The sequence below is a fragment of the Haloarcula salina genome, assembly GCF_010119195.1.
In the GTDB taxonomy this organism is placed as follows: domain Archaea; phylum Halobacteriota; class Halobacteria; order Halobacteriales; family Haloarculaceae; genus Haloarcula; species Haloarcula salina.
Map to the genome: position 1 here is coordinate 288,048 of NZ_WRXL01000005.1, position 99,484 is coordinate 387,531.

A 99,484-nucleotide genomic window follows, 5' to 3' on the forward strand; every position below is an offset into this window, starting at 1 on the left:
TTCCCGGTGACGACACCCGGCGTCGTCTCACCTTCCTGCATCGAATAGGCGTCCATCAGCCACGCCATCGTCTGGGGGTCCGTGCCCATGTCGGGGGCGGGGATGTCCTGGTTTGGTCCGATATTGTCACGCAGTTCCTGTGCGAATCGTCGTGTGAGCCGCTCCTTCTCTTTCGCACTCAGCTCCTTCGGGTTGACAGCGACGCCACCCTTGGCTCCGCCGAAGGGGAGATCCATGACCGCACACTTCCAGGTCATCCACATGCCCAGGCCGACACACTCGTCTCTGGTCACGTCGGGGTGGTATCGTAGCCCGCCCTTGTATGGCCCTCTGACGCTGTCGTGCTGAGCACGATAGCCCGTGAACACTTCGACCGTCCCGTCGTCCCGCTCGATAGGCACCGTAACCTCGTGGACCTTTTTGGGATATTTGAGTCGTTCGACGATATTCGGGTCGATATCGAGGTCGTTAGCGGCGTGGTACAGTTGGCGGCGAGCGGTTTCGAGTGCCGATTCGGGTTCGGTCGTGTCGACCGTGCCGTCGCCTGTCTCCTCGCGGGCGTTCTCAGATCTCGATGCCATGGTCATTCGAGCGGCATTTGTCGGTTTCTCATCGGGCCGCTACAATCGGGGCACTGATTGGGGCTGTTCTCGGCGATGATGATATTGCCACACTCGAAGCACTCGTAGGGGGTTTCTCCGGTTGGTTCAGGGTCGACATCTCTCATTGTACGTTCCCGAGTGCCGCCAGTTGGAGTGGCGCACTCTAGAAGGGGATAATAAGTGTATAAGGGAATATTCGGCTATTGACTATCAAATAGCAGTGAGACAAATAGGTTTGTTATTGAACCGTGCTGACAGTCGAAGTGACAGGGACCGCGTTCTCCTCAAATAGCGCGCGAAACAGTTTTCGCTGGACGGTTCGAGCGTGCTGATAGAACGCCGGTGGGGAGATGCCGAGCGTCTCCGCCACGTCCTCGCCCGTGCTCTCGCGCGGCGACTCGAAGTAGCCACTGTAGTACGCCGTCTGGAGCACCTCCAGTTGCCGGTCGGTCACTGAATCGAGGAATTTCGAGTAAAGGGTGTGTTCTGCGGTCTGATCGAGTGTCTTCTTCGCACGGAGTTCGACGCCAGCGAACGTGTCCTGGACGAGCTGTGTGATCGTTCGGACATCCATGCTGACCGGGATATCGATGACGAGCGTCGTCGTGGTCGGATCAGCGATGGCTTCACGGAAGACGGCGCCATGATCAGCCAGTTCCAGGGCGAGAAACGGCTGTGTGAGTCGGAGCCGAAGGACGCCCCCTTCACCGTCCGCACTGATTTGTTGTACTTCGTCGACCCCGACCAACTCCGAGGCGGCGGCAGCGACATCACCGACTGTCCCGTCGTCGACGGTCACAAACACGTAGTTGCCTTCCGTCGATTGTTGGATGCCACCCTGGTAGGAAAGGCTACACTCCGCGTTCTGTGCGAGCCGTGAGAGGACGAACGATGGATCGTCGACGGTGAACTCGACGCGCGTCATCGACGTCGTGAGAAGGGCATTCTTCCGCTCGATCGCGCTGAGTGCGGACGCGATCGTTTCACCGAGTTCAGCCAGGACGGCTTTCGTTGTCTCGTCGAACGCATCCTGAGTCGGTGCGTACACCGTCAACACGCCGTGGGTGAGGTCGCTGTACACGAGCGGGATGCTCAGGACAGAGAGGTAGTCCCGAGCGAGCGCGTCCTTCCGCCACGCTTCGTCGCGGAGCCCGGCAGCGACGTTCGTGACCATCGTTACATCGCCGGTGGCGGCGGCTTCTCCGGCTGGCTCCGTACCTGAGGCTTGGACGGCGAACGGCTGGCTATCCAAGTACCCCTGTTCGGTGCCTCCCCAGGCACGCGGCTCGAGGGTGTTGGTCGCTGGATCGACCGTCCCAACCCAGGCGAATCGGAACCGATCATCGGCGGTCAATAGCTCACAGACCGTATGATTGATCTCCTCGCGCGTCTCCGCCTGAACGAGGGCTTGATCGATCTCTCGAATTGTCTCGTTGATGCGGTTCAGGGCGGTCAACTGCTCGTTTTGCGCTTGAAGCGTTCGATCTTGTTCGCGGAGTCGTGATTCACGCGTGACGCGGTCGAGAGCCGCTTCGGCAGTGGCCGCGAGCAGGTCGGCCAGTTCTCGCGTCACGTCGTCGAACGCGCCGACTTGATCCGACCCCGCGATGAACACGCCGTGGTTACCGAGCGGGATGTAGGCCGCACATCGGAGATCGGTGGCACGGTTGTCAAGCCGATCTGCATCGTGGATGTCGTCGAAGAACAGTACTTCGTCCTCGACGAAACTGTAACTCGGAAGGGTTTCCCCGTCTACGGGGACGGTCGGGAGCGGGCCGTTTAGATCGGTCATTGTCGCCGAGTGCGCTGTGGGGCGGAGAGTGTTAGCATCGGCGTCGAAGAGATAGACCGCACTCGCGTGGAGATTGAGGACGCCGGGGGTATCGTCGACGATGTGCTGGGCGATCTCCTGGTGGGTCTCGGCGTAGAGGAAATCACGGGCGGTCTCGTGGAGCGTCGCGAGCGCCTCCTCGCGCTGTTTGCGTTTCGTAATATCCCGACAACTGAAGAGGAGCGTCCCGTCCTGAATCGAGACCTCGCGAACGTTGACCAGAAGCGTGTGCTCGCGACCGGCTTTGTCCGTTGCCGTGGTTTCGATGTTCTTGAGGACACCGTTCTCTGCGAGTTCCTCCCGATCAAAGAGATCCTCGCCGAGAAGATCATCTATGGTTCCGACCTCCTGAATCTCCTCGGCCGTGTAGCCAAAGATGAAATGGACGTTGGGACAGACGTAGGTGTACGTCCCGTCTTCGCCCGTAATGAGGACGGTGTCGGTCATGTTGTTGAGTGTGACCCGATGGAGTTCTTCGGATTGTCGGAGATTCCGTTCGAGGTCGACTCGCTCGGTGATATCGACGCCTTCGACGACGACCGAGACGAGGTCCCCGCGTTCGTTCTCGACGGGACGAACGGAGAGATCGATGACGCGCGGCTCGTCGATGTGCGACGGCTGTGTGACGACCGCATTGCCGAACGATCCGTCGAGTGCCTTCTCCACGAGCTGTTGGACGTCCCTGTTGGTTGCATCCGCTTTTGACCACCACGGAAGCGCCCAGAAGGGTTCTCCAATGATCATTTCGATGTCGTCATCGATCATCTCCCGTGCCGTCTCATTCACGCGGGTGAGTAGGCCATCCGGATCGAGTACCCACGTCGCGGTTCGCGAGTCATTGAATATTGCGTCGAACTGTCTGGCCCGCTCTCGTTGCGTGGCGGATCGCTGTGCGGATCGGATCGCCCGTTCGGTTCGTTCGATGAGTTCGTCGGTCATCTGTGCTGGCGAGTCTGTGAGCGCGATGTAATCCGTGACGCCGGCTTCGATAGCCTCGCTAGCGAGGGCTTCACTTCCAGCGGTAGTGGCGAGTAGGACGGGAAGCGAAGTCGTTTCCGCTCGGATCTCTCTTAGGAGTTCGAGGGCGGTTGTCTCTTTGAGCGCATACTCGCTGACGAGACAGTCCGTCGGCCGCCTCCGGACGATTTCGATGGCCGCTGTCTGGGTTCGAACGTGTTGCACACTCGCATTGGTCCGCTTTTTCAGCGCCGTGGCGAATTCCGCCAGCCAGTCGTCAGTCCCGACGAGCAACACCGTTGACGAATTAAGAACGGGCTGGGAAGAAACCATGATTCGAACACGGGGCTGGTTAACTATCAAACTAGTCCGTAATATCGGTACTTGTTATCGAACTCTCACTGGCATGGGAAGCACTGTACAATAACAGGTATCAACAAATATCCGAGAAAAGACGTATATTATGACTATTTAATACACATAGTGCATTACTACGACCATACAATACAAAAACGCAATGAAAATCGCATTCATAATTGTAGAAGCGAGCATCCATCTACATATATTGCCGATCCCCTACTATTAATTGTTAATCTAGTAGGAGAGCAAGATCTCAGCCATCGGTCGTCATCGGTGATGCTGCCGGACTGACCGTAACAGAAGAGCCGTCGTCTCGCAGGATCGGGTCAGCGACCGAAGCGTGGAGGTACACCGTTCCCCGACGTGTATCGGCATCTAGGTCTGCAGTCGTCTCGACTGCGGCAGTATCAGTCGAGACGACAACTGTGTCACCCGATTCGATACTCCGCTCATTCGCGTCAACCGGGTGGATTCGGAGCAGGTGGTGGTCGGGTCGCGGGTTGCCGTAGAACTCGCTCGTACGGCCGCCGGTAACCAGTTCGAGGCCGCCTTGCCGATTGGATTCCCCAATCGGCTGTGTGGTTCCGAACGCAGCGAGTCCGTCGGCGGTTGCGAAGGTATCGCGATACAGAACGCTGTCGTCGTCGGTCGGCCACTGTCGTCCCTCGTCGCCGACCGCTGCGAACGATAGTCCTTCGAGCGTGGGTGCGACCCGGGTCAGTTCGTCGAACACCTCGTCGATGCCCGCGTACTCGAAGTGGCCTTTTCCCTCGAAGAACCGCTGTCCGAGGCCCGCGAGAATAGCGGCGTCTGACCGGGACGAACCCGGCGGTGTCGCGCCGGGACGCAGTCGTTGGACCCGGCGTTCGAGGTTGGTAACGGTCCCGGCCTTCTCGACGCCGGCCGCGACCGGGAGCACCACGTCAGCGTGCCGCGTCGTCGCGCTCGGCGCGAGATCGAGCACGACGAGCACGTCGAGTGCGTCGAGCCGCTGGCGAATCCACTCTCGGTCCCGCTTCGAGATGGCTGGGTTCTCACCGACGATCAGCGCGCCGCGGATATCGTCACCGAACGAAGAGAGCAGTTCGGACCCACTCCTTCCCGGCGTCGAGGGCGGTTCGACTCCCCACTCCGCGGCGATTCGAGCCCGTGCCCCGTCGTCGGTCACCGACTGGTGACCGGGGAGTCGGTCGGGCACGCATCCGACATCGGTGGCCCCCTGCTCGTTGACGAGCCCTCGGAGAACGTACAGTCCGGTCCCGCGGCGACCGATGTTCCCTGTCAGCAACAACAGATTGAGGAGCGCCGCCGGCGCGTTCGGTCGTCCCTCTGTCCCTTCGACACCGGTCCCCACGAGGGCCGCGACGCGGTCGGCACTCGCGACCGCCTCGCCGACGCGCTGGACCCGCTCGCTGTCGACGCCGGCGACGGTCGCCGCGCGCTCTTGGTCAAACTCTCCCAGCGCGGCCGCGAACTCCTCGAAGCCCCGCGTCCGGGTACTGACGAACGAGTCGTCGACGCCGCCGCGCTCGAGGACGGACGTACTCAACAGATCGAACACGATCGCGTCCGTATCCGGCCGTGGCGCGAGATGCACGTCGGCCAAGCGCGTCGTCCGGTTTCCGACCGGGTCGACGTGGACGAGCGTCGCTCCGTCGTTGACGGCGGGCCTGACGAAGCTATTGAAGGCGACCGGCTGGCGCTCGGCGGGGTTCGCTCCGGCCGCGATGATGACATCCGCCTCGAGGAGGTCTTCGAGGGCGTTCGTCGTCGCCGGATACCCGACCCGTTCGGAGAGCGCTCGCGCGGTCGTACTGTGGCAGTGCCGGGCGCGGTTGTCGACGTTGTTCGTCCCGAGCGTCCGCGCGAGCTTCTGTAGCAGGTAGTTCTCCTCGTTGGTACAGTGTGGCGCACCGAGGAAGGCGAGCGCGTCGGGGCCGTGTGCGTCGACGACCGCCTCGAACTGCTCGACGACGCGATCGTACGCCGTCTCCCACGAGACGACGTGCCGATCGCCGCCGCGACGGACGATCGGCTCCGTGAGTCGCTCGTCGGCCACGTCGAAGGCGCCCGCACCGCTCTCACAGAGCCGCCCGTTCGGATTCGCCGGTGCGGCGACGCCCCGTGCGCGCGTCTCGTCGGACCCCGTCCGCAGGCGACAGCCGACGCCACAGAGCGGGCACACCGTTCCCGTTTCAGCGGACGTGTCGTCGGTCATCCTAGCTGTCGTCGTTCCTCAGTCGGCGACCCTGTGCCTTCAGGACAGTGATGACGAAGCCGAGGCCGGCACGAGCGTCGCGGCCGCCGAGTCGCCTGAGCGCGCCGAGCAGCCCGACCGGCTCGGATTCGCGTCTCGCCTCGCCGACTGCGCCGAGGAGGTCGTTCAGCCCCCGGGCCGCGTCCTCGTCGATTTCGAGCGTCGAGAGCGTTTTCGCGAGGTCGACGAGCGATTCGAGATGGCCCTCGCGCTGAAGCTCGAGGATCAGGTCCATCGCCTCGACGATTTCGGTCCCGTTCGATTCGAGCATCGTGGACAGTTCCTCGACCTCCGCGGGGGAGAGCGACTCCGAGAAGGCGGCGGCGACGGTCACTAGGTCGTCGAGCTGCCCCTCGCGCTGGAGTTCGAGGACCGAATCCAGCGAGGCCGATAGGTCGTCCGCGTTCTCGCCGACGGCGGTGGCCAGCGCGGCCGCGTCTTCAGTCGAGAGCCCGTCGACCGCCTCCACGAGGTTCGTCGTCGAGGCCGTGATGTGGTCGAGCTCGTCCTCGTCGGCCGCGGCGGCGATCAGTATCGCCGTCGTGAGCGCGTCGTCTAGCTCGTCGGTGCGCTCGACGATGTCAGCGATGTCCGAGCCGTGTGCCGCGAGGGCTTCACGGAGCGCCGCCTCGCCGTCTTCGTCCGTTGTTTGCTCGCGGCCGCCGTGCGTGGCCGACTCCGGGTACCTCTCCTGTGGTTCGGCCATCTCAGTCGGCCCCCCCGGCGACTTCGCCGTCGAATGACGCCATCGTCTCTGCCTTTCCCTCGTAGGGTCTGACGCGCACGGCCGACACCTTGAACTCCGGCGTCGCCGCGGCCGGGTCGAGGTGCTCCTCGTCGGTCAGTCGGTTGACGGCGCTATCGGCGAAGTGGATCGGGACGAAGAGGTTCTCCGGCCCGACGCGGTCGGTGACCTGCGCGGGAACGGCTATCTCCCCGTTTCGGGACTCGATCGTGACCAGCTCGCCGCTCTCGACGCCGAGCTCTGCGGCCGTCTCGGGGTGGATCTCGACGAAGTTGTTCGGCGAGTACTGTCGGATACCCGCTTCGCGGTTGGTCATCGTCCCCGTGTGGTACTGGTAGAGGACGCGCCCGGTCGTGAGCGTGAACGGGTACCGCTCGTCGGGGATCTCCGCCGGTTCGCTGTACCCGACGGCCTGGAGGTCCGCCTTCCCGTTCTCGGTGTTGAACGCCTCGGTGTAGAGGCGCTCAGTCCCCGGGTGGTCCTCGTCCCAGCAGGGCCACTGGAGTCCGCCTTCTCCGTCGACGCGCTCGTGGCTCACACCGCCGTACAGCGGCGTGAGCGAACTCACTTCCTCCATGATCTCGGCACTCGAATCGTAGTCCCACTCCCGCCCCATCCGGTTGGCGAGGTCCTGCAAAATCTTCCAGTCGGGCCGGGAGTCGCCCTTGGGTTCCATGACCTGTTTGACCATCTGGACCGTTCGGTCGGTGTTGGTGAACGTCCCCGTCTTCTCGACGAACGAACACGCCGGCAGAACCACGTCGGCGTACTGAGCCGTCTCGTTGACGAAGAGGTCCTGGACGACGAGGAACTCGAGGTCTCGCAGCACGTCTTCGGCGTGGTTGACGCCCGGTTCCGAGAGCGCGGCGTTCTCCCCGATGATGTACATCCCGCGAACGTCGTCGTCGTCGGCCGCGAGGAACATCTGGGTCGTGTAGTAGCCGTACTCGGGAGAGATGTCGCAGTCCCAGGCGTCCTCGAACTTCGCGCGGATCTCGTCGTCGGCGATGTCCTGATAGCCGGGGAAGTTGTCGGGAAGCGGTCCCATGTCGCCGCCACCGCCCTGGACGTTGTTCTGGCCGCGGAACGGCGAGACGCCCGCGCCCGGCTTGCCGAGGTTGCCGGTGATCGCCGCGAGGTTCGCCATCGCCATGACGTTCTCGGTCCCGTGGGAGTGCTCGGTCAGCCCGAGCGTCCAGCCGAACACGCAGGCGTCGGCCGCTGCGACGGTCTCCGCCGCGGCGGCGATCTCCTCCGGCGGAACGCCGGTCACTTCCTCCACTCGCTCCGGCGTGAACTCCTGGACGGCTTCCTTCACGTCCTCGAATCCGGTCGTCCGCTCGGCGACGAACGACTCGTCGTGGAGGTCGTTATTGACGATGTAGCGGGTGATGCCGTTTATCCAGACCGCGTCGTAGCCGGGCTTGACTCGGCTGTACTGCGTCGCGTACTCGGCGATCTGCACCTCACGGGGGTCGAACACCAGCAGGTCGGCCCCGTCGCGGACGTTCTGCTTGATTCGCGTCGCGAGCACCGGGTGGGCCTCCGTCGTGTTCGACCCCGTCAAGAGGATGCAGTCGGCGAGTTCGAGGTCTTCGGTGGTGATCGACGCGGCGCCGTAGCCGTAGGTCCGGGCGAGGCCGGCGACCGTCGAGGAGTGACACAGCCGGTTGCAGTTGTCGACGCTGTTGGTTCCGAGCACCTGTCGGGCGAACTTCCCCATCAGGTAGTTGTCCTCGTTGGTCGCCTTCGACGAGGCGATCACCGACAGCGCCTCTCCGCCGTGTTCGTCCTTGATCGCACCGAGGCCCTCGGCGACGCGTGAGAGCGCCTCGTCCCACGTCGCTTCGCGGAACGCCCCGTTTTCGTCGCGGACCAAGGGCGATGTCAGCCGGTCGTCCGAGTTGACGAAATCGTAGCTGAACTTCCCCTTCACGCAGGTCGAGATGCCGTTGACCGGGGCGTCCTCCTCGGCCGTCGGTCGGGCCGCAAGTATCTCCTCGCCGTCGGAGTAGAGGTCGAACCGACACCCGACGGCGCAGTACCCGCAGGTGGTGTCCTCGACGTTCAGCTCCTCCAGGCGCTTGTCGCCGATGGACTGGGCGATCTCGAACAGTTTCCCCTCGGGCAGCGTCTCGGCGGCCACGCCCTCGGCGACGTGCTCGACGTTCTTGAGCGCCTGCTGCTTGGCTCGCTGCATGTAGCCCGCGACCCCGTCGAGGTCGTCGCTCACGGCCAGTCACCCCCGCTGGCCCCGTCGTCGTCCCAGACGCCGGTCTCGGTCGCGTCGTCACTCGGCGACGGGTCGGTCGTCGCTCGCTTCTCGCGTTTCTTCGGCGTCATCGGCCCTTTGCTCTTCCCCGAACTCTCGTAGGCCGTCCCGACGCTGTTCTTCTGATTGAAGCCCGGGAGCGGGATCGTCGTGGCGTCCTCGATGCCCTTCTCGACGAGCGACCCGGTGGGACAGACGGTCGCGCAGTGACCGCAGGAGACGCAGGTCGAGTCCTCCATCGTGTCGACGTCGCTCTGGAACCCGATCCGGGTGTCCTGTCCCGACCCCTCCATCCGGAGGACGCCCTCGACCTGCACGTCGTTACAGGCGTCGACACAGCGGTTACAGAGGATGCACTTGTTGCGGTCGATCTGGATGAACGACGAGGTGTCGTCGAGCGGTTCGTACTCGCCGCGGTCGTCGAGGACGCCGTAGCGCGGCTCCTCGACCTCCTGTTCGATGGCGGCGTCCTGTAGCTCACAGCGGCCGTTCTTCCCGCAGGTCGTACACCGGAGATTGTGGTCCGACAGGACCAGATCGAGGTTCACGTCCCGGGCTTCCGACGCGGCTCCGGCGTCGGTCCGAACGGTCAGCCCGTCCTCGGCGGGGAAGCTACAGGCCGGCACGACGCCGTGGGCGTCGGTCTCGACCATGCAGGTGCGGCACTCGCTCCGGGGGCCGATGTCCTCGCGCCCGTAGTGACACAGGGCGGGGACCGACTCCTCGGTCTCGACGCCCTCGATGGCGTCGATGAGCGTCGCGTCCGCTCCGACCGATACCTCGGTGCCGTCGACCGTCACGGTCGCGGGTCCGTCGCCCCCGACGGGCGGGTCGGAGGCCGTCCCCGGTGCGATCTCTTCTGTCAGCGGCGGTGCCTCTGCGGTCTCGTGTGGTTCCGAACTCATGTTATGACGCCTCCAGTGCTTCGATACAGCTTCCCGCCGGACACCGTCCGTCGGCGTGGGCCTCGAACTCGGACCCGAACGCCGACATCGCGGTTCGCGTCGGCCGGCCGGCCCGGACCCCGAACGCGCAGATGCTCGACGTGTCCATGACGCGGATCAGTTCCTCGATGCCGTCGCGGTCGTAGTCCCCGCCGTAGATGTCTCGAAGGAGTTCCGCGAGCTGCGTCGTTCCCTCGCGACACGGCACGCAGCGGCCGCAGTTCTCCTCGGACGCGAACCGGGCCTGGCGACCCACGAACTCGACGATACAGCGGTCGTCAGCGAGGACGCGAACGGACCCCTCGGTCCCCAGGTCCGCGTCCGCGAGCGCGGCGGGATCGAGTGTGACGTCCGTCTCGCGGGTCACGCCGCCGAACTGCCCGCCGACACAGGCGGCCTTGAAATCCCCGGTCAGGTCGGCCGCGTCGACGGCCTCGGACAGGGTGGCTGTCTCGGAGAGTTCGACCGTCACGGGCGCGGCAACGTCGCCCGCCACGGTCAGCACGCGCGTCCCGGGAGACTCGTCCCGCCTGAGCGCCACCGCGAGGTGGGCGAGCGTTCGGGGGGTGTGGACGAGCGTCGGCCGTCCGTGGAGTCCCGCTTCCTCCGGCCCGGGCGGCCGGAGTCGAGCCTCCAGACGGTGGTTCCCCTCGATGGCCTCGATGCTCATCGTCGGCTCGGCGGCCCTGTACTCCGCGGGGCCAGTGACCACGTCGATGGCGGCCGGCGGCTCGGGGTACGTCTCGGCGGCTTCGCGGACAGTCTCGACCGCGTGCTCGTCGTCGTCAGACGCGTACACGACGATTCGGTCGGCATCGACGGTCCGGGCGACGGCGGCGGCGCCGTCGAGAACCTCGAAGGGCGCGCTCGCGAGTAAGAGCGCGTCCGAAGCGGTTCCGTGACCGTTCACGACGACAGCGGCGTCTCCGTCCGTGTCGCGGACCGCCTCCCACGTGTCGGCGACCGACTCGTCCTGACACAGGTCGCCCCAGCCTCGCCCGCGGAGGGACTCCCCGGCTTCGAGAACCGCCGTCGGGCCCGGGGCTCCGAACCCGCCCGCGGCTTCGTGGTCCGCTACGCTCGTCGGTCGTCGCCAGCCGCAGGCTCCGAGCACGGTGCGCTCGCCCGCGCCGAGGCCTGGTAACTCCGGTACCGGAAGCCGGGCCGTCTCGGGGTCGTGGTCGACGACGGCGTCGGACCCGCCGGACTGCGCCGCTTCGGGGCTGTCGGCGCGCGCACAGAGTTCGGCGACGCGCTCGGGCGAGCACCGCGCGTGGAACGCGGTCCGGCCCTCGCGGGTCACCGCGACGAGTGGTTCGAGTGCCTGCGCGCCCGTCGATCCGACGACGAAGACGCCGTCGGGTGCCGCGTTCGTTTCAGAGAGGGCCCGTTCCGGATCCGTCGCCGAGATCCGGACGGTCGGCCCATCGCCTGTCATGATGGCTGTCATTTACTACCGTCTTTATAAGAGATGCGGACACACCATCATAAATCATCGGGACGCGGAGATCCGATGGGACGGATCCGACCGCGACGCGTCACAGCCCTCGGGAATCAGGAACGGTAGGACCGTACTGGGACAGAGGCACGATACGGTACCAGCGTATCGGGGTGTGGCGATTACTCCAGAGCTGGGCTCGACTCTTTCCGAGGGGGCTGATTTACTTGGCAGATGGTACGTATACCGTTCCTGTAGCTTATGCATGAGTGAATTACCATATAAAATTGTCGTATTTTGCTACGGACGCTGTCAGTTTGGTACGACCTGTGTCACAAGTCAATTCCACTCGGTATCGAACTGCACGACGCTTTCACACGACTTAGCGGCCATTCCACTTCGGTTCTCTCTCCTCGAAGAATGCGTCGATGCCCTCGTTTTTGTCCTCCGTCGCGAACAGCTGTGCGAACAGTTCCGCCTCGTAGTCGATGCCGCTCTCGAGGTCCATTCGCGACGCCGCACGGACGCTCTCTTTCGCGTACTGGAGTGCGACGGGGCTCTTTGCGGCGATGGACTCGGTGATGGTCGCAACCGCCTCGTCGAGGTCGTCCGGGTCGCTCACCTCGTCGACGAGTCCGATGTCGCGGGCCTCCTCGGCACCGATGAGGTCGCCGGTGAGGATCAGCTTCATCGCCTGGCCCTCGCCGACGAGTCGCGGGAGCCGCTGGGTCCCGCCGCCGCCCGGGATGATGCCGAGATTGATCTCCGGCTGCCCGAGTTTGCCCCCGCGCTGGGCCACTCGGATGTCACACGCCATCGCCAGTTCGAGGCCGCCGCCGAGCGCGTGTCCGTTGATACGGGCGACGACCGGCGTCCCGAGGTCCGCCACGGTCTCGTACACGCGCGGTCGCTCGCTCGCTCGCCGCTGTTCGAGCATGTCCCGCTCGCGGAGTTCGCTCACGTCGGCGCCGGCGACGAAGGCGTTACACTCCGCCGATCCCGTGAGGACGGCCACGCGGGCGTCTGACTCCTCGATCGCGTGCAGGACCGTCGTCAGCTCATCCCGGACGGCGGCGTTCAAGGCGTTCCGCGCGTCCGGTCGGTCGATGGCGACCGTGGCGATGCCGTCGCCGTCGCGCTCGACGCGGACCGTCTCGTACTCGTCGTCCAGGGCCGCCGCCGTCACCTCGGTCATCGGTCACCCCACTCGCCGCTCGTCGCGACGGCTTCGCCGTCCTCCCAGACGTAGAACCCCTCGCCGGACTTCTGCCCGGTCTTGCCGGCGCGGACTTTCCGCTTCAGCAACTGCGGTGGCTTGAACCGCTCGCCGAGTTCCTCGCGCAGGTACTCGAGGATGTCGAGGCGCACGTCCAGTCCCACCATGTCCGTGAGTTCGAGCGGGCCGACGGGGTGATTGTAGCCCAGTTCCATCGCCGCGTCGATGTCCTCCGGCGAGGCGACGCCCTCCTCGACCATCCGGATCGCCTCGACGCCGAGGGCGACGCCGAGCCGCGAGGAGGCGAACCCCGGCGTGTCGCGGACGACGACCGGCGTCTTGTCGATGCTGGCGACGTAGTCCTCCGCGAACTCGCGGGTCCGGTCGCTCGTCCGCTCCGCGACGACTGTCTCGACGAGCGACATGATGTGGACCGGATTGAAGAAGTGGAGCCCGACGAACCGCTCGGGATGTTCGAGCGCGCTCGCCAGTTCGGTCACCGAGAGCGACGAGGTGTTCGTCGCGAGGACGACGCCCTCGTCGACGGCCGCCTCGGCCTCCGAGAGGACGCTTTTCTTGAGATCGACCTTCTCCGGGACCGCTTCGACGAGCAGTTCCGCTCCCTCGACCGCGGCGTTGAGGTCTGTCTCGCCGGTGATCCGGTCGAGCGTCTCGCGTCTCTCGGTCTCGGTGACCTTTCCGCGTTCGATGCCGCCGTCCAGATTGGACCGGATGGAGTCGATCCCGTTCTCGATCTGTTCGTCGTCGACGTCACGAAGCGTCACGTCGTGTCCGGCCATCGCGCTCACCTGTGTGATACCATGGCCCATGGTTCCAGCGCCTAGTACGGTTACCCGCATATGTATCGACGGTACAGGCGACGACATAAGTGTTAATACTCCGGGGGGTCCGTCGCTCGCCGCAGCGAACCCCGGACCTGCCGGCACTATCGACGGAAGAGCAATGTGGCTGGCCCGTTAGAGTCGACTTGTGCAGGAACCAATCTACGGGAAGTCACCTGCGGTAGCGGAATCCGCGTTCGTCTCGAAGCAGTCTGCGCTCATCGGCGACGTGACGGTCGGAGAACGGAGCAGCGTCTGGCCGTTCACCTGCCTCCGGGGCGACGACGACGAAATGCCGACGTCCGTCGGTGACGAGTGTAACGTCCAGGAGTTCTCGATGCTCCACGGGGCGACCCTCGAAGACCGGGTGTCGATCGGCCACAGCGTGACCGTCGACTACGCGACCGTCGGCGAACACTCGCTCGTCGGCATCAACAGCGCGGTGCTGCGCGGCGCGACGGTCGGTTCGAACTGCCTCGTGGCGGCGGGCAGCCTCGTGAGACAGGGACAGACGGTTCCCGACGGTCATCTGGCCTACGGCGTTCCCGCCGAGACCCGCCCGCTGAGCGATACACAGCGCGAGGAGATCGCCATGGTCCACGAACACTACGTCGAACTCGGCCGCGACTACAGGGAGACGGACCGCTTCGAGTGACCGCAGAGCCGGTGGTTTATTGGACCCCCGCCCGTTATCGTGAGCGACGCGATGACGTTCGATACCCCACAGTGCCCGGTATGCAGCGACCCGCTCGAAGACGACGACGGCCTGCCCGACAGCATCGAGGACGGGGCCCTCCGCGTCGCGATCGACTGCCCCTCGTGTGACACGCCGCTCAGCGTCGAGTTCGACGATCTCGACCCGCGGACGGGCGACGTCGCGATCTCGATCCACGTACGAGAACCGTAATCCGAACGACGCTGTCGATCGGACCAGCAGGTATAAGGCGATTTCCACCCACCTGAAAACCATGACCGATAGCTCGGCTGCTACCACCGGAGACGGTCGCGTCATCGACGCGCACGTCCACATGAATCCGTTCTGGCGGCTGGACGACGACGCGCTGGCGCTCCTGCGCGAACACGGCCACGGCTTCGAGAAGAAGGTCGACCTGGCGAGACACCCGGAGAAGTTCGTCTCGTACCTCGACGAGCAGGGCATCGAGCGCGCGGCGATCATCAACTACGTGACGCCGATTCTGGGCTACACGCACGACGTGAACGAGTGGGCGGCCTCGTTCCGCGACGCCGCGCCCGACCGCGTCCTCGCTTTCGGCGGCTTCGACCCGAACGAGGCGGACGACCCGGACGCGGTCCTCGACCGCGCGATCGACGACCTCGACCTCGACGGTATCAAGATCCACCCGCCGCATCAGAACGTGCAGGCGAACGACTACCTCGACGAGCCCGGCTATCGAGGGCTCGACGGCCTCCGCAGCCTCTACGAGCGCTGTGCCGCGGCCGACATTCCGGTGATGGTCCACACGGGAACGAGCATCTTCCCCGGTGCGCGCTCTCGCCTCGCCGACCCGATGCCGCTCGACGACGTGGCGGTCGACTTCCCCGACCTGGACATCGTCATGGCTCACGGCGGCCGGCCGATGTACACCGACGAGGCGTGGTTTCTGCTCCGCCGTCACGACAACGTCTACTTCGACGTGTCGTCCATCCCGCCGTCGAACCTCCCGGAGCACTTCCCGCGACTGGAAGCGGTCGCGGACCAGACGCTGTTCGGAAGCGACTGGCCGGGACCGATGGTCCCCGACATCGGTGAGAACGTGGCCGAGGTCCGATCGCTCGACCTCCCGGACGAGGCCATCGACCGAATCCTCTACGGGACCGCAGCGGAGCTGTTCGGCCTCGAATGAACGCGTTTCGCATCGCACACCCACACGGCAGCCCGGAAGGCGAGAACAGCACGTACGTCTTTCAGGACCGCGGCGTCGTCGTCGATCCCGGTCCGCCGGGCGAGGACGCGTGGGGCACGCTCCGGAGCGGGCTGGAAGCCAACGGTCTCGATCTCGGCGACGTCGAGGACGTCGTTCTCACGCACTGGCACGCGGACCACGCCGGCAACGCGCCGAGATTGGCCGCAGCCGCCGACGCCGACCTGCACATGCACGAGCGGGACGCCCCGCTGATCCGAGACTACGGCGCGGAGCGACACCGCCGCGTCGAGCGCGACGCCGAGATGCTCGACCGGTGGGGCGCGCCCGAGTCCGTGGTCAGCGAGGTGCGCGAGAGCGACACCCCGTCGCCGATACCGGATACCGTGCCCGTGATCGGGCACGCCGACGGGGACCGCGTCGCCGGCCTCGAACTCCTGCACACGCCCGGCCACACGTGCGGCCATCTCGCGGTCCGGGACGAACGGACGCTGTACGTCGGTGACGCGGTCCTGCCGATGTACACGCCGAACGTCGGGGGAAGCGATACCCGAACCGCCGCGGAGAACCCGCTCGACCAGTATCTCCGGATGCTCGACCGACTCAGCGGCCTGGACGTAGACCGCGAAGCGCGCCCGGGACACGGCTCGACCGTCTCGCTCGACGACCGTATCGAGGTCATCCGTCGCCACCACCGAGAGCGCGTCGACGCCGCAGTCGAGGCGTTACCGGCGACCGGGACGGCGACCCCGTGGTCGGTCGCACGGACGCTGTTCGGCGAGATGTCCGGAATCCACGCGAAGATGGGCGCGGGCGAGGCCGCCGCACACCTCGCTCACGCCGAACACTCGGGGCGCGTGACTCGGGTCGCAGACCGGCCCATCACCTACCGACGGTCGTGAGGTGACGACCGTCCGTGCGGCGCAGACCGGTTCTCGGCGGGCGTAAACGCCGGTGGCGGCGATCATAAACGATTGAACATTAATTATATATACTACCGTTGTTTACACCGTTTTAGACCCAGAGACTCGGTTCCATGGCCTTTCACTATGACACAATACAGTACTGCCGAAGAAAACCTGCCGGAAGACACCGACGGTGAGATCCGTCTGCAAGTGACAGATACGAACACCAAGGAAATCTTCGTGACGCGGGCACGCGTGTCCCGGTCCGCGACCGACCTCGACGACCCGGAGCCCCTGACCGTGGTCCGCGGGCCACACGAGAACATCAAGGAAGACTGGCACATCGAGATCCTGGAATCGAACCCGGATCTCAACGACATCGACGACGAGATACTCCGCGACTGTATCGAGTACAGCCGCAGAGAATCGAACGTCATCAACGCCCGGTCGGAGGACGCTCGCGCGCTGTTGCAGTATCTCGTCGCGGTCGGGGAGTTCGAGTCGGTTTCGGACGCCGTCCGGACCATCATCAACGCGTACATGCAGGACACCTACCCCGAACTCCTGGACGCCTATCTGGACGCGAAGGCCGAGCAGCTCCGCGACGAGATGTCGACCTCGTTCGGTGAGAACCGATGACCGCCGGGGCGACGGAAGCCGTCGACAGTTTCCGTGACTACCTCGACCGACTCGAGGAACGAGACGCGTGCAATCGGATCGACGAGCGCATCTCGTGGAACCTCGAAGCCGGTGCAGTCACGATGCGTGCCAACGAACGGGACGCCCAGATTCCGGTGTTCGAGGACGTGAGCGACGGCACGGACGCTCGGCTCGTCGGGGACCCGTACCGCGGACCGCGCCGCCAGCCCTGGGAGCGCATCGCGATGGCGCTCGGGGTGACCGACGCCCGGACGACCGACGACTACTACGAGGAGATCATCGACCGCGTTCGGTCGCCCATCGAGCCGACGGTCGTCGACGGCGACGACGCGCCGTGTAAAGAGGTCGTCAGAACGGGCGGCGACGTCGACCTCCTCTCGTTCCCGTGGCCGTTCCTCCACGTCGGCGACGGCGGCCGCTATTCGAATCTCCACACGCTCATCGCCGACGACCGGGACACGGAGTGGACCGACTGGTCTTCACACCGGGCGATGCTCCACGACAACACGCGCGCGAGCGTCCTCCTGCTCGCGGGCGAGCAGACCCCGAACATCTACTACTACAAGTACGAGCGCCACGACGAACCGATGCCGGTCGCCATCACGATCGGCGCGGAACCGGCCGTCGAGTGCGTTTCGATAATGTGGATCCCGACGGGACGGAACGAGGCGGAGTTCGCGGGCGGCCTCAAGCGCGCACCGGTCGAGCTCGTCGAGTGCGAGACGAACGATCTCCTCGTGCCGGCGACCGCGGAGATCGTCCTGGAGGGACGCATCCTGCCGAACAGTCGCCTCGACGAGGGCCCGTACGGCGATTACTTCGGCTACATGCACGGGCCGCGTCGGTCGATGCCGGTGCTGGAGATCGACGCGGTGAGCCACCGCGAGCGGCCGTTCATCCCCTTCCGCGTCGAGTGGTCCGAGGTCGGGTACGCCCACAACACCACCTCGTCCATGGAGGTCGCGTGCGTCGGCCCCGACGCGACGCTCGGGCTCCGCGCGGCCGGGTTCGACGTGGAGAAGCTCGCCCCCTGGCCCTTCACGCCGCGGACCGTCTACGTCGTCTCGACGGAGACGACGCGGCCCGATTCCCTCCACGAACTCGCGAACTTCATCTTCACGACGTGGGGGATGCTCCACGTGGACTTCTTCGTCTTCGTCGACGCGGACGTCGACCCGTTCGACCAGCGCGCCGTGCTCGAAGCGGTGTCGCTGTACGCCGACCCCGACACGGACTTCCACCAGTTCGGGGCGGAGTCGATGCCGAAAGTCCCGCTCAACATCTACCAGACGCCCGAGGAGAAGGGGGACGTGCAGATGGGGACCTCGAAGGCGAAGACCGCGAAGACGTACATCGACGCGACCCGGCCCGAGGGAGAACCGCTCCGGAGCGGGTCGCGGGTCGGCGACAGCGAGCGTCGCGAACGCGCACGGGAGCTTCTCAGAGACGCCGGACTGTCCGACGCGACGCTCGACACGGCCCCGGTCGACCCGAGTGGTGAGCGCCGATGACCGACGCGCGCTCGTTTCGTGACAGTGTGGCGGCGCTCGACGACGCGGACGACCTCCTGACGGTCGAGGAGCGCGTCAGGAACGAGGACGTCGCTGCAGTGGCGGCCGAGGCGCTGCGCTGTAACGGGCCGGCGGTGCGCTTTCGCGACACCGACGGTCTCCTGACGCCCGTGTCCGGGACGCTCGCCGGCCCCGAACAGGCGACACAGTATCGGGAGAAGCCGTGGAAACGACTTGCGCTCGCTCGCGGGCTGGACGCCGATTCGACGTACGGACGCGTGGTCGACCACGTCGCCGGTCCCCTCGCAGCGACCACCGACCCGACGACAGACGAACTGCACGCAGACGAGACGGCGGCGAACTGCTACGACCTGGGTCTGCCCCCGCTGGAACCCGGGGCGCCACCGGCGTTCACGCTCGGACTGCTCGCGGTCGACGACGGCGAGGCGACGCAGTGGCTCCCGGCCCGCGGGACCGTCCGTGGTCCGAATCGGCTCCGGGCCGTCGTTCCGGCGGACGGTCTCGCTCCCTCGGCGGAGACGGCGTCGCTCTGTCTCGGCGTCCCGGCGGCCGCGACGACGAACACGCTACTGCACTGGCTCGACCGGACCCAGACCGGGAGCATGCGCCCGAGCACTCGATCGGCGGCCGTCCCGGTCGCGACGCGCGACGGGCGGATCGTTCCGGCGACCTCGGAGGTGGTGGTGACCGGGACCGTCTCGGAAGCGGGATCCGAGGAGGAGGCACCCGAGTCGGAGTCGATGTGGGAGCGGGCGATGGAGACGGCGGTCGTCGACCTCGTCGTTGACACCGTCGCTCACCGCGAGGACCCGCGAGTCCCGGTCGTGCCCCTCGGCGCGCCGTTCGCTGACGACATCCACCTCGTCGGCATCGCCGAAGCGGCGCGGCTGAGCTACCGCGTGAACAACTACTGGGGCATCGAACCCGCCGAATGGATTCGGCTCCCGGCCGAGACGTGTCTGGGCATGTGCGTCGTCGCGTCGGAGATCCTGTACGCGGGGTTCGAGTGGCAGTTGGCGAACACGCTGTTCTCGTTCTCGAACCTCTTCGATAAGGTGCTCATCCTGGACGAAAACACGTCGGCGGCCGACCTCTCGCGGCCGCTCGACGACATCTGGGTGAAAGCGCATCCCTCACAGGACTGGGTGTTCAGCGAACCGAGCGCGCCCGCGGCGACGGCCCCGCGGTACCGAACCGACGGGACGCCCGGGTCGCGGCTCTTCATCAACGCGTCGTGGGACCCGCGCTGGGACGAGGAGTACATCGCTCCCCGCGTCACGTACGAGACCTCCTATCCAGAAGCCGTCCGGCAAACCGTCGCGGAGATGTGGGACAGCTTCGGCTTCGAGTGAGCGGCTCTCCCGGTCATTCGGGGGCGAACTTCAGCCCGTACCGCGTGACGCCCTCGACGCTGTAGATTCTGCGGAACCGCGCTTCGACGCGGTCACCGACGGACACCTCGTCCAGGTCGCAGTCTGTCAGCTGGACGGGGAACCGCGCCGAGTCGCCCGCCGCCGACGCTTCGACGATGGCGACACCGAAGGGACCGTCACGGCGCTGCTGGGGGACGAACTCCGGCGGCGCGCCGCCCTGTCCGATGACGGTCGCGGCGACGATCTCGCCGGAGCGCGGGAGCGAGACGGACTCGAACGTCACCCGTTCGTGACAGTCCGGACAGGCCCCCTCGGGCGGGAACGCGACCGCGCCGCAGTCGGGACACCGGCCGGCTTCCAGGCGGTACCGCTGCGGGATCGACCGCTGCCACGAGGGGAGGCTCACGTGTGCGCCGCCGCCGGCGACTTCGGTTTCACCGATCGTACCGCGCTCGCGTAGCGCCTGCGCGTACGGGACGTCGACGCCCCCGTCGAGCGCCGCGGAGAGGCCTGTCCGGATGGGGTCTCGAACCTCGAAGGCCAGCGCCGTCGCGGACGCCCCGCTGCCGAAGCATCCGGCGACGACGTGTGACGAGGGGTCACTCGCGTCGAGCGCAGCCAGCAGGCCGAGCGCCGACGTCGCCGCGCCGGCGTCGCCGACCTCGTCGACCAGCGTCCCGCGCGTGACGGCCTCGGCGTCGTAGGGCAACGCTTTGGCGATGCGATGGGGGATGTCGGCCGTGGGCTGGTGGAGCGCCACAGCGGCGACGGCGTCCGCGGGCACATCGAGCGCGTCGACGGCCCCCGCGACGAGGTCCCTGATCGTCTCTCGCTCGTAGGTCGTGATATCCAGGCCGTCGACGGTCTCGGACCCGGACTCGCGGAACCGGATTCCCGGTGCGTCACGGGAGCGGGTCGCCGCGTCGGTCAGGACGACGGCACCGTCAGCCGCGAACAGGAACGCGGCGGCTCCCGCGCCGACCCGCTGGCCCGCCTCGCCGGGGTCGCCGGCGGGCGCGTCGGCCACGACAGCGAGGGCCGGACCGTCCGCACGGGCAGCCGAGAGGACCGCGTCCGCCCCGGCCACGGTGCTCTGGGTCGCCGTCGCGAGCGTGCTGTCCGATTCGAGTCCGAGGGCCGCGAGGGCGCGGGGACCGAACTCCTCCTCTTCGAGCGGCGGCGTCGTGGTCCCGATGGCGAGGTGATCGACCGCGCTCGCTTCGAAGCGGCTCGACGCGATGGCGTCGCGTCCCGCCGCGACCGCCATGGTGAGCGCGTCTTCGTCGGCCGCCGGCACGGCCGCTCGCGCGACCGGTGCGGACGTGCCCCACGCGGCTTCGATTTCGTCGCCGTCGAGGCGCAGACGCGGGACGAACGCACCGGTGGCGACGATACCGCGGTCCGAACTCATCGCGCACCTCCGTCGGCCCGCTCGAAGACGTGGACCGTCACGCCGCCGCCCGAGCCGCCGACGTTGTGCGTGAGCCCGACGTTCGCCCCGTCGACCTGCACGTGGGCGTCGCCCCGGAGCTGCGAGAACGCCTCGACGGCCTGTCCGGTCCCCGTCGCGCCGATGGGATGTCCCTTCGACTTCAGGCCGCCGGACGTGTTCACGGGGAGGTCACCGTCCGGGTCGGTGACGCCCTCGCGGAGGAGGCGGGGCGCCTCGCCGCGGTCGCAGAGTCCGAGGTCCTCGTAGGCGGCGAGTTCGGCGATGGCGAAGCAGTCGTGGACCTCCGCGAAGTCGAGGTCGTCCGGCTCGATGCCGGCCTCGTCGTACGCGCGCTGGGCGGCCGTCTCCGACGCGGGAATGCCCGTCAGGGACTCGCGCTGGAACAGGCCCACCCGACCGCTCGCCGCGCCGGCACCCGCGACGCGGACCGGCGCGTCCGAGAGTTCGCGTGCGACCTCCTCGCTCGCGACGAGCGCGGCGCTCGCGCCGTCCGTCGTCGGACAGCAGTGATAGAGGTTCAGCGGCGCGGCCACGTCTGGCGCGTTCATCGCGTCCTCCAGCGAGCACTCGAAACCGAGCTGGGCGTGGGGGTTCTGCGCCCCGTTGGCGTGGTTCTTGACCGCGACCCGCGAGATATCCTCCTTCGTCGCCCCGTACTCGCGCATGTAGGCGCTCGCCATCTGCGCGTAGACGCCGGCGAACGTCGTCCCGGAGAGGCGTTCCCACTCCGTCTCGCCGCTGACGCCGAGCCACCACTTCGTGTGGTCGCCGCTCATGTCGGTCATCACCTCGTAGCCGCCGGCGAGGGCGACGTCCGCCATGCCGGAGCGAACCGCCATCACGGCCTGTCGGAGCGCGTATCCGGAGGCCGCACACGCGTTCTCGACGCGCGTCGTCGGTATCCCGTGAAGGCCGAGGTGTTCTGTTACGGCCGGACCGCTCAGTCCCAGTTGTCGCCCGCCGACGCCGAGCGTCCCGAGGAACGCCTCGTCGATGCTGTCGGTGTCGAAGTCGCCGTCGACGCTCGCGACCGCTTCGTCGAACGCGTCGTCGAACAGCGACCGGTACGACTCATCGGGGAACGATCCGAAGTCTGACTGTCCAGCGCCCATGATGTACGCATCGGTCATACACAGTAGATGATGATGAGCGACTATAAGGTGCGGGGGTACGGCTGCCGACTCACTCGCCGGTGAACAGCGAGCGCAGTTGTGGCGCGATCGAAGTCGGGGCTCCCGACTCGTCGAAACACCCGTACTCGGTGACGCCCTCGATGCGGACGCTGCCGTCACTCTCGAACCGGTGTCCGATTCGGAGCGTCTCCTCGGTGACGGCCCGAACGTCCGACTCGACGGTGAGCGTCGACTCGTACTCCACGGGGGAGACGAACTCCCAGCGCCAGTCGCGCAGGCGGAACGGGTTGCAGCCCCCGCTCGTCGCGTCGGGACTCGCCTCCCTCGATTCGAGGAAGCGTTCGAGGGCGACGTCGGCGAAGCGCGGATACTCCTCGAAGTACGCGAGCTCGGAGCACTCGATGTGGGGGCTGCGGACGTCGAACGACGCCGAGAAGTTCGGCAACTCACCGCCGCCGTCCGCTCCGCGCGGCCCGACCTCGGGAGCGGTCTCGTCGAGCGCCTCGCGAAATCGCATCCTGGTGTCCTCGGGGAGAGGCCCCGCCCCGCCCTCCGGCGCGATTGTGACGTGCGTCAGTCGTCCCGTCGCGAGACGGTCACCGTCGTCGTCCGTCATCTCGTAGCACAGTTCGACGCTGCTCTCGCCGACAGATGTCGGCGTCGTTTCGACGGTCACCGTATCCCGGAACCCTGGATAGCGATACACCGTCGTCGCGGCGACGACGGGCGCGTAGGGGATGCCGCCGGCGTCGACGATGTCTTCGAACGCGTGGCCGAACGCCTCGGTGACGACCTGCGTCGAGATCAGCTCCCAGTCGAAGAACCGCGCTCCGTGGACCAGCGGCCCCGCGAGTTCACCGAACCGTACGTCGTGTGACTCGATAGTTCGCACACTACGGAGCGTGCGCGACTGGGCTATTAAACGTCTCGGCCCGACTGGTTTTATGTCGCTCCGGGAATCACGTCGGATATGGTTCGAGTCGAGACAGCCGACCGCGTCCACACGATTTCCTTCGACCGTCCGGAGACGAAGAACTCCTTTACCGTCGCTGCGGCACACGAACTCGTCGACGCCCTGGAGACGGCCGAGCGCGAGGACGCCCGGGCGGCGGTCATTACCGGCGACGGCGACGCGTTCTGTGCTGGCGGGGACATCGACGCGATGGCCGAGCGCGACGAGACCCCCGGCGAGGCCTACGAACGCGTGCAGTCGACGCTCAACGCCGTCGTCGAAACGCTGCTGACAGCCCCCTTCCCGGTGATCGCGAAGGTCAACGGCGACGCCGTCGGGGCCGGGACGAACATCGCCGCGGCGTGCGACTTCGCGTACGCCGAGGCCGAGGCCCGGTTCGGCGAAGTGTTCGCCAACGTCGGCCTGATTCCGGACTCGGGCGGGACGGTCCTCCTGCCCGCGCTGGTGGGGCTTCGGACGGCGAAGGAACTGACGATGACGGGACGCCTCTTCGACGCCGAGGAGGCCGCGGAGATGGACCTGATCAACCGCGCCGTCCCCGGCGCCGACCTCGACGAGTCGGTCGACGAACTGCTGACGACGCTCGATGCCAAACCGACCGAGACGCTCGGGCTGACGAAGCGCGGCCTCCACGAGAACATCGGGCGGCCGTTCCGTGACGCCCTCGACAGAGAGGCCCACCTCCAGACGCTCGCGTACGGCAGCGACGCTCACGAGACCGGTGTCGAGGCGTTCCGCAACGACGAGCGACCCGAGTTCCGTTGAGTTGCGCCAGTGACAAAATATAAATATCACGAAAGAGTGTTTCGAGTGTGAGCTACGACGGCCCAACAGACTTGTATATCGACGGTGAATGGACGCCCGCCGCAGACGGCGAGACGATCGCCACGCTCGACCCTGCGACGGAAGAAACGTACGCGACAGTAGCCTGTGCCTCCGGCGAGGACGTCAGCCGCGCGGTGACGGCGGCCGACGCCGCCGCGGAGCGCGGATCGGAGTGGCGCGAGATGGCCCCGAGCGAACGCGGGGCGCTCCTCGACGCCATGGCGGACGAGATCGAAGCGCTGTCCGACGAAATCATCCTCGTCGAGTCCCACGACAACGGGAAGACCCCGTTCGAGGCGGGCCTCGACGTCGAGATGGTCGTCGACACCTTCCGCTACTACGCCGGCTGGGCGGACAAGCTGACCGGCGAGACGATCCCAGTGCCCGGAAACCGGCTCGACTACACCCTGCAGGAACCGCTCGGCGTCACCGCCCACATCGCGCCGTGGAACTACCCCTTCCAGCTGGCTGGCCGCAGCCTCGCGCCCGCGCTCGCCTGTGGGAACACGGCGGTGCTGAAGCCGTCGAACACGACGCCGCTGTCGGCGCTGTACTACGCGAAGGCCGCCGAAGCGGCGGGACTCCCCGACGGCGTCCTCAACGTGATTCCCGGGACCGGCTCGGGTGCGGGTAACGCGCTGGTCAACGAGAGCGCCGTCGACCACGTCGCCTTCACCGGCAGCACCGGCGTCGGCAAGCACATCATGTCCGAGGCCGCGGACAACGTCACGGGCGTCACGCTCGAACTCGGCGGCAAGGGGCCGAACATCGTCTTCCCCGACGCGGACCTCGACGCGGCCATCAACGGCGTCCACTACGGCATCTTCATGAACTGCGGACAGATGTGCTGGGCGGGCTCCCGGTTGCTCGTCCACGAAGCTGTCAGCGACGAGGTCGTCGACCAGGTCGTCCAGCGCGCCGAGAACACGCCGCTCGGCAGCGGCATCGACGACGACGGGCGGATGGGGCCGGCCGTGAGCGCGGAGCACCGCGACGAGGTCCTCGAGTACATCGAGACCGGCGTCGAGGAGGGCGCGACGCTCGCGGCCGGCGGCGGCGTCCCCGAAGACAAGGAGCAGGGGTACTTCATCGAGCCGACCGTCTTCACCGACGTGACCAACGACATGACCATCGCCCGCGAGGAGATCTTCGGTCCGGTCCTCTCGGTCATCGAGTTCTCGGACTACGAGGAGGCCCTGGAGATCGCGAACGACTCCCCGTTCGGCCTGAGCGCGGGCGTCTGGACCTCGGACATCGACACGGCCCACGACGCGGCCGCGCGCCTCGACTACGGGATGGTCAGCATCAACGAGTACCCCCAGACCTTCCCGCAGACCCCCTTCGGCGGGTTCAAGGAGAGCGGCATCGGTCGAGAACAGGGGACCGAGGCGATCAAGGAGTACACGCAGGCGAAGAACGTCAACGTCAACGTCTCCCGGTAAGCGTCGGCCGTACGACCGACGGCCATTCCTTTCGCCGTTTGAGCCCCTAGTCGCGACGACTGCGCGGGCGTGGCGCGTAATGTTCATTACCCTGGGCCGAGGGGGATCTGTATGCAGCTCCTAGAACGATCGCTGTCCGACGAGCACCGCGACATCAGAGACCGCGCCGACGCGTTCGCCGAGGACGTCCTCTCGCCGCGGGCCGAAGAGATCGAAGCGACCGACGAGTTTCCGCGCGACGTCGTCGAGGCCGCGGGCGACGCCGGACTCCTGGGTATCCTGATTCCCGAGGAGTACGGCGGACTGGGCTCCGATTTCGTCGGCTACGCGCTCGCGCTCGAACGGGTCGCACGCGAGAGCGGGGCGGTCGCCGAGACGATACAGGGCCACACGTTCGCGACCCTCCCCGTGCTACATCACGGGTCCGATGCGCAGCGGGAGGCGTACCTGCCGGAGATGGTCGCCGGCGAGTCGGTCGGCTCGATGCTCCTGACCGAACCCGGGGCCGGTAGCTCCCCGACGGAACTCGAAACGGTTGCCGAGGAGACGGACGACGGGTACGCGCTCACCGGAGAGAAGTCCTTCGGGACGAACGCCGGCGTCGCGGACGTTCACCTCGTCGTCGCGCGCAAGCGGCCACAGCCGGAGGACTCACACGGCGTCAGCGTGTTTCTCGTCCCCGGTGTCGACGATGTCTCCGGGTTCACGTTCGACCGCGCGGAGTTCATGGGAATGCGCGGGCACATCACGGGCGACTCCACGCTCGACGGCGTCGAGGTCGATTCCGACGCGCTGCTCGGTGGCGTCGGCGAGGGCTTCCGGATCGCGATGGGGACGATCGACATGGCGCGGACCGGCCTCGGCGCTATCGGGACCGGTATCGCGCAGGCGGCCTACGACGAGGCGGTCGACTACGCGAGCGAGCGCCGGCAGGGAGGCAACGCCATCGGCGAGTACCAGGCGGTCCAGGTCCTCGTGGCGAAGATGGACACCCGTCTCGAAGCGGCCCGGCATCTGGTGTACGAGTCCGCGGCGTCCATCGCCGAGAGCGGCGGTAACACGCGCAAGTCCAGTCAGGCGAAGTACTACGCCAGCGACGTCGCCGAGTTCGTCACGCGGAACGCGATGCAGATCTACGGCGGGAAGGGCTACCGGACGGACTACCCGCTCGAACGCTACCTCCGCGACGCGAAAATACTGAGTCTCATCGGCGGGACGACCGAAATTCAGCAGACGACCGTCGCGACCGAATCGCTCTCGCTCTAGTCGTCGGACTGGGGCTCGGGCGCTTCTTTCTCGCCGATTTCGACGCCGACGAAGTCAGGCTCGCGGTCTTCGAGGAACGCGTTGACGCCTTCCTTCGCGGATTCCGAGCCGAGCAGCGCGTTCTGGAGCTCACGCTCGTGGGAGAGCGCGTCCCAGAGCGGCAGTTCGAGGCCCTCGTTGACGGCCAGCTTGTTGTGGCCGACGGCCCCGGCGGGCTTCTCGACGATCTGCTCGGCGAACTCGAAGACGGCGTCCTCGACGTCCTCCGGGGGGTGGATCTCGTCGAAGATGTCCTTGTCGTAGGCCTCCTGCGGCGTGAGTTCCTCGCCGGTGATCATCATGCGGAGCGCGTCGGAGCGGTTGATGTAGCGCGGCAGGAGCTGGGTCCCGGCCTCGCCCGCGATGAGCCCGAGGTGGACTTCCGGCATCCCGACGCGGTAGTCGTCGTCGTCACCGACGAAGCGGAAGTCACAGGCCAGCGCCAGTTCGAGGCCGCCGCCCATGCAGTGCCCGTCCACGGCCGCGATGAAGACGGTGTCCGTCGTCCGCATCTTCATGATGATCTCTTTCGAGGTCTGGCTGGCGTAGCCGATCTGGTGGGCCTCCTCAGTCTGGAGGTCGTTGATGTCGAAGCCGGTCGAGAAGATGCTCTCGTTGGCGCTTCCGAAGACGCAGACGCGGACGTTGTCGTCGAATCGGACGCCCTCGACGGCCCGCTGGAGCTCCAGCAGCACGTCGATGTTGTGTGCGTTTACCGGCGGTCGGTCGATCCGGAGGATGCCGACGTGGTTTTCCACTTCTGTCTGGAAGTACTCGAGGTCTAGCTCGTCGAATGGTTCCATTGGTGCGTTCTGCACATCTCACCGGAAGTACTTAAACATACCGAAAGATTAAAATTGGGGGAAGGGGTGCATCGGCTCTTCGGAGGGGCGCGACGCCCCGCGGACCCGCATCGGGTGCGCGGCCAACGACTGCCGTTCGATTACCGACCGGTATCGGGGGACTTCCCGTCGTATTTGAGTCGTTCGAACATCGTGTTACAGCCGTGGCAGTAGTACTGGCTCTTGGATATCTCGGAGCCGAACGCCGATTCCCGCTCCGTCTCGGTGGACCCGCAGAACGGGCACTCCGGGCGAATCGGCTCGTCCGAGGTTCCTGATTCGGATGCGCTCATGGCTCAGGCTCTCGCGTACTCCGCGTTCTTGACCCCGCCTAACGCGTCGACGACGTCCGGGTCGACGTGACCGTCGCCGATTCTGCGGCGCGTTTCGTTCCACGACGCCTCGTCCGGTGCGTCCCAGTCGACCGCGGAGGGGTCGACGTCGGTCTCTTCGAAGAGGGTCTCGTAGTGCCGTTTGAACCCTTCTCGGACGTCCGCCGCCGATCGGTCCGTGAAGCCGGACTGGACGAGCGGGTCGGTGTCCGCGTCGAACGTCGCAGGGCCAATCAGCGCGAGTGCCGCGGCGGCTGCCGCTGCGAACGCCTCCTCCACAGCCTCCGGGTTCTCCTCGGCCTGGTGACTGAGGCGCGCATCGAGGTGTTCCAGGTGGAAGTACTCGTCCTGGCCGATGCGCTGTCCGAGGCCGTCGAAGTCCTCGTGGGCGATGGAGTCGATGAGATACCACGCCGCGCGCTCGGTCACGCCCGCCACGGTCACGAACTCCGTCCACGTGTCGGACGTGTCGTCGAGGCACGCGGCGTTGCTGAACTCCTCTGGGTCGCGGTCGCCCTGTAGCCACTCGGGGTCGCGGCCGCTGTCAGAGAGCTTCTCGAAGAGCTGTCGGACGTGGCCGATCTCGTCCTGTGCGGCGCTCGCCCCCGCGATGTCGTCTTCGAGTGCCGGCCCCGAAAGCATCCACTCGGAGTACCGGTGGGAGAGGATGAGTTTGGTGTCGGCGATCGCCTGTACGTACTCGATTGCGTCGTCGTTCCAGTCGTCAGTCATTGTTCTCCCACCATCGGTGATTCCGCCATCTGTGCGCCCGTCACCTCGATCAGTTCGTCGCGGGGAACCGCGACCATTCGGTCCCAGTCCTCCTCGTCGAAGGTGGTCCTCGCGTAGGTCTTGACCAGTCTGTCGTCCGGTGCGTCCACGTTACCGACGTGGATCAGTTCGTCACCCGCTCTGATTCGTGCGAATACTTCGTATTTCATAGTGCAATTCCCGATTCTTGCAGTTTCTCGCGTGCTTCGGCGTCTAACATGTCTTTCGACCAGACGGGGTCCCAGACCACGTTGATCTCGACGTCATCGATGCAGCTCATCGTCCGGAGACAGCCCCGGATGTCGTCGTGAATGAACTCGTAGGCGGGACAGCCCATACAGGGGAACGACAGATCGATGTTGGCGACGCTGTCCTCGACGGTGACGTCGTATATCATCGCCATCTCGACCAGGCTCAGCGGAATGTGGGGATCTGGAATCTCGTCCAGATTCGCCCAGACCGCCCGCTCTAAGTCCGTTTCCGTCCCGTCGGGTCCGATGTCGAACGGCCCGAATCCCATCTCGTCGATTTCCGATTTCGAACTCTTGCTCATGGTCTCGCGCTATTGTGGCATCACGTCGACTTTGCCGGACTGAATCATGTTGACGTACTTTTCGTTGGCCGGTCCGCGCGCACGCCAGCGGTCGATGACGTCGTCCCACGAGATCGGCTCGTCGAAGCGCCACTCCTTGTTCTCCTCGTCGAACGCGACGGGGAATTCGTAGTCGATGACGTACTCGTCGGCGTCTTCGTCGTAGTGTGCGGGGAACTCGATGTCGATCTCCGTGAGGAACGGAATCGTCCGATCCATCCAGTCCTGTCGGAGTTCGTCGTTGGACTTCCCTTTGATACGGTAGTCGAGCTGGTCGTCGTGGCGCTTCTTGTCGTCGGGGAGCCCGAACCACTCCAACGCGATGGGGAACATCCAGTCGACGGCCTCCTGGACCTTCTCCTTGGTCGATTCGTTCTTGTTGGCGAGGCGGCGCATCCACGTCTCGCCGTGGCGAAGGTGGAACTGCTCCTCTTTGGACACCTTCGTCAGTGCGCGTTTCCAGGGCGCGTACGAGGTGTTCTCGTGAATGTCGCCGAGGAGGGTGATCCCGGCTCGGTCGAACAGTCCGTGTGCACAGACGAGTTCGGCGAAGTTGTCGATGTGCTGATCGAACCCGTACGTGTTGCGGAACTCGTTGGGTTCGCGGTTGAAGATGAGGTCCTCGCGGTCCTCACCCAGGTCCTCGAGCAGTCGGTAGGCGATGTGACCGTGGCCCAGCTCGTCCTGAATGACGCTCACACAGGACGCGCGGGCGTCCAGGCTCGGAGCGTTCAGCGACTGCTCGTAGTACGCCGGTGCGCTCATGAGCTCGGTGTCGGCCGACACCATGAGAATCTGCTTCAGCGCCTTCTTGTACCCCTCCGTCATCTCGTCGACCGACTCGACCATCTTCCCGTTCTGTAGCTGCTGTTTGAACTCCTCTTCGGAGACCGGAGCTGGTTCTGCGGACATTTTCAGTACATTCGAATGTTCGCCTCATAGGTGATAAATGTTTCCCAAAGATCGAGATATATCGAGATTCGATGGGAACGCTTTTTTATCAGAAGAGGTAGTATGGCAACTCATGGCAGCTCAAGTAAGACCGGCGAACCGGGAAGACGGGTCGGAACTCATCGAACTCTGGCACGGCTTCACCGACCACCTCTCGCAGTACGACGACCGATACGAACACAAAGACGAGGCCAACGAGCGGTGGCTGCAGTACTTCGAGAATCAACTGCTCGACTCGAAGTACGGTACGGTGTTCGTCGCTGAGGCGGACGACGATCTCGTCGGTGTCCTCGAGGTACGCGTCGTCGGCGACCACCCGATCTTCCGGCTCAAAGATCACGGGTACATCAACGGACACTACGTGAAAGACGGGTATCGGGACACGGGCATCGGCAAGCAGTTACTCGACGCTGCGGCGGAGTGGCTTCGCGACCACCCGCGAGGGATCGACTTCTGTCGCGTCGACGTGATCCACGGTGACGAGAACGCGGTCTCGGTGTACGAAGACCTCGACTTCGAACCGATAGAGCACGTCTACGAGTACGAGCTATAACGATGGCCAACACACATACCGTCGAGTTCGTGGACATCGACCGGTCGATCGAGGTCGCCGAGACGCAGACCATCCTCGAAGCCGCCGACGAGGCGGGGCTCGATCTCCCGTACCAGTGTCGAATGGGTGTCTGTGGCGTCTGCAGCGCGCTCCGACTCGAAGAGGGCGAGGTGCAGCAGACGGAAGCGATGTTCCTCTCCGGCAGCGAGAAAGACGAGGGCTACGTACTCACGTGCGTGGCGAAGCCTCGTTCCGACCTGAAACTCAGAGCGAACGAAGGGCCGTAGGTTCTGGATTGTCGTTTTCGTGCAATAGACCGCGCGTCTACCCGGAACCCCGCTGTTTCGCGATGGTGTATACAGTAAACGTATACAGATTCTCGGTGTGATAGCGGGTCCGCGATACGCGAAATAACAGATGTACGAAAGTTATTATGGCTCCAGATGACAAATCTATAACGATTAATTTTATAATATTGTGCCGAAACTCCCGCCGAAGCCAGACGATTGTAAATAATACGTGTACGTCTGTTATTCCTGTTATTCGCGTGTCTCTCGATCGGTCGACCATCGATACGGAACGATCCCGGTTTCGGTAACAGGCGTACGGTCGTTATTCCATTCTCGAAACTAGACGATTTATCATCGTATACGATACTGTATTCAGCTACTGTATATGCCAGTATACAACTGTACAGCGGTTCTATCTAGGATACCCGTGACACGCGCTCCCATGACCACTGGCAGCAGTGCTACGGAACGAACGGGAGAACGAGAGGAGGAACGGTTCTATCGAGCCAGGTTCGCGGATAATGCAACAGCGTGTCTGAGAGAGCGAGTGTGGCAGCGTCAGACCGTCTGTTCGCGGTCTCGGAGCTTCGTCCGCTGAATCTTGCCCGTCTCCGTCCGGGGAAGCTCGTCGAGGAACTGGATCGCGCGCGGGTACTTGTAGGGAGCGAGCGTGTTCTTGACGTAATTTTGTAGTTCGGAGACGAGTGATTCGCTGGCTTCGTACTCCTCGTGGAGTACGATATAGGCCTTGACGATCTCACCGCGTTCCTCGTCCGGAGCACCGATGACGGCGACTTCCTGGACCGCCTCTCGTTCTTCCAGAACCATCTCGACCTCCGGTCCGGGGATGTTGTATCCGCTGGAGATGATGAGGTCGTCCTCCCGAGACTGGTACTCGAAGCGGCCGTCCTCTCGCTGGACGAAGATGTCGCCGGGGAAGCTCCAGCCGTCTCGGACGGCGTCTTTCTGCTTCTCCGGCCGGTTCCAGTAGGTGATGCCGGTCGGACCGCGGACGGCGAGCTGGCCGGACCGGCCCCGCTCCAGTTCGTCGCCCGTTTCGGGATCGACGATCTTCGCCTCGTAGCCCGGAACCGGGAATCCAGTCGCTTCGGGGTCAATCTCGTCGGTGTGGCGGTGCGAGATGAAGATGTGGAGCATCTCGGTCGTCCCGATTCCGTCGAGGATGTCGATGCCGTACTTCTCACCGATTTCGTCGAAGGTGTGTGGCGCGAGCGGCTCGCCGGCGCTCAGACCGAGCCGGAGCGAACTCACGTCGTATTCCTCGTGGCCGTCGGGGAACTTCGAGAGGATCTGGTTGTAGGCCGTCGGGACCGAACAGAAGACGGTGACGCCGTGGTCTTCGACGGCTTCGAGGAGCGTCTGGGGCGTCGCATCCTGGACGAGACTGGTCGTCGCGCCGAACCGGAGCGGGAACGTGACGAGGTCGCCGTAGCCGTACGCGAAGGGGAGCGGCGGGTTACCGCCGAACACGTCGTCTTCCGTCGGTTCGAGACAGTAGTTCGCGTAGCCGTCGGCCGTCGCGAGGATGTCGGAGTGAGAGTGAACTGCTCCCTTCGGGCGACCCGTCGTGCCGCTGGTGTACAGCATCAGCCCGAGATCGGTCGCCTCGGTGTCGTGGGCCGCCAGTTCGTCGCTGGCGTCGTCGATGAGCCGCTGATAGCTCGGGCGGTCGTGGTCGACACCGACGTCGTCCACGACGACGACCTCTTCGACACAGTCGACGGCGTCGACCGCGTCTTCGAGTTCGTCGAGCAGGTCGTCGTAGACGACGGCGAGCTTGATTTTGGCGTCGTCGAGGATGTGTGTCAGTTCTTTCGCCCGCAGCAGCTTCATCGAGGGCTGGGGAATCGCTCCGATCTTCTGGACGGCGAGACAGGAGACGATGGCTTCTGGGCGGTTCGGGAACCGAACCAGCACGCGGTCGCCCGGTTCCACGCCGAGGTCTTTGAGCGCGTTCCCGAAGCGATCGACCCGATCCTTGAGATCGCGGTACGTGAGTTCCCGATCACGGAACCGGATCGCCACGTTGTCACCGCGGCCGTTCTCGACGTGCGTATCGACGAGTTCCTCTGCCACGTTGACGTTGGACGGGTAATCGGTCTCGGGAAGCGCATGGAGAGGTTCCGGGCTGTTCGCCGCGTCTGGCAGATATGACTCAGGCAGGTTCTCTTGCATGTCTCGATTTAATAATGAAGAACATCATATTTGTTAGTTTCGGTAATTAAGACCCGTCGTTCCACGGGCTGATCAGCGGTTCCTTAGCGCGTCCAGAACCCGTTCGGGTCGAACTCACGGATCAGTTCCAGCACGTCCACCGAAGGGGGCTCCGTCCGTCCGATCGGGTCGTCGGTCACCTCCGCCGCCGTCTTGAGGTCCCACGGAAAGTCGTCGGCGATCTCCGCGAGGTTCACGCCGGGGTGGAGCGATTTAACGTAGAGTTCCCCGTCGTGGTCGAACCCGAAGGTGGCCTTCGTCGTGACGAGCGTCTCGGGCCCGCCGCCTGCGACAGATTCCCTCGCTCGCCAGTCGCCCCCAGCTCCGTGACCGGGGCTCGTGTTGTACGTGACGCGTTCCACGAACCGCCGCGGTTCGTGTGCCATCAGGACGACCGTTCGCTGGGAGAGACAGGCGATATCGCAGGCCCCGCCGCTCCCGGGGAGGCGGATCTCGCGGGACCTCGACGTGACCCGGGTCGTGTTCAAATTCCCGTACCGATCGATCTCAGCGCCACCGAGGAAGCCGACGTCGATCTCCCCGCGCTGGAGTCTCGACATGATGTCTATCATGCTCGTCGTCGACAGCGCCCGGTCGAGGTTCGGGAGATCACACATTGTATGCAGGAAGTCACTTGCTGGATCGTCGCGCACGACGCCACTTTCGAAAACCGAGATGGCGTCCGGCGCGTGGGTACTCACGGCGACCTGGAACGCGATGAGCGGCAGCCGCATCCCGACGAACGCCACGTCGCCGTCATCGATTTCGCGGGCCGCAGCAGCTACCATCAGTTCTCTATCGGTGTAGGACTCAGCGTCCATACTCCACCTCCGCGGCCACAGTCGGCTCGGACACGTGCAGGTCACGATCGATCTTCTCCATGTAGGCCTCCCGGTCCGGGACGCCGCGGACCCACTCGTTCAGCCAGGCGATGGTTCCCAGTTCGTCGTTCGTCTCGTCGGCGTAGTCGAGGTAGAACTCGTTGTCGCGATTGTAGCGGCCGGCGAGCGGTGCGGGATGCGCCCCGAAGGGAACTTCGGCGACCGCGGTCACCGAGTCCCGCGTGATCGCGGTTCGGCTGGGATCGCTTTTGATCACGTCCGGTTCGACGATTTCCTCGGCGACGATGAGGGTGTCGTCGGCGGCGTCGACAGCCTCGAAGGCGACTCCGGAGTTCCCCCAGAAGTGCGCGTCGCCGTACGGCGAGGCCCGCTGGACGTGCACGACGGTCCAGTCCGGACGGATCGCTGGGACGAGCGCGAGTCGGTCGCCGGAGTAGGGGTCTTCGGCCTCGCGGAAGCGGTCGTTCTCTTCGAAAATATCGCTCCCGAGCAGCGACCGCGTCGGGAGGTACGGGACCCCCATCGCGCCCGCCTTCAGCGATAGCGCGATACTGAAGTTCGAGTGGTTCTCGACGGAGAGGCCACCGTCCTCGACGGCCCGCCTGAAGTTGTAGCCGGTCCCGGAACTGACGTTGCCGACCCACGCGGCGCGAACGCGATCGACGAGATCGGCCGCGACCAACTGGTCGAACAGGAGATCGCTGATCGGGCCGATGAGCGTCAGTTCGTCCGTCTCCTGCCGAATTAGTTCGTGGCCGGCAGCGAACGGGATCGCGTGCTCCAGTGCGAGCCCCATCGCGACGGCGCTCCCGGGTTCGATACGACCGACTGCCGCTGAAAGGTCTGTCACCTTCGACTGTGGCATACTTCGACGAACTCCGGCGGCGACCAAAAATGAACGGGTTCGGGCTACGAGAAGACCTTCTCTCGGTACGTCGCCAGCGCGGAGCGGGCCTTCGACAGGAGGACTCGCGGGTCGGGATTCGACCGGACGGTGCGGAAGATGCCCGCGAGTCCACGCGGCGCGAAGATGACGATGACGATGTAGACGATACCCAGGTAGATTTCCCAGTTGCCGATGGCGGAGAGCGAGTCCTCGAGGAAGACGACGAGGAACGCTCCCGCGATCGGTCCCCAGAGGGTTCCCATGCCGCCCAGTAACGTCATGACGATCAGTTCGCCGCTGGTCGTCCAGTGCAGCATCGCCGTGGTGGCGGTGCTGTTGAACGGGACCCAGAGGCCGCCGGCGAGGCCGGCCATACCTCCGCTGATGGTGAACGCGACGATCTTGTAGCGGTCGACGTCGTAGCCGATGAAGGCGACTCGGTCCTCGTTCTCGCGGATCGCCTGCATCACGCGACCGAACGGGGAGTTCGCGAGTCGGGTGACGAGCGCGAGCATCCCCCCGAGCATCGCGAGCGAGAGGTAGTAGTACGCCATCAGCGACCCGGTGTCGACGCCGAACAGCGTCAGCGCCGTGATGCCGACAAGCCCGTTGTCGCCGTTGGTCACCGCCTCGAGACCGAGCAGCATCGCGGGAATGTCGTTGAACACGACCGTGTAGAACAGCTGTGCGAACGCCAACGTGAGCATGGCGAAATAGATGCCCCGCGCCGAGACGCTCAGCCAGCCGATGAGGGCCGCGACGGCCGCACCGACGAGTACCGCCATCGGGAGCACGACGAGGGCACTCGTGGTGGCGTTCTGGATCAACAGCGCGGTGGCGTACCCGCCCGCGCCGAACATCGCCGCGTGACCGAACGAGAGCAGGCCGGCGTATCCGAACACGAAGTCGAGACTGAGCGCGAACAACGCGAAGATGAACATGTGCGTCGCGAGGTCCATCCAGAACGGGTGGACCGCCTGTGCGAACGGGGCGAACAGCACCGCGACGACACCGGCGACGAACAGCCCGACCCGGACGCGCCCGCTGAGTACGTCGGTCTGCTGACGCGCGGAGAAGTGCCGGCCCACGATGTCCTTGACGCTCATCTACGCCCCCTCCGGAGTACCGAACAGGCCTGCCGGCTTCACCAGGAGCACGGCCGCCATCAGCAGGTACAGGAGCGCGTCGGTGAACTGCGGGGCGAACGTCGGTCCGAACGCGTTGAGCATGCCCACGACGAACGCGCCGACGACGGCCCCGCGATAGCTCCCGAGGCCGCCGATGACGACGATGGCGAACGCCTGGATGATGATGCTCGCGGCCATCCCCGGGTCGACCGCTCTGGACGTTCCGAGGAGGACGCCCGCGAGCCCGGCCAGAATCGACCCCAGCACGAAGACGGCGGTGAAGACGCGCTTGACGTCCGTTCCGAGCGCGTCCACCATCTCCGAATCGTGTGCGCTCGCTCGCATGACGATGCCGAAGTCGCTCCGGCGCATCGCCACCCACAGCGCCGCCGTGACGGCGATGCTCACGCCGAGCAGGAACAGGCGAAAGAGCGGGTACGAGAACAGCACGAGGTCGACGGACCCTTCGAGGAGCGACGGCGTCGCGATGTTCTGGACCTGGCCGCCCCATATTTCGGTCACCAGCCCGTGGAGCATTATCGCGAACCCGAACGTCAACAGGATGTGATAAAGGGGGTTTCGGCCGTACAGCGGTCGGATCGAGAGGTACTCGATCAGGCCGCCCAGCAGCCCGACCAGGAGGGGCGCGACCAGTAGCGCGGCCCACCAGTTCCCCGTGACCGTGACGACCGTGAGGCCGAAGTACGCGCCGAGCATGTACAGCGAGCCGTGTGCGAAGTTGATGACGTCCATCATCCCGAAGATGAGTGTCAGGCCCACGGTCACGAGCACGAGCGTCATTCCCATCTCGACGCCGAGTAGTGCTGTCTTCGCGATCCCTTCGATGGCCATGTTACAGATTGCACCCCCACGTCGGTCCCTCCACTTGCGTCAGGGTCTCGACAACTTCGTTCTGGACGCCGCCGTCCGCCTCGACGACCTGCCTGATGTCCATGTCCATGACCGGGTCGTGCGTCGAGGACTTGAACTTGAAGTAGCCGCGCGGGCTATCCAGTTCCGCGCCGGCGAGGCTGGAGACCATCGGATCGGTCTCGGTGCCGCCGGCCTCGGTGACCGCTAACTCCGCCGCGAGCGCGGAGTCGTAGCCCTGACACGCGTAGACGTTCGGCGTCGTGTCGTACTGGCTCGAATACGCGTCGACGAACGCCTGGTTCCGGTCGGTCTGCTTGGTGGGCGTGTAGTGCAGCAACGAGTACATGCCGAGCGCCGCCGTCCCCTGTGCCTGGAGCGTGTCGGCCGACAACAGGAACCCGCTCCCGGTCTGGGTCATCTTCTCGTTGAGACCGAAGGAACTGAACTGCTTGATGTAGTTCACCGCGTCGCTCCCTGCGAAGAAGGAGAAGACGGCATCCGCGCCGCTGTTCTCGATCTCCTGGAGGAACGATGAGTAGTCGGACGTGCCAAGCGGCGCGCCGATCTCGTCGACGACGGACCCGCCGACCTTCTCGAACTCCTCCCGGAAGAGGTTCTTCGATTGCTGCCCGAAGGTGTAGTTCGCGTACGAGAGCACCACGTTGTCGGCGATGTTGTCGTTGATGTACGACGCGAGCGGCGCGCTCGTCTGCCACGTGTTGAACGAGGTCCGGAAGTGATACTTCGTGCAGTTGTCCTGTACGAGCTTGAAATTACCCGCGTTGGCGTTGAGCCAGATCGCGCTTCCAGAGCTGGCGATTTCGGGCTTCATCGCACCGGCGACCGCGCTCGAGACCGGCCCGACGATGAAATCGACGTTCTCCGACTGCAGGAACTCCTGGGTGATCGAGGCACCTGTCGCCGGGTCGGCACCGGTGTCTTTGCGGACGTACTCGACCGTCCGACCGTCGATTTCGCCATCCAACTGCTCGTCGAGCCTGAGCTTGACGCCGTTAACGATGCTCTCGCCCAGGAACGAGTACGTTCCCGAGAACGGTAGGACGAAGCCGATTTTGACGGAATCCGAACCGCTACTCCCGGCGCTGCCGAAACAGCCGGCGAGTGAGGCTGCTACCGTCGCTCCACTTCCCGCGAGGAACTTTCGGCGGCTAAACTGGACGCTACGCTTCTCGTCGGACATGCGCTCCGATGGCATACGGATGCGAACGGATACCCTGTTGATATAGGTTTCGGTAATTCTACCAAATTGTTGATTCAAAACTCGGCCAACAGAGGTAAGTTTTTATAGTGGTAGACCACTCTCCAAGGTATGGCAACGCCTCTCTTGGCGTTGGATAGCGTCACGAAAGAGTTCGGCAGCATCCGGGCCGTCGACGAGGTCACCCTCGACATCCCGGAGAGCGAGGTAACCGCCGTAATCGGCCCGAACGGGGCCGGCAAGACGACGCTGTTCAATCTGATCACCGGCAGATACGAATTGACAGACGGGCAGATCGAACTGCGGGGCGAACGGATCGATCAGCTCGAACCACAGGACATCGTGCAGCAGGGCCTGGCACGGTCGTTCCAGATCACGAATTTCTTTCCCGACCTGACCGCGCTGGAGAACGTGCGACTGGCGGCACAGGCACAGCGAACGGGGCTCACCCCGGGCGCGCTGCTCCAGCACTACGACGATCAGTCGGAGACGCGAGAAGCGGCGAGGGACGTTCTGAAACGCCTGGATCTCCTGGACATCGCAGAGGAACAGGCCGGCTCGCTCGCACACGGCCAGCAGCGCCACCTCGAAATCGGTATCGCGCTGGCCTGTGATCCGGACCTCCTCGTGATGGACGAACCGACCGCAGGAATGAGTCCCGACGAGACAGTCGAAACCAGAGAGCTCGTCGAGGATCTCGCGGAAGACATCACGATCGTGATTATCGAACACGACATGGACGTGGTCATGCGCGTCGCCGACCGACTCGCCGTGATAGAGAACGGGTCGCTCCTCACCGTCGGGCCACCGTCGGTCGTGCGGGAGGACGAGCGGGTCCAGCAGGCCTACCTCGGAGGTGAGACGGCGTGACGGTTCTCGATATCGACGACGTCGATACGTACTACGGGCCGAGCCACGTCTTGCACGACGTCTCGCTACGCGTCGAGCGAGACGAGATCGTCGCTCTCATCGGCCGTAACGGCGCGGGCAAGACCACGACGCTCCGGAGCATCATGGGCGTGACACCGCCGAAAGACGGCGCGATCCGCCTCCACGGTGACGACGTACACGGACTCTCGCCGAACGAGATCCGTCGGCGCGGCATCTCCTGGACTCCGGAGGACCGACGGGTGTTCCCGGACCTGACGGTCGCCGAGAACCTTCAGATCGCGAGCCGAGTCACGGCCGATCCCTCGAACGCCGGTCACGGAACGTCGTTTACCGTCGATGAGATCTACGACAGCTTCGAGCGACTCGACGAGCGGCGCGACCAGCGTGCCGGGACGATGAGCGGCGGCGAACAACAGATGCTGGCGATCGCCCGATCGCTCGTCGGCCCGCCGGTCGAGGTACTGGCTCTCGACGAACCCTCAGAGGGGCTCGCACCCCAGATCGTCGACGACGTTCGAGCGATGATCGAGGAGCTCAACGAACGCGGGATGACCATCCTGCTCGTCGAGCAGAACGCACACCTGGCACTCGAACTGGCCGACCGAGCCTACGTTCTCGAAACGGGCCACATCGAACTGACGGCCCCCGCCACAGAGTTACTGAACGACCAGGACGTCCTCGAAACGTATCTCGGGGTGCGATGACCGTGACAGGGACGCAGTTGGACGGGGAGACGCGCAGATATCACGAGGAGGTCTACGCAGACATCGACGCCGACCGCGGCGTGGCCTGGCTCGTGATGGAGTCGGACGACGACGGCGTGAACTCGTTCACCGCGACCAGCGTGGATGCGCTCACCGACGCCGTAACCGAGCTCCGGTCCGAAATCGACTGCCTCGTGCTGTTCGGTCAGGGGAACTTCTCCGTCGGCGCGGACCTCACCGACGTACAGGACACGCCCCAGGAGCTGCGACCCCCGAAGATCGACAACACCGCGGCGGCTTCGAACCGATTCATCCAGGCGCTTCGGTCGCTCGACGCCCCGGTCATCGCTGCTGTCGAGGGTATCGCCGCCGGTGGCGGACTCGGGTTCGCACTCGCCTGCGACATGGTCGCGATGCACGACGAGGCTCGGTTGGATACTGCCTACGCGCGCATCGGCCTCACGCCCGACAACGCCACGCCGTTCTTCCTGACGCGCGCAGTGGGACCGTACCAGGCACGGGACTTGCTGTTCGACCCACGACCGATATCGGCGACCGAAGCGGATTCTCTGGGAATCGCAGACCGCGTGTTCGACGGATCTCCGGCGGCGTTCCGCGAGGAAATAACCGAACTGGCGGGACGCCTTGCCGCCGGACCGACGGACGTCTACGGGAAGATCAAGACCCTGGTCGATAGCGCGTTTCACTCACAGCTCGACGAACACCTCGAACTGGAGCGGGAGATGATCAGAGCGGCGAGCGAGTCGGACACGTTCGACGAGGGGCTGAACGCGTTCGTCGAGAAGCGGGATCCCGAGTGGGACTGAAACGACCGACCGCTCACACCAGATCGTCCACCGTTCGTTCGATCTCCGCGACCTGTTCGTACTGGTCGGTGGCGACTTCGTTCAGGTCGCTGATCTGCTCTTTCAGGTCTTCGAGGTTGGTGACCGTTTCGTCGATCATCGCGGCGACCTCCTCGGAACTCGCGGCGTGGTCGTCGGTCGCCTCGGCGACCTCTCGGGCGCCGTCTGCGGTTTCTGCGATGGACTCGCGGACCTGATGGAACGACTCCACGGTCTCCGACACCGCTTCGATCGCCTCGTCGATTTCCGCGGCTGTTTCGCCGAGTTCGGCCGCTGTGCGTTCGGACGTTTCCGCGATCTGGGACACCATCGACTCGATTTCCTCGGACTGCTCGTGTGACTCTTCGGCGAGGGATTTGATCTCGTCGGCGACGACGCCGAAGCTGTCACCGACTTCCTCGGCCCTCGCGGCTTCGATACTCGCGTTCAACGCGAGCATGTTCGTCTGATCGGCGATGCTCTGAATGATGTCGACGATTTCGTCCATCTCATCGGCCTGCGTCGTGAGGTCCTCCATCGTCGCGGTGACCGTGTCTGCCAGGACCTGTACGTCTTCCAGCCGACCGATGGCCTCTTCGGCCGCCTCCTCACCGGCGTCTGCGTGCTCCCGCGCTTCGTCTCCGGCCTGACTCACCTGATCGGCTGTCGCGGCGATCTCTTCGACCGTCGCCGATTGTTGGGTGACTTCGCTGGAAATCTGGTCCATCTTGGCTGTCTCGTCGGTCGCGAACGATTCGATATCGTCCGTGAATGACGAAAGCTCGTCGACAGAGGCGGAGAGCTCGGCCAGTTGGTCCTGAACTGACCCGCTCACGCGTTCCTGGAGTGATTCGAGTTCGCGCTGTCGCTCGACGTGCTTCGAAACGTCGGACGCGATCTCGAACGCACCGACGACGGTTCCGCCGGGGGCGCGGAGCGGGACGCCGTAGTTCTGGAAGACGACTTCCGTCGACGGGACCTCGCGGACCTCGTCTTCCTTGATTACCGAATTCGTCCGGGCGATCGTTTCAGCGAGCGTCTCCGCCTTGTTTTCAGTGCCGATCACGTCGTAGGCGTTCTCCCCGAGCGCGTCGGCCTGCGGGATGCGAAGCTTCTCCGCCAGCGTCTCGTTCCAGTGAGTGAGTTTCCCTTCCGCAGTCGTAACGAGCACCCCTTCGGGGAGGTCACTGACGAGTCGGTCGAAGAGTCCTTTCCAGAAATCTCGTTCGTGGCGTGCCAGTTCGGCGTCCGTCGCGTCGGACACAGAGAGATCGCTGCCGTCTCTGTACGCCTCCCAGAGTTCGGCGGATAGCTCTGCGTCTGCTCCACGCTGCTCTCCTCCATCGGCGGAATCCATTGGCACGTATAACTGCCTCCACTTGTTATTTTAATGTTGCTCCCGAAGTATCAGTTGTAATTCCGTTTGCGGAGATCACCCAGGCCACGGTCTGTGGCACAACAAAAACCCCCTACATATTCGCGCCAACCCTTAACGCCGTTCAGGAGAGACACTCCCTCTATGGCCGGATCGAAAAACGAGAAGCAGCAGAGTTGTACCGGCTGGGACAACTCCGCGTGCGAAGGAACGGAGTACTGTCCGCCGCGGTGTCCGCGATTCGTCGACAGCGAAGGAGACGCTCGAATCGCACGGCCCTTTGAGGACGGCGATTTCGAGTCCCTCGTCGAGATGTACGACACCCTCGACAGCTACAGTCGGACGCAGGGAATCCCTCCTGCAACGCGTCCACGGATCGAAACGTGGCTCTCGACGCTCGTGGAGAAGGGCCAGAACCTCGTCGTCGAAGACGGCGATCGGATTATCGGCCACACGGCGGCGGTTCCGGCAACTGCGGCGCGCCCCGAACTCGTCGTGTTTCTCCACCAGTCCGTCAGGAACCGAGGTATCGGGACGGAACTGCTCAAACACCTTATCGCGCACGCCGACGATCAGGACCACGACGGGCTGACGCTCAGCGTCTCGTCGGGGAACCATCGAGCGATCACGGTGTACCAGAACATCGGGTTCGATGTCAGTGTCCGGTCGAACCCCGACATCGAGATGGAGCTGTCGATGGACGATCCAGTTGCCGAGCAGGTCAAACTGTTTCCGGCACAGCGAGACGGTGATGAGTAACTCGGTGCAGCGTGCCGGGAATCGCAACCGGAACGACGCGGCCCATCTCGGCTGTTCACTGGCGCACCTGACTCAATTTCCTACTCGTCGCAGCGCCTGGAGTGTCGGGAGGGTCACGTCGTACGTAATTGCGACAAATCGGGTCACGACTGTCACGACCGCACACGCCACAGCGGCCATCCCTCCAGCGATTTCGAACGTCGCAACGATCCAGTAGACACTCCCACCGAGGACGGCACAGCTCGCATAGAAATCCTCGAAGAGGATGAACGGTGACCGATCGAGCAGAATGTCTGCAAACGCGCCACCACCGACGGCGTTGATCGTTCCGATAGCCACGATCCCGAGCGCTGACACCCCTGCCTCAGATGCGACGATCGCCCCAGTCGTCGTGAAGGCCGCGAGGCCTATCGCATCCGCGACGAGCGTGAGTGGATGTGTCTCCGGTGCTGTGAGAATGACGCTAAGAGCGATCGCTAACGCGACACCGAGCAGGCCCAGCCCGACTTCGATCGGTGACTGCAGGGCCAATGGAATTCGAGTCACGAGGAGATCACGTGTCGCACCGCCGGCAAACGCCATTGCAAGCCCGACGATCGTGATGCCGAGGAGGTCGAACTCCTCGCGGATCGCCTTCGAAGAGCCGACGAAGGCGAACGCGATCAACCCGATAGTGTTCATCACCGCGAATGGATCGCCAAATATGACGACAAACAGCTCTCGCTCCATTTTCGTGAGTACTAGCTAAGCAGCCACTTGAATGCTCCGAGATAACGGTTGACAAGGAGTGATGATTCCGTGGGTACTGTGAGGGACCCGAGTACGGCCACCACTCTGTAATCGTGGTTGTTCATCTTATCTGTATTAGGAGATTCTCATCCTCTCCTGTCATTTGAATATTGTATGGGCCCCCTACTCTCGACCATAACTCTATATTTTGTAGCTAGCTCTAGAATCTTCTATATCGAATATCCCTGGTTATTGCAGAAACTACGAGAAATAGAGATAGAGTCCCGATTCTGTACGTCTCTTCGAGGAATCCTTGAACGAGGACCCGTGTGTCACTCTCAATGGCCATCGTTATTCGAGGTTGAAGTTGATCGTCTTCGTCTGGGTGTAGTTTTCGATCGTCTCAGCACCGATTTCGCGGCCAATACCGGACTGCTTGTAGCCGCCGAAGGGCTGGCCAGCCGGGAACTGGTTGTACGTGTTCACCCAGATATCTCCCGCTTCAATGTCGCGGGCAGTGTCGTACGCTTTCTGTAGATCTGACGTGATGACTCCGGCGGCAAGACCATAGTCCACGTCGTTCGCTTTGGTAATCATTTCATCATACGCATCCCACGTGAAGACGAGTTCGACTGGCCCGAAGATCTCTTCTTGTGCGATTCGCTCATCGTGATCAATGCCAGAGATGACCGTCGGTGTAACAAAACAGCCGTCAGAGAGCCGTTCGCCCACTGCCCTTTCACCCCCAGTCAAGATACGTACGTCGGTAGTGCTCAGAGATTTGATGTACTGTCTGGTTTTATCCACTTCAGCTGGTGAAACCTGCGGACCCACATCTGTCTCCTCGTCCAACGGATCTCCGATTTCCAGTTGCTCGACGGCAGTTACAAATTCATCGATGAATTCGTCTTCGATGTCCTCGTGGACGAACAACCGCGTGCCTGCACAACAACACTCTCCTCCGTTAAAGAACATCGCCTGAATCGAGATGTCGACTGCCTTTTCGACGTCGGCATCGGAATGGACGATGACAGGACTTTTCCCACCAAGCTCGAGTGTGACGTCTGTAATCGTAGTTGCAGCGTTTTTCATCACGCCATAACCCACCTCTGTCGACCCTGTGAACGCGATCTTCGGGACGTCACTGTGACTGACTAATGGGCCACCCGCTTCGGGACCATAACCAGTGACGACGTTCACGACGCCGTCCGGCAGGACGTCGTCGATCTCGCGCATCAGTTCGAGAATCGATAGCGGCGTTTCCTCGGCCGGTTTCAACACGACGGCGTTACCTGCTGCGAGTGCGGGTGCGAGCTTCCATGCGGCCATTAGCAGCGGGAAGTTCCACGGGATGATCTGCCCGACGACCCCGTAGGGCTCCTGCAGAGTTTCTATGTGGCTGCTCCGGTTGCTCGGAACCGTTTTCCCCCCACTAACGCGGGCCACCCCTGCGAAATATCGGAAGTGATCGATGACGAGGTCAATATCGTTGCGGGCTTCAGTAATCGGTTTCCCGTTGTCGAGGGTCTCGATCCGCGCGAAGTCCTCCGAGCGGGCCTCAACGCGATCAGCGATCTCCGTGAGCACCGCCTGGCGGTCAGCAGCCGAGTACGTCGACCAGTCCTCGTCGTAGGCGTCCCACGCAGCCTCCACAGCCCGGTCGATGTCGACAGCCGTCCCAGCCTGCACGAGGGCCAGGACATCGCCCGTCGTAGGGTTACAGGTACTGAGTGTCTGTTCGGACAAACTTTCCTGCCATTTGCCATCAATGTACAGTTTCAGTTGTTCCGCTGGGAAGAGCTCTTCAGCGATGCGACTGTGTCGCTGTCTGATCTCTTGTTTCCGTTTTTCTGAGGGGGTGATATCGGGGGACATGGATTCTGATATGCAGAAATCCACCTAATTGATGATAAACATTATGCAAGGGTCAGTAGAGCTATACATGCACGACTGCTAGCGGTGCGGTCATTTTGACGGAGCTTCGCACAATTCAGTCGGTTATCCATCGATAATGCTCCCGTTTTGGCCCAGACGAATCTACTCGGGTTCGCGAGCTATCCACGAACTGTTCCAAGCGTGACATTCACGAAAAAGGCAGCAAGATAATCTCGTAAGAGGAGACCTCGAAGTACACTATTCGTGTATTGCTACTCGATAGTTCCTGGCGCGATCGAGGCTGCCAACAACGGAAATATCAGTGGAAAACGGTGACGGCGTGGTCCATGCAAAGACTTGGACGTACAGAACAGGGAACGTCTGCAAACCATGCCTTGGACCGGTTCACGGGAGTATCCGTGCCACTGTTGCTTCGGCATTGACATCGTGGATATCGTCTATTCGAGATACTGCTCTCCCTCTTCAGTCTGTTTTAGAATGTCATCGAAGATACCGGCATCAGTGTTAAATTTATGAACTGATGGCAGCGCAGTTTTGTCGAACTGTGCGATGAGATCGCCGTGCTTCTTGAAGAACTGGTGTTTCCACTGTTCGCTCTCTTCGCTAGAAAGAAACTGCGTAATGAACTGCCATTGGTGATAGTCGTCAGCGTTAAAGAACATCACGACGTGTGAATCGTTGACGATGTCCGTGTAGCACTCCTCCCACCGTTCTTCAAAGCTAGGATAGTGAAACGCGATACGGAAGAGGTGGTATTCAAAGAGGTCTTTGTTCGGGTCGATAGCTTCCTGAAACAGTCCTTTCGATTTGATCTCACGCAGAATGTCGTTGACGCGGTTGTGCGAGAGGGATATATCGTACTCTTCTTCCAGAATATCTCGAATTTCCCGTACTGAAGCTGTCGGATACTTAATTCTAACTTTCAAAATAGCAACGTCTCGGGGAGAGATATCGACCTCGACACTGGTGTCGTCGTCAGCAGGGTACATGTAGTTACCAACAGTAGCACACTCGTTTTTATATGCCTTTTCACAATTTCTCTCAGATCGGACTCCCAGCATTATTTTATCACACTCTCCGATTGTGGAACCGGTGATCACACGGATGAGAGAAAGGGGGACAGACACAGCGGAAAGGCACCACGACAAGGGAGAGTGTCCGTTCGGTTTTATTCGAGATTGAAGTTGATCGTCTTCGTCTGAGTGTAGTGTTCGAGTGCTTCGGCCGCAGTCTCACGACCGATACCGGATTGCTTGTAGCCGCCAAAAGGCTGGCCAGCCGGGAACTGGTTGTACGTGTTCACCCAAATGTTCCCTGCTTCGATGTCGCGAGCGGTCTTCTGGGCCTGCTTGATATCTGGGGTGATGACGCCAGCGGCAAGACCGTAATCGACGTCGTTCGCTCGCTCGATCATCTCATCGTAGTCGGACCACTCGAAGACGGTTTCGACCGGGCCAAAGATCTCTTCTTGAACAGCCCGGTTTTCGTGGTCGATGTCAGTGATGATCGTCGGTTCGACGAAACACCCGTCACCGAGCGCATCGCTGTCCGGGGCTCCTCCACCTGTCAGAATGTCGGCGCCGGACCCCTCCGCTGCTTTGATGTATTCGAGGGTACGCTCGACCTGTTCTTTGGTGACTTTCGGTCCGAGCGTCGTCTCTTCGTTGAGCGGATCGCCGACGGTGAGGTTCTCTACCTCGTCGATGAACGCGTCGGTGAACTCCTCACGAATGTCCTCGTGGACGAAGATTCGCGTACCCGCACAACAACACTCGCCCGTGTTATGGAACATCCCAATGCGTGCGACTTCAGCAGCGGTTTCGACATCGGCGTCCGGATAGATGACGACCGGACTCTTTCCACCGAGTTCGAGCGTGATGTCCGTGATCGAGTCGGCGGCGTTCTTCATTACGCCACGGCCCACTTCTGTCGATCCGGTGAAAGCGAGCTTCCGGATGTCTTCGTGCCGTGACAACGGCTCGCCCGCTTCGCTACCGTAGCCAGTGACGACGTTCACGACGCCGTCCGGCAGGACGTCGTCGATCTCGCGCATCAGTTCGAGAATCGATAGCGGCGTTTCCTCGGCCGGTTTCAACACGACGGCGTTCCCCGCCGCCAGAGCTGGCGCGAGTTTCCAAGCAGCCATTAACAGCGGGAAGTTCCACGGGATGATCTGCCCGACGACCCCGTAAGGTTCGCGTAGTGTCTCGATATGTTGGTCGGCACCGCTCGGGATCGTCCGGCCCTCTTCGACGCGACAGGCACCCGCGAAGTAGCGGAAGTGGTCGATGACGAGATCAATGTCGATCCGGGCCTCAGTGACTGGTTTCCCGTTGTCGAGGGTCTCGATCCGCGCGAAGTCCTCCGAGCGGGCCTCAACGCGACCAGCGATCTCCGTGAGCACCGCCTGGCGGTCAGCAGCCGAGTACGTCGACCAGTCCTCGTCGTAGGCGTCCCACGCAGCCTCCACAGCCCGGTCGATGTCGGCAGCCGTCCCTGCCTGGACCTCGGCGAGAATGTCTCCGGTCGTGGGGTCACGCGTGGTTAGTGTTTCGCCCCCGCTGCTGTCCACCCACTTGCCCCCGATGTACAGTTGGCCGGGCTCGGTCGGAACCAGTTCCTTAGCAGCCTTTTCATGTCTCTGTTCGATGGCGGTCTTCGACTCGGTTGTCTGCTGCGGATCAGTTGACATTGCGATATTAGGTATCATACACCACGTATTAATACTTCGCATCCTAACATTATTCTCCACATCTTTGAGCGTAGTTGGGATTACAACATAATCTAAAACGCCCGAACAGTAGTTATATATAATGTCACGATAAATGATGATATGCAATGCGAGCAGTAATGCTAGAAGAGTTCCAGGAACCCCTGGAAGTCCAAGACGTTGAGCGTCCCGAGCCGGAATCACACGGTGTTGTCGCCAAAGTCGACGGATGTGGCGTCTGTCGAAGCGATTGGCACTGTTGGCAAGGTGACTGGGAGTGGTTCGGTTACAGACCAGATCCGCCGCACATCCTCGGTCACGAGCCGTGTGGCACAGTCGTCAAAGTTGGCGAAGATGTCGAAACAGTCTCCGAAGGAGAACACATCGCGATTCCGTTTAACTTCGCGTGTGGAAAGTGTGAACTCTGTCGGAACGGACACGAAAACATCTGTGAGAATCACATCGGACTCGGCTTCATGAACGAGGCCCCGGGTGCCTTCGCAGAAGAAGTTCACATACCTAATGCAGACATCAACGCAGTCCCGCTTCCGGACGAAATCGATCCGGACACGGCTGCTGGAATCGGCTGCCGGTTCATGACGTCGTATCACGGAATGGCCCATCGTGGGGACGTGGGTCGCGGCGAAGACGTCGTCGTCCATGGACTCGGTGGCATTGGCCTGTCAGCGGTCCACATTGCGAACGCGCTCGGTGCGAATGTCATTGGTGTGGATCTCTTCGACGAGAAACTCGAGAAGGCCGAGAATCTGGGAGCGATCACGACAGTCAACGCCGCCGAAGTGGATGACCCGGCGAAGGAAGTCCGCGATCTAACGGATGGCGGTGCAGACTGTTCAGTCGACGCCCTCGGGATTGCGACCACCTGTCGGAACGCGGTTGACTCTCTCGGCAAGGGTGGTCGCCACGTACAGATCGGGCTGACGACATCTGAGGAGGAAGGTGAAGTCTCACTCCCGACCGACGAGTTCGTCGCGAAAGAAATCGATTTCCGAGGCTCACTCGGCCTGCAGCCGTCCCGCTACCCCGAAATGCTCGATATGATCAAAACGGGGAAGATCAATCCCAAGGAACTCGTCTCGGAAACCATTTCCCTCGACGAGGTGCCAGACACCCTCGCTGCAATGAGTGACTACGACACCATGGGCATCCCCGTTTGTAGTGAGTTCTAATTCACGCCAGACGTAGCTGAATCACATCAGATGTACTACCCCCTCCGTCGCATATCTTTGCCCTTCGTTCTGAAGGACACGTTTTCGGTCTCCATCTCTTCTGTGGATAGATCAAGAGGCTATGGTAACAATTGAAACGATATACACACCGATTGCACTGCTGTCGTGCGATCGGGTGTGCATTGACGTTCAATGGCTACTATAGCTGTAACGTGGACAGACGAAACATGTGGGTGCGGACAGAGCTGAGCGACAGTGTTCGGTGAGACCGCTTCGGTTCTCGCGCTCGTGGAGGTGGATTCGGTCAGCGTTCGGCGACCTGTACCACCAACGGACCGCTCGAAAGCGGCCCTCGCCTCCGTTCGCGGAGCGACTACTGATCGAGGACCGGCGCTTTCAGTTCCGCGACCCGTGCGAGGATCTGTTCGATGTTCGCCTCCGAGACGCCGTTGTCCCGCAGTGCCGTTTCGAGGTGCTCGGCGACTGCCCGGAAGTCTCCCTCGTCGAGGTCGAGGTGGGCGTGGGCTTCACGCATGTCTTCACCTCCGTAGTCGACGGGCCCGCCAGTGACTGAACTAATGAACTGGATCTGGTGTGCGCGCAGTTCGGCCATATCCTGGTCCGCGAAATAGTGGTTGATTCGCTCGTCTCCGAGGACCGCGTCGTAGAAGTCAGACACGACCGCTTCGACGGCGTCACGACCGCCGATCTGATCGTAGAGTTGCTCCTGCATTGTTGCGACCGAGCGGTTCCCACGGGAGAGAGGAAAAGGCAGTGTCGAACATCTTCGTCTGAATTATGCCAACATGACACGTCCGGGCGGCCGGACGGTACCCGTCCGTAACTACCGAATGATCCGTTGGGTGGACTGGATATGTACTACTTGTAATATCGACTGGCACGCTACCTCTGGGATCTGTCACGACGATCGCTGCAGCGGGTTATTGTCCCTGGGGAGCGCCGAGCCAGCCAGATTTGGCCTCGTACTGACAGATGGCTTTCGGTTTATCGATGCTGCAGACGTATCGGCGGTGACGATTCGCAGTCATCGTGACCGACTCACTGCGTTCCTTGCAACGGCTTAGTTATCAGTGCTGGATTCTCTAAGTTCTGTTGTCCCCTCCATTCTCGCTTCATTCTTTCCCCGGTAATAGAGCCAAAAGAGGACCAAGAGCGTCAGAGGAAAGAACACGATCGCGATGATAGCGAGTGGAGGAAAGAGAAGAAAGAGGGCGAACGCCTTCCACGAAACAATAGTATCGCGAGCCATATGAAACAATTAGTCTACTAAAATAACTCTGTTGTGTTCCACGGACCGAGAATGACTGTTACGCAAGTCTCCTGTAGTGGGCAGGTACCAAGTACGATTTGCGCTCTGGAAGTCGATTCACAGGGCAAAGCTTATACTGAAAAATCTGACAATTTTCGACATGGCTATCTTCCCGCTCAAACAGCAGGAACTCTGGATACTCCGAGTCCTCTTCGTGAGCTGTGTTCTCGTTGGGATCGGTGAAAGTGCGCTTGCCGGAGACACGATACTGGGACTCGTAGTCAGAGGCGGGGTACTGGGAGGGATGTCTTTCGTCCCGTTAGCAGTCCTCTATTTCGTCTACCTGTTCGGCAAACGCCGCTCGGTGCAACACGCATAACCGATGTGCGTGCTCTGCGATCGCAACTAACGGCTGATTCAGCGGGAATAGTGTCGAATCAGTGGGATAGATACCTCCCGCTGAAACAGGTGTTGGAAAGGCGTGTGAACTTTCGAAAGACACCTATTCGAGTCGCGTCAGGCCGCCTCTCCCTAACAAGACCGCCTCTACTTTGTGAAGGTGTTCGTGGAGCGTCGATGTGGTGCTCCCCAATTCGTCCGCCAATTCGCCGGCCGTCGTTTCCTTCGGGTACTCGTAGTATCCCTGCTCTCGGGCGAGCTGGAATACCTCCAACTGGCGCTTTGTGAACTGATCCGCCGGAAGTGTGGTCGGCGCAGTCCCACGGCTCTGGTGCTTCATACTCCGCACAGTAATCTCCGCGCCCATCTCCTCACGAACTTCGTCAAGCTTGACTCGGACTGTTTCCCGGTCGTGGTTCGTTACGAGACTCCAATACTCCCTCCCGCCTCGAATGTCGACCGGTCCTGTACACACGAACCCACGAGAGGTGAGTGGCTGGCCAATCTGCGTTCGCCCATCGTGAACGACAAGGAGCTCTCGCGTCGCATTTCCCGGCTTTGGAATCGAGACCTGTCGGAAGCCAGATGCCATCTGGGAGACGGAGTGAACGTTCTCAGACGCACGAATGGCTTCGATACCCTCCGTAACCGATTCGTGATCGTCCGCGTAAACCGTGAAAAGCGTCGCAACTTCGCTGCCAGTCATATAGATTCCATAGCCGAGAATTCCGACATCGAACCGCTCCGTAATCTCGATTTCCCAGCAATCAGGGTACCAGAGGTCAATATATACCTGAACCGCTTCGTCAGACTGCTCGGGAGACGCCATCGTATCTGATCGTAATTGGATATTTCCCACTGCCCGATAACGGTTCTGTGGACGAAGGAACGGCCACTGTTCGACTGCATTAGTCGTCGTGTTGCTCGAAGACGGCCTCAGCGAGCGTGTTCTTGTGGCCTTCGTTCGGGCCACCGGCAACCGTGAGTAGTTTCGCGTCACGCAGATACCGTTCCACGTCGTGTTCCGTCGTGTAGCCGATACCGCCGTGGAGTTGCATCGCCTCGTTAGCGTTGTCCACGGCGGCCTGCGTCGCAGAAATTTTCGCCATACTGAACTCGCGTGTCCCGTCGTATCCGCGGTCTGCACGGTCGGCTGCCCGGAGGGTAAGTAGCCGTGCCGTATCGACTCGTTCGGCCATCTCGCCGACCTCCCATCTCACTCCTTGGAAGTCGCTGATGTGCTGGTCGTACTGCTCACGACTGCTCGTGTAGGCCACCGTGTCTTCGAGGGCAGCGCGGGCGATACCGACGCCCCGAGCGGGAACATTCACACCAGTCTGTAGATCTCCGCGCTGGACGTAGCCTTCACCCTCTTCGCCGACGAGTCGAGCATCGGGAACGCGAACGTTCGAGAGGGTGACGCGGGGTGACTTCACGCTGTTCGCGCCCAGCGTCTCCCACACCGTCTCGACCTCGAAGTCGGCGGTCGGCACGAGAAACGCGCTGATGTTGTGTGGCGCGTCCTCCTCGGGACCGGTCTTCGCGTACGTGAGCACGTAATCCGCGTCGAGGAAGTTCGTCACCCACTGCTTGTGGCCGTCGAGTACCCACTCGTCCCCGTCACGTTCGGCGGTGGTCTCCATCTCCAGCTTGTTGCTCCCTGCGTCCGCCTCACTCAGTCCGAGTGCGCCGACAGTGTCGAACGATGCCATCTCGGGGAGGAACTCCTCGCGCTGACGGCCGGTTCCGAAGCGTTCGACGACCTCCGCAACCCCCAGATGGAGTCCGATGGTGCTCGCGACGGACATGAGCCCAACCGATAGCTCTTCGATCATCAACGCGAGTTCCACGAGGCCTTCACCTCGGCCCCCGTACTCTTCTGGAAGCGTCACGCCCGTCAAACGACGTTCGCTGAGTTCGTCGAAGACGTCGCTCGGATATTCCTCCTCTCGGTCAAGATCTCTGGCCTGCGGTTCGATCTCAGTCTCTGTGAATTCTCGAACTGCATCGCGCAGCGCCCGTTGATCCTCGGTCAAGTCGAACCTCATGTCTCATGGGTGCGCCCCCGGCCGAGTAAAAATTTGAACCTGCTATAGCAGGGGAACTCTCTGGGGTGATCGTGAGTGAGAACGCCAACAGCGAGTATTTGGAGTTAGAGTGTCGTAGGTACGTTCTCAGTTGTGAGGGATCGGTGTGAAGTTTCCGGCGAGGGTGGGCAGGGCCCTAACACTGATCTATAGTAGCCATTGAACGTCAGTGCACACCCGATCGCACGAAGGCAGTGCGATCGGTGTGTACATCGTTTCAATTGTTACTATAGTTCTAACGGTCGAAGCCGATGCTGTACAGCGATTCACCAGAGCCATTGGTATTACTATCTAAGAGTCACACACTGATTTATGGAAAAAGGTCTCTTCTATGGTTTTCTTGCGATTGTCGTTGTTATTGTGGGTGCAACAGGAATTCTTCTTGGAGTAGAGATTTCGTCAAACCAACCGCACCTTCGTGAAGCACCGTCTCCGCCACCCGCAATTAACGATTCATCTGCTCCCAGGTACGCTGAAAAAATTGAAAAAACGAAATTACACAACCGTATATTGAATAATACATCACCTGATCGAATCGAGATTGGTTGTAATAGCCGTTCAGTAGTCAGTACATCAGAAAATCAGTATGTTTTCGTTCAGTGTGCCGCAACAACATACGACGACGGTTCAGTCTCCGATGGCGTTCCCCGTACGGTGCTGTATCGAATCAGCCCGGCGGGGTACACCCGTGCGGAACAACGAGGCACGCAGGCTGAATCAGTGCAATCCGATACTACGTCATTGCGAGAATTCCAGCCAGTTCCACTTTTGATTTACAATTTCGGAGAGAGGAATTCCAAGTTCGACATCATCGTCACGGTAGTGAATTCTTCTACCGGTATAGCAGGAACGGAATATACAGAGTCCGTTGAGTCTGAGAGTGGATTGTTCCTCGATACAGTTTTTAAAAGTCCGGGGAAGTATCGAGTCAAAGCAAGGACTGCGGAGTCTGTCACAACTGATACGTGGACTCTCGATAACGACCGTCAACGACTGATGATTTTAGCTGGGCCAAATGGACTCCAAATTGAAGCAACAAGAGTACCTTGAGCAATTGTAACTAACGGCAGAGTCATCGGAAATAGTGTCGAATTAATCGGATTTCAACAAAGCCAATTTGGTAATTCTCTCCGTGGTGGATAGCAGCCTGATCAATATAGTAGTTAAGATATTGTCATATCATTTAATCTCGCTTTAAATTCGCATTTTTATTCCTGATCAATATTAGACTCTACGATGATCATTCTTCTGGAGAGAGAATAAATATTTCTTTTACGACAGTAATCAATTCGTATACTATAGTAATCACAAAAGACTGTTTTATTGAGGCTCTGTTTCCAACATTGATACCTATATCGGGATTATTTCTCTGACTTTGGGTTTTTCTACAGTATTTGATTTAGTTGATGAACTATTCCTCTGTGGTCGAGGTTCCGGGGCAACACAGCCAGCGGCTGTTACTAAATTGAATGGTACTATCTGAGGAATTTTTCTGCGCGACCGTATCTTCGTATCTAGACCAGAATATGATATCGTCATTTTTCACCGAATACACTCATATACAGGGAATCAACAACTCATCATCATATATTCTTGGTTGGGTGCTTCTTGATTGTTCTGCGCTACTGTAATGGAAATATACGGCTCTGTTGCTATCCTATCGTTCCACCAATTATCTCGCTGGAATAGCCGTTCGGTCGGTGTGCCAACCTATTGTTCCGAAGGTTATATTATCCAATCAATTGGACTTGTAGATATGGATCCCCGTTCCTCCACCGAGAGCGTATTCGGTATGCTCGTGTACTTCCTCTTTTTACTCGTAGCAGTGTTCCTCGGCCCACTCGAAGCAGGACTGGGTTTGGCGCTTTATTGGTTACTCGGAGACGATGAGGAACAGAGACCAACGCCAAGTTGAGCATCGTTACCCGTTCCAATACCCAGAGTTACAATCGTACACTTGTTATATCAAGCTTCGTTGGAGTCCTCATTCCAAATGAGGGCAGGGGTAGGCCGGAGTATAGGCTGCATAGGCCGCGAAAATCGAGAGCGTAAAATCGTAGCCTAGCCGTGAGGACGAACAGCGGGGACTGCGGGACCGTAGTCGTGGATTTCCCTGACCACGTAGTGAGCGGCGACGGTCACGTACTCGCGGACCCCGTCGTCGAATCGGTCCGCCAAGCCCGAGAGAGGACGGCCTCGTCGGGAACGTGGTCTAGCCCGAACGGTTCAGCGAGTTCCTGGTACGTTTCGAGCGTCCGGTAACTATCGCCCGTAATCTCCCGATAGGTGAACAGCCGAATCATTCCCCGGAATGAATCGGATGCAGGGTGCCAGTCCGGATAGCCGTCTTCGAGATGCTCCGTGTAGATGGTGACCTCGCTCACAGCCGCTCGGAGGCACACCTCATCTCGTAAGGTTTCGGTCAGTTCGATTCCGGTTTGTCGGCGTGAGTCATCCGGCAGGCACGATCAGACAGCGGGTCCAGCGTCTCCGACATTGATTCGCGCTTGTGTCGGCGGGTAGAAGCGATCGCGGTCTCGTCTATACCAGCATCCGCTCTCAACAGAGATGCCCAGTAGAGGCTTCGCAGGCCAGCGCAGAACCACTGGATTGAAGCGATTGGTCGTGAAAGACGGCCACATACCCGACCAAGTCGATGAGTGAACCGGAACAGCCGCCAACGCCCGACCGGCTGACTGCCCTTCTCGAGGAGGGAGACCACCAAGAGACGGTGGCGTGTCTCGATCAAGTCGGCGCGGCTGATGCTGAGGCTCGCAAGCGTTCACTGCGAGCAGTACGTGATATCGCTGAAGGGCCACCGCGATCCTTCGACGGCCTCGCTGGCCCACTTTCGACGTTCCTGACTGACGAAGACCGTGCGGTCAGACTGACGACCGCGAAGCTGTTCGTCACGCTGGCCCAATCCGAACCGGCGGCCGTCCTCCCCGCCGTCGACGCGCTCGCCGACCGGTTGGCCGACGACGAGGAGTTCTACTACGTCCGGGCGCGGTGTGCGGAAGCACTCGGCTACGTCGCGGTCGATTCGCCCGAGGACGTCACCGATCCGCAGACGCTGGCCGACCTCCGCATTGGACTGGAGTTCGACGAACCCGAGGTCAAGGAGAAATTCGCGAAGGCACTGGCCTATGTTGCACTCGGCGATCCGGATCGACTGCGCCACCAAGTCGACTCGCTGGCCGACCATCTGGACGACGACAACGAACTCGTCCGGTATCACCTGTGTACGGCGCTGGTTGTGATCGGGTGCGAGCACCCGGCAGAGCAGGCCGACGCCGAGGGCATGTTCCGTGCGCTACTGACCGACGTGAACCCGTACGTTCAGGGCCGGGCAGCAGAAGCACTTGGACTGCTCGCGGAGTCGACCGTGGCAGTCGAGGTAGGGTCAGTACTCGACGATATCATCGCCGAAGACGAGGAGACGTCATCGTTCCTGACCGATCGCGTGCGGTTCTGTCGGCAGCATTTAGCTGGCGAGCCGTGTGAGTCGGCTCCCGCCGAGGTCGGCACAATCAAGTCGATCCAGGATGGAACCGACGATGTGGTCGAGGTGATGACCTCGCCCGACGAGGGGGAGTGTCCCCATTGTGGGCTCGCCTTCCCGGATGGTGCCCCGCCGATGTGTCCGCGCTGCGGGGCCCCACGCTGAGAAGTTTCGGCTGCCCTCACTCCGGAATTCTTTTGCCCATTTAGGCTAGCCTAAAACGTATGGTAGCTGATTCAGGCAGTCACGAGGCACCGACGCGTAGAGAGTACGTAAAGTACGGCGGCGAAACGTGGCTCGACCCGGACCTCGCCGGGGAGCGCGGCGGGACGCCCGTCGACGGCCTGTGGCTGGCCGGCCCGACCGCTGGCGTCGAAAGCCAAATCGCCGTCGCCGTCGGCCACGGGGCCCGCGTCGGGCTGGATGTCGTAACCGACTACCGCCGCGTCGAAGAGGGACTGTGGGTGCCTGCTGCCGACCACACCGACTGGGTGATCCAGCAGGGTCGCTACGCCGGCCACGACTGGCTCGAACGCAGCGCTGAGTACACCGTCGAGTCGGCTCCCGACGAGCTGGACGACGAATTCGTCCAGCGCAAAGCCCGCGAGCTCGCAAAACAACAGCAGGACCAGCAGATCAACGAGCCCGAAGTCGAACGCCGCACAGAACGTGCTCATCGGCGGCTTCTCGACCACGTCGACGATGAACTCATCCGTGACTATGTCTCTGATCCCGACGTCCCAGAGGTGACCGGATAGATGGCGACCGAAACCCCATCCGATCCGGAGACGACCGGCTGGCGAGAGCAGTGGTCCGGCTGGTTCGACGGCTCGCTGTTCACCCTCATCGTTGGCAGTCTCGCCGTCGTCGTCGGCGGCGGCCTCGTCCAGGTGAGCTTCGGCTCGTTCTCGATGAGTATCCTCGATGCCTGGCAGGCCGTCTTCAACCCGAACGTCATTTTCAACGCACAGGCCTGGGAGGCGTTCCTGCTCGGCGCGGAGGTACCCGAGATGAACAAGCGCAGTTTCATCGTCTGGAACATCCGCCTGCCGCGCGTGTTCGTTGGCGCGCTGGTCGGGATGAACCTCGCCGTTTCCGGCGCTATCTTCCAAGCGGTCACCCGGAACGAGCTCGCTAGCCCGTTCATCCTCGGCGTCTCCTCCGGTGCCGGCCTGATGGTCCTGCTGACGCTGGTCGTGTTCTGGGGTCTGGCGGCCTTCCTCCCGATTATCGCCTCCATTGGTGGCGCGATCGCGTTCCTGATCGTCTACGCCATCGCCTGGAAGAACGGCACCTCACCGGTCCGGCTCGTGCTGGCGGGCGTCATCGTCGGGACGGTGTTCGGCTCGGTACAGACGGCGCTGTTCTTCTTCGCCGACGATATCGGTGTCGTTCAGTCCGCCATCGCGTGGACCACCGGCTCGCTCACCGGGACCGACTGGGAGCAGGTGCGGATGGCGCTCCCATGGACCATCGTGGCGATGGGACTCGCGCTGATCAGCTCCCGACAGCTGAACATGCTTCTGCTCGGTGAAAAGACGGCCAGTTCGCTCGGAATGAGCGTCGAGAAGGTTCGCTTCGCGCTCTCGGGTGTCGCCGTCTTGGCGGCGGCTGCGAGCATTGCCGTCGCGGGTATCGTCGGCTTCGTCGGCCTGATCGTCCCGCACATGGTGCGCAACATCGTCGGCAGCGACTACAAGAAACTCGTCATCGGGTGCGTGTTCGCTGGCCCGGCGCTGATGGTCGCCGCCGACGTCGGCGCCCGGCTCGCGCTCAATCCCGTCCAGATCCCCGTCGGTATCGTCACGGGGCTGGTCGGCGGCCCGTACTTCCTCTACCTGATGCGCAAGCAGGACGAGATGGGTGAGATCTGATGGCACAAGAGCAAACGACCGATCCACGGACGAATGGAAGCAGTACAGCGAGCACAGACACTGAGCGGCCGGGCAGCGAGAGCGATGGCAGTCTCGACGGTGAGGGCCTCGTGCTCTCGTACCCCAGCAGCGACGGCCCGATCATCGACGGCGAGTCGATTACGGTCACGTCCGGTTCGGTGACCGCTCTCGTCGGCCCGAACGGGTCGGGGAAGAGCACCCTCTTGAAGGGACTGGCAGACCAGCTCGCGCCCGACGCCGGTTCGGTTCTCGTGGACGGGCGGGCGATTCAGTCGTTCGACAAGAAGGAACTCGCCCGGACGATGGGGCTGCTCTCCCAAGAGAGTACCTCGCCGAACAGCATCACCGTCGAGGACCTCGTCTATCACGGCCGCTACCCCCACCGCGGGTTCTTCGAGAGCACGACCGAGGAAGACGAGCGGGCCGTCGGCCGCGCCATCGAGCTGGCCGGCTGTGGGCATCTGCGCGACCGCGAGGTCGGGAGTCTCAGCGGCGGGCAGAAGCAACTCGCGTGGATCGCGATGGTTCTCGCCCAAGACACCGACGTCCTCCTCCTCGACGAGCCGACGACGTTCCTCGACCTCCACCACCAGTTGGAGGTGATGGAGATCATCGAGACGCTCCGCACGGAGAGCGACATCACCGTCGTTGTCGTTCTGCACGACATCCAGCAGGCGGCCCGGCTCGCCGACGAGATGGTCGCGCTCAAGCAGGGCGCGATTCGGGCGCGTGGGACGCCCGAGGAGGTCGTCACCGAGGAGTTGCTCGCGGAGGTGTTCGAGATCGACGCCGAGGTCGACCTGACGCCGCGCGGGCCCCGTATCGAACCACTCCGGCCTCGCCACGACGATGACGGGCGGGAGCGGCCGACCGAACGTGTCTCCCAGGCTGACGGCGGGGACGGCTGATAGCCGCCGGCGACGGATCGAGACCGAACTGGACGCCTACCACGAACAGGTCGAGCGCCCGCTGTGGCGACTCTTCCGCGCCTATGCACTCGATCACGCCCTGTGGCTCACGGTCGGCTTGGTCACGGGCGTGCTCGCCCACGGGACGGTACTCGTGACTCCCATCGTGCTCGGACGACCATCGACGCGGTGTTTACCCAAGAGAGCGCGTACGCGTCCCGCTCGTGTCCGATGCGTGGCTGCCGACCGTACCGCGCAGTTCTGGCTCTCGACGGCCGTTGTCGCCGCTGCACTGTTGGGCGGGGCGGTGCTCCAGTGGGTGCGCGATGGGGCGGTCAACTTTCGACGAACTATTTTTTTGATTGGTCGGGACCCTTTATTACTATTCTCGGTAGACGACGCTATCAGCCGTTTCAGCGTCGACAGACGGTATTACCGGGAGCTTGTCCGTTTGGATGGTATCTCTGACAGTGGGTTGGAGACTGTCGTGTACGGTTGTTCACCGTTGGACCCCGTCATTCGCATGGCAGTCAGTGGTTTATGCACCAGCCGTGGTGCAAACAGCGACTCGCGGTCGGCCGAGACGCGAACATCGGGAACCGATCGGTCGGCAGCCAGACGGTCGAACACCCGCTCACAGCGACCTCTCACCAGCGACCAGCAGTCGTCCGCGTCGACCGGTTCCGTTGCGACGAGTCGGCCGATCAACTCACCCAGATGGTTCTGGAACAGGGAGTACCACAGCTTCTCACGGGCTGGCTGTGGGTCGGCTGTACAGATCTCCGACTCGGGATAGAGGTCGAAGCCGAGATCTCCGACTCGCGGTATGCAGAGACTGACATCGCCGAAATCACTACACAGTGCGCCTGTGGGACGGCCGTCGTCGAAAACGATGGCCGTATTCTGGAGGTGGGCTTCTAGCGCAATACCCTGCTTCACGAGGAGCGTGAGTGGCCCGGGAATAACAGCGTCGAGATACGCCTCGAGGAACGCCCTGACTGTCTCAGACCGATCTGCCGTCATCATGTTGGCGGCAGTAGTATCGAGGAGTGCAGCGAGAACCGACTGATCGCCCGGTGGCGGACAGGAGAGGACACTCGCAGCCGTTACTGCCCGTTCGCAGTCAGCGACGATCGAGTGGGTTGCAGGGTGGTGTCGAACGAGTGCCCCGAGATGACGGGCATCGTCGTACCCCTCTCCGTCAGAATGGGGGCCGTCAGGCGGGTGATAACAGGCGGCAGCTGGTTCGGTGCGGACTCCGAAGCGGTCGAAGGATTCGGTTTCACACCGCCGTCTGATGAGTTCTCCGAGCGGTGGGCCGTTGGCAACGACGCTTGGCGACAGTGTTCGGACCGCGTTGGTCGTCTGGACGCCGATGGCGAGTTTGAGGTGTGGCGGAGCAGTGAGCGACGTTTCGTCGGGATCAGGGACGACTGTCCGAAGCGATAACAGCGGTGTTGCCGACCGCGAATAGTCTACAATGGGGACAACGTGACCTCTTCGGCACGCCTCGGCATAGCGCTCCGGCACCACATGTCTGAATTGCCACGGGTGAACAGGGAGAACGATGTAGTTACTCCGGTCACGACCAGCGGGGAGTGACTGTTCGACCGCTGACGCCAACCCGGGGAACAGCTCATAGAGCCACTCGGTGATCGATCTCTCCTCGGCCGACACTGACAGCGTTCGCCTGCTGTGGACCGCAACAAACCGGAGGGAGATTAAATCGGTGAACTCCGGCGTGAACGACAACAGCTCCGTCGGCGACATATTCCGCCGCAGTTTTGCACCTGGATGGATCGGGTGCCCGTCAGTCACGAGCCGATCGAAAAAGGCACCAGTGTCGGCGGCCCGACGTGGTCGGTCAGCTGTCGGCACCGGCGTTTGGTCGAGACCGTTCCAGAGGGTTTGTCGACCAAGATGCGCCAACGCGAGGTTTGCAACGCTCTCGCCCACCTCCGAGCGGAAGCGGTCGGCGTCGTCGGCCGTTGGAAACGCTTCTTCCCGTTCGAGAAGTCCCACGACTGTTTCTGGACTCCCAACTGGCTTGACCTCATCGGGACGACAGACCACGGCCCACCCACCAAACCGAAAACGACCGTACGGTCCACTCGTTACCACAGGGGCAACGACCGAAGCCGACACAGTCGGAAACCGGACCACAAGCAACTGTTCGGCCGGACCTGGATCAGGAACGCGCTCTATGAGTGTCGCTACATCGTCTGCGCCTGGAACCGTGTCTCCAGCCGCTGTCGTGGCCTCATCGATGCTGACGGTCACTGGCTCCGGAATACCTGCTGGAGCATCCCGGGCCAAGCCACCGAGCAACCGTTCGAGGATCGATCGTCTGGCGTCGACCAGTTGGCGGCGGTAGCCCTTGTCAGCCGGGTGCCTAAAGTCGTGTTGGTCAGCATAGTAGTAGGCCGCAGGCAGTGCGCTCCGTTCGTGCTCCGTCAACGCCGTGTGGGCAGGCAGATCGCTCTCACCGTTCGTATCGGATAGTAGATGTCTTGTCATATATCTTCATTTTAGGTTGGCCTAAAAATTGTTTCGCATCCGGTCGTTGGGGGATTCGGTGTTGGTGGTCGTTACGTGTTGCTTAGAGAGGATTTTGACGCCTGTTCGAGGAACTCATTGGGAAGTGAGTCGGTTTCGCCCGCCTGGACTCTCCAGAGGTTCGCATAGAGACCATCTTCGGCCAGCAGCTCTTCGTGGCTGCCACGCTCGACGATCCGTCCGTTATCGAGTGCAAGGATCGTATCGGCATCCTTGATTGTCGACAGCCGATGAGCGATGACGACAGTGGTCCGGTCGGTCGTGACGCGATCAAGCGACCGCTGTATCAACGCCTCGGTTTTGGTGTCGACGCTGGCTGTCGCCTCATCGAGCAGGATGATATCGGCGTCCTGAAGAATGACTCGTGCCAGCGCGATCCGCTGGCGCTGTCCGCCGGAGAGTTTGACGCCCTGCTCGCCGACGCGGGTGTCGTATCCGGACGAAAGTGCCTCGATGAATGTGTGGGCCTCGGCAGCTCGGGCGGCCTCCCTGACCGCCTCATCACTCGCATCAAACTGTCCATACCGAATATTTTCGGCCACAGTCCCATCGAACAGTACCGTTCCCTGACTGACGTAGCCGACAGACTCACGGAGATCGCCAAGGCGGACATTCTGTACGTCGTGGCCATCGATCCGGACCGATCCCTCGTCGGCATCGTACAGTCGCAACAGGAGCTTGGCGACTGTCGATTTACCGGCTCCCGTGGGACCGACCAGCGCTATCGTCTCGCCCGGCTCAGCAGTGAAACTAATACTGTCGAGGATCCGCTCGTCAGCTTCGTACGCGAAGCTCACGTCTTCGTATTCGACACGGCCATCGGCGGCCTTGAGCGAAACGGGATCGGTCGACTCGTGGATGCGGACCGGGACATCGAACAGGCCACAGATTCGCTTGCCCGAGGCGCGGGCGTTTTCGTACCAATCGACAATGTTCGACAACTGTGCGAGGGGTGCAGTGAGCTGTTGGACCAACAGAATGAAGACGACAAACTCGCCAACGCTGAGTTCGCCGGAGAACCCCGGCGGCGGACCCGAGAACACCCAGATACCGCCGATAATGAACGTTGTGAGCAGGGCGGCACCGGTCAGCAGTTTCATTCCCGGCCGGTAGAGGAACGCCAACTTTGAGACGTCGACTCTCGCCTCGAACAGTCCGTGTGAAACCCCCTCCATCTGCCTGTTTTCGCGCGTGGCCGTGTTCGCTGTTTTGACGAGTTCGATCCCACTGATCCCGTTTTCGATCTGTGTGTTCAGCTTCCCGATCTTCGAGCGTAGCGTCGCATACCGTGGCTCAACGACGCGCATGAACCACCACGTAAAACCGACGAGGAACGGAACAACGACCAACGTAACAACAGCGAGTTGCGCATTCGTGTGGAACAATACGACCGAGATGCCCACGACAATGGCGAGGATACGGACAGTCTGGCTCAGAGCGTTGTCGAGGAACCGTTCGAGATTCGAGGTGTCGTTGTTGAGGACGGACATGATCTCGCCGGTCTGTATGTCGTCAAAAAACGACATATCCAACCGTTGAAGCCGTTCGTAGGCATCGATGCGGATCTCGTGTAACACTTTGTATGCGAACACGTTCATTGCCACACCACGCACCCACGTCAGCGAGGCCGTGACACCGAGTGAGGCACCGATGAGCGTCACTGACAACCAGAACTGCGCGCTCTGTTCGACAGGTAGCCACGCTGTTGGGACCAGCGGGAGTCGGTACGGGCTTTGTCCGGTGAAGACGGCATCGATGGTCGTCCCGAGGATAAGCGGCGTCACGAGCGTCGCGGTGTGGGCACCGACGCTGGCCAACAACCCCACCCCGAGCCAGCTGGCCTCCGGGCGGCCGTAGTTCAAAAACAGCCGGAGAAGAGGCCTTGTCACCTCCTGTTGGCGCGCCCCGAGTTCACCTGTGCCGGAATCAAATTCACCTGAGCTCACGGCTGTAACTCACCGCGTTTTAGGTAGCGGTTATTTATCCAGACTGGTGGAGCTGTCAGCCGTTCAGAGCCGCCATCTCCAGTCGCGTGGCGTGTTGACTGCATTCGTCAGTTAGAGGCGTCCTTGAATGATGTCTGTCACCCGCTGGCGGTCGAACAGCTGTTTGTCGGCGGCCACCTCGGGGAACTTCTCGGCGTCGAACTCACCGAACTCTTCGGGATACAGCTGTTGAGCGACCATCTCGGTCTGGAGCAGATTCACCAGTGGCCCCTGCGAACCGAACGCACCGGGGTAGACGTTGCCCTCCCGGACCGCGCTGAGCCGGCTCCCAGTAGAGTCCTCTTCGAACGGCGTCACGAATTGCTCGCCGAACGCTTCCGGGGAGAAGCTATCGGTGTCGCCAGTGGTGCCGATCCCCCAGTGAACGACGATGACCTCTGGGTCGACTTCGAGCAGTGTTTCGTAGTCGATAGTCCCTGACTCGATGTGGTCTGCGGTGAACGCACTCCGGATGTCGAGATCCCGATACGGCTTCAGCTCGACGCCCTCGACCTGCGTCCGCATCGGATAAAACGTCCCTTCGTTCGGGTTCGATGCGCTGTTGATCAGTGCGATTTCTGGGCGTTCGTCAGCGGGCGGGAGCCGGGATTGAACCTCCTGCTGAAGCTCGTCGTGAACCTCAGCGAGCGCCTCGTAGCGTTCGCGCTCCTGGAACAGCTCTGCGAGCCGTTCTAACGCCTCGTACATCGAGTAGAGTTTGTAGTCGTGCCACTCGCGGCGGCGGAGGATGTTGTTGCCGAAGAACGGGGCGACGTTCTCGCTGATCTCGTCGGTGTCGGACTCGTCCCACGACTCGTCCCACCCGGTGCTGTGCATGTAGTTGGGGTCCATCAGGATCACGTCGGGATCCCGCTCGTAGAAGATTTCTTTGTCCCAGTTCGTCTGCGACAGCGACTCCGTCTCCGAGAGCGGCGGAACATCGAGTCCGAACGGCTCGAAGAGAAAGCCGGGAATCATGTAGGCCGAGGTCAGGAACCCTTCGCGCTGGCCCAGCGCAAAGGCCATGTCGGCCCACTCGCCGTTGTTGACGATGTAGGTCTCCGGCACCGATTCGAAGGTCTGACAGCCTATCGGTTCGATACAGGCCTCGTAGCTGTCTGCCTGTTCTGTTGTGGTCGACTCATCGGAGTCGCCCGTGTTGTCTGATTCGGTACTCGACATACAGCCAGCCATTGCTGCACCGACCGCGAGGCCCGTCCCCGCGAGTAGCTGGCGGCGTGTTACTGATTTATGACACACCATATTTTTAGGCTCTCCTAAAATTACTTAACCCTTGCCGTTTCTGTTTATCAGAACCATCCAGTCCTACGAAGAGTCGGGCCGGCAGTCGGAGGCTCTTACCGATCGAGCGATGAGTTCCGCAGCAGACGCCGTCTGTCGGCTCAGTCAGATCCTCATGGCCCACTGGGACCGCCACTTGATGTGGGGTTACTGTCGGTCGACCTCTGAGAGTGGGTTGGAAAGCGTTCCATGAGTTGCCACGTCCGGACGGGTGGTCGTATCCTCGTAACCGTGTCTCATCATGCGGTTACGGTTGAGACAGTACTTTTTGAACCGTGGCCGGTAGAGATCGAACAGTTCGAACCGGGCTTCGAGCTCGGGGAACCGGGCTTGATACTCGTCGATGGCCGCTCGGATCTGCTGCCAGAACCGTTCTTCGGAGTAGTTGTGGTGACGAGCCAGCAGATCGGCCATATACCGGAACACACCGACCAACAGCGTGCCGACGATCCGGTGACAGAGTGATTCCGGCCGTGCCTGATGAAGGATATGGTGTTTGTATCGGTCGTCGTCTCGAAGCTCGTTCGGGAGCATGGCCGTCAGCTCCGGGAAATCGCGGTCGCTGATGGCTACCTCGTCGACAAAATCCTTCACAGCGATCCGTGTCGGATACCCATCGTCATGGATGAGGACGACGTTCGTCCCGTGGGGCATGAACACGAGTCCGTACTTGTAGAGGTAGTGGAGCAAGGGGTCGAGGAGTGTGCCGAGGAACTCGTCAAGCCAGGCTTCGAGGTCGAGACCGGCCTGATCCGCCAGCTGCGAGACGACCGGCGTGCCGTCGATATCTTCGTGGATGAGCGCAGCCAGCGTGAGGGGGCGCTCGTCGGCATCGATAAGCGATGTCACGCTCTCTCGCCAGACACAGCCAAGCAGTTCGTGGTACTGGTAGGGAGCCTCGTCGAACTGTGAGAACGTCGGATGTTCGTAGTTAACGCTGGCGACCTCTCCCGGAAGTAACAGCTCGCAGTCGTCCCGGAGGAAGGCGTCGTTGTCCCGGGTCGATTTGATGAACTCGGTCACCGCCGGGGCAGCCTCGGCCTGCTCGCCCAAAATCCCCCGATAGACGTTGGTGTTGAGCACCCGGATGGGGAGTTTCACGTGGCGCTTTTCCGAGTCGGTGACATTCGAGAACGTCCGGATCGACTGCTGGGGAAGATATTCGTCGGGTCCCTCACCCAGTGGGACGATGTCATCGGTTGCGATATCTCCGGCGAACAGCTGGACGATGCTGTCGTTCCACTGCCAGTCGTGGACCGGTAACAGGAGGTAGTCGGCCGGATCGAGTCCGCGGTCGACCAGCTGCTCGCGGAACTGGTCGTAGTAGTCGCCCAGTTCGTCGCTGAGCAACCCAGCGTGCTCAAGTCCCTCGATGGCCTGAAACGTCCCACGGTCACGGCTCACCGCGATCCAAGAGAGACGCTGGCGCTGTTTCGACTCGGGGGCGTACTGACAGTAGTCGTCGTAACCGAACCCGATCCGCCCCTTGTTGTACGTGTACCATGGGTGCCCCTCCATCTCCCCTTCGACCGCTGCATAGGGGAGTTCGAGTATCGACTCCGCGTCGTGTTGGCTTTTCCGGGCATGAAGGTGGGCGTCGGCGATGAGCGTGTTGTTATACTCTCTGACGAGGTGGGCAGCAGTCGTTGGTTCAATACCGATGTACTCCCGAGCGTCGAGCAAAAACTGGATGGGGTCGCTCGCCGACTGCCACTCCCCGCCGCCGTTTCGTCGACGGATCGTTCCATTCCGGACGCGGTAGCTGTCGAGGGGGCGCTGCTGGGCCGCAAACCGGTATTCGACGCCGTCGGTCAGCCCGAGGTGGTACTGCGTCCAAGAGTCGCCGGGTTCGTTCTCGTCGGCCGGAACTGTCTTCGTGGGTACTGGCAGTACAATATCCTCGTACATGAACTCCGCGAGGACTTTCAGAAACAGGTCGCGGTTGACGGCTGTCCAAATCTCCTCGGTAAGTGCCGACTCGAGTTGCGGGCGGTTCTGCATTACTGTTCCTCCATGGTCGGTTCGACGGATCGATGTGATCCAGCCCAATCGGTTCGTACTGGTCGGGACCTCATATTTTTAGGTCCGCCTAAAAATATAAAACCTTTTTGACCTACTTCTCCGATTGACACTGTATTCTGACTGTTGGTTCTACGGGAAGTCTTTTAGGCTCGCCTAAATAAATGCTGGTACAGGTGTACGAATGGCGTCTACAAACAGAGTAAGCGAGATATGTGCCGACGAGGAGATCGATCTCATTCGCCTGTTGTTTGTTACCCAAAGCGGGGCGATCAGGGCTCATGCAGTCGATATCGAGAAAGTCGACTCGGCGGTCGACACCGGTGTCACGATCTCCGAGTTGGTCCAGACGTACAACGCGTTTGGTCGACGCGACAAGGACGGTCGGTTCGACGCGGCGGGAGAGGTGATGCTCCACCCCGATCGGGAGACGTTTCGGCGGCTTCCGTACGCCGCGCGCGCCGGGGCGATGCTGTGCGATATCGAGACGCTCGACGGTGAGCCGTGGACCGTCGACGCACGGTCCTCACTGCGAACACTCCAGACGGAGTTCGCCGACGCCGGGCTGGCTCCGTCTGTTGCGTTCGAAAGCGAGTTCCATCTGTTCGAACAGCAAGACGGAGAGAGCCAGCGTGTCGACCATCGGGGTGCCTATTCGACGGCAAGCACACGGGAAACCCACGAAACGATTCTGGCGATCACTGACGCGCTCAAGGCACAGGAGATTCCGGTCGAGAAGTACTATCCGGAGTACGCTGCCGGGAAACACGAAATCGTCACCGGACACCGGTCGGGACTCCAGGCGGCCGACGACTGCGTGTTGCTCCGGGAGACGGTCGACAGCGTTGCGCGCAAGCAGGGTTACCAGTCGACGTTCGTTCCGAAGCCGTTCGATAACGCGACTGCCGGCTGCCACATCCACGTCTCCCTGTGGGACGACGACAACGTGATGTACGACGCCAATCTGGAGGGGCTTAGCCGGACCGGGCGGCAGTTCGTCGCTGGCGTGCTCGAACACGCGCCCGGACTCTGTGGGCTCACCGCCCCGACGGTCAACTCGTATGCCCGCCTGCGTCCGCAGTACGGTGCAGCCGCCTTCGTCTGCTGGGGACGGGGCAACCGCGAGGCGCTCGTTCGGATTCCGGCCCCAGACCCACAGGATCCGGCGGGCTCGACACGGATCGAGTTCCGGGCGGCCGACAACACTGCCAACCCATATCTAGGGCTGCTCGGGCTGTTAGCAGCCGGACGCGACGGGATCGAACGCGACCTCGAACCGCCGGAACCGGTCGCCGTCGACCCCGGATCCCTCTCAGAAGGTCAACGAGCCGACCGTGGGATCGACCGTCTCCCCCGGACGCTCGGCGAGGCACTCGACGCACTCGAAGCCGACACGACGCTCCAGGAAGCGCTTGGCGATGACCTCTTCGAGACGTATCTCGGCGTCAAACGCAGTCACTGGGAGGCCTTTACCCGGAGCGCCAACTCTTGGCAACGTGATCGGCTCCGGAGCGTCTACTGACCCCCGCCGGGGACCTCGTTATCTGTGGGACTGATGGCTCGAACTCACATTCCTCCGACATATTACTGGTATCAAAGCTTTTATGAATTTTTAGGTCAACCTAAAAACACATCATGCAAACAAACAACCCGAATGACCAACCATCGTCGGCCGACTCACCGCCGAGGTACGATCACTCGAACGAACAGTTGCGGCGGAGTCAGGCCGCACGCGAGTCTAGTGCTCGGACATATCCACGGTCGTTACCGTTTGCCGTCGAGCGTGCACAGGGTGCCGAGATCGTCGATGCCGACGGCGAGACGTATATCGACTGTCTTGCCGGGGCTGGCACGCTCGTACTCGGACACAACCATCCAGACGTGACACGGGAAGTCGAGCGGCTGCTGGCTGAAGACCGACCGCTCCACACCCTTGACGTGACGACACCCGAAAAGGAAGCATTCGTCGACACGCTGTTCGAGAGCCTGCCCGACGAGTTCACCGACACCGCCAAGGTGCAGTTCTGCTCGCCCGCAGGCACTGATGCGGTCGAAGCAGCCCTCAAACTCGTCAAAACCGCGACGGGAAACCGGAGCGTACTCGGCTTTCAGGGCGGTTATCACGGAATGACCAGCGGAGCACTCAGTCTGATGGGGGATACGGCGGCCAAGGAATCGGTGCCGGGGCTGATGTCGAACGTCCACCATCTCCCGTATCCCGATCCATACCGACATCCGTTCGGCCTGGACGCGGCCGACCACGAACCAGTGAGCCGGTTTGCCGAACGCGTGCTTTCCGACCCCGAGAGTGGTGTCACCGACCCTGCCGGACTGATTCTCGAACTAGTGCAGGGTGAGGGAGGCGTCAACCCAGCCCCCATAGAGTGGATACGGGAGATTCGACGGATCACTGCGGAACACGACGTTCCGATGATCGTCGACGAGATCCAGACCGGGATGGGCCGGACAGGCGAGACGTGGGCGTTCGAACACGCCGACATCGTGCCGGATGTGATCACCTGTTCGAAGGCAATCGGCGGTGGGCTTCCGCTAGCAGTCGTCATGTACGACGAGTCCCTTGACGAGTGGGAGCCAGGTGCCCACGCTGGCACCTTCCGTGGCCACCAGCTCGCGATGGCAGCGGGCCGGGCAACGATCAATCACGTCCTCGAAAACGATCTCGATGAGCACGCTGCGGTCGTTGGCGAGCGTCTCAAGGATCAGCTGACCGAGATGGCTGCGAACTTCGAGGTTGTCGGTGACGTTCGGGGTCGCGGGCTGATGTTGGGCGTCGAGTTCGTTGACCCCCAGGCTGGCAGCGAGCTCCCACCACCCGACGGTGAGCTTGCATCGGCGGTCCAGACGGCGTGTTTCGACCGAGGGTTGGTGATCGAGACCGGTGGCCGTGACTCAGCTGTCGCGCGGTTCCTGCCGCCACTGACTCTCTCCCGCAGTCAGGTCGACGAGATCGCCAGTCGGTTCAGTGAGGCGGTCGCGGCGGCTGTCGCCGACCGCTCTGGGGTGGCAGTGTGAGATCTAACGATCCCGACGAGATCGGATGGGAGCAACTCGATGGGCGCACGCTCGCCGAGCGGCTGTTCCTCGGGACGCCGGAGGGCAACGAGGCCTACGCGGTGGCGATGGATCACTGTCGGGACGCGGTGATCTCGGCGGTCGGTGGGACCGAGGGTCCCTACTCCGGCGGGACGTACGCGACACACGAAGACCGACTCGACCACGAGACGATCCCCGAGTCGGGCGACCCACTCAAGGAGGTGCTCGACGACCTCGCCACCGATCTCCTCGAAGCATCTGTGTATCCGACTGACAAGGCCTGCAGCGCCCATCTCCAGTGTCCGCCGATGGTGCCGGGGTTGGCCGCCGAGGCATTGCTGTCTGCGCTCAACCAATCGTTGGACTCGTTCGATCAGGCCCCGGCTGCGACGGTGCTCGAAGGGCGGCTGATGGCCGACCTCGCCTCGTTGTTCGATCTCGGAGAGAGTGCCGACGGCGTGATGACATCGGGTGCGACACAGTCGAATCTCCAGAGTCTGCTCCTCGCTCGCGAGTGGTACGCCGACGAGATGCTCGATCACTCGGTCCGGGAAGCAGGACTCCCGCCAGCAGCCGACGAGCTCCGAATCCTGACCTCGGCGGACGCCCATTTCACCGTCGCGCAGGCGGCCGCCCAGCTCGGACTCGGCGAAGATGCCGTGATCGCGGTCTCGACCGACGACAGCCACCGAATTGATCCTACTGCCCTCGCCGACGAACTCGACCGCCTGGAGCAGACTGACCGTCGACCGTTCGCGCTGGTCGGGGTGGCCGGAACGACCGACTTCGGGAGTATCGATCCGCTGTCGGCGCTCGCCGATCTCGCCGACGAACACGGTCTGTGGTTCCACGTCGATGCGGCAGTAGGCGGAGCACTCGCGGTGAGTGAGAACCATGCTGAGTCTCTCGACGGTATCGAGCGCGCGGATTCGCTGGCCGTCGACTTCCATAAACTGCTGTATCAGCCGATCTCCTGTGGGGCCTTCTTACTGGCCGACGGGAGTCGGTTCGATCTCATGGGACGGAACGCCGCCTACCTCAACCCAACCGGCGACCAGGTCCCCAACCTCGTCTCGAAATCACTCCAGACCACACGTCGGTTCGACGCGCTGAAACCGTACGTCGCGTTTCGGACCCTCGGCCGCGAGGGGATGGGGAAACTGGTCGACCGGACCGTCGATCTCGCCGACCAGGTCGCCGATGTCGTTCGCTCGGACCCGGCGTTCGAACTCGCCTGCCCGCCGGAGATCAATATCGTGACGTTCCGGTATGCGCCGGACCGTGACCACCCCACGAGACCACCTGAAAAATGGGCCGATCAGTTGAACCGGTGGGCGCGAGACCAGCTCCTCCTCTCGGGTGAGGGCGTCGTTGCTCGAACCGAGGTCGACGGTCGCGCCCATCTGAAATTCACGCTCATGAACCCACGCACCACGATCGACGACGTGCGTGAGCTACTACTCTCCCTGAAGGAGTATGCGGTCCAGGCCGAGATCGCGGCCAGCCAGCCGAACGGATCGGGCGATGGCCTCGATGCCGCACCCGTCTGTGGCTCGGGGGTGGACCAATGACTGGTGTGAGTGCTGGCTGCGAGACCGCAGCCGACCGCGCCGAGTCGGCGACGCTGCACGCGTTTGTGAACTGTTATCTCCGCGAAACCGACGCCGGCGAGATCATCGACCGACAGCAGGTCCTTCCGGGTGCAGCCGCCGAGGGCGATGCGGTCCGCATCCCGCTTCCACAGCAGGATGTCGAACTGATCGTCCCGCTCCGCTACGCGTCGCCGACCGGTCGGCACCTCTTCGAACTGCCCGCCTACGGACGGGATACTGGTGGCGAACCGAAACCGATTGATGCAGGCACGGTCGCTGCGCTCGGCCGACGGGAACTCGCGCTATCGGCTGACAACGCCAGCCTAACCGAGGGCACTGACCTCCTCCGGCGGCTGCTGGCCTCGCGGAGCGCCATCGATCGATTCGTCTCAGCGCGCGACGATGCCTGCCGAGCAACCGATGAGCCCGTTCCGTTCCAGGAGGCCGAACAGTCACTGATCTACGGCCACCACCTTCATCCGACACCCAAGAGTCGAGAAGGAATCGCCGACCACGAGGCTCCGACCTACGCACCGGAGCTCAACGGATCGTTCCAGCTCCGGTATTTCGCTGCCGATCCGGAGCTCGTCAGCCAGTGGTCGACCGACGACCGACACGCAACCGACTGGCTCCTGGCGGGACTCGACGATGCGGCCATGGAGCTTCCGCCCCGTGCCGAGCACGCCGTCGACAACGGTCGTCTCCTGATCCCCGCCCATCCATGGCAAGCATCCTACCTCACCTCACAGCCGCACGTCGAAGGGGCGCTTGATGAGCGAATGCTCACCGATCTCGGCGCGTTCGGGCCGACGTTTTATCCCACGACCTCGGTCCGCACGCTGTGGTCGCCCGAGGCACCGTTCATGGTGAAAACCTCGCTCGCGGTCCAGATCACGAACGCCGAGCGCACAAGCAAGATTCCGGAAATCAAACTCGGCGTGGCCGTAGCGGAGCTGCTGGATACCGGCTTCGGCGACCGGATTGCCGATCGTTTCCCGCAGTTTTCTATCTTGCGTGATCCCGCAGCACTGACACTCGACCTCGGTGACGGTCCAGAGTCCGGCTTCGAGACGGTGCTCCGGGAGAACCCGTTCCGCGGTGAGGCCGCAGCAAACGTCTCGCCGGTCGTCGCACTCTGTCAGGACGGGATCGATGGCCCATCACGGCTCGCCCGGCTGGTGAGCGATCTCGCCGACCGGACGGGCCGGTCGGCGAGCAGTGTCGCCAAGGAGTGGTTCCGCGAGTATCTGGCCGTCACGCTCAGACCAGTGATCTGGATGTACCTCGAACTCGGTGTCGGTCTCGAAGCCCACCAGCAGAATACCCTGATCAGACTCGACAGTGACGGTTGGCCGGTCGAAGGGTTTTATAGGGATAATGAGGGGTTCTACCTCCCCGAGTCACGCTGCGAGGAGGTCGAGGGCTGGCTTCCCGGCATCACCGACCGTGTCGACACGGTCTGTCCCGACGAGATCGCCGACGAATGCATCCGGTACTACACGGTCATCAACAACGCATTCGGCGTCATCAACGCCCTCGGCGTCGCTGGGGTTGTCGATGAGCGGGAACTCCTCGAAGCGCTTCGGACCGAACTTGCCGACCTCGCCGAACACGAACCGGCCGAGTCGACGTTCACGACTGCCCTACTCGAAGAGCCACGAATTCCTGCCAAGGGTAACCTCCGCACGCGGTTCGAGGGTCGCGACGAACTGGCAGCATCGCTCGAAGAGGAGTCGGTCTACATCGGTATCGAGAATCCACTTGTCACTCGTCTGTTAGAATCACGAGGCTAAGCCCGCATCGCTCACTCCTGCTCGTCAAGATCGGCGATGCGGTCGTTGGCTCCCGAGATCTCCGCGAGCGATTCGCCATCGTACAGACGCTCGATGAGCGCGGCCTCCGCCTCGTCGGTTCCGGTGTACCGTTCGATAGTCCGGTTGATCTGATCTTTGGGGACGAACACAACCCCGTCTTCGTTGCCGAGTGCGACGTCGCCCGGCTGAACCACTGCGCCGCCGACCTGGACTGGGACGTTGATATCCCCACCCAAACTCTCTGTCAACCGCTGGACCGTCCGGTTGGTCCGCCCACGCGCAAACACTGGGAATCCAATCTCGCTGATCGGCTTCGTGTCGGTCACCGAACCGTCGATAACCACTCCCCGAACACCGTTGGCCACGGCTGCGTGGGTTGTGATCTCGCCCCAGGGAGCGTTCGTCTCGTGGCCGCCCATCTCGATGACGATCACATCTGTGGGCCCCGCTAGCTCGATTGCCTTGTGTACCATCGTCCCGTCGACGGGGGGAATTCGGACAGTTAGTGCCGAGCCAACCACCTGTGCCGACTTGGCAGTCCCGATAAAACTGAGTTCTGGTGATGAGTGCCCGAAATGATTGTGATGGCCAAGTTCGTTCGGGTCGACCTGTTCCAGTGTTTCCAGCTGTTGATCAGTTGGCCGATCGACATCACCGATTACCATCTTGTCACTGTCCGTGAGGTCCACCGCCTGCTGAATGACCTGTTTCGTCCCATGCGTTTTGTGGGTCATGTTAACTGATAATAAACCCGTTGAAATTTAGGCGGACATAAAAAATTTCGCTCATGGGTAGAGGATTGTCGGTCAGTTCTCAGCAGTGGCTGGAGGTCACAGCGGACAGGGTGGCGCGAACGCGCCACCAGACGAGGCATGATTCCGCTCACAACGTTCGTCTCGGAGCGTCGCGCCAGCGAATCTGTGATTCGATACGGCAGCTATCGAGTGTTTCAACGGGTGTGTTGAATCACTAGACGGCGTCGAGACAGGTCGCTAAATCAACGGAGTTGAAGCAGCGAGTGTCTATGACACAAATCTCCCGCTTCACCGAGCGTTGCGTCTCGATTGCACAAAGCGCTACGGGTGAGAGAGGCGAATCCGCCGCCCCGGAGGGTGGCGATGGATTTGCCGACTATGCCTACGTTTCGATCCACTGGCTCCGGATTTACCTCGACACGTCCTACCGCATGACCATCGACCTGCTGAAGGAAATGCCACAAATAGCAAGGGATATCCGCCTTGAGCCGGCCGACCTCCCGCGCCATCGGCGTTGTGTAAAGCATTCGCCCGAATCAAGATGTGTCTCTGTCGAGTGCTGCTACGCCAGTTGGCGCAGCTGCACGACCCTTCTGAACACGGTGCTCTCGGCGCAACATTCTACGAACGCTCAGCTGCGAGACGTCACTACTGCAATCGAATCAGCTACCGCGTCCAGAAGCTGAAGGTCACGAAACTCGTCGATACAGACTCGCAAGCCGTCCTTGAGGCTCACTGCTCAACAGCTCGGGAAGGAAGCGACGCCGACCTCGCCGAGCAGATCACCCGCCGGAACGCGGGGATCTGCGGAGCCTCGCCGCTGACAAAGGACCCGATTGCACACGTACACGCTGCTCAAGACAGCGGGAGGGGACGCCATAGAGACGACGGACTGTTTCCTCGCCGTCACCGCACCGAGAGAGACACCCGATCCGTTGGATGGACGGAAGGCGCGCATCCGGGGGAGTTTCGAAGGGATGGGTGGATTCACTCCGGAAGTCCACCAGCCACGCGAGACGTTACACGCAGAAACACTATCGGAACACCTCCAACTCTTGACTTGTAATCAGACCGATGCAATTGGTCTTCTCTCATTTCGAACATGGACGAGGAGACCACAAATTGGGTCCAGATAACTCCAAAATATCATTTTTCTTTTCCGACAGGATTGAGAAGCAACCGTCACTACCGATTACATTCCCAATTCCGAGTGAAATCTCATAATATAGCACAACCTGGCCCACACTCAAACTATTTCTTCCCCTGTGTCGGAATACCGGATCACATATAGATAACGCGCACTCATTTTCAGTGTTCTACTCGGGAAACAACTGGCGAAGACGAATGCCAACGATGGAGCGAAATATCGCTCCTTCGTCATTCATATTCCGTAGAACGTGTCCAGTATTGCTACCGACAGCTCTCCCTGAGACATTCAGACCGGGGACAAGACACTGTGTAGTAGATGAAACTGGAGTGATCCAGAGAGAGTTCGAACGCAAACGGTATGTCGGTCCTCGTAGAGGCACAGGTATGCGAACAGACGAGCGACTCGATATCGGAGTAATCGGGCTCGGGACGTACGGACAGTACCGAGCCGACATTCTCGATGACTTCGGCCACCGAATGTACGGTTCAGACACGGATCTCGACAGGGACCAAGACGTAGTCTCTGATTTCGAAGGGGGACTGTACGATACCCCCAGTTCGCTGTACGAACAGGACATCGATGCAGTCGTCATCGCGACACCGAACAAGTTCCACGAGCCTATCGCGGTAGATGCGATGGAGCGGGGACTCGACGTATTCATCGAAAAACCACTGGCACATACGATGGAAAGTGCCTCACGAATCGCAGAGACAGCGAAGGAGACCGGAAGGATCTGCATGGTCGGATTCCAAAGCCGATTCCTGAATGTCTGTAACATTCTCAAGTGGTATATCGACGAAGGGCATTTCGGAGACATCAATCACGTCCAGGCGACCTACACCCGCCGACGCGGCGTCCCGGGACGCGGCTCGTGGTTCACCTCGAAAGAGATTGCTGGCGGTGGCGCGGTAATCGATATCGGGATCCACGTCTTCGATCTCCTGTGTTATTTTCTTGACTCACCGACTGTCTCGACTGTCACCTCGTCGACGCGCTCTGATTTCGGCCATCGCGAATCATACGCATATCTCGATATGTGGGGCGAAGACGACGACGCGAAAATGTTCAACGTCGAAGACGCAGCATCGGGATTTATCGAGTTCGAGAACGGGTGTACAGCAGCGATAGAAATAGCGTGGGCTACGAACGTCGAACCCGAACACGCCTACTATATCCACGGGACTGAGATGGGAGCGCACCTCGACATTACAGATATCGTCGAGAGCGAGGCGGATGTCGTTCAGACGCTCGATTTTTATCGAGCGGAGACGGGCGGCGCCGACCACTTCCTCGATACGACGGTTACGACCAATCGGAACGATCCGTACTGCGATCAGATGGCGATGTTCGCCGACGCCGTCGCGACGGGTGTCGCTCCAACAGTCAATACGATCACGCAGGCACTCGATACACAGCGCCTCGTCCACCGTATCTACGAACAGAATGACCTGACAGAACCACTTTGATAAAAAACCCACGCAAGCGTTTCACAGTATCAAATACCCGATCGGGATCCATAACACACGTACAGATGTTATCGAAGCCGGTTCAGTCAGTCGGTTCCCGGGACCGCACCGTACTGGTATGGATCGTCGCGCAGTCACTGCGTCACGCTGTCAGTAGTACGACTCGTTTGCCGCGTCTGGGAACAGGTGTTTCCCACACGTCAGGACCGGAAATGTTTGATCATCGGAAACGCACCGCTGACCCCCTTCCGTCGATCTATGCGCATGTGGAACGAATCCAATCGACGCGTCAGTCGGAGCGGAGACCGCGACAGCCTCGTCGCGGTTGCCGAGCAAGAATGCTGTACCGAACACGCCCCCGAACGTCTTTGCCACGCCGTTTCCGGTGCACGTGCTGTCGTGTGGGCTCACTACTGACGGGGGCAGGTGTCTTCAGCCGAATTACGCCAGTAGGGAGCGGAACGCCGGCAGTGAAGCACTCAGCTCCCGACCGCGTGAGCTACGTCTCCGACGGTGGAAGCGACAGTTCCTCGAGTTCGGCGATGCACTCCAGCATCGCACGACCGTTGTGATAGGCGGCCTTGTACTCCGCACCTTTTCGACCGAGAGGCTCCAAATCGTCCGCAATGCCGGAGTGCCACTCGCCGACGTCCCAGTCGATCTGGTGGTCCACGATGAACGAAACCGTTTCCTCGAATACCTCACGATACGTCTCGTCGCCTGTGTGGGCGTACATCTTCAGCGCACTGGTGACACACTCGGCTTGAACCCACCACGCCTTGATTCGGTTCGTTGCCGGCTCACCGAACGGTCCGTAGAAATAGAACCCACCGTGCTCGGAGTCGTATCCGTATTCGAGCGAGTACTCGAACAGGTCCCTGTAGAGGTCTGTGAACAACGACTGCGACAGGTCTAACGCTTCGGCTGCTTCCATCGTCAGCCAGATGTTCTCCAGATCGTGACCGTACGAGGCGATGCGGAAGTCCTCGTCGTCGAGTTTCGGTGTCCAGTCGGGTTCGTACTTGTCGCTGCAAGCCGTCAGGCCGTGTCGTACGACCGTGCAGGTCAGGATGTGAAGCAGTTCCTGCAAGCGGGTACCGCTTCGCTCTGTCCCGATCGCTTCGTGGAAGGTGGTGAACGCCTCCAGGAGGTGGAGATGGGTGTTCATTAGTTTCAGCGAGGGATCCAACACGTCGTCGCCGGACTCCTTTGGCGACCAGTCCGGTTCGATGTTCGCTAAATAGGTCTGCCCCTCCGTTATCGGCGTCCAGTCCGCTTCGAAATACTCGGTGTAACCGCCGCGTGTGTGATCCTTTGCCTCGGTTTCCAGTAGGTCGAACAGTTCGACCGCGAGATCGCGGGCCCCCTCGATGCCCGTAGCACGATAGTACTCAGAGAGTGCGTAGAGCCCGAACGACTGGCCGTACATGTGTTTGTTCGGCTTGGACGTCGTTCCGTCACGCTCGACCTCCCAGTAGAATCCACCGTGTTCGTCGTCCCACATCTCGTCGCGCAGGAACTCGCACCCCAGGTCCGCCGCCTCGCGGTATTCCCCATCGCCGTACCCTTCACGGTCGAGCCGAGCCGAGAGCCAGACCATTCGAGACTGACTGACGATCATCTTGTGGTCTTGTCCATTGAACTCGCCGTCCTCGTCGTATCCGAGGACGTACCCGCCGTGGTCCTCGTCGAGACAACGAGGATACCAGAACTCGAGGATGGTGTCACTCAGGACCTCCCGTAGTTTCGGGAGATACGACTCTGCTAACGAGGTGGCTGACTCGCTCATGAGATACATCGCTACAAAGCCAACGATAGTATATAATATTTCCCCCATCGGTGGAGGCGAGAGCTGTGTTCTGCATTGCGAACTGGAACGAGTTGGTGTCACGCCGTTCCGCTCATCCGCAGATGATACGTGGCAAATCACCGCGGACCAACCGGGGGCGAACGTGAGGGAACCATACAGGGCAGTGAATCGGGGGCTGTCGATTGAATCGCCTGGCGACCGTCTACGACTGAGGGCTACCGACGCTTATTCGATCACGACAGCGTCGATATCGTAGTAACCCCATCCCTTTTCGATGGTGATCGTATTGCTTCCCTCGTCGAAGGCATACGTCCCGACGCTGGTCTTCGTGAAGGTGGACGATTGCGGGAGTGTGACCTGCCCCTTCGAGCCCCCGTTGATGTAGAGATTCGCTTCTTTCGTATCGTACTCGGAGGCGTACCGGATCGTGACTGTCCGGTCACCGCTGGCCGCGGCATTGAAGTCCATCGTCACTGAGTCGCCAGCGCTGTCGAATCCAGTGACATACGCGTCGCCCCAGTATCCCGAGCGTGTCGTGCCTGTGGATACACCGTCATGAGAGTGGTACTCCGCGTTCAGGTACTTCGTCTCCGTGTCGCCGCCACCACCCTCATCTGAGCCGAGTTTACTGTATATCGTCTCGAAGTAGGCCGTCTTTGAGTAGGAGGTCGCACTACACTGGTCTCCCCAGTACGGCGAGGTCATGTTCATCGGTTCAGACGACCCGTCTCCGTTCCATGCCCAGCCGAGGACGGGCCATCCCAGCGACTTGGCGTGATCGACGAGCGCGGACCAATCGGCCTGTCCGTCCCGCTTGCTACCGAACTCGCCGATCATACACGGATACTCACTGTTGTCGTCCAGGTACTCGAGATCCTGTACGTCCAGCCAGTCGCCGTCGACAGAGTTGTAGGCGCTGGGATAGATGTGCGCTGAGAAGACGATATTGTCGTCGGTGATCGACGACGACGCATCGGCCGCGATATCCGTTTCCTGGCCGTATCCCGAGAGATCACAGACTATTGGTCCTGTGTAACTCGTGTTACTGCGAACGGTGCTCAGCGCGTCGTTATACGCGTTGGCGTACTCGCTCGCCGTCGTATCGTGACTGCCCCACTCGTTGTGGAGGTTGACGACGAATGAGGAGTTTGCCGAGAGATAGCTGTAGTTGTCTGCCCACCAGTTCGCGGCGTCGTATAGCGCCTGTGGGTCACCGGACCCGTTGTTAGGGTAGTGGTGACAGGTGGCGATTACCTGATAGCCGTTGGCATTGGCCTCGTCGATCCACCGCCTGGCGTCCGAGAGCGTCGCGCTCGTCTCTCCCCACGACGGGGGTTCGATCTCGATTCGGACTGTCGAGATCTCGGAGTGATCGTTCATCAGGTCCCAGCCCAAGTCCTGATCGCCGTCGCAAAAGTACGTGGGCTGGAGGTTCACGCCGTCGCCGAACGAAGCACCCGTCGCGGCGACAGGCGACGTACTGGCAAGCCCGCCGAGTCCGAAAACTGTACTCACTGCTGTCGATTTGAGTAGGCTTCTCCGTGTTACCATAGGTGTCCCGCACCTGATCGGTATGGTGGTGTGATAATAAATCCACACCATGAATGATCGATATTTTGCTCGTGGAGACAGTCAGGGTGGGACTTCACGATCCGCTAGGCCCCACGCAGTCGTACACAGTCTAGTGCTATCTGAGACCGTCAGTCGGGGCTATAGTAGCCATTGAACGTCAGTGCACACCCGATCGCACGACGGCAGTGCGATCGGTATGTAAATCGTTTCAATTGTTACTATAGTGATAGAATCGGCAGATTCGTCTACGGTTACGGTAAGTGGTGTTTCGATGGAGACGCCGTCGGCATACTCGGTAGCGATAGTGAGGTCGTACTCTTCTGCCGCTGCCTGTTTCGGGGGGCGTACTATCCGGCCCGCCCCAGCGGATGAAGAAGTCCTCTTTCAGCAAGTCCCGAAAGACGTACCCGTAATTGGATGGGAGTGGCGGGTACACCGCCCCCAACGAAAAGGAGATGTTTAAAATGGATGGACGATGATTGACGAAGTGATGACGGCTTACAACGTTGCAGTCGTCGGTACAGGCCCTGACCCGTCGAACCCATCAGTCGAAGGCTTCGCGATGGGGTATCGTCACGCCGAAGCGTTTCTCGCTGACGAGCGATGCGAACTGGTCGCGTGTGCAGATATCGTCCCGGAAAACGGTGCGGCCTTTGCTAACGCCTTCGACCTTCCACAGGACCGCGTATTCGAGGACTACGCCGAGCTGCTCGAGGAAGTGGCTCCGGACGTGGTAAGCGTCGCCGTGCCTCCACAGGTCCACGAGGAAGTCGTCGTCGGCTGTGCACGCGGCGGCGTCGAGGCCATCCACTGCGAGAAGCCGATGGCCCATACGTGGGCCAGCGCACAGCGGATGGCACAGGTATGTTGGCGGCATGGCGTACAGCTGACGTTCAACCGACAACGCCGGTTCGCTCGACCATTCACCAGGGCGAAGGAGTTGCTCGACGACGGCGAGATCGGCGAGCTTCGGCGGGTCGAAATCGGCTGGGGAGATTTCTATGACACCGGCGCGCATACGGTCGACCTCGCCGGAATGTTCAACGACGATATCGCCGCCGAGTGGGTACTCGCGGGCCTTGATTACCGCGAGAAGGACGTTCGGTTCGGGAGTCATCAAGAGAACCAGATGTGGGCGCAGTGGCGCTACGAAAACGGCGTCTACGGCGTCGCCTCGACCGGCGAGGGAAGCGACTTCGTGGACGCCGCGCTAACCCTCAACGGAACCGCCGGGACGATACGTATCGACGAAGCAGACGGTCCGATGCTGTCCGTGAACCGGGGTCCCGACTCGCGACAGGTCGATGTCGACGGCGAGACGATGCACAGGACGGGCACGGAAAGTGAGGATCGCTACGGGTCACACTTCCACGACCGTGCAGTCGAAGCGCTCCTCGACGGGGTCGAAACCGAAACGGAACCACGCATTAGCGCTCGAATCGGCCTGAACACTGCCGAGATACTGTTCGCGGGCTACGAGTCCGTCCGAAAACGAGGCCGTGTGGAACTCCCGCTCACCGTCACGGACAACCCACTCGAAGGAATGGTCGAGACGGGCAGCTTGACACCCTCGGAGTGAGAGTGAGTCCAAACTGTTATAAGACGAGCCGGTCCACACAGAGTCGCATGACGAAACTTGGCTTCCAGCTGTACAGTATCAACGCTATCGACGATACACTACCGACCGTTCTCGAACGAGTCAGTGAGACACCGTTTGAGGGCGTCGAATTCGCCGGGATCAACGGTGGCACCGTCGATCAAGCCCGAAGGGCACTCGAGCGAACGGGACTCCAGTCGGCGGGTGCACACGTCGGGCTGGACGAAATTGAAGTCGACCCAGAGGGGATGGCCACCACGTATCGGCGACTGGGGTGTGAACACGTCGCTGTACCGTGGCTCGATCCGGAACACTTCGAGAGTCGCGACCGCGTCGCGGAGGTCGCCCAGCGGCTTGACGATGCCGCCGAGAGACTCTCAAACCACGGGATCACTCTGCACTACCACAATCACGATCAAGAGTTTACCGGCCTCGACGACGGCCCGGCTGTCGAGACGCTGCGTGACCTGACCGAAACCGTTCGATTCCAGGTAGACGTCGGATGGGCCGGTGCAGCAGGCTACGACCCGCTTCGGATACTGGAAACCTTCGGCGACCGAATCGAAATCGTCCACCTCAAAGACTTCGATGAGAGCGCTGGTGAGACCGTAACCGTCGGTGAAGGAGATTTAGATCTCGATAAACTCGCAGCGGCCGTCCACGACCTCGACCTCGAGTGGCTCATCTACGAGGCAGAGGGCGAGCCAGACAGCTACGACACGCTCACGCACGCCGCGTCGGTCGTTGCGAACTACTACTGACCGCGGTTCGGTTCACGTAGTCACCATCGTCGTGAACCCATCGAACCGGAGGGCGACCTTCTGGGCGATATCGCCAAATATCGCTTTCCCAGTCGGCGAGCGTGATGCACCGACGACGAAGACGTGGTCACAGCCCTGCTCGTTCGCTGTGTCGAGAATCCGCTCTCCCCGAGTTTCCGCATTGTCGACGGAGACTGCGATATGAACGTCGATGCCGGTCTCAGCTATCAGCGGTTCTGCGAACGATTTCGCGTCCGCTGCTGCCCCTTCGACGACCGACGAGTGGTCGTAATCGACATTTTCGACGCGTCCGATAGATTCCAGTTGCTCGACATCGGCGTCGTATTCCTCCTCGTCGAGATGCCAGAGTAAGACGAGGTCGGCACCAGTTCCGTCAGCGTAACTCACTGCTTCTTCGAGCAGTGCTCGATGCGTACTAGTCTCTCTCAGGCTCACTAATCCGCAATTCACATCGTGCTTGTCGTCGGGTCGCCACATAAGTGTATTGGCACTCTCGAAATGTCAGGAAAGCGACTACCGCAGCTCTTTCGCGTTCCCCTTCGCATCCCAGATTTCACGCAGTACGCGAGCGAGCGCTGCCGTTCGCTCCGGAACGTCCTCGTTGCCGCCCTCCATCGACGCGTCTACCACTGGCTCGGCGAAGGGCTCCGTGAGCGGGAACCCATCAATCACGTCTGCCACCTCGAACTGATATTTCCCGCCCGAATCTGCCTGCGACCACGCCGTAGCAGCGGCCTCGTCGGTGTAGGTGATCGTATACGTCTCCCCACCGAGAGCTCTGTGCAAGTCGGTCAGGGTACCGACATCGATACGAGAGCCGTCGTCGACGAGCGAAACCGTCTCACCGTCGACAGCGATCCTCACTGACTCCGTAGCCATACCAGCTAGTTCGATTCTACACATATCAAGGTATTCCTCCCTCGATATCCGACCGTTCCCGCAGGGCCAGTGGCTACTATCGGTACACCGTTCTCGCTACGGAGGTGACCGGTACGTATATCGGGCTTGAAAACCGTGTACAACATATGACCGAGAGTACGGCGCTTGCCTCACTCGATCCCGAGATGGTTCGCCCTGAAGCGGTCGACCGTGACGCCCTCGGTGAGGCGCTCAGTGCGACCAAGAACCGTCGACGGACCCATGCGGCGAAGCTCACGGCCACGTTAGCCGCGGAGGATCCGTCCTTCGTCGAACCGTTGGTTCCGACAATCGCCTCCGTGCTCGGCGACGAGCGCGTTGTCGTAAACCGTGAACTCTCGTCTGCGCTCGCATCCATCGCTGCCGAGTCCGCGGACTCGGTGACACCGGCCATTGCGCCCCTTCTCGAGTTGTTGTCCGATGACGTCCCGCTCGTCAGGTCGGTCGCCGCGATACCGGTTCGAGCGCTCGCTGTCGAGGACCCCACACTGTTCGTCGGTCACGCCGACCAGCTGCTCGATGTGGTCGAACGGGACGTCTCGGACCCGACGGCCGGCTTCGACGCGGCCCCACTCGAAGATCCCGAGGTGTTCGAACTGCACCAGAGTATCTCGCAAGACGAGGAGCGTCGGCAATTCGTCGCGCGAACAGTTGCGGCGATGGTCCTGGAGGAGGTTACTGCTATCGAGCCCGAATCGGTCGCCGAGCACGTCGACCCACTGCTCTCGCTACTGAACGACGACGACGCTGCCGTCGTTGGGGCAGTAGCGAACTGCATCGCGTCCCTCGCACGGGCAGACGTCGGTGGCGTCAGCGACGCGGCCACCGCTCTCAGCGACCAACTCTTGACATGGGAACACGACGACGCGATCCGTGCACAACTACTGCGTGCGCTCGGATACGTGGGGGACAGCGAAGCCATACCTGCCGTCCGAACTGTCGCGACGGACGAAGACGCGCCACCGGAACTCCGAACCCTCGCCGCTGAGACCGAAGACTGGCTCCGCGAGCAGTCCGAGTAGTCTACTCTTTCCTGCCGCGCGTTTCGCGACGGATACACCCGACGTAGAGCACCCCGACGACGCTGCCGAAAAGAAGAATCAAGACGAGATTGACGACGGCGATAACGTACGATCCGGTGCCCGGTGTGCCAAAGAGGAGTGTCAGGAATGTCAGCAGCAGCATGAAGACGAGGAACGTGAGCACGAGCCGCAAGAGCCCCTCGTAGTCGCATATCACTGACCAGAATTTCTCGATATTGACCATGCGTTATGGCACACGAAGTGTGATAATAAACGTTCTCGTAGGTCGGAACGGAAGCCGGCTCAGTCGTCGGTCAATTCCGGACTGTCCCAGTACTCGTGGGTGTCGTCCTCACGGAAGCAGGCGACCCGCTGTTCGCCGTGTTCGTAGGCCGTCGGATTGGCCCGTGTACAGGCTTCGCGTGCTTTCGGGCAGCGGGTGTGGAACCGGCAGCCGCTCGGCGGGTTGATCGGGTCCGGGATGTCTATTTTCCGCATCGGCATCTCGCCGTGATCGTCAAGCGAGAGGTCCGGTGTGGCCCATCGAAGAACCTCGGTATACGGATGTTGGGGCTCGTTGATGACCTGCTCTGCGGGCCCGATCTCGGCGAGCTGACCGAGATACATCACGCCGATTTTCCCGTTACCGTGTGAGGAGAAGTACCTGGCGTTCGAAAGGTCGTGAGAGATGAACACGAACGAGGTGTCGAACTCCGCTTGCAAGTCAAGCATCATGTCCATCATCTCGACTCGAAGAGACACGTCCAGCGCGCTGATGGCTTCGTCAGCGAGGATCACGTCCGGGTTCATCAGAAGCGCTCGACAGAGCGCGACCCGTTGTTTCTCGCCGCCCGATAGCTGGTGTGGATATCGGTCTGCGAAGTCCGCAGCGGGATTCATCCCGACGCGTTCGAGCAGCGAGTAGATACGGTTTCTCTTCTCGCTCTTGCTGAGATCGGGATTCACCTGTCGGAGCGGTTCCGAGAGGATCGACAGTAATCGTCGGTTCGGGTTGAGCGCACTGCCGGGGTCCTGGTGGATGATCTGGAGAGACGTTCGGATATCCGACCACTCGAGATCTGCGTCGCTGTTCCCTTCCCGAATCTCCCAGATGTCGTGCCCGCGGTACTTGACCGAACCGTGTGTCGGACGCTGGAGACCAATGGCGGTCTTCCCGAGCGTTGTCTTCCCACAGCCACTCTCACCGACCAGTGACAGGACGTCGTTCTCCGCTACGTCCACGGAGACGCCGTCGACGGCTCGGACCGTTTCGGGATCGTTCCCGAAGTCCAAGAGCCGCTCGTTCTCGAAGTGCACCTCCACGTTTTCCAGCGAGATGACGGGCTCACTCATTGTCGATCACCTTCTGGGATCGCCCGTTCGCCATCGTCAAGATGCACGAGTTCAATCTCGTCGTAGGATTCGCGCCAGTTGAAACACGCCGAACCGTGGTCTCCCGCAACGATGTGGAAATCTGGCACTTCGGTACGGCACTGGTCTTCCGCCAGCGGACACCGGGGATGGTACGCACAGCCGTCTGGCATATTGATCGGTGCTGGACTCTGTCCCTCGATCGGGCGCATCTCTTCGAGTGGTGCATCAAGGTTGGGTGTCGAGTTAAGCAATGCACGCGTGTACGGGTGAGCAGCGTGATTGATGATTTCCTCAGTCTGTCCGATCTCTATGAGGCGGAAGGCGTACATGATCGCCATCCGATCAGCGAGTGCAGCGACGAGTGGGAGGTCGTGCGTGATGAACAGCATCGTGAGGTCGTACTTCTCCTTGAGGTCGTCGAGGAGAAGCAGGATGGACCGCTGCATCAGAAGGTCCAGTGCCGCCGTCGGCTCGTCCATCACGAGGACTTCGGGTTCCAACACCAGGCTCAGCGCAATCAGCGCCCGTTGTTGCATTCCGCCACTGAGTTCGTGGGGATACGACGAGAGCACCCGGTCGGGTTCGAGATAGAGATCCTCGAGCAGTTCGTGAGCTCGGTCCATCCCCGCCTCCACGTCTTCGTCGTGTGCTTCCAGCGTCTCGACGAAGTGCTTCCGGAGACTCATCGTCGGATTGAACGAACTCATCGCACCCTGGAAGACCATCGATATCTCCTCCCACCGTAGCGCGCGGAGGTCCTCGGTGTCGAGTTCGAGGATGTCAGTGGCGGCTCCGCTGTCGGGATGATACTCGATCGTTCCACTGAGGAGGCCCGGATCCGGGACGGCATCGAGCAATGCCGAAGCCAGCATCGATTTCCCAGATCCGCTCTCTCCGACCACGCCGAGTATCTCTCCGCGACCGAGGTCGAGCGAGACGCCGTCAAGGACGTACGAGGTCCCCTCGTCGTACGTGACCGACGCGTCCCTGACTTCGATAATCGGATCGTCAACTGCGATGTGCTCCGTGTGCTGGTCGTGTGACTGCGTCATCAGTTCATCACCTCCGTTGGCGCGGCTGTGTCGGTATCGTCGTCAGATTCGGACTTCGACTCTCCCGCCATCCGAGTCCGGACGCGCGGATTAAACACCCGATCCATTCCCTGTGCCAGCAAGATGAACGCCAGAGCGATGAACATGATGAACGCCATCGGAACGAGCAGTTGGTAGAACGTTCCGCCACCGCTGAGTGCACCGGCCTGCTTGTAGGCGTTGTTGAGTTGAATTCCCCAGTTGGAGACGGAAGTGGGTAACACTCCGAGGTAGTACAGCCCGACCGCGGCGAAGATGACGTATCGAGCGGCGTTGGCGAAGTTGACCAGCACGTACGGCATGATGTTCGGGATGATATCTTTCACGATGATACGCGTCGTTCCGGTCCCCATCGTGCGGGAGGCTTCGACGTACGAGTGCTCCCGGATCGCCAGGACCTGAGACCTGATGGAGCGAGCGAGCCCCGCCCAGTAGTTGATCGTTATTATCACTCCGATGACCGCAGGGTTCTCTGGCGAGAGAATAATGGCGACGACCATGATGAGCGGCAGTCCGGGGATTGACATGGCGATGTCAGAGAACGTGGTCAAGAGACGATCAGTAGCACCGCCCTTGTAGCCGGCGACGGTGCCGATGAGGACCGCAAATCCGGTCGCGAACACGCCGCCGGCGAGGACCATAATAAGCATTGCCGGCGTGGCGTGGATGGCCATCGCGAGCACGTCCTCGCCCGATCCGGTGGTTCCGAGGGGTGCGACGAAGAACTGTTCGAAGGGCTGGAGGCTCCGCGGGTCCTGGTTCGTGGCCGGAGCCTCGTAGAGCCAGACACCCACGGTCCCGATCAGGACGTACGCGAACAGAATGATCGACCCGATTCGGGTTCGGCGGTCGTCCCACGCGACGAGTCCGGGCTTGTAGACAAACTCCTCGTAGATGTCGCGGAGCCGTTCGCTGGTCGTCACCTCAACGTCGGAGCCCGTCGTTCCGAATTCGAACTCGTTGCTCGTCGTCGAATCTGATTCAGTATGCTTCACTTTGACCACCCGATTGAACGCGCGGGTCGATTAGCCCGTAAGTCAGGTCCGCGATATACACCGAGACGACCAGCGTCGTCGTGATGATGAGAAAGACGCCCATCATCAGCGCGTAGTCTCGGTTGATTAGCGCTTGATACATGTAGTATCCGATACCGGGATACGTGAACACTTGTTCGAGGATAACCGAGCCCCCGATATTGAATCCGATGAGCGTCAGGAACCCGGTGTACATCGGAAGGATCGCGTTCCGACCGACGTAGCGTACGGCGATCCGCCGGTCCGAGAGCCCTCGAAGACGGGCAACACGGACGAAATCTTCACCGAGTACCTGGATACTGTTCCCACGCATGGCGAGCGCTTGCAACCCTGCTTGGGTCAGCACGACTGACGCGATGGGGAGTGCAGCGTGGTAGATCGCGTTCGAGAGGAACTGTACTGTGAATCCGGGTTCCACGCCGGGACCCACCCGGTACCGAGCCGGGAACAGACCGAACTGATAGGACAGAACGACGACGAACCCGATGGCGAGGACGTAGAACGGAATCGACGAGAGCAGGATCGACGCACTACTGGCAACAGTGTCGAATGCCGTGCCTTCGTGATAGGCCATCAAAGCACCGAGAAGGATCGCGATCACGAACAGGAGGATCGTAGCCGTGACCATGACGAACACGGTCCACGGAAGTGCGTCGACGATGAGCGCCGACACCGGCTCCTGATAGTAGAACGACTGTCCCATGTTCCCGGACAGCAGCGACGTGACGTATTCGTAGTACTCGACGTACACTGGAGTGGGATCTTGTTTGTATGTCTGTACGATCGCGTCGATACGGGACGGGTCAACACCCTGTCGTATCAACCGAGCCCGAAGCATCTCAATCGGGCCGCCCGGGATGAGCCGGATCATCCCGAACGTGAGCGTCATCACCAACCAGATGGTGAGGATGGCCCGACCCGTCCGTTTGACGAAGTAACTGTTCATAGCGTTGGATTCTATAACCTATTAAATAATTGTTTTGGTTCTGTAACCGTGTAACCCGCTGAGTAGATCGCGACGCGAGTTCAACCGGAGTACTTCAGCTCACCCTGTCGGGGAAGCCACGTGCAGGCCCACCGGACCTGCGAGACCACCGCGTTCTGCTCCGGGACGTCCCACTGGTCCGTCGTCAAGAACGTCTGCTCCTGTTTCTCCATAACCGGGATCATCGGCAGGTCGACGTTCGTGACCCACGCCTGCTCGACGATGATATCCCGAGTCTTTTGTTCGTCGACTGTCTCGGAGAGCGTGGTGAGCCGCTCGTTTGGATTCGTCGTCATCGAACCAGAACCGGTACGAGAGGGAACGGTTACGTCAGACTGGGTCCCACCGCGCGACGACGCGGCCGGGCCATAGTTGTAAGTGAATCCACGGAAGTTCTCGATCAACTGGTGTTGAAGCGAGAAGTACGGGAACGCGGCACGGCCGCCACCCGGGAGCCATCCTCCTGCAGAGAGGACGAAATCACTGTTGGGCCACGCGGTTCCGAGTAGCGAACTGAAGTTCCGTGAGTCCACGGAGGCGTCGAATCCGAACTCGTTGAACTGATCGACGATCGTCTGGGTCGCCGTAATCCAGTCGCTCCACCCGGAGGGAACAGTGACGGGCAACTTGACCGCGGTACCGTCACTGTCGACCCACGTCCCGTTCTGCTTGGAGTAGCCCGCCTCTCGGAGTATCTGTGCCGCTTTCTCAGTCTGCATGGACTCCGGACCGTAATCTTCAAAGTCGCTATAGGCGTCCTCAAGCCACCGCTTCTGATCGTCAGACGGGATTCCGACAGGAATGGGTGGCACTTTTTTCAGCGTGTGACCGACGTTCTGGACGATAGTTTTTCGATCGAGGACATGTGCGATCGCCTGTCTGACTGCCCGGTCACCCGCGTGTTCGTGGTCGTGGTTCGGGACGAGGCCGTATCCCCACTTCGAAGGGACTGTCTCCATCTGCACTGCGTCGGAGAAGCTCTCGACCACATTCGGCGGTGCGAAGACGCTAAAGACGGAGTCGACATTCATCGCACCGATCGCTTGGTGGACTGCCGTGTTGCCGTCGAGATACCGGAACGAGTAGTTCTGGAAATTGATGTTCTCTGAATCGGGATGGTCATCCCGTCGACTCAAGAGGAGCTGCTGATTGGCCTGTTCTTCGAGCGTAAACGGCCCGCTCGCGACCACATCGGTATACTTGAACGAGCGCAGTTGCTTTGCGGCCGCTTCCTCGTCGCCGTCGAATTTGTCGACGTACTTCTGGAAAATTTCCTGCTTCTGGGTCATGAACCGCTGACCCAGGACGTTGAACTCGATGATTCGTGGGTTGACTTGCGTACTCAGATTGAGGACGACCGTCTGTTCGTCTTCGGTGATGATGTCGTCAGTGTACCGAGCGATGGCACCCCCGGACAGCATCGAGAGGCGTAGTTGCGTCGCGACGTCAGCGGCGGTGACACTATCGCCGTCTTCCCAGGTCACGCCCTCGCGGAGCGTCAGCACGAATCGGTTCTGGTCGTTCTGCAGTTCCCAGTCCTGAATCAGATACGGAACGAACCCCCCGCGCGAAAAGTTGAAATTCGCGAACCGATCGAAGAGGAGGTATTGAGAGATCTGCGCGTAGCTGGTCGGATTGCTCGGGTTGTACTGGATCTGTGTTGGCACCTGGTTCGTGTATCCGACATGGGTAACGTCAGCGACCTGATCCCCGGAGCCGGACGTGCCATTCGCTCCATCGCTTCCGTCGCTACCGCTGCTGCTCCCACCACACCCGGCGAGAGCGGCCACGCCAGTTGCCCCCACGAGTGAGACGAACTTTCGTCGGTCAAGTTTGTCACTATATTCCGCGCTTTTATTTTCGGACATTGCTCATCAAGACGGTTACGCTGATGCCATATAAAACTATGGAAATTATTGTTTATCGACATTGGGTGAGGACCACTCAGCGAACACTACAGAGCCCTGAACACGGCCCACAGAGAGCACAGGTCAGGCAAGTGGTGAGGACAGTTGTCCGGACGGGGACGGACGGGAAGTCCCATGACCACGTTGGTGTGACTGACGTCCCTTCTGACGGTGGCACGAAGGGGAGCTTCGACTGACGAAACGTCGCACGACAGACCGATCGAAAGCGGCCGTCAGTGCGAGCAGATATCGATGACACAGCATAGCCTTGCTGTTGTATTCCCCGTCAGTCCTGCCATTGGAAGAGTTCTATTTAAACATTTCTATACGACTCGTGCAAACATACCACTTAGTACGTCGCCCGGAGGTGTCTAATCGAGAGCGCCTGCTTGAGTTCATCTCCAGTGATGGTCTCGTTCGAATCGAAGGTTATCTGCCGCTCCTCCCCGGCAGGGAGGTGGAAATAGTTGTCAGAGAAGTTCCCGTCCGTACCTGGTAGCGTGAGCCGGACAAAGAGCGCCATACAGTCTGCGCTAATCGTGAGCGTTGTGCCATCGACGGTGATATCAAAGGACGGCTGGCAGAGATCGAGGTGTTTGTAGGGTTCGAAGAAATCGTAACTGGGATACGATTCAACAGGACTCTCGAGATCGGCACACAGGTACGCCTCGGCGTATCGTTCGCCGATCACGGTCTCAGGGTCAACCGTCACGACTCGCGTACTCTCCTGTGGATCAATGGAAACAGATACCTGCTCAGTCTCGATGACTTCGCCGGTAAGTGACTCCCAGCGTACATTCAACGTTCCCTCTATCGACTCGGTCTCATCGCTTACAATCCAGATTTCGAGTCCCTCGTCCGTCTCCGTCGTCGTGACGAGCGCAGGGGCGAATATACGCCGAGCAACGTACTGTAACGCCTTCCAATCGCCGCCATATTCGATCGACGACCACGACGCACACGGCCAGAGATCGTTGAGTTGCCAGTACAGTGCTCCCATGCAGTAGGGCTTAAGCCGTCGCCAATGTTCGATCGCAGTTTGCATCGCCATTCCCTGCTGGACCTGGCTGAGATAAACGAAGTTCTCGAAGTCGAACGGGACCCGAAAGTGGTCGGCCATTCGGCTAAGGATTCTCGCATTTCCGCCTTCATTCCGCTGGTGATGCTCCATGAGAGGCGCGGTCGGATTAAGTTGGTCAGCCGGGATAACAGAACGCAGCAGTTCTACGGAAGGAAACGACTGATACCCGAACTCCGAAACGAATCGCGGTTCGGTCTTTTCGTACTCCGAGAAGGGTGCGCCTTTATGCCAGACGTCCCAGTAGTGGATGTCTCCAACATCCGTACGATATGGTTCGGGCTCCTCATCACCCGACGAGGGCGATCCTGGCCAGTATGTCCGACTCGGGTCTTCAGCCTCGACGACAGTCGCAATCCGGTCCAGGAACAGTTGTTCAAACCCGTCAGCCAGTTCCTCGTGATGGTCGTGTTCAGCGAACCAGTTTTTGACACCTTCTTCCACTTCGTTGTTCCCACACCAAAGTGCGATTGACGGGTGATTCCCAAGCCGCCGGATCTGGTCCCTCACTTCGTTCTCTACAGAGTCTAAGAACCGTTCGTCGGAAGGATACAGTGCACACGCGAACATGAAATCCTGCCAGACCAACAGACCGAGTTCGTCACAGACCTCATAGAACCGCTCGTACTCGTAATATCCGCCCCCCCACACGCGAATCATGTTCATATTCGCGTCGACAGCCGAACCGAGGAGGTCCTCGAATCGTTCGTCCGTCACGCGGCCATAGAGTGCGTCCGTCGGTATCCAATTCGCACCCTTCGCGTAGACCGGTGTCCCGTTCACCTCAAACCGGAATCCCTCGCCATCGTCTGACTCGTTCAGTGGTTCACGAACGACCGACATCTCACGGAATCCGATTCGGTCTGTTTCTACGTGCGTGGTTTCGTCGGTCTCTACCGCAACCTCGAGGTCGTACAGCGGTTGGTCGCCGTAGCCATTCGGCCACCAGAGGTCGGGATCCTCGACCGTAGCCGTCACTTCGTACTCTTCTTCTCCGCTGGTAATTGCAATAGACTCCGCTACTTCTGTCCCCGCAATCGAGACCGAAAGAGTCCCATCGGCCGTAGCTGTCGACTCGATACCCACCGAGACGCCGAGAGCAACAGCCTGATCAAAATGCTCCTGCTTCGTCCGTGTGTGAGTGATTCGAGGGCCCGAAAAGCCGACCAGACGGATGTCTCGATAAATCCCGACAGTCGGGAGACACGGCCCCCAGTCCCACCCGTAGTGGCACTGTGCCTTTCGAATGTGGCTACGTGCGGGCTGGTCGACGGGGTATCGGAGCGCGGGTACGTCGTAATCGTAGGCATCCGCTCGGTTGATCCCGTACTTAACCGGAGAGTCGAAGCGGACCTCTATCGTGTTCTCACCCTCTTGAAGTTCTCCGGTGACATCGAATTCGTAGACACGATGCATATTTTCTGTTTCTCCGACGACTTCCCCGTTCACGCGCACGGTCGTAACGGTGTCGAGCCCATCGCAGTGCAGCTGAATCCGGTCGTGAGATAGCAGCGCCTGATCAACATCGAACGTCCGTCGGTACGTCCAATCGGATTTCCCAACCCACTGGATGTCGAGTTCGTTATCCTCATCGTACGGGTCGGGAATCGCTTCGTTTTCTAGAAGATCGGTGTAGATCCCACCGGGGACCGTGCCCGTGTTCCAAGGTTCCTCTTCAGAGCGGCGAAACCGCCACTGTCCCGTCAGTGACTGGACTTGCATACCTCTGCACTGTATGTTGTCCTTTATAATAGTACCGGTGAACAGCACGGAAATGACGGTCGACAGTGCGTTTGAGATGAGGAAACCTCTATAATTCGTGCCTGCAGTTGTTCATTATTCGCTGAGCTCTCGCACAACGAACCCCATTCAGGACCAGTAAGGAAGCGGAGTGCGATTCACGAGCGCGGCTCTTCGGAAAATTGTTTCATTATCGGAAACCCAGTTTCGGCTTAGCCACCCCACTTCTCGAAAAAGTGTGATCTCCGCCACAGTACTAACGTGTGTACTCGTGTTATCTACAGTGCTATCGCCGTGCTTGAGCGCAAAGAGCTACAGCTGATATCAAAACATATCTTCCCACCGGGAATACGTCGTATTGATTTCCACGACACCGACAATGTTCTGCAGGAGATCGGGTATCTCAGAGCGAAATCGCTCATCGGACACCCGATCCTCCGGTGCAGAGACACTCAACGCCCCGAGTAGCGTATCGTCACTCGAGACGATGGATGAAGCGACACATCTGATCCCGTCGTATCGTTCTTCGTCGTCGAAGGCAATTCCCCGAGATCGAATCGCCTCTAACTGATCGCGTAGTTCCTCGGGGTCCGTGATCGTATTCTGCGTGTACGCGTGCATCGTTGTCTCGCCGAGATACGTCGAAACCTCTTCATCAGGGAGTTCTGCAAGGAATGCTTTCCCGGCTGCCGTACAGTACAGTTCCTCGATGCTACCGACGTGCGTCGGGGTATCTTCGATCGCGTTTCCGGACGACTGGTACAAGGTGATACCATACCCATCTCGCTCGACGATGAGACGAGCTTTCTCCCCAGTCTCTCGTGCAAGCTTGTCAACATCGCTTTTCCCAAGGTGATACAACTGCTCCTGTTCGCGAACTTTCCCGCCCAGCGTCAGAAATCTGAGACCGAGTTGGTACTTTCCATCGGATCGTTCCAAGTACCCGTGTTCCTCCAACGTAGCGAGGTAGTGGTGTACCGTGCTCTTTGAGCGACCGAACTCGTCCGCGATTTCAGTAACACCTGCGATCTCTTTTTCGCGGATGACCTCAAGAATTTCAAGAGCGGTCTCCACCGACTGGATGGTTTTACGTTCTCTCTTTCCTGAGGAGTTTGTCATACTCACTACCATGACGTGTGGCTATTTAGTTTTTGCATCTCCTCCCTGACCGCTCGCATCGTAGAGTCGGTCGATCACCTGCTGCACCTGTAATGCTTGCTCGACATTGTTCTGTGCAGGCCGCTCTCCGGAACGAACCGCCGAGAGGAACGTCTCGAGTTCCTCTCGATACGGATTATTGAGCGGTGCAATGACCTCAGAGTTTACGAAGTGGTCGCTTCCGCCCGAGCGTGCCTCGTAGAGTTCCAGTTCGTTGCGAACGTCGACTACTGGGTCGACCTCCTCAAGCGAATTTGTGATATCGAGGTACGCGCCCGCCTCTGTTCCCCGGATCTTATATGAGTGCGTCGCAGTATCGTTCGCTGCCCACGCAACTTCGATACTGGCCGTCAGCCCGTTTTCGAACGAACAGAAAGCCGTTACAGAGTCTTCAACATCATACATCCGGGCCTCGTCGTCTTCACCCCACATGTGGAGGTACGAATAGTCGTCGTGTTGGCCGAAATCCGACCGAGCCACTGCCATTACCTTCTCCAGGGTAGGTCGCCCAGCGAGGAACAGCAGCATATCCACGAGGTGAGCACCGATATCTATCAAGGCACCACCGCCTGCGATCTCTCGAGAGGTGAACCACGTTCCCCGTCCAGGGACACCACGCCGACGAATGTATTTGGCATTGATATGCGTGACCTCACCGAGATAATTCTGCTCAATATACGATCGAGTCACCTGACAGATATTGCGGTAACGGTGATGATACCCAACGAGACAGATGTTCCCTGTCGTTTTTGCAGTATTGGCAATCCTCTCGGCCGAGGCCACGTCGTGAGCTAACGGTTTTTCAAGCATCACGTCGAGACCGTTTTCCAGGGCATCAACAGTTGCACCTTCGTGAAATTTGTTCGGTGTCGAGATTATTACTGCATCAATACCGCTATTGTACAATTCAGAGGGGTTTTCGTACGTCTCTCCATCGAATTTCTGTTCGAATTCAAAGCGGTTCTCGGGATTCGCGTCGACACCACGTACCTGATGACCCATCTCTTGTAACATCGTAACGTGGTTCTTCCCGTGGGATCCGAGCCCCACAATACCAATATTCAGTTGATCGTTAACCATTGATTAGTGCTAACGAGGCTCTTTTCTTAACAATGATGCTTCGGTAGTCGGATGCAGTTTCGATAGTCACTGCGTGGAAAAACTGCATACCTATAGAAATAACATCGCCTGAAATCGGATCCATCGGCCCCGACAGTGCTGCTGAACTAGTAGTCCTGAGCGAATGGACTGCTATCAAGGTCCACATTGGCGAGATATGAGGGCGTAAATTATAATCTATGATCGGATATTGAGAACCTGAAATCGAATCTGAGCATGCAGATATATTCCCGTCTTAATAGTTTTACATATACAAAATATATTTAGAATCGAGTTGGGGTGGGCGCAAAATTGCACATGAGAATTATGCTCGTATAGTAGAGAGCGGCCCTGTTGAACCTCTCCTGTTGTCCTGGGGTCTCACGTGGGACGTGTTTCATCGGTATCGGTCACGATCGGGGAGTACAGGGACGTGCTCAGCGGACGGTCTCGACCAGGAGCTTCTGCTCGACGCGCTTGACCTCGTGTTGCACGTCGCGCACCGCGTCGACGTTCGGTGACAGGGACGTGATGCCGGCGTTGACCAGCGACTGCACCATCGCCGGTTTCGAGGCCGCCTGCCCGCAGATGCTCGTGTCCACGTCGCTGGCCCGGCACGTCTCGATCACGTCCGTTAGCAGCGTTTGGACCGCCGGGTGGAGTTCGTCGTAGCGGTCGGCGACGTTGCTGTTGTTCCGGTCGACCGCGAGCGTGTACTGCGTGAGGTCGTTCGTCCCGAAGGAGACGAAGTCGACGCCCGCGTCGACGATCTCCTCGATGGAGAGCGCGCTCGCCGGCGTCTCGATCATCACGCCCCAGCGGCGCTTGTCCGGGTCGATGCCGACGTTCTGCATGTGCGACTTCGCCCGGAGCACGTCCTCCGCGTCGGTCACCAGCGGGAACATCAGCTCGACGTTGTCGTAGCCCATCTCGTGGAGCCCGCGGACCGCCTCCAGCTGGAGCTCGAACACGGCCGGCTTGTCGAGGCTCCGCCGGATACCCCGATAGCCCAGCATCGGATTGTGCTCGGTCGGCTCGTCCTCGCCGCCCTCCAGCTGGCGGAACTCGTCTGTCGGCGCGTCCAGCGTCCGCGCGCGGACGGGCCGGGGATAGAACGCCTCGGCGACGGTCCGAATACCGTCGATGATCTCCTGTCGGAACGCACGGTCGCCGTGGTCGGCGATGTACTTCCCGGGCGTCTTCCCGAGCGACAGCACCATGTGCTCGATGCGCAGCAGGCCGACGCCGTCGGCCCCCGACGCGGCGGCGCGTTCGGCGGCCTCGGGTATCGAGACGTTGACCTTCACCTCGGTCGCCGTCATCGGCTTCGAGGCGCTCGCCTGCCCCGCGCCGGACGCCCCGGCAGACGCGCCGGCGTCACCGGCCTCGGTTGAGGTCGACCGCCCGTCGCGCAGTTCCGCCTCCGTCGCCGCGCCGTCCGCGACGGTGCCCCTGTCGCCGTCGACGGTCACGTACTGATCGTCTGCCAGCGTCGCCGTCGCCGACTCAGCGCCGATGACTGCCGGGACGCCGAGTTCCCGTGAGACGATGGCAGCGTGGCTCGTCATCCCGCCCTCGTCGGTCACGATCGCGGCCGCCCGCTTCATCGCCGGGACCATGTCCGGCGTCGTCACCTCGGCGACGATGACGTCGCCGTCGGTCACCGCGTCGAGGTGATCGAGCTTGCCGACCGAGCGGACCCGCCCGGAGACGGTCCCCGGGCTCGCGCCCAGGCCGGAGACGAGAATCTCGCCGTCGCCGTCCCCGTTTTTCGATGCCGACCCGTTCGTCGACTCGTCGATAGTCGTGATCGGGCGGGACTGGAGCATGAACACGTCGCCGTCGACGATGGCCCACTCCACGTCCTGAGGGTCGCCGTAGTGTTCCTCGACCCGTCGACCGACCCGCCTGAGCTCGTCGAGTTCGTCCCCGTCGAGGACGCGCTCGTCGCGCCGGGCCTCGTCGACGGACTTCTCGACGGTCTCGCCGGTCGCCGCGTCGCGGACGCATTTGGTCTTCTTCGTCGTGACGGTCACGTCCTCGATCTCGCCGCTCTCCTTGTCGATGATGTAGTTGTCGGGCGAGACGGAGCCGGAGACGACGGCTTCGCCGAGCCCCCACGCGCCTTCGACGACGATTTCGGAGTCGCCCGTCGACGGGTGGCTCGTGAACATGACGCCCGATTTCTCCGCGTCGACCATCCGCTGGACGACGACGGCGATGTCGACGGCCTCGTGGTCGAAGCCCTGTTCGTCGCGGTAGTAGATGGCGCGCTGGGTGAACAGCGATCCCCAGCAGCGCTTGATGCGGTCCAGTAGGTCCTCGCGGTCGACGTTCAGGAACGTCTCCTGCTGGCCGGCGAAGGAGGCGTCGGGAAGGTCCTCGGCCGTCGCCGACGACCGCACGGCGACGAAGGGGTCGTCGCCGAAGTCCCCGTAGGCGTCGAGGATTCGTTCCCGAACGGGGTCGGGCCACTCGGTGTTCATGATGAGTTCGCGGGCGCGCTGTTCGGCCGCGGCGAGCGCCGTCGAGTCCTCGCTGTCGATGTCGACGGCCTCGAACAGGTCCTCGGCGATGTCCGCTTCGTCGATGAACGTGCGATACGTATCCGCCGTGACGATGAACGCCGACGGGACCGGCAAGCCGGCACCGCGGAGTTCGCCCAGCGACGCCCCCTTTCCGCCGGCGGTATCGATGTCACTCCCGCTGACTGCGTTCAGCCAAGCTACTGGCATTGTCCAATTACACTGGATGGAATAGTATGAATGTATGGGTTCCCCGATTGGCGGCGCGCCGAAGCCGGTCGAGAACCGTGTCGAGAGCCGGCCTACATGTCGGGCCAGGCCTTGGCGGCCCGGCCGACCCCGGTCACGTCGGCGATCCAGCGGGCGGCGATGCCTTTCTTGAGCAGTTTCGCCGGCAGGCCACCGAACGTCTCGACGGGGACGTTCATCACGTCGTGGGCCACCGCTTTTTCACCGACGGAGACGACCGTTCCCTTGTC

General features: G+C 61.4%; 85 protein-coding genes and 2 pseudogenes (1 of these 87 running past the window's edge). 32 read left to right on the plus strand and 55 right to left on the minus strand.

The window, feature by feature from the left end:
- The 10 genes from gdhB to GM656_RS14775 all read right to left on the minus strand — a co-directional run.
- On the minus strand, positions 1-587 hold the 5' end (the start) of the coding sequence (gdhB, locus tag GM656_RS14730) for a glutamate dehydrogenase GdhB (protein ID WP_162414437.1). 721 nt of this gene lie to the left of the window's left edge; the window shows 587 of its 1,308 coding nt (coding positions 1-587); the start codon lies at positions 585-587; its stop codon lies beyond the left edge, outside the window.
- Positions 584-727, minus strand: coding sequence for a rubrerythrin-like domain-containing protein (locus tag GM656_RS14735; RefSeq protein WP_162414438.1), 144 nt, complete (start codon positions 725-727; stop codon positions 584-586). Before GM656_RS14735 ends, gdhB begins: the two co-directional genes overlap by 4 nt.
- Before the next feature lie 113 nt (positions 728-840).
- Positions 841-3,723 carry a bacterio-opsin activator domain-containing protein gene (locus GM656_RS14740; protein ID WP_162414439.1) on the minus strand — a complete coding sequence of 961 codons (2,883 nt, stop codon included), beginning with the start codon at positions 3,721-3,723 and terminating at the stop codon, positions 841-843.
- A gap of 280 nt (positions 3,724-4,003) precedes the next feature.
- Positions 4,004-5,968 (minus strand): molybdopterin oxidoreductase family protein, encoded by a 1,965-nt coding sequence (locus GM656_RS14745; protein WP_162414440.1) that lies wholly within the window; start codon positions 5,966-5,968, stop codon positions 4,004-4,006.
- A gap of 1 nt (position 5,969) precedes the next feature.
- Positions 5,970-6,713 carry a DUF1641 domain-containing protein gene (locus tag GM656_RS14750; protein ID WP_162414441.1) on the minus strand — a complete coding sequence of 248 codons (744 nt, stop codon included), beginning with the start codon at positions 6,711-6,713 and terminating at the stop codon, positions 5,970-5,972.
- A 1-nt stretch (position 6,714) separates the two neighbouring features.
- Positions 6,715-8,952: a formate dehydrogenase subunit alpha gene (fdhF, locus tag GM656_RS14755; RefSeq protein ID WP_174242991.1), complete on the minus strand. Its 2,238-nt coding sequence runs from the start codon at positions 8,950-8,952 to the stop codon at positions 6,715-6,717.
- Positions 8,953-8,981: 29 nt separating this feature from the next.
- A complete protein-coding gene (locus GM656_RS14760) occupies positions 8,982-9,929 on the minus strand; it encodes a 2Fe-2S iron-sulfur cluster-binding protein (protein WP_162414442.1) in 948 nt (315 codons plus the stop codon).
- A 1-nt stretch (position 9,930) separates the two neighbouring features.
- Complete coding sequence (locus GM656_RS14765) at positions 9,931-11,406, minus strand: NADH-ubiquinone oxidoreductase-F iron-sulfur binding region domain-containing protein (protein ID WP_206673716.1); 1,476 nt, start codon at positions 11,404-11,406, stop codon at positions 9,931-9,933.
- 382 nt (positions 11,407-11,788) lie between these two features.
- A complete protein-coding gene (locus GM656_RS14770; RefSeq protein ID WP_162414444.1) occupies positions 11,789-12,601 on the minus strand; it encodes an enoyl-CoA hydratase/isomerase family protein in 813 nt (270 codons plus the stop codon).
- Entirely contained in the window at positions 12,598-13,482 is an 885-nt protein-coding gene (locus GM656_RS14775) for a 3-hydroxyacyl-CoA dehydrogenase family protein (protein ID WP_162414445.1), read from the minus strand. The genes GM656_RS14770 and GM656_RS14775 overlap by 4 nt, the downstream gene beginning before the upstream one ends.
- Before the next feature lie 130 nt (positions 13,483-13,612).
- Between GM656_RS14775 and GM656_RS14780 the strand changes: the two genes are divergently transcribed.
- The 7 genes from GM656_RS14780 to GM656_RS14810 all read left to right on the plus strand — a co-directional run bounded on the left by GM656_RS14780 (position 13,613) and on the right by GM656_RS14810 (position 19,796).
- Entirely contained in the window at positions 13,613-14,119 is a 507-nt protein-coding gene (locus GM656_RS14780; protein ID WP_162414446.1) for a gamma carbonic anhydrase family protein, read from the plus strand.
- A gap of 51 nt (positions 14,120-14,170) precedes the next feature.
- Positions 14,171-14,371 carry a hypothetical protein gene (locus GM656_RS14785; protein WP_162414447.1) on the plus strand — a complete coding sequence of 67 codons (201 nt, stop codon included), beginning with the start codon at positions 14,171-14,173 and terminating at the stop codon, positions 14,369-14,371.
- 61 nt (positions 14,372-14,432) lie between these two features.
- Positions 14,433-15,329 carry an amidohydrolase family protein gene (locus GM656_RS14790; RefSeq protein ID WP_162414448.1) on the plus strand — a complete coding sequence of 299 codons (897 nt, stop codon included), beginning with the start codon at positions 14,433-14,435 and terminating at the stop codon, positions 15,327-15,329.
- Positions 15,326-16,249 carry an MBL fold metallo-hydrolase gene (locus GM656_RS14795; protein WP_162414449.1) on the plus strand — a complete coding sequence of 308 codons (924 nt, stop codon included), beginning with the start codon at positions 15,326-15,328 and terminating at the stop codon, positions 16,247-16,249. Before GM656_RS14790 ends, GM656_RS14795 begins: the two co-directional genes overlap by 4 nt.
- Before the next feature lie 213 nt (positions 16,250-16,462).
- Positions 16,463-16,891 (plus strand): hypothetical protein, encoded by a 429-nt coding sequence (locus tag GM656_RS14800; protein ID WP_206673717.1) that lies wholly within the window; start codon positions 16,463-16,465, stop codon positions 16,889-16,891.
- Positions 16,888-18,423, plus strand: a complete 1,536-nt coding sequence (locus GM656_RS14805) for a UbiD family decarboxylase (protein WP_162414451.1) — start codon at positions 16,888-16,890, stop codon at positions 18,421-18,423. Before GM656_RS14800 ends, GM656_RS14805 begins: the two co-directional genes overlap by 4 nt.
- Positions 18,420-19,796, plus strand: a complete 1,377-nt coding sequence (locus tag GM656_RS14810; protein WP_162414452.1) for a UbiD family decarboxylase — start codon at positions 18,420-18,422, stop codon at positions 19,794-19,796. Before GM656_RS14805 ends, GM656_RS14810 begins: the two co-directional genes overlap by 4 nt.
- A 13-nt stretch (positions 19,797-19,809) precedes the next feature.
- On the opposite strand, the gene GM656_RS14815 is transcribed toward GM656_RS14810, so the two are convergent.
- From GM656_RS14815 to GM656_RS14825, 3 genes are read right to left on the minus strand one after another with little or no spacing between them, the layout of a single operon-like run.
- Complete coding sequence (locus GM656_RS14815) at positions 19,810-21,228, minus strand: zinc ribbon domain-containing protein (RefSeq protein ID WP_162414453.1); 1,419 nt, start codon at positions 21,226-21,228, stop codon at positions 19,810-19,812.
- Entirely contained in the window at positions 21,225-22,400 is a 1,176-nt protein-coding gene (locus GM656_RS14820; protein WP_162414454.1) for a thiolase domain-containing protein, read from the minus strand. Before GM656_RS14820 ends, GM656_RS14815 begins: the two co-directional genes overlap by 4 nt.
- Before the next feature lie 52 nt (positions 22,401-22,452).
- On the minus strand, positions 22,453-23,295 hold the full coding sequence (locus GM656_RS14825; protein WP_162414455.1) for an acyl-CoA thioesterase: 843 nt from the start codon (positions 23,293-23,295) through the stop codon (positions 22,453-22,455).
- A gap of 78 nt (positions 23,296-23,373) precedes the next feature.
- Here GM656_RS14825 and GM656_RS14830 point away from each other — a divergent pair, with 78 nt between their 5' ends.
- The 3 genes from GM656_RS14830 to GM656_RS14840 all read left to right on the plus strand — a co-directional run bounded on the left by GM656_RS14830 (position 23,374) and on the right by GM656_RS14840 (position 26,909).
- Positions 23,374-24,141 (plus strand): enoyl-CoA hydratase/isomerase family protein, encoded by a 768-nt coding sequence (locus GM656_RS14830; protein ID WP_162414456.1) that lies wholly within the window; start codon positions 23,374-23,376, stop codon positions 24,139-24,141.
- A gap of 47 nt (positions 24,142-24,188) precedes the next feature.
- A complete protein-coding gene (locus GM656_RS14835) occupies positions 24,189-25,643 on the plus strand; it encodes an aldehyde dehydrogenase family protein (RefSeq protein WP_162414457.1) in 1,455 nt (484 codons plus the stop codon).
- Between the two features lie 111 nt (positions 25,644-25,754).
- Positions 25,755-26,909 (plus strand): acyl-CoA dehydrogenase family protein, encoded by a 1,155-nt coding sequence (locus tag GM656_RS14840; protein ID WP_162414458.1) that lies wholly within the window; start codon positions 25,755-25,757, stop codon positions 26,907-26,909.
- On the opposite strand, the gene GM656_RS14845 is transcribed toward GM656_RS14840, so the two are convergent.
- The 6 genes from GM656_RS14845 to GM656_RS14870 form a co-directional block, all read right to left on the minus strand.
- A complete protein-coding gene (locus tag GM656_RS14845) occupies positions 26,906-27,751 on the minus strand; it encodes an enoyl-CoA hydratase/isomerase family protein (protein WP_162414459.1) in 846 nt (281 codons plus the stop codon). The genes GM656_RS14840 and GM656_RS14845 overlap by 4 nt on opposite strands.
- A 140-nt stretch (positions 27,752-27,891) precedes the next feature.
- Complete coding sequence (locus GM656_RS14850) at positions 27,892-28,083, minus strand: PaaD-like zinc ribbon domain-containing protein (RefSeq protein WP_162414460.1); 192 nt, start codon at positions 28,081-28,083, stop codon at positions 27,892-27,894.
- Between the two features lie 3 nt (positions 28,084-28,086).
- Positions 28,087-28,854: a Phenylacetic acid catabolic protein gene (locus GM656_RS14855; protein WP_162414461.1), complete on the minus strand. Its 768-nt coding sequence runs from the start codon at positions 28,852-28,854 to the stop codon at positions 28,087-28,089.
- Positions 28,851-29,063 (minus strand): phenylacetic acid degradation PaaB family protein, encoded by a 213-nt coding sequence (locus tag GM656_RS14860; RefSeq protein ID WP_162414462.1) that lies wholly within the window; start codon positions 29,061-29,063, stop codon positions 28,851-28,853. The genes GM656_RS14855 and GM656_RS14860 overlap by 4 nt, the downstream gene beginning before the upstream one ends.
- The gene (locus GM656_RS14865; RefSeq protein ID WP_162414463.1) at positions 29,060-29,446 is read right to left on the minus strand and encodes a metal-sulfur cluster assembly factor; all 387 of its coding nucleotides are present in this window, start codon (positions 29,444-29,446) and stop codon (positions 29,060-29,062) included. Before GM656_RS14865 ends, GM656_RS14860 begins: the two co-directional genes overlap by 4 nt.
- Positions 29,447-29,455: 9 nt before the next feature.
- Complete coding sequence (locus GM656_RS14870; protein ID WP_162414528.1) at positions 29,456-30,334, minus strand: Phenylacetic acid catabolic protein; 879 nt, start codon at positions 30,332-30,334, stop codon at positions 29,456-29,458.
- A gap of 175 nt (positions 30,335-30,509) precedes the next feature.
- Here GM656_RS14870 and GM656_RS14875 point away from each other — a divergent pair, with 175 nt between their 5' ends.
- Together GM656_RS14875 and GM656_RS14880 are read left to right on the plus strand one after the other, a co-directional pair.
- Complete coding sequence (locus GM656_RS14875) at positions 30,510-30,989, plus strand: GNAT family N-acetyltransferase (protein ID WP_162414464.1); 480 nt, start codon at positions 30,510-30,512, stop codon at positions 30,987-30,989.
- Between the two features lie 2 nt (positions 30,990-30,991).
- Positions 30,992-31,276: a 2Fe-2S iron-sulfur cluster-binding protein gene (locus tag GM656_RS14880; protein ID WP_162414465.1), complete on the plus strand. Its 285-nt coding sequence runs from the start codon at positions 30,992-30,994 to the stop codon at positions 31,274-31,276.
- 561 nt (positions 31,277-31,837) lie between these two features.
- Here the strand turns inward: GM656_RS14880 and GM656_RS14885 are convergent.
- The 6 genes from GM656_RS14885 to GM656_RS14910 all read right to left on the minus strand — a co-directional run bounded on the left by GM656_RS14885 (position 31,838) and on the right by GM656_RS14910 (position 38,458).
- The gene (locus tag GM656_RS14885) at positions 31,838-33,475 is read right to left on the minus strand and encodes an acyl-CoA synthetase (RefSeq protein ID WP_162414466.1); all 1,638 of its coding nucleotides are present in this window, start codon (positions 33,473-33,475) and stop codon (positions 31,838-31,840) included.
- Between the two features lie 83 nt (positions 33,476-33,558).
- Positions 33,559-34,335, minus strand: coding sequence for a CoA-transferase subunit beta (locus GM656_RS14890; protein WP_162414467.1), 777 nt, complete (start codon positions 34,333-34,335; stop codon positions 33,559-33,561).
- Entirely contained in the window at positions 34,325-35,221 is an 897-nt protein-coding gene (locus GM656_RS14895; RefSeq protein ID WP_162414468.1) for a CoA transferase subunit A, read from the minus strand. Before GM656_RS14895 ends, GM656_RS14890 begins: the two co-directional genes overlap by 11 nt.
- Before the next feature lie 44 nt (positions 35,222-35,265).
- Positions 35,266-36,348 (minus strand): branched-chain amino acid ABC transporter permease, encoded by a 1,083-nt coding sequence (locus tag GM656_RS14900; RefSeq protein WP_162414469.1) that lies wholly within the window; start codon positions 36,346-36,348, stop codon positions 35,266-35,268.
- Positions 36,349-37,221, minus strand: a complete 873-nt coding sequence (locus GM656_RS14905) for a branched-chain amino acid ABC transporter permease (RefSeq protein ID WP_162414470.1) — start codon at positions 37,219-37,221, stop codon at positions 36,349-36,351.
- A 1-nt stretch (position 37,222) separates the two neighbouring features.
- Positions 37,223-38,458: an ABC transporter substrate-binding protein gene (locus tag GM656_RS14910; RefSeq protein ID WP_241692790.1), complete on the minus strand. Its 1,236-nt coding sequence runs from the start codon at positions 38,456-38,458 to the stop codon at positions 37,223-37,225.
- Between the two features lie 114 nt (positions 38,459-38,572).
- On the opposite strand from GM656_RS14910, the gene GM656_RS14915 reads away from it, so the two are divergent.
- From GM656_RS14915 to GM656_RS14925, 3 genes are read left to right on the plus strand one after another with little or no spacing between them, the layout of a single operon-like run.
- On the plus strand, positions 38,573-39,331 hold the full coding sequence (locus GM656_RS14915) for an ABC transporter ATP-binding protein (protein ID WP_162414471.1): 759 nt from the start codon (positions 38,573-38,575) through the stop codon (positions 39,329-39,331).
- Positions 39,328-40,056 carry an ABC transporter ATP-binding protein gene (locus tag GM656_RS14920; protein ID WP_162414472.1) on the plus strand — a complete coding sequence of 243 codons (729 nt, stop codon included), beginning with the start codon at positions 39,328-39,330 and terminating at the stop codon, positions 40,054-40,056. The genes GM656_RS14915 and GM656_RS14920 overlap by 4 nt, the downstream gene beginning before the upstream one ends.
- Positions 40,053-40,883, plus strand: coding sequence for an enoyl-CoA hydratase/isomerase family protein (locus GM656_RS14925; protein WP_174242989.1), 831 nt, complete (start codon positions 40,053-40,055; stop codon positions 40,881-40,883). The genes GM656_RS14920 and GM656_RS14925 overlap by 4 nt, the downstream gene beginning before the upstream one ends.
- Positions 40,884-40,896: 13 nt before the next feature.
- On the opposite strand, the gene GM656_RS14930 is transcribed toward GM656_RS14925, so the two are convergent.
- Positions 40,897-42,258, minus strand: coding sequence for a methyl-accepting chemotaxis protein (locus GM656_RS14930; RefSeq protein WP_162414473.1), 1,362 nt, complete (start codon positions 42,256-42,258; stop codon positions 40,897-40,899).
- Between the two features lie 162 nt (positions 42,259-42,420).
- Here GM656_RS14930 and GM656_RS14935 point away from each other — a divergent pair, with 162 nt between their 5' ends.
- Positions 42,421-43,035 carry a GNAT family N-acetyltransferase gene (locus GM656_RS14935; RefSeq protein ID WP_162414474.1) on the plus strand — a complete coding sequence of 205 codons (615 nt, stop codon included), beginning with the start codon at positions 42,421-42,423 and terminating at the stop codon, positions 43,033-43,035.
- Between the two features lie 72 nt (positions 43,036-43,107).
- Here GM656_RS14935 and GM656_RS14940 read toward each other — a convergent pair whose 3' ends face one another.
- The 4 genes from GM656_RS14940 to GM656_RS14955 all read right to left on the minus strand — a co-directional run bounded on the left by GM656_RS14940 (position 43,108) and on the right by GM656_RS14955 (position 48,352).
- Entirely contained in the window at positions 43,108-43,764 is a 657-nt protein-coding gene (locus tag GM656_RS14940) for a trimeric intracellular cation channel family protein (RefSeq protein ID WP_162414475.1), read from the minus strand.
- A 351-nt stretch (positions 43,765-44,115) separates the two neighbouring features.
- Positions 44,116-45,639: an aldehyde dehydrogenase family protein gene (locus tag GM656_RS14945; protein ID WP_162414476.1), complete on the minus strand. Its 1,524-nt coding sequence runs from the start codon at positions 45,637-45,639 to the stop codon at positions 44,116-44,118.
- A 458-nt stretch (positions 45,640-46,097) separates the two neighbouring features.
- Positions 46,098-46,649 (minus strand): helix-turn-helix domain-containing protein, encoded by a 552-nt coding sequence (locus GM656_RS14950; protein ID WP_162414477.1) that lies wholly within the window; start codon positions 46,647-46,649, stop codon positions 46,098-46,100.
- A 179-nt stretch (positions 46,650-46,828) separates the two neighbouring features.
- Positions 46,829-48,352 carry an aldehyde dehydrogenase family protein gene (locus GM656_RS14955; RefSeq protein ID WP_162414478.1) on the minus strand — a complete coding sequence of 508 codons (1,524 nt, stop codon included), beginning with the start codon at positions 48,350-48,352 and terminating at the stop codon, positions 46,829-46,831.
- A 146-nt stretch (positions 48,353-48,498) separates the two neighbouring features.
- Here GM656_RS14955 and GM656_RS14960 point away from each other — a divergent pair, with 146 nt between their 5' ends.
- Entirely contained in the window at positions 48,499-49,560 is a 1,062-nt protein-coding gene (locus GM656_RS14960; protein ID WP_162414479.1) for a zinc-dependent alcohol dehydrogenase family protein, read from the plus strand.
- Between the two features lie 373 nt (positions 49,561-49,933).
- Here GM656_RS14960 and GM656_RS14965 read toward each other — a convergent pair whose 3' ends face one another.
- The gene (locus GM656_RS14965) at positions 49,934-50,293 is read right to left on the minus strand and encodes a group I truncated hemoglobin (protein ID WP_162414480.1); all 360 of its coding nucleotides are present in this window, start codon (positions 50,291-50,293) and stop codon (positions 49,934-49,936) included.
- 348 nt (positions 50,294-50,641) lie between these two features.
- Positions 50,642-50,830, minus strand: a complete 189-nt coding sequence (locus GM656_RS19630; protein WP_367397972.1) for a hypothetical protein — start codon at positions 50,828-50,830, stop codon at positions 50,642-50,644.
- Positions 50,831-50,990: 160 nt separating this feature from the next.
- On the opposite strand from GM656_RS19630, the gene GM656_RS14970 reads away from it, so the two are divergent.
- Positions 50,991-51,209 carry a hypothetical protein gene (locus tag GM656_RS14970; RefSeq protein WP_162414481.1) on the plus strand — a complete coding sequence of 73 codons (219 nt, stop codon included), beginning with the start codon at positions 50,991-50,993 and terminating at the stop codon, positions 51,207-51,209.
- Positions 51,210-51,332: 123 nt separating this feature from the next.
- On the opposite strand, the gene GM656_RS14975 is transcribed toward GM656_RS14970, so the two are convergent.
- Together GM656_RS14975 and GM656_RS14980 are read right to left on the minus strand one after the other, a co-directional pair.
- Positions 51,333-52,058 carry a helix-turn-helix domain-containing protein gene (locus tag GM656_RS14975; RefSeq protein WP_162414482.1) on the minus strand — a complete coding sequence of 242 codons (726 nt, stop codon included), beginning with the start codon at positions 52,056-52,058 and terminating at the stop codon, positions 51,333-51,335.
- A 79-nt stretch (positions 52,059-52,137) separates the two neighbouring features.
- Positions 52,138-53,277, minus strand: a complete 1,140-nt coding sequence (locus tag GM656_RS14980) for an acyl-CoA dehydrogenase family protein (protein ID WP_162414483.1) — start codon at positions 53,275-53,277, stop codon at positions 52,138-52,140.
- Positions 53,278-53,628: 351 nt separating this feature from the next.
- On the opposite strand from GM656_RS14980, the gene GM656_RS14985 reads away from it, so the two are divergent.
- On the plus strand, positions 53,629-54,366 hold the full coding sequence (locus GM656_RS14985; protein WP_162414484.1) for a hypothetical protein: 738 nt from the start codon (positions 53,629-53,631) through the stop codon (positions 54,364-54,366).
- A 1,088-nt stretch (positions 54,367-55,454) separates the two neighbouring features.
- Here GM656_RS14985 and GM656_RS19245 read toward each other — a convergent pair.
- Positions 55,455-55,700: a hypothetical protein gene (locus GM656_RS19245; protein ID WP_206673719.1), complete on the minus strand. Its 246-nt coding sequence runs from the start codon at positions 55,698-55,700 to the stop codon at positions 55,455-55,457.
- A gap of 272 nt (positions 55,701-55,972) precedes the next feature.
- Between GM656_RS19245 and GM656_RS14995 the strand changes: the two genes are divergently transcribed.
- Genes GM656_RS14995 through GM656_RS15010 form a run of 4 tightly spaced genes read left to right on the plus strand, consistent with a single transcriptional unit; the run spans position 55,973 to position 59,621 of the window.
- Positions 55,973-56,983, plus strand: a complete 1,011-nt coding sequence (locus GM656_RS14995; RefSeq protein WP_162414485.1) for a HEAT repeat domain-containing protein — start codon at positions 55,973-55,975, stop codon at positions 56,981-56,983.
- 59 nt (positions 56,984-57,042) lie between these two features.
- The gene (locus GM656_RS15000) at positions 57,043-57,576 is read left to right on the plus strand and encodes a hypothetical protein (protein WP_162414486.1); all 534 of its coding nucleotides are present in this window, start codon (positions 57,043-57,045) and stop codon (positions 57,574-57,576) included.
- The gene (locus GM656_RS15005; protein ID WP_162414487.1) at positions 57,577-58,692 is read left to right on the plus strand and encodes a FecCD family ABC transporter permease; all 1,116 of its coding nucleotides are present in this window, start codon (positions 57,577-57,579) and stop codon (positions 58,690-58,692) included.
- Positions 58,692-59,621: an ABC transporter ATP-binding protein gene (locus GM656_RS15010; RefSeq protein WP_162414488.1), complete on the plus strand. Its 930-nt coding sequence runs from the start codon at positions 58,692-58,694 to the stop codon at positions 59,619-59,621. Before GM656_RS15005 ends, GM656_RS15010 begins: the two co-directional genes overlap by 1 nt.
- 432 nt (positions 59,622-60,053) lie before the next feature.
- Here the strand turns inward: GM656_RS15010 and GM656_RS15015 are convergent, their stop codons facing one another.
- The 4 genes from GM656_RS15015 to GM656_RS15030 form a co-directional block, all read right to left on the minus strand.
- A complete protein-coding gene (locus GM656_RS15015; RefSeq protein ID WP_162414489.1) occupies positions 60,054-62,138 on the minus strand; it encodes an IucA/IucC family protein in 2,085 nt (694 codons plus the stop codon).
- 71 nt (positions 62,139-62,209) lie between these two features.
- The gene (locus tag GM656_RS15020) at positions 62,210-64,123 is read right to left on the minus strand and encodes an ABC transporter ATP-binding protein (RefSeq protein WP_162414490.1); all 1,914 of its coding nucleotides are present in this window, start codon (positions 64,121-64,123) and stop codon (positions 62,210-62,212) included.
- Positions 64,124-64,234: 111 nt separating this feature from the next.
- On the minus strand, positions 64,235-65,344 hold the full coding sequence (locus tag GM656_RS15025) for an ABC transporter substrate-binding protein (protein WP_241692791.1): 1,110 nt from the start codon (positions 65,342-65,344) through the stop codon (positions 64,235-64,237).
- 267 nt (positions 65,345-65,611) lie between these two features.
- The gene (locus tag GM656_RS15030) at positions 65,612-67,465 is read right to left on the minus strand and encodes an IucA/IucC family protein (protein ID WP_162414492.1); all 1,854 of its coding nucleotides are present in this window, start codon (positions 67,463-67,465) and stop codon (positions 65,612-65,614) included.
- Between the two features lie 202 nt (positions 67,466-67,667).
- Here GM656_RS15030 and glnA2 point away from each other — a divergent pair, with 202 nt between their 5' ends.
- The 4 genes from glnA2 (at position 67,668) to GM656_RS15050 (ending at position 73,922) form a co-directional block, all read left to right on the plus strand.
- Positions 67,668-69,005 carry a gamma-glutamylputrescine synthetase gene (gene glnA2 / locus GM656_RS15035; RefSeq protein WP_162414493.1) on the plus strand — a complete coding sequence of 446 codons (1,338 nt, stop codon included), beginning with the start codon at positions 67,668-67,670 and terminating at the stop codon, positions 69,003-69,005.
- Between the two features lie 113 nt (positions 69,006-69,118).
- On the plus strand, positions 69,119-70,516 hold the full coding sequence (locus tag GM656_RS15040) for a diaminobutyrate--2-oxoglutarate transaminase (RefSeq protein ID WP_162414494.1): 1,398 nt from the start codon (positions 69,119-69,121) through the stop codon (positions 70,514-70,516).
- Positions 70,517-70,623: 107 nt separating this feature from the next.
- Positions 70,624-72,108 carry a pyridoxal phosphate-dependent decarboxylase family protein gene (locus tag GM656_RS15045; RefSeq protein WP_162414531.1) on the plus strand — a complete coding sequence of 495 codons (1,485 nt, stop codon included), beginning with the start codon at positions 70,624-70,626 and terminating at the stop codon, positions 72,106-72,108.
- Positions 72,105-73,922, plus strand: coding sequence for an IucA/IucC family protein (locus GM656_RS15050; protein WP_162414495.1), 1,818 nt, complete (start codon positions 72,105-72,107; stop codon positions 73,920-73,922). Before GM656_RS15045 ends, GM656_RS15050 begins: the two co-directional genes overlap by 4 nt.
- A gap of 11 nt (positions 73,923-73,933) precedes the next feature.
- Here GM656_RS15050 and GM656_RS15055 read toward each other — a convergent pair whose 3' ends face one another.
- Positions 73,934-74,608 carry an RraA family protein gene (locus GM656_RS15055; RefSeq protein WP_162414532.1) on the minus strand — a complete coding sequence of 225 codons (675 nt, stop codon included), beginning with the start codon at positions 74,606-74,608 and terminating at the stop codon, positions 73,934-73,936.
- A gap of 359 nt (positions 74,609-74,967) precedes the next feature.
- Between GM656_RS15055 and GM656_RS15060 the strand changes: the two are divergent.
- Together GM656_RS15060 and GM656_RS15065 are read left to right on the plus strand one after the other, a co-directional pair.
- Positions 74,968-75,568: pseudogene (locus GM656_RS15060) on the plus strand (IS5/IS1182 family transposase); the annotation flags it as partial.
- A gap of 663 nt (positions 75,569-76,231) precedes the next feature.
- A complete protein-coding gene (locus GM656_RS15065) occupies positions 76,232-77,314 on the plus strand; it encodes a Gfo/Idh/MocA family protein (RefSeq protein WP_162414496.1) in 1,083 nt (360 codons plus the stop codon).
- Between the two features lie 499 nt (positions 77,315-77,813).
- Here GM656_RS15065 and GM656_RS15070 read toward each other — a convergent pair whose 3' ends face one another.
- Positions 77,814-79,103, minus strand: a complete 1,290-nt coding sequence (locus tag GM656_RS15070; protein WP_162414497.1) for an AGE family epimerase/isomerase — start codon at positions 79,101-79,103, stop codon at positions 77,814-77,816.
- A 246-nt stretch (positions 79,104-79,349) separates the two neighbouring features.
- The gene (locus tag GM656_RS15075; RefSeq protein WP_162414498.1) at positions 79,350-80,675 is read right to left on the minus strand and encodes a CBM35 domain-containing protein; all 1,326 of its coding nucleotides are present in this window, start codon (positions 80,673-80,675) and stop codon (positions 79,350-79,352) included.
- Positions 80,676-81,186: 511 nt separating this feature from the next.
- Here GM656_RS15075 and GM656_RS15080 point away from each other — a divergent pair.
- Positions 81,187-82,275: a Gfo/Idh/MocA family protein gene (locus tag GM656_RS15080; protein WP_162414533.1), complete on the plus strand. Its 1,089-nt coding sequence runs from the start codon at positions 81,187-81,189 to the stop codon at positions 82,273-82,275.
- Positions 82,272-83,054: a sugar phosphate isomerase/epimerase family protein gene (locus tag GM656_RS15085; protein ID WP_206673722.1), complete on the plus strand. Its 783-nt coding sequence runs from the start codon at positions 82,272-82,274 to the stop codon at positions 83,052-83,054. Before GM656_RS15080 ends, GM656_RS15085 begins: the two co-directional genes overlap by 4 nt.
- Before the next feature lie 12 nt (positions 83,055-83,066).
- Here the strand turns inward: GM656_RS15085 and GM656_RS15090 are convergent, their stop codons facing one another.
- Both GM656_RS15090 and GM656_RS15095 read right to left on the minus strand, forming a co-directional pair.
- The gene (locus GM656_RS15090; protein ID WP_162414499.1) at positions 83,067-83,510 is read right to left on the minus strand and encodes a universal stress protein; all 444 of its coding nucleotides are present in this window, start codon (positions 83,508-83,510) and stop codon (positions 83,067-83,069) included.
- Positions 83,511-83,588: 78 nt separating this feature from the next.
- On the minus strand, positions 83,589-83,954 hold the full coding sequence (locus GM656_RS15095; RefSeq protein WP_162414500.1) for a hypothetical protein: 366 nt from the start codon (positions 83,952-83,954) through the stop codon (positions 83,589-83,591).
- Between the two features lie 146 nt (positions 83,955-84,100).
- On the opposite strand from GM656_RS15095, the gene GM656_RS15100 reads away from it, so the two are divergent.
- Positions 84,101-85,015, plus strand: a complete 915-nt coding sequence (locus GM656_RS15100; protein WP_162414501.1) for a hypothetical protein — start codon at positions 84,101-84,103, stop codon at positions 85,013-85,015.
- 1 nt (position 85,016) lies between these two features.
- Here the strand turns inward: GM656_RS15100 and GM656_RS15105 are convergent, their stop codons facing one another.
- The 11 genes and pseudogenes from GM656_RS15105 to GM656_RS19375 all read right to left on the minus strand — a co-directional run.
- Positions 85,017-85,259 carry a hypothetical protein gene (locus tag GM656_RS15105; protein ID WP_162414502.1) on the minus strand — a complete coding sequence of 81 codons (243 nt, stop codon included), beginning with the start codon at positions 85,257-85,259 and terminating at the stop codon, positions 85,017-85,019.
- A 59-nt stretch (positions 85,260-85,318) separates the two neighbouring features.
- On the minus strand, positions 85,319-86,368 hold the full coding sequence (locus GM656_RS15110; RefSeq protein WP_162414503.1) for an ABC transporter ATP-binding protein: 1,050 nt from the start codon (positions 86,366-86,368) through the stop codon (positions 85,319-85,321).
- On the minus strand, positions 86,365-87,441 hold the full coding sequence (locus tag GM656_RS15115) for an ABC transporter ATP-binding protein (protein WP_137685360.1): 1,077 nt from the start codon (positions 87,439-87,441) through the stop codon (positions 86,365-86,367). Before GM656_RS15115 ends, GM656_RS15110 begins: the two co-directional genes overlap by 4 nt.
- Positions 87,441-88,475 (minus strand): ABC transporter permease, encoded by a 1,035-nt coding sequence (locus GM656_RS15120; RefSeq protein WP_162414504.1) that lies wholly within the window; start codon positions 88,473-88,475, stop codon positions 87,441-87,443. The genes GM656_RS15115 and GM656_RS15120 overlap by 1 nt, the downstream gene beginning before the upstream one ends.
- Entirely contained in the window at positions 88,462-89,460 is a 999-nt protein-coding gene (locus GM656_RS15125; protein ID WP_162414505.1) for an ABC transporter permease, read from the minus strand. Before GM656_RS15125 ends, GM656_RS15120 begins: the two co-directional genes overlap by 14 nt.
- 80 nt (positions 89,461-89,540) lie before the next feature.
- Positions 89,541-91,367, minus strand: a complete 1,827-nt coding sequence (locus tag GM656_RS15130; protein ID WP_162414506.1) for an ABC transporter substrate-binding protein — start codon at positions 91,365-91,367, stop codon at positions 89,541-89,543.
- Positions 91,368-91,755: 388 nt separating this feature from the next.
- On the minus strand, positions 91,756-94,206 hold the full coding sequence (locus GM656_RS15135) for a beta-mannosidase (RefSeq protein ID WP_162414507.1): 2,451 nt from the start codon (positions 94,204-94,206) through the stop codon (positions 91,756-91,758).
- A gap of 342 nt (positions 94,207-94,548) precedes the next feature.
- Entirely contained in the window at positions 94,549-95,343 is a 795-nt protein-coding gene (locus GM656_RS15140) for an IclR family transcriptional regulator (protein ID WP_162414508.1), read from the minus strand.
- Between the two features lie 21 nt (positions 95,344-95,364).
- Positions 95,365-96,462, minus strand: a complete 1,098-nt coding sequence (locus GM656_RS15145) for a Gfo/Idh/MocA family protein (RefSeq protein ID WP_162414509.1) — start codon at positions 96,460-96,462, stop codon at positions 95,365-95,367.
- Positions 96,463-96,917: 455 nt separating this feature from the next.
- Entirely contained in the window at positions 96,918-99,215 is a 2,298-nt protein-coding gene (ppsA, locus tag GM656_RS15150) for a phosphoenolpyruvate synthase (RefSeq protein WP_162414510.1), read from the minus strand.
- 92 nt (positions 99,216-99,307) lie between these two features.
- A pseudogene (locus GM656_RS19375) lies at positions 99,308-99,484 on the minus strand (NAD(P)/FAD-dependent oxidoreductase); the annotation flags it as partial.

Coding starts and splice junctions, on each gene's coding strand:
- GM656_RS14735 (WP_162414438.1), bottom strand. CDS start 727: ATGAGAGATGTCGACCCTGAACCAACCGGAGAAACCCCCTACGAGTGC.
- GM656_RS14740 (WP_162414439.1), bottom strand. CDS start 3,723: ATGGTTTCTTCCCAGCCCGTTCTTAATTCGTCAACGGTGTTGCTCGTC.
- GM656_RS14745 (WP_162414440.1), bottom strand. CDS start 5,968: ATGACCGACGACACGTCCGCTGAAACGGGAACGGTGTGCCCGCTCTGT.
- GM656_RS14750 (WP_162414441.1), bottom strand. CDS start 6,713: ATGGCCGAACCACAGGAGAGGTACCCGGAGTCGGCCACGCACGGCGGC.
- fdhF (WP_174242991.1), bottom strand. CDS start 8,952: ATGCAGCGAGCCAAGCAGCAGGCGCTCAAGAACGTCGAGCACGTCGCC.
- GM656_RS14760 (WP_162414442.1), bottom strand. CDS start 9,929: ATGAGTTCGGAACCACACGAGACCGCAGAGGCACCGCCGCTGACAGAA.
- GM656_RS14765 (WP_206673716.1), bottom strand. CDS start 11,406: ATGACAGGCGATGGGCCGACCGTCCGGATCTCGGCGACGGATCCGGAA.
- GM656_RS14770 (WP_162414444.1), bottom strand. CDS start 12,601: ATGACCGAGGTGACGGCGGCGGCCCTGGACGACGAGTACGAGACGGTC.
- GM656_RS14775 (WP_162414445.1), bottom strand. CDS start 13,482: ATGCGGGTAACCGTACTAGGCGCTGGAACCATGGGCCATGGTATCACA.
- GM656_RS14785 (WP_162414447.1), top strand. CDS start 14,171: ATGACGTTCGATACCCCACAGTGCCCGGTATGCAGCGACCCGCTCGAA.
- GM656_RS14790 (WP_162414448.1), top strand. CDS start 14,433: ATGACCGATAGCTCGGCTGCTACCACCGGAGACGGTCGCGTCATCGAC.
- GM656_RS14795 (WP_162414449.1), top strand. CDS start 15,326: ATGAACGCGTTTCGCATCGCACACCCACACGGCAGCCCGGAAGGCGAG.
- GM656_RS14805 (WP_162414451.1), top strand. CDS start 16,888: ATGACCGCCGGGGCGACGGAAGCCGTCGACAGTTTCCGTGACTACCTC.
- GM656_RS14810 (WP_162414452.1), top strand. CDS start 18,420: ATGACCGACGCGCGCTCGTTTCGTGACAGTGTGGCGGCGCTCGACGAC.
- GM656_RS14815 (WP_162414453.1), bottom strand. CDS start 21,228: ATGAGTTCGGACCGCGGTATCGTCGCCACCGGTGCGTTCGTCCCGCGT.
- GM656_RS14820 (WP_162414454.1), bottom strand. CDS start 22,400: ATGACCGATGCGTACATCATGGGCGCTGGACAGTCAGACTTCGGATCG.
- GM656_RS14830 (WP_162414456.1), top strand. CDS start 23,374: ATGGTTCGAGTCGAGACAGCCGACCGCGTCCACACGATTTCCTTCGAC.
- GM656_RS14840 (WP_162414458.1), top strand. CDS start 25,755: ATGCAGCTCCTAGAACGATCGCTGTCCGACGAGCACCGCGACATCAGA.
- GM656_RS14845 (WP_162414459.1), bottom strand. CDS start 27,751: ATGGAACCATTCGACGAGCTAGACCTCGAGTACTTCCAGACAGAAGTG.
- GM656_RS14850 (WP_162414460.1), bottom strand. CDS start 28,083: ATGAGCGCATCCGAATCAGGAACCTCGGACGAGCCGATTCGCCCGGAG.
- GM656_RS14855 (WP_162414461.1), bottom strand. CDS start 28,854: ATGACTGACGACTGGAACGACGACGCAATCGAGTACGTACAGGCGATC.
- GM656_RS14860 (WP_162414462.1), bottom strand. CDS start 29,063: ATGAAATACGAAGTATTCGCACGAATCAGAGCGGGTGACGAACTGATC.
- GM656_RS14865 (WP_162414463.1), bottom strand. CDS start 29,446: ATGAGCAAGAGTTCGAAATCGGAAATCGACGAGATGGGATTCGGGCCG.
- GM656_RS14870 (WP_162414528.1), bottom strand. CDS start 30,334: ATGGTCGAGTCGGTCGACGAGATGACGGAGGGGTACAAGAAGGCGCTG.
- GM656_RS14875 (WP_162414464.1), top strand. CDS start 30,510: ATGGCAGCTCAAGTAAGACCGGCGAACCGGGAAGACGGGTCGGAACTC.
- GM656_RS14880 (WP_162414465.1), top strand. CDS start 30,992: ATGGCCAACACACATACCGTCGAGTTCGTGGACATCGACCGGTCGATC.
- GM656_RS14885 (WP_162414466.1), bottom strand. CDS start 33,475: ATGCAAGAGAACCTGCCTGAGTCATATCTGCCAGACGCGGCGAACAGC.
- GM656_RS14890 (WP_162414467.1), bottom strand. CDS start 34,335: ATGGACGCTGAGTCCTACACCGATAGAGAACTGATGGTAGCTGCTGCG.
- GM656_RS14895 (WP_162414468.1), bottom strand. CDS start 35,221: ATGCCACAGTCGAAGGTGACAGACCTTTCAGCGGCAGTCGGTCGTATC.
- GM656_RS14900 (WP_162414469.1), bottom strand. CDS start 36,348: ATGAGCGTCAAGGACATCGTGGGCCGGCACTTCTCCGCGCGTCAGCAG.
- GM656_RS14905 (WP_162414470.1), bottom strand. CDS start 37,221: ATGGCCATCGAAGGGATCGCGAAGACAGCACTACTCGGCGTCGAGATG.
- GM656_RS14910 (WP_241692790.1), bottom strand. CDS start 38,458: ATGCCATCGGAGCGCATGTCCGACGAGAAGCGTAGCGTCCAGTTTAGC.
- GM656_RS14915 (WP_162414471.1), top strand. CDS start 38,573: ATGGCAACGCCTCTCTTGGCGTTGGATAGCGTCACGAAAGAGTTCGGC.
- GM656_RS14925 (WP_174242989.1), top strand. CDS start 40,053: ATGACCGTGACAGGGACGCAGTTGGACGGGGAGACGCGCAGATATCAC.
- GM656_RS14930 (WP_162414473.1), bottom strand. CDS start 42,258: ATGGATTCCGCCGATGGAGGAGAGCAGCGTGGAGCAGACGCAGAGCTA.
- GM656_RS14935 (WP_162414474.1), top strand. CDS start 42,421: ATGGCCGGATCGAAAAACGAGAAGCAGCAGAGTTGTACCGGCTGGGAC.
- GM656_RS14940 (WP_162414475.1), bottom strand. CDS start 43,764: ATGGAGCGAGAGCTGTTTGTCGTCATATTTGGCGATCCATTCGCGGTG.
- GM656_RS14945 (WP_162414476.1), bottom strand. CDS start 45,639: ATGTCCCCCGATATCACCCCCTCAGAAAAACGGAAACAAGAGATCAGA.
- GM656_RS14950 (WP_162414477.1), bottom strand. CDS start 46,649: ATGTACCCTGCTGACGACGACACCAGTGTCGAGGTCGATATCTCTCCC.
- GM656_RS14955 (WP_162414478.1), bottom strand. CDS start 48,352: ATGTCAACTGATCCGCAGCAGACAACCGAGTCGAAGACCGCCATCGAA.
- GM656_RS14960 (WP_162414479.1), top strand. CDS start 48,499: ATGCGAGCAGTAATGCTAGAAGAGTTCCAGGAACCCCTGGAAGTCCAA.
- GM656_RS14965 (WP_162414480.1), bottom strand. CDS start 50,293: ATGCAGGAGCAACTCTACGATCAGATCGGCGGTCGTGACGCCGTCGAA.
- GM656_RS19630 (WP_367397972.1), bottom strand. CDS start 50,830: ATGGCTCGCGATACTATTGTTTCGTGGAAGGCGTTCGCCCTCTTTCTT.
- GM656_RS14970 (WP_162414481.1), top strand. CDS start 50,991: ATGGCTATCTTCCCGCTCAAACAGCAGGAACTCTGGATACTCCGAGTC.
- GM656_RS14975 (WP_162414482.1), bottom strand. CDS start 52,058: ATGGCGTCTCCCGAGCAGTCTGACGAAGCGGTTCAGGTATATATTGAC.
- GM656_RS14980 (WP_162414483.1), bottom strand. CDS start 53,277: ATGAGGTTCGACTTGACCGAGGATCAACGGGCGCTGCGCGATGCAGTT.
- GM656_RS14985 (WP_162414484.1), top strand. CDS start 53,629: ATGGAAAAAGGTCTCTTCTATGGTTTTCTTGCGATTGTCGTTGTTATT.
- GM656_RS14995 (WP_162414485.1), top strand. CDS start 55,973: ATGAGTGAACCGGAACAGCCGCCAACGCCCGACCGGCTGACTGCCCTT.
- GM656_RS15000 (WP_162414486.1), top strand. CDS start 57,043: ATGGTAGCTGATTCAGGCAGTCACGAGGCACCGACGCGTAGAGAGTAC.
- GM656_RS15005 (WP_162414487.1), top strand. CDS start 57,577: ATGGCGACCGAAACCCCATCCGATCCGGAGACGACCGGCTGGCGAGAG.
- GM656_RS15010 (WP_162414488.1), top strand. CDS start 58,692: ATGGCACAAGAGCAAACGACCGATCCACGGACGAATGGAAGCAGTACA.
- GM656_RS15015 (WP_162414489.1), bottom strand. CDS start 62,138: ATGACAAGACATCTACTATCCGATACGAACGGTGAGAGCGATCTGCCT.
- GM656_RS15025 (WP_241692791.1), bottom strand. CDS start 65,344: ATGTCGAGTACCGAATCAGACAACACGGGCGACTCCGATGAGTCGACC.
- GM656_RS15030 (WP_162414492.1), bottom strand. CDS start 67,465: ATGCAGAACCGCCCGCAACTCGAGTCGGCACTTACCGAGGAGATTTGG.
- glnA2 (WP_162414493.1), top strand. CDS start 67,668: ATGGCGTCTACAAACAGAGTAAGCGAGATATGTGCCGACGAGGAGATC.
- GM656_RS15040 (WP_162414494.1), top strand. CDS start 69,119: ATGCAAACAAACAACCCGAATGACCAACCATCGTCGGCCGACTCACCG.
- GM656_RS15045 (WP_162414531.1), top strand. CDS start 70,624: ATGGATCACTGTCGGGACGCGGTGATCTCGGCGGTCGGTGGGACCGAG.
- GM656_RS15050 (WP_162414495.1), top strand. CDS start 72,105: ATGACTGGTGTGAGTGCTGGCTGCGAGACCGCAGCCGACCGCGCCGAG.
- GM656_RS15055 (WP_162414532.1), bottom strand. CDS start 74,608: ATGGTAATCGGTGATGTCGATCGGCCAACTGATCAACAGCTGGAAACA.
- GM656_RS15065 (WP_162414496.1), top strand. CDS start 76,232: ATGCGAACAGACGAGCGACTCGATATCGGAGTAATCGGGCTCGGGACG.
- GM656_RS15070 (WP_162414497.1), bottom strand. CDS start 79,103: ATGAGCGAGTCAGCCACCTCGTTAGCAGAGTCGTATCTCCCGAAACTA.
- GM656_RS15075 (WP_162414498.1), bottom strand. CDS start 80,675: ATGGTAACACGGAGAAGCCTACTCAAATCGACAGCAGTGAGTACAGTT.
- GM656_RS15080 (WP_162414533.1), top strand. CDS start 81,187: ATGACGGCTTACAACGTTGCAGTCGTCGGTACAGGCCCTGACCCGTCG.
- GM656_RS15095 (WP_162414500.1), bottom strand. CDS start 83,954: ATGGCTACGGAGTCAGTGAGGATCGCTGTCGACGGTGAGACGGTTTCG.
- GM656_RS15100 (WP_162414501.1), top strand. CDS start 84,101: ATGACCGAGAGTACGGCGCTTGCCTCACTCGATCCCGAGATGGTTCGC.
- GM656_RS15105 (WP_162414502.1), bottom strand. CDS start 85,259: ATGGTCAATATCGAGAAATTCTGGTCAGTGATATGCGACTACGAGGGG.
- GM656_RS15110 (WP_162414503.1), bottom strand. CDS start 86,368: ATGAGTGAGCCCGTCATCTCGCTGGAAAACGTGGAGGTGCACTTCGAG.
- GM656_RS15115 (WP_137685360.1), bottom strand. CDS start 87,441: ATGACGCAGTCACACGACCAGCACACGGAGCACATCGCAGTTGACGAT.
- GM656_RS15125 (WP_162414505.1), bottom strand. CDS start 89,460: ATGAACAGTTACTTCGTCAAACGGACGGGTCGGGCCATCCTCACCATC.
- GM656_RS15130 (WP_162414506.1), bottom strand. CDS start 91,367: ATGTCCGAAAATAAAAGCGCGGAATATAGTGACAAACTTGACCGACGA.
- GM656_RS15135 (WP_162414507.1), bottom strand. CDS start 94,206: ATGCAAGTCCAGTCACTGACGGGACAGTGGCGGTTTCGCCGCTCTGAA.
- GM656_RS15140 (WP_162414508.1), bottom strand. CDS start 95,343: ATGACAAACTCCTCAGGAAAGAGAGAACGTAAAACCATCCAGTCGGTG.
- GM656_RS15145 (WP_162414509.1), bottom strand. CDS start 96,462: ATGGTTAACGATCAACTGAATATTGGTATTGTGGGGCTCGGATCCCAC.
- ppsA (WP_162414510.1), bottom strand. CDS start 99,215: ATGCCAGTAGCTTGGCTGAACGCAGTCAGCGGGAGTGACATCGATACC.